76 protein-coding genes and 1 tRNA gene (1 of these 77 running past the window's edge) are annotated in these 115343 nt (G+C 41.7%); 39 read left to right on the forward strand and 38 right to left on the reverse strand.

Features of this window, described 5'->3' with window-relative positions:
• Positions 1-2416, forward strand: a 2416-nt coding sequence (locus tag IH598_00570; GenBank protein MBE0636995.1) for a T9SS type A sorting domain-containing protein, incomplete at its 5' end; no start/stop codon positions are given.
• Positions 2417-2573: 157 nt separating this feature from the next.
• Here the strand turns inward: IH598_00570 and IH598_00575 are convergent.
• The 7 genes from IH598_00575 to IH598_00605 form a co-directional block, all read right to left on the reverse strand.
• Positions 2574-10253: a choice-of-anchor D domain-containing protein gene (locus IH598_00575; protein MBE0636996.1), complete on the reverse strand. Its 7680-nt coding sequence runs from the start codon at positions 10251-10253 to the stop codon at positions 2574-2576.
• A gap of 31 nt (positions 10254-10284) precedes the next feature.
• Entirely contained in the window at positions 10285-10533 is a 249-nt protein-coding gene (locus tag IH598_00580; GenBank protein ID MBE0636997.1) for a hypothetical protein, read from the reverse strand.
• A 10-nt stretch (positions 10534-10543) separates the two neighbouring features.
• Positions 10544-10861 carry an acylphosphatase gene (locus IH598_00585; GenBank protein MBE0636998.1) on the reverse strand — a complete coding sequence of 106 codons (318 nt, stop codon included), beginning with the start codon at positions 10859-10861 and terminating at the stop codon, positions 10544-10546.
• Between the two features lie 208 nt (positions 10862-11069).
• Positions 11070-12752 carry a helix-turn-helix domain-containing protein gene (locus IH598_00590; GenBank protein MBE0636999.1) on the reverse strand — a complete coding sequence of 561 codons (1683 nt, stop codon included), beginning with the start codon at positions 12750-12752 and terminating at the stop codon, positions 11070-11072.
• Positions 12753-13060: 308 nt separating this feature from the next.
• Entirely contained in the window at positions 13061-20821 is a 7761-nt protein-coding gene (locus tag IH598_00595; GenBank protein ID MBE0637000.1) for a T9SS type A sorting domain-containing protein, read from the reverse strand.
• A gap of 56 nt (positions 20822-20877) precedes the next feature.
• Positions 20878-21207, reverse strand: a complete 330-nt coding sequence (locus IH598_00600) for an acylphosphatase (GenBank protein MBE0637001.1) — start codon at positions 21205-21207, stop codon at positions 20878-20880.
• Positions 21208-21409: 202 nt separating this feature from the next.
• Complete coding sequence (locus IH598_00605) at positions 21410-23338, reverse strand: tetratricopeptide repeat protein (protein ID MBE0637002.1); 1929 nt, start codon at positions 23336-23338, stop codon at positions 21410-21412.
• 112 nt (positions 23339-23450) lie between these two features.
• Between IH598_00605 and IH598_00610 the strand changes: the two genes are divergently transcribed.
• Both IH598_00610 and IH598_00615 read left to right on the forward strand, forming a co-directional pair.
• Positions 23451-25121, forward strand: coding sequence for a T9SS type A sorting domain-containing protein (locus tag IH598_00610; protein MBE0637003.1), 1671 nt, complete (start codon positions 23451-23453; stop codon positions 25119-25121).
• Positions 25122-25155: 34 nt separating this feature from the next.
• Positions 25156-25863: a CBS domain-containing protein gene (locus tag IH598_00615; GenBank protein ID MBE0637004.1), complete on the forward strand. Its 708-nt coding sequence runs from the start codon at positions 25156-25158 to the stop codon at positions 25861-25863.
• A gap of 376 nt (positions 25864-26239) precedes the next feature.
• Here the strand turns inward: IH598_00615 and IH598_00620 are convergent, their stop codons facing one another.
• From IH598_00620 to IH598_00630, 3 genes are all read right to left on the reverse strand, one after another.
• Positions 26240-27280, reverse strand: coding sequence for a DUF1016 family protein (locus IH598_00620; protein ID MBE0637005.1), 1041 nt, complete (start codon positions 27278-27280; stop codon positions 26240-26242).
• Positions 27281-27416: 136 nt separating this feature from the next.
• Positions 27417-28145: a tRNA threonylcarbamoyladenosine dehydratase gene (locus tag IH598_00625; protein MBE0637006.1), complete on the reverse strand. Its 729-nt coding sequence runs from the start codon at positions 28143-28145 to the stop codon at positions 27417-27419.
• Positions 28142-28807: a TatD family hydrolase gene (locus IH598_00630; GenBank protein MBE0637007.1), complete on the reverse strand. Its 666-nt coding sequence runs from the start codon at positions 28805-28807 to the stop codon at positions 28142-28144. The genes IH598_00625 and IH598_00630 overlap by 4 nt, the downstream gene beginning before the upstream one ends.
• A gap of 185 nt (positions 28808-28992) precedes the next feature.
• Between IH598_00630 and IH598_00635 the strand changes: the two genes are divergently transcribed.
• From IH598_00635 to IH598_00660, 6 genes are all read left to right on the forward strand, one after another.
• Positions 28993-29691, forward strand: coding sequence for a hypothetical protein (locus IH598_00635; GenBank protein ID MBE0637008.1), 699 nt, complete (start codon positions 28993-28995; stop codon positions 29689-29691).
• Positions 29692-29726: 35 nt separating this feature from the next.
• Positions 29727-30734: a hypothetical protein gene (locus IH598_00640; GenBank protein ID MBE0637009.1), complete on the forward strand. Its 1008-nt coding sequence runs from the start codon at positions 29727-29729 to the stop codon at positions 30732-30734.
• 228 nt (positions 30735-30962) lie between these two features.
• Entirely contained in the window at positions 30963-31580 is a 618-nt protein-coding gene (locus IH598_00645) for a hypothetical protein (GenBank protein MBE0637010.1), read from the forward strand.
• A gap of 251 nt (positions 31581-31831) precedes the next feature.
• Entirely contained in the window at positions 31832-32314 is a 483-nt protein-coding gene (locus IH598_00650; GenBank protein ID MBE0637011.1) for a hypothetical protein, read from the forward strand.
• 173 nt (positions 32315-32487) lie between these two features.
• The gene (locus IH598_00655; GenBank protein ID MBE0637012.1) at positions 32488-33588 is read left to right on the forward strand and encodes a hypothetical protein; all 1101 of its coding nucleotides are present in this window, start codon (positions 32488-32490) and stop codon (positions 33586-33588) included.
• The gene (locus IH598_00660) at positions 33572-34486 is read left to right on the forward strand and encodes a hypothetical protein (protein ID MBE0637013.1); all 915 of its coding nucleotides are present in this window, start codon (positions 33572-33574) and stop codon (positions 34484-34486) included. The genes IH598_00655 and IH598_00660 overlap by 17 nt, the downstream gene beginning before the upstream one ends.
• Before the next feature lie 14 nt (positions 34487-34500).
• On the opposite strand, the gene IH598_00665 is transcribed toward IH598_00660, so the two are convergent.
• Both IH598_00665 and IH598_00670 read right to left on the reverse strand, forming a co-directional pair.
• Positions 34501-40536 (reverse strand): CHAT domain-containing protein, encoded by a 6036-nt coding sequence (locus tag IH598_00665; GenBank protein ID MBE0637014.1) that lies wholly within the window; start codon positions 40534-40536, stop codon positions 34501-34503.
• A gap of 75 nt (positions 40537-40611) precedes the next feature.
• The gene (locus IH598_00670) at positions 40612-41256 is read right to left on the reverse strand and encodes a hypothetical protein (protein MBE0637015.1); all 645 of its coding nucleotides are present in this window, start codon (positions 41254-41256) and stop codon (positions 40612-40614) included.
• 244 nt (positions 41257-41500) lie between these two features.
• Here IH598_00670 and IH598_00675 point away from each other — a divergent pair, with 244 nt between their 5' ends.
• The 11 genes from IH598_00675 to IH598_00725 all read left to right on the forward strand — a co-directional run bounded on the left by IH598_00675 (position 41501) and on the right by IH598_00725 (position 49141).
• Positions 41501-41638, forward strand: coding sequence for a hypothetical protein (locus tag IH598_00675; protein ID MBE0637016.1), 138 nt, complete (start codon positions 41501-41503; stop codon positions 41636-41638).
• Between the two features lie 76 nt (positions 41639-41714).
• Positions 41715-42539 (forward strand): CPBP family intramembrane metalloprotease, encoded by an 825-nt coding sequence (locus IH598_00680; protein MBE0637017.1) that lies wholly within the window; start codon positions 41715-41717, stop codon positions 42537-42539.
• A gap of 257 nt (positions 42540-42796) precedes the next feature.
• Positions 42797-42934, forward strand: a complete 138-nt coding sequence (locus tag IH598_00685; protein ID MBE0637018.1) for a hypothetical protein — start codon at positions 42797-42799, stop codon at positions 42932-42934.
• Between the two features lie 76 nt (positions 42935-43010).
• Positions 43011-43469: a hypothetical protein gene (locus tag IH598_00690; protein ID MBE0637019.1), complete on the forward strand. Its 459-nt coding sequence runs from the start codon at positions 43011-43013 to the stop codon at positions 43467-43469.
• A 120-nt stretch (positions 43470-43589) separates the two neighbouring features.
• Positions 43590-44108, forward strand: coding sequence for a hypothetical protein (locus IH598_00695; GenBank protein ID MBE0637020.1), 519 nt, complete (start codon positions 43590-43592; stop codon positions 44106-44108).
• 129 nt (positions 44109-44237) lie between these two features.
• Positions 44238-44702, forward strand: a complete 465-nt coding sequence (locus tag IH598_00700; protein MBE0637021.1) for a hypothetical protein — start codon at positions 44238-44240, stop codon at positions 44700-44702.
• Between the two features lie 95 nt (positions 44703-44797).
• Entirely contained in the window at positions 44798-44971 is a 174-nt protein-coding gene (locus IH598_00705; protein ID MBE0637022.1) for a hypothetical protein, read from the forward strand.
• Between the two features lie 30 nt (positions 44972-45001).
• Positions 45002-45097 carry a zinc-ribbon domain-containing protein gene (locus IH598_00710; GenBank protein ID MBE0637023.1) on the forward strand — a complete coding sequence of 32 codons (96 nt, stop codon included), beginning with the start codon at positions 45002-45004 and terminating at the stop codon, positions 45095-45097.
• A 216-nt stretch (positions 45098-45313) separates the two neighbouring features.
• Entirely contained in the window at positions 45314-46855 is a 1542-nt protein-coding gene (locus IH598_00715; protein ID MBE0637024.1) for a peptide MFS transporter, read from the forward strand.
• 171 nt (positions 46856-47026) lie between these two features.
• Positions 47027-47341: a hypothetical protein gene (locus IH598_00720; protein ID MBE0637025.1), complete on the forward strand. Its 315-nt coding sequence runs from the start codon at positions 47027-47029 to the stop codon at positions 47339-47341.
• A 663-nt stretch (positions 47342-48004) separates the two neighbouring features.
• Positions 48005-49141 carry an AAA family ATPase gene (locus IH598_00725; GenBank protein ID MBE0637026.1) on the forward strand — a complete coding sequence of 379 codons (1137 nt, stop codon included), beginning with the start codon at positions 48005-48007 and terminating at the stop codon, positions 49139-49141.
• Positions 49142-49527: 386 nt separating this feature from the next.
• On the opposite strand, the gene IH598_00730 is transcribed toward IH598_00725, so the two are convergent.
• Positions 49528-50184 carry a hypothetical protein gene (locus tag IH598_00730; GenBank protein MBE0637027.1) on the reverse strand — a complete coding sequence of 219 codons (657 nt, stop codon included), beginning with the start codon at positions 50182-50184 and terminating at the stop codon, positions 49528-49530.
• Positions 50185-50472: 288 nt separating this feature from the next.
• Here IH598_00730 and IH598_00735 point away from each other — a divergent pair, with 288 nt between their 5' ends.
• Positions 50473-50952: an FKBP-type peptidyl-prolyl cis-trans isomerase gene (locus IH598_00735; protein ID MBE0637028.1), complete on the forward strand. Its 480-nt coding sequence runs from the start codon at positions 50473-50475 to the stop codon at positions 50950-50952.
• A gap of 36 nt (positions 50953-50988) precedes the next feature.
• On the opposite strand, the gene IH598_00740 is transcribed toward IH598_00735, so the two are convergent.
• The 4 genes from IH598_00740 to IH598_00755 all read right to left on the reverse strand — a co-directional run bounded on the left by IH598_00740 (position 50989) and on the right by IH598_00755 (position 59671).
• Complete coding sequence (locus IH598_00740; protein MBE0637029.1) at positions 50989-51717, reverse strand: hypothetical protein; 729 nt, start codon at positions 51715-51717, stop codon at positions 50989-50991.
• 160 nt (positions 51718-51877) lie between these two features.
• Positions 51878-54811 (reverse strand): insulinase family protein, encoded by a 2934-nt coding sequence (locus IH598_00745; GenBank protein ID MBE0637030.1) that lies wholly within the window; start codon positions 54809-54811, stop codon positions 51878-51880.
• Positions 54812-55014: 203 nt separating this feature from the next.
• The gene (locus tag IH598_00750) at positions 55015-56790 is read right to left on the reverse strand and encodes a hypothetical protein (GenBank protein ID MBE0637031.1); all 1776 of its coding nucleotides are present in this window, start codon (positions 56788-56790) and stop codon (positions 55015-55017) included.
• A gap of 409 nt (positions 56791-57199) precedes the next feature.
• Positions 57200-59671, reverse strand: coding sequence for a TonB-dependent receptor (locus IH598_00755; GenBank protein MBE0637032.1), 2472 nt, complete (start codon positions 59669-59671; stop codon positions 57200-57202).
• 214 nt (positions 59672-59885) lie between these two features.
• Here IH598_00755 and IH598_00760 point away from each other — a divergent pair, with 214 nt between their 5' ends.
• The 4 genes from IH598_00760 to IH598_00775 all read left to right on the forward strand — a co-directional run bounded on the left by IH598_00760 (position 59886) and on the right by IH598_00775 (position 64315).
• The gene (locus IH598_00760) at positions 59886-61154 is read left to right on the forward strand and encodes a divalent metal cation transporter (GenBank protein MBE0637033.1); all 1269 of its coding nucleotides are present in this window, start codon (positions 59886-59888) and stop codon (positions 61152-61154) included.
• 20 nt (positions 61155-61174) lie between these two features.
• Positions 61175-61681 (forward strand): O-acetyl-ADP-ribose deacetylase, encoded by a 507-nt coding sequence (locus IH598_00765; GenBank protein ID MBE0637034.1) that lies wholly within the window; start codon positions 61175-61177, stop codon positions 61679-61681.
• A gap of 12 nt (positions 61682-61693) precedes the next feature.
• Positions 61694-64135: a carbohydrate binding family 9 domain-containing protein gene (locus IH598_00770; GenBank protein ID MBE0637035.1), complete on the forward strand. Its 2442-nt coding sequence runs from the start codon at positions 61694-61696 to the stop codon at positions 64133-64135.
• 106 nt (positions 64136-64241) lie between these two features.
• A tRNA-Asp gene (locus IH598_00775) sits at positions 64242-64315 on the forward strand.
• A gap of 566 nt (positions 64316-64881) precedes the next feature.
• Here the strand turns inward: IH598_00775 and IH598_00780 are convergent.
• The 9 genes from IH598_00780 to IH598_00820 form a co-directional block, all read right to left on the reverse strand.
• On the reverse strand, positions 64882-65778 hold the full coding sequence (locus tag IH598_00780; protein MBE0637036.1) for a hypothetical protein: 897 nt from the start codon (positions 65776-65778) through the stop codon (positions 64882-64884).
• Positions 65779-65784: 6 nt separating this feature from the next.
• A complete protein-coding gene (locus tag IH598_00785) occupies positions 65785-68856 on the reverse strand; it encodes an N-6 DNA methylase (protein MBE0637037.1) in 3072 nt (1023 codons plus the stop codon).
• A 3-nt stretch (positions 68857-68859) separates the two neighbouring features.
• Positions 68860-69480, reverse strand: coding sequence for a hypothetical protein (locus IH598_00790; GenBank protein MBE0637038.1), 621 nt, complete (start codon positions 69478-69480; stop codon positions 68860-68862).
• A gap of 61 nt (positions 69481-69541) precedes the next feature.
• Positions 69542-70552 carry a WYL domain-containing protein gene (locus IH598_00795; protein ID MBE0637039.1) on the reverse strand — a complete coding sequence of 337 codons (1011 nt, stop codon included), beginning with the start codon at positions 70550-70552 and terminating at the stop codon, positions 69542-69544.
• Positions 70553-70632: 80 nt separating this feature from the next.
• Positions 70633-71718 (reverse strand): [FeFe] hydrogenase H-cluster radical SAM maturase HydE, encoded by a 1086-nt coding sequence (gene hydE, locus IH598_00800; protein ID MBE0637040.1) that lies wholly within the window; start codon positions 71716-71718, stop codon positions 70633-70635.
• 103 nt (positions 71719-71821) lie between these two features.
• The gene (locus tag IH598_00805; protein MBE0637041.1) at positions 71822-73831 is read right to left on the reverse strand and encodes a cation:proton antiporter; all 2010 of its coding nucleotides are present in this window, start codon (positions 73829-73831) and stop codon (positions 71822-71824) included.
• 169 nt (positions 73832-74000) lie between these two features.
• On the reverse strand, positions 74001-74387 hold the full coding sequence (locus tag IH598_00810; GenBank protein MBE0637042.1) for a lipocalin family protein: 387 nt from the start codon (positions 74385-74387) through the stop codon (positions 74001-74003).
• 91 nt (positions 74388-74478) lie between these two features.
• A complete protein-coding gene (gene tsaD, locus IH598_00815) occupies positions 74479-75495 on the reverse strand; it encodes a tRNA (adenosine(37)-N6)-threonylcarbamoyltransferase complex transferase subunit TsaD (protein MBE0637043.1) in 1017 nt (338 codons plus the stop codon).
• 32 nt (positions 75496-75527) lie between these two features.
• Positions 75528-79946: a translocation/assembly module TamB domain-containing protein gene (locus tag IH598_00820; protein ID MBE0637044.1), complete on the reverse strand. Its 4419-nt coding sequence runs from the start codon at positions 79944-79946 to the stop codon at positions 75528-75530.
• A 277-nt stretch (positions 79947-80223) separates the two neighbouring features.
• Here IH598_00820 and IH598_00825 point away from each other — a divergent pair, with 277 nt between their 5' ends.
• The 3 genes from IH598_00825 (at position 80224) to IH598_00835 (ending at position 86790) form a co-directional block, all read left to right on the forward strand.
• Positions 80224-81333, forward strand: a complete 1110-nt coding sequence (locus IH598_00825) for a T9SS type A sorting domain-containing protein (protein MBE0637045.1) — start codon at positions 80224-80226, stop codon at positions 81331-81333.
• Positions 81334-81336: 3 nt separating this feature from the next.
• Entirely contained in the window at positions 81337-84552 is a 3216-nt protein-coding gene (locus IH598_00830) for a UvrD-helicase domain-containing protein (protein MBE0637046.1), read from the forward strand.
• Positions 84553-84639: 87 nt separating this feature from the next.
• Positions 84640-86790 carry an RNA-binding transcriptional accessory protein gene (locus tag IH598_00835; GenBank protein ID MBE0637047.1) on the forward strand — a complete coding sequence of 717 codons (2151 nt, stop codon included), beginning with the start codon at positions 84640-84642 and terminating at the stop codon, positions 86788-86790.
• A gap of 228 nt (positions 86791-87018) precedes the next feature.
• Here IH598_00835 and IH598_00840 read toward each other — a convergent pair whose 3' ends face one another.
• Together IH598_00840 and IH598_00845 are read right to left on the reverse strand one after the other, a co-directional pair.
• Positions 87019-87324, reverse strand: a complete 306-nt coding sequence (locus tag IH598_00840) for a hypothetical protein (protein ID MBE0637048.1) — start codon at positions 87322-87324, stop codon at positions 87019-87021.
• A gap of 113 nt (positions 87325-87437) precedes the next feature.
• Positions 87438-87641 carry a hypothetical protein gene (locus IH598_00845; protein MBE0637049.1) on the reverse strand — a complete coding sequence of 68 codons (204 nt, stop codon included), beginning with the start codon at positions 87639-87641 and terminating at the stop codon, positions 87438-87440.
• A gap of 289 nt (positions 87642-87930) precedes the next feature.
• On the opposite strand from IH598_00845, the gene IH598_00850 reads away from it, so the two are divergent.
• The 3 genes from IH598_00850 (at position 87931) to IH598_00860 (ending at position 93678) form a co-directional block, all read left to right on the forward strand.
• On the forward strand, positions 87931-90909 hold the full coding sequence (locus tag IH598_00850; protein MBE0637050.1) for an EVE domain-containing protein: 2979 nt from the start codon (positions 87931-87933) through the stop codon (positions 90907-90909).
• Positions 90910-90912: 3 nt separating this feature from the next.
• The gene (gene mcrC, locus IH598_00855; GenBank protein MBE0637051.1) at positions 90913-91965 is read left to right on the forward strand and encodes a 5-methylcytosine-specific restriction endonuclease system specificity protein McrC; all 1053 of its coding nucleotides are present in this window, start codon (positions 90913-90915) and stop codon (positions 91963-91965) included.
• 84 nt (positions 91966-92049) lie between these two features.
• Positions 92050-93678 carry a T9SS type A sorting domain-containing protein gene (locus IH598_00860; GenBank protein ID MBE0637052.1) on the forward strand — a complete coding sequence of 543 codons (1629 nt, stop codon included), beginning with the start codon at positions 92050-92052 and terminating at the stop codon, positions 93676-93678.
• A gap of 60 nt (positions 93679-93738) precedes the next feature.
• Here the strand turns inward: IH598_00860 and IH598_00865 are convergent, their stop codons facing one another.
• The gene (locus IH598_00865; protein MBE0637053.1) at positions 93739-95652 is read right to left on the reverse strand and encodes a hypothetical protein; all 1914 of its coding nucleotides are present in this window, start codon (positions 95650-95652) and stop codon (positions 93739-93741) included.
• Positions 95653-95843: 191 nt separating this feature from the next.
• Here IH598_00865 and IH598_00870 point away from each other — a divergent pair, with 191 nt between their 5' ends.
• From IH598_00870 to IH598_00890, 5 genes are all read left to right on the forward strand, one after another.
• The gene (locus IH598_00870) at positions 95844-97049 is read left to right on the forward strand and encodes a peptidoglycan DD-metalloendopeptidase family protein (protein ID MBE0637054.1); all 1206 of its coding nucleotides are present in this window, start codon (positions 95844-95846) and stop codon (positions 97047-97049) included.
• A 253-nt stretch (positions 97050-97302) separates the two neighbouring features.
• Positions 97303-98352, forward strand: coding sequence for a tRNA preQ1(34) S-adenosylmethionine ribosyltransferase-isomerase QueA (queA, locus tag IH598_00875; protein MBE0637055.1), 1050 nt, complete (start codon positions 97303-97305; stop codon positions 98350-98352).
• Positions 98353-98529: 177 nt separating this feature from the next.
• Entirely contained in the window at positions 98530-99219 is a 690-nt protein-coding gene (locus tag IH598_00880) for a 2-C-methyl-D-erythritol 4-phosphate cytidylyltransferase (protein ID MBE0637056.1), read from the forward strand.
• 372 nt (positions 99220-99591) lie between these two features.
• Positions 99592-100218 carry a crossover junction endodeoxyribonuclease RuvC gene (gene ruvC, locus IH598_00885; protein MBE0637057.1) on the forward strand — a complete coding sequence of 209 codons (627 nt, stop codon included), beginning with the start codon at positions 99592-99594 and terminating at the stop codon, positions 100216-100218.
• A 34-nt stretch (positions 100219-100252) separates the two neighbouring features.
• A complete protein-coding gene (locus IH598_00890) occupies positions 100253-101236 on the forward strand; it encodes an endonuclease/exonuclease/phosphatase (GenBank protein ID MBE0637058.1) in 984 nt (327 codons plus the stop codon).
• A gap of 1099 nt (positions 101237-102335) precedes the next feature.
• Here the strand turns inward: IH598_00890 and IH598_00895 are convergent.
• The 3 genes from IH598_00895 to IH598_00905 all read right to left on the reverse strand — a co-directional run bounded on the left by IH598_00895 (position 102336) and on the right by IH598_00905 (position 104033).
• Entirely contained in the window at positions 102336-102707 is a 372-nt protein-coding gene (locus IH598_00895) for a hypothetical protein (protein ID MBE0637059.1), read from the reverse strand.
• 112 nt (positions 102708-102819) lie between these two features.
• The gene (locus IH598_00900; protein ID MBE0637060.1) at positions 102820-103722 is read right to left on the reverse strand and encodes a GIY-YIG nuclease family protein; all 903 of its coding nucleotides are present in this window, start codon (positions 103720-103722) and stop codon (positions 102820-102822) included.
• A 50-nt stretch (positions 103723-103772) separates the two neighbouring features.
• Positions 103773-104033 carry a hypothetical protein gene (locus IH598_00905; protein ID MBE0637061.1) on the reverse strand — a complete coding sequence of 87 codons (261 nt, stop codon included), beginning with the start codon at positions 104031-104033 and terminating at the stop codon, positions 103773-103775.
• A gap of 893 nt (positions 104034-104926) precedes the next feature.
• On the opposite strand from IH598_00905, the gene IH598_00910 reads away from it, so the two are divergent.
• From IH598_00910 to IH598_00920, 3 genes are all read left to right on the forward strand, one after another.
• Complete coding sequence (locus IH598_00910; protein MBE0637062.1) at positions 104927-107446, forward strand: prolyl oligopeptidase family serine peptidase; 2520 nt, start codon at positions 104927-104929, stop codon at positions 107444-107446.
• A 158-nt stretch (positions 107447-107604) separates the two neighbouring features.
• Positions 107605-107964 carry a carboxypeptidase-like regulatory domain-containing protein gene (locus IH598_00915; GenBank protein MBE0637063.1) on the forward strand — a complete coding sequence of 120 codons (360 nt, stop codon included), beginning with the start codon at positions 107605-107607 and terminating at the stop codon, positions 107962-107964.
• 295 nt (positions 107965-108259) lie between these two features.
• Positions 108260-108691, forward strand: a complete 432-nt coding sequence (locus IH598_00920; GenBank protein ID MBE0637064.1) for a toxin-antitoxin system YwqK family antitoxin — start codon at positions 108260-108262, stop codon at positions 108689-108691.
• A gap of 101 nt (positions 108692-108792) precedes the next feature.
• Here IH598_00920 and IH598_00925 read toward each other — a convergent pair whose 3' ends face one another.
• The 6 genes from IH598_00925 to IH598_00950 all read right to left on the reverse strand — a co-directional run.
• Entirely contained in the window at positions 108793-111696 is a 2904-nt protein-coding gene (locus IH598_00925; GenBank protein MBE0637065.1) for a TonB-dependent receptor, read from the reverse strand.
• 110 nt (positions 111697-111806) lie between these two features.
• Positions 111807-113261 carry a hypothetical protein gene (locus IH598_00930; protein ID MBE0637066.1) on the reverse strand — a complete coding sequence of 485 codons (1455 nt, stop codon included), beginning with the start codon at positions 113259-113261 and terminating at the stop codon, positions 111807-111809.
• Between the two features lie 424 nt (positions 113262-113685).
• Positions 113686-113949 carry a hypothetical protein gene (locus IH598_00935; protein ID MBE0637067.1) on the reverse strand — a complete coding sequence of 88 codons (264 nt, stop codon included), beginning with the start codon at positions 113947-113949 and terminating at the stop codon, positions 113686-113688.
• The gene (locus tag IH598_00940; GenBank protein MBE0637068.1) at positions 113930-114337 is read right to left on the reverse strand and encodes a hypothetical protein; all 408 of its coding nucleotides are present in this window, start codon (positions 114335-114337) and stop codon (positions 113930-113932) included. Before IH598_00940 ends, IH598_00935 begins: the two co-directional genes overlap by 20 nt.
• Before the next feature lie 104 nt (positions 114338-114441).
• Positions 114442-114696 (reverse strand): YtxH domain-containing protein, encoded by a 255-nt coding sequence (locus IH598_00945; protein ID MBE0637069.1) that lies wholly within the window; start codon positions 114694-114696, stop codon positions 114442-114444.
• A gap of 81 nt (positions 114697-114777) precedes the next feature.
• Positions 114778-115343, reverse strand: partial view of an AI-2E family transporter gene (locus tag IH598_00950; GenBank protein ID MBE0637070.1) — the 3' portion only. 529 nt of this gene lie beyond the right edge of the window; only the last 566 of its 1095 coding nucleotides appear in the window; its start codon lies beyond the right edge, outside the window; it ends in the stop codon at positions 114778-114780.

Below are 115343 nucleotides of genomic sequence, written 5' to 3' on the forward strand. Positions count from 1 at the left end.
CACTGTTATGATGGCAGGGCTGTATTCGGTTGTAGTGACCGATGGTAACGGCTGTGAAGGTTATGCAGAGGTAACCACCTCTTACCTGGTGGTAACAATCCCGGCTTGTCCGGCCAGCATGAATGTCCTGATCACTGACCCTGCATTCACCATCACCGGCGAAGACCCGATGGGTGGAATATACTCCGGCGCCGGTGTAGTTGGAACAAACGTATTTGATCCCGCGTTGGCCGGACTTGGAGGTCATGTGATTACTTACACCATTCAGGACATCTGCGGACCACAAAGTTGTGAATTTTTAATTACAGTTTCCGACGAGCCGATCACCTGCGAAGATGCCACAATAACCAATTTCCCGACAACAGCAGATGATGTTTGCGAAGGGGAAGCTTATGCTATTGATTTTACGGGGGTGATAATCGAAAATGCAGTTGAGGAGATCTGGACGGTTGATCCGATAACAGCAGGTGAAGTCACGGCAAATGTGTTCAATCTGAATGTTGGTTATGTTGGTGATGTCACCATCACGCTGTTGGCTGTTGCCGAAGATCTGTGCAATGATGCTTCAGCAAGTGTTGGTTTTACAGTTCATCCGCTTCCACTAATAGAAATTACCGGCGATCTGGAATTCTGCGAAGGAGAAGAAACCACCCTGACCGCTACAGAAGGAGTATCTTATTTGTGGAGTACCGGCGAGATCACCCAAAGCATTACTGTATCTGTTTCTGGTGATTATTCTGTAACAGTAACTGATGAAAATGGTTGTGAGGGTTTTACAGAAGTCACCGTCATTGTTCACCCACTACCGTTGGTCGAAATAACTGGCGATCTGGAATTCTGCGAAGGAGAAGAAACCACCCTGACCGCTACAGAAGGAGTATCTTATTTGTGGAGTACCGGCGAGATCACCCAAAGCATTACTGTTTCTGTTTCTGGTGATTATTCTGTAACGGTAACTGATGAAAATGGTTGTGAGGGTTTTGCCGAGGTTACTGTAATTGTGCTACCGGCTCCCATCCCCGAATGTCCCGGACTACTTGAAATTTATGTTAATGATCCATTATTACTCCTCGATATGGCAACACCTTTGGGAGGTGCTTATTCCGGTGTTGGAGTGACTTTCGATGGGGTTGATTACTATTTTGATCCTTCAGCAGGAGCTGGCTTGTATGATATTGATTATTGCTATTCCGATCCTGTAACGGGATGCGAAGGCTGCTGCCAATTCACAATTAAGGTATTATCAATCCCCGGCGAAGGTCAGGTGATTTGTATGCAGACAGGTTGGAGTATTATTTCAAGTTACTTCCAGCCGGATAATCCTCAATTGGATGATATTTTTGCCGGCCTGAATGCTGAAAACAAAGTAACCATCATGCTTGGTCAAAATGGAATCTACTGGCCCGGACAAAATATAAACACGTTGGGCAGTTGGAATGTATTCAATGGCTATAAAATCAAAATGAATCAACCCGGATGCATTGATATTACCGGTGAGATGCCTGCAGATAAAACTGTTTCTTTGCCTTCAGGCGCCAGCTTCGTGCCGATGCTCTGTGACCAGCCTATACCGGCCGATGAAATATTTGATCAACCTGGTAATGGCCTGCTGTTTGCTTTTGATCTCCAGAATCAATTGCTATACTGGCCGCAGGGAGGTATTTATACACTTCAGACACTTGAGCCGGGAATCGGTTATCTTGTGAATATGATTCAGCCCGGCCAGGTTACATTTAACTGCGCGAAAAACAGTGTTTCCGGCTACGTCAAAGCACAACCGAAAGTATATCCGGATGCTCCATGGAGTTACGATATGACCGGTTCTGCTCATCTTATTTCCATAAGTAGCGCAGCCCTGGGAGAACTTTCGAAAGGTGATTATGTTGGTGTATTTACTGACGACGGCGTTTGTGCAGGATTCACCCAATACAACGAAGAAAAGGGGAATATCCTTCTCGTTGCTTACGGTGATGATTTCACTACAGAATCTCTTGATGGACTGACTGATAATGAAACCATGTCATTCAGAACCTATCACACAGCTTCAAAAGTTGAAGAACCAACTGAGGTAACATTTAGTGATTTGATGACCGATGCCGGCCAGTTTACCGAAATGGGCAGGTCAATGATTGTGAAGATGAGTGCAGGTTCCACATCAATTGTTGAAGGCAAACTCAGTTCCATCAGTCTGCATCCCAACCCCAGCGATGGCTTGATTAACCTTACGATCCCGGCTATGAATGAAGTCCTCAGTATTGAAGTCACCAATTCATCGGGTCAGTTGGTTCATTCAGAAACAATAGAAAGTAAAGCTGTTTCTCATCAACTCGATCTGACCGGAGTAAACCCGGGTGTTTACTTTGTCAGGATTACCGGCAACGGCCAGACTGTGGTGAAGAAAGTGGTCATCCAATAGCTGGCTGCCAACATCCTGAAAGTGGCCCAAACCCTTTCAGCGCAGAATAAATAAAACAGCCGGAGCTAAAACTCCGGCTGTTTGTTTACAAACCTAACCCTGACAGGGTTTCTTCCAGAGGCATCCATTGGAAAACCCTGTCAGGGTTAAGATAAATTTACATCACCACCAGCCTCCTGGTAAAGATTTCTCCGTTGATCTCCATCCTGATTACATACAATCCAAGCCTGAATCCGCTCACATCGAGCACGGCCTCGCTGCCGGTAAAACTGGATTGTTCGATCACCCGTCCATCCAGGTCAGTGATGGAATAGTTGACTTTACCTTCATTTTCAGGGATCGAAATAGTGACCAGGTCTTCAGCCGGGTTGGGGTAAATATCTACCCGGAATTGTCCTTCACCAGGCTCATTGGTTTCTGTGCCTGCAAACTCATCTCCGGACTTGAGGATGTTGACCACCTCCACATTGTCGAACCATGCAATGGAAGTTCGTGTAGCCAGCACACTCTCGGTAAAAATTCCGGTCTGGATGCAACTGCCCATGTTGATAGTTCCACTGTAACGTTGTTGCCAGGTGGTTCCGTTGTAGGAGGTAAATACCTTGAAGTTATTGACGTTGCGCTGAATTTTCATCCAGCGGATCAGTTGTGCTACCTGGCTGAGGTTACGCATGGCGCTGCCAGTGGTTGTGCGATAACTGATGATTACATTCGGATTGTAAAGCCGTGTTTTGAATAAGATGGTTTTTGCTCCGGGTAAGTTGCTTTCGCGCATCATTACACCGCCCCAGCCGCCATTCTCCACTTCATCGAGGCGGGCGATCACCGTTCCATTGCCGCAGAGTTCCTTGTTGACAAAGTGGAATACATCATTGGTTGTGGTGGATTTGCCGGTGGCGGAGAGTTTGTAGGACAATCCTGGTTCACATGGATAGTAAACAGAGGTTCCGTTGGCACTTGAATGGGTATTGCAGGAATACCAGGGCTCCTCAATTGGTTCCTCGCCAAGAATGTAAATTTTTACGGCATCAGTGATGGCTGCAGTTGCCCAGTCATCAGTTACACAGGTTACCCTTGCTAAGCGGCGGAACCAGGTAGTTGTAGTGAGATTACCGGGACTATATGAAGCAGCATCGCTATTTGCAATGTTGTTAAAACCTGCAAGGGCGCTGGTGGTTGACCACTGCCATTTGTATTCAAGGATGCCGGTGAGGCCTGAGGGTGTTATTTCATTTTCAATGGTTTCGGGTGCAGTTCCTGAGCAAATGTTTTGGTTCTCAGAAATAGAACCAGCATTGTTGGGGTTTGTGCAACAAAGCTCTGTTTCCCATGTTATAGTTACAACGCCTGAATCTTCACACGAAGTGGCCTCACGCCAGGTGTGGATTTGAACTTCCATAGTGCCGCTCGTACTGATTTCTAAACCTGATATGTAATTTTCCCAGTCCGACCATTGGTTGCCATCATGTGAACGGTATTCGATCACATCTGTGCCATTGCCGCCCAAACCGGCAGTTAAAGTTGCTGAGACCACGCTACCCTGACAAATGACATCTTCGGGCGGTGATTTGGATAAACTGCCGCCTGCAGGGATTTGCTCAATTGTGATCGTCCAGGTTCCCAGTGATACTTCCGATGAAGTATTGCAAGTCCCATCTTTTGCATACCTGCGAAAAGCTGTGTTGACAGTTAATAGACCTTCAGGTGTATATGTTTGACCTATAGCTCCCGGGATTGCATTGGCAAAATTATCTACCGATGATCTCCAGGAGTAGGTGATATTTTCATCTCCGCCACTTGCATCTATTGCACTGCCAATCATTTGTTGTGGACTGGTGTTGTAACAGATCGTTTCTCCGGTAGTTGCAATTTCACCCGAATTGAACTCGTTCTGAACGGTTACAGTCCAGGTTCCCACTGATTCTTCCGGTGTTGTATTACAGGTGCCATTATTTGCAAACCTGCGATAGGCCGTGGTGGTAATTAGCGGGTCTTCCGGTGTATAAGTCTGACTTACAGCTCCGGGAATTTCATTGGCAAAATTATCTACTGATGATCTCCATGAATAGGTGAAGTTTTCATCGCCGCCGCTGGCCTCTGCTGCGTTCCCAATTATATCCTGTGGCAAAGTATTGAAGCAGATGGTTTCTCCGATGGTTTGGATGGCTCCGGCTGTGAAATCAACATCTTTGGCAACTGTCCAGCCCACCATAACAATAGCAGCATTATTGCAATCATCATCATCGCGCCAGGTTTGAATTTCGATAGCTTCAAAGCCCATTGTGGGAATATCTTCTGCAGATGAATAATTTTGCCAGATTGTCCATTCATCCCCATCATAAGTCCTCATTTGAATTACATCCGTTCCATTTCCACCAAAGCCTGGAGAGAGGATAGAGGACACTAGGTCTCCTTCGCAGACATAATTCGCATTGGGAGTTTTAGAAAGATCTCCAGTTATAGGAGTGTTCTTTACTTCCCAACTGGCATAAGTCGCTTCCGCATCATCGCAATAATCGGCTTCACGCCAGGATTGTATTTCAATTTCAACAAGGGTATCAGTAGAAATGGGTTCTCCCGGCATATAATCCATCCATTCCGACCATCCATTTCCATTATTTATTCTTACCTGTTGAATATCGGTTCCATTACCGCCGGAGCCTGCAGAGAAGGTTGCAGATACCAGGTCTCCTTCACAAACAGTTGCATTATCCGGAATTTTCGTGATTGTGCCAGACGTTGGAGTTTGTTCTATGACCCATGTACTACTTACAACACTTGATTCACTGCACAGATCGGCATCCCTCCATGTTTGAATTTCAATTGCTGTAATCTCTTCAGTTGGGACAGGAGTACCCGAGATATAACTTTCCCATTCTGACCATGAGGTTCCATCGAAAATCCTGGATTGTAATATGTCGTTATTGTTACCACCTGAACCGGGGATCAAAGTTGCGGATACCAATGTCCCTTCGCAGACGGTATCCACATTGGGTTCTTTGGTAAGATTACCTGCTAGGGCACTTTGCTCAATATATAATTCGACCACATTGGAAGGAGTGGCGTTGATCCAGCCATTGGGGTCGCAATCAACACGCACAAGGCGGCGGAACCAGGTTGTTGTAAAAACGTTATCCTCATGGGTGTAATTTTCGCCGGTGGCATCCTGGATGTCCTCAAATAAAATATTATCTGCAGACCATTGCCACTGGTACTCCAGGTCGCCGGAATATCCTGCCGGTGATAATACAGCCGTGAAGACGATGGTTTCCTGGCTGATACACATGGAGGACGGAGTTGCAGCGATTTCACCACCAGAAGTAGGATTGATGCAGGGGGCTTTAGGATCGGTTGCAAAGTTAAACTCATAGGCACCCATATCAATGGTTCCTGCCTGGTTTTCGTTTTTCCTGTATAATTTTCTGCCAAAACCCTTACCGCGAATGTCCGTAGCTAATGAATTAAAAGCGTTTTTTCCAACATCAACACAGGGAGAATTGTTATAAAGACGATAATCGCTGGTATCCGGGTATCCAAATTTTGGATTTTCTGTTATAACAGTTGGATCAGGGATTAAAAAGCCAATTAATGTATCAACATCTCCCACCTCATCTGAATAGCATGAATAACTCAGCGTACTTACTCCAAATTTGATGTAAAACTGCTTGCCTCCAACGGAAGAAGAATTACCCCAGATGATCGAGTTTCTGATTTGAGTCGTTGATGTGACATTGTACATTCCGCCCCCAGACTGGTCAGCCGTATTGCCACTGATTGTCGCGTTGATAAGGTTTGAGAATGAAAGGTTGTCGTACATTCCGCCTCCATCGCGGCTAGCTACATTATCAGTAACCAGAACATTAATAAACTGTGGGGAGGAGATCAGATTATAAATACCTCCGCCGTCTTTTGTAGCGATATTGTCACTGATTTGAACGTTGGAAAGAACAGGTGAAGAAATATAATTGTACATGCCACCCCCATTCTCAGCAGCCGTATTTCCTGAAATTTTCAAGTTGGAAAGTGTAGGTGATGAATTAATATTAATCATCCCGCCTCCTGTATTGTTTATAAAAGGGTCGTTTGCATTGCCACCGCTGATGGTGAAGCCGTCGAGCATAGCTGTGCTGTTGACAGTGGTTCCGGAGGTGTGATTGAAGACGTGATAGGCATCATTATTATCGGCGCCATTGTCGTTCAGGTCACCGCTGAGAATCGTTTCATTTAAAATAAAGTCACGGTCATCCAGATCAAAGCTTGCCGGGTTTTCCGAACCTGAAAAACCACCATATATTGCAATCCTGTTTTTCATTTTAAATGCTTTATACCTGTCTCCAAAGCCACCTATTGCAGTTTCCGGTTTATATGTTCCCGCAGCTACCCACATCTGATCGCCACTTTGTGCATTATCGAGTGCAACCTGTAGCGATGTATAGGCATCACTCCAGCTTGTACCGTCATTATTTCCGATTGCATCGTGTTTAACAAAAATTGTATCGGGATCGTAAAGACCAAGCGAGGTTCCTCCCACGGCAAACTGGCTAAAATCGGTAACTCCGGAGAGTTTGAAGGTATGATTTACCTGATCATGAACAGCCGTCGAGGTAATGTCCTGCCAGGGTGAAATTGCGTTATCGCGTTTTATAAGCTTGAGATCAGCACTATTACTAAGGGCTAGTCCGGAATAATCGAATGTCAGGTCAGCATCTGTGGAACCAAATTCTTGCGCACCCCAGAACAGGTTTCTACGTTGTGTCACACCACTGCTGCCAAAATCTTCATCCGTTACCAGGTTAGTGCCTTCGCCAGTAGCATAAATTCCAAGGAAATCATCATCGTTAAGGTGATCGCTACTGGCAGTGATAGTCTTACTATCTGCGCCTGCAGTTATGGGTATCAGGGTCGTACGTACTGATTTGCCATAATCGCCGAAAGGTGCAAGGGATCTTACCCAATCTGCATCGGTCATATTATGCAAGATACAGTTATGTAAATTGTTTAACTCATCATAAAACACATCACCCCGAAACTCATCTACCCTGTAATAGGCCAACAAGCTGAGATAATCAAGTGGGTCCCCGGTTGGGGTGATAGTTTTAAACATATTGTCTTCAATCTTGGTAATAGTCCGTACACCATTCCAAATCCTGAACTCATCTATCTTTCCGTTCAGAAAATAAGACAGACCATCTGAAGACCCTATATAAAGCGTTGATCCCGGATCAACCCATGAATTATCGGTGACTACGTTGATCAACGTACCGTTCAGGTATAATGAAAAGTTAACAGTATTAATAGTTCTTTGCCATGTAACAGCCACGTGGTACCATCTGTTAGCCGATAAAGTTGAAGTCGTGGCTATAGAAGATTGACCAATGCGACATTGAAAGCCACTATAAGCAGTGTAAAGCATCAGCCAGGAATTATTTCCCCCACTCCACAAACAGTATGTACTATATACACTGTTAAGATAAAACCAAAACTCAATTGTTCCGGAAGATGGAAGTGTTAATGAGGTGGAAGCGTAATCGTTTTCACCGTCAAATTCGAGGCAACGGCCCGGAGGTTCAGCAACTGTGGCAGTAAAACGCCATATTGAACTGCTTTGGATTCCTGAATATGTATCACCCACAATATCATAAAATGCACCTTCATCAATCAAAACATAATATTCAGTATTACTGGTAAATGAATCGTCGGGAGTGATGTATATCTGGTTACCGGAAATGGTGACCCGTGGATCTGCAACAGGTATTTCTTCGAATAGAATGTTGGCATTATTATAAATGGAAATTTTTTTCCCGTCTACAGCCCAAACATCTTCATTAAATGTAAGACCCAGTTGTGGTCGAAGATAACAATGCTCACTGTTACCAGGCGAATATGAAGTAACATAAGGATTGATCTCATTATCACCAAGACCGCTGACGGAGAAAATATATGGGTTATCATCTGCATCATTATTTGCGATCGTTATCACTGCATTACGATGTCCGTTTCCCGTTGGCTGAAACTTAATCTGAAAATTGCTAGTGCCGGTAAATGGTATAACAGATGAATCCGGCATTGTGCTAATAATAAAATCAGATGGATTGTCTCCGGAAACGGCGATCCTGGGTGAATTTGTCAGATTAAGTGTTCCGTTACCGGTATTTTTTATAGTAAAGACCTGTATATAGCTGCTTTCGGTGGCTATTGTCCCAAAATCTGTACCATCAGTTGAGGAAGGTGTATCATCACCATTATCAATCAGGGTATTATTAGCCCAGACGGTCATATCAGGATAACCAATACCCATTCCGTTTATATTCAATACATAAGGATTTTCATTCCGGTCATTATTTGCTATCGAAATTATGGCAGATTTGCTGCCTTCGGAGGTAGGTACAAACCGGACAGTAAAAGTTGTATTGCTTCCTGCTGGTATTGATGATGATGGCTGGGTGATGATATTAAACTGATCTGCATTTGTACCCGAAACAGACAAAGGTACCGTAATTGTAAGGTTGATCGTAGATTCCCCCTGGTTTTCAATTGTAATAACCGCATCTGTTTGCGCACCTAAATCTGTATTACTGAAGTTAAAGGTACCATTATTGGGAATATCGGTGGTTGATTGTTTCAGGTTGATTTCATAATCCTGCCCCTTTCCAAGCAGATTAAAAATGTAAGGATTGTCATCATCGGTGTTATTGGCAATACTAATCCAGGCAGTTTTATTGCCTGCACTTGTTGGTGTAAACCTAACCCAGAAAGATGTAACTGTGTTACCAGGTAACAGTTCTCCATCCGGATTCGTAATTAATCTGAACTCATTGGCATTAACTCCACCCAGTTGAGGTTGTGAAATGGTAAGCAGTGCCGAACCAAAGTTTTTAATATAAAATTGGAACTGTTGATATGAGTATAGATTGATACCACCGTAATCACAAGTGCCGCCGTTTGGGATGAGAACAGAACTAGTATAACTTAAAGCTTTTCTGATTTCTATATCCGGATATCCCCCTGAACCATTGAAAGTGATATTAAACGGATTTTCGTCGGGGTCATTATTTGCTATTGCCAGTAATGCTGTTTTTGAAGCTGCAGAACCTGGAGAAAAGCGGATTGTAAACGTGGTAGATTCGTTCTTCTGAAGTGTAGTCGCAGCAGGTTGAGTCACAATCGTAAATTCAGGATCGTAGCCTGATTGAAAAGCGATTGGTGTGGAAAGGGTTAGCGGCCGTGCTGATGAATTAGAAATGGTAAAGGTCAGATCCCGGATTGTACCAACTTTAATCCCATGAAAGTCAAAAGTACCGCCATCCGGAATATTCGTACTTCCTTGCTTTATTTCAATTTCAGTTTTTGGCTCAGTTTCATCAATTTGTACCTCGAACACTAGATCTATCGACCCGCTGCCATTGCATCCGCCCCATGTTGCTCCTCCACCTGTGTAATGATTACCTGTGGATTGATCAAATCCAAGGTCCTGGCTACAGGAAAACTCGAAGACATACATAGAATTACCTTCCACTACAGGAAAGGAATTTAATGCAATATTTGAAGTCCCGTTTAGTGTTATACCGGATTGCTGGTAAATAACACTGCAATTGCTAGCCTTGAAAATTTTAAGTGTAACATTGGATCTTGTTATGTATGAGACTACCTTGACATGAGTGATTGCACCGAAGTTGCGCGTAGTAAATGACTGTCCTATTTTCTTATATTGGGAACCTCCGCTTCTGTTGGTTTGCTTAATGACATAGACCTGGGCGTTCAGTACCGGAGTTGCAAGAAAGGATAGAATGATCAAAGGTATTCTAACCATGTTTAAAATGTAGCTTTTTGTTTTCATAACATCAGGATTTGATTAATTATTAATATTTTTAATTTAGCATTTTAAAACAAGAAGGTGATAAAACATTGAGATGATGGGTACTCCAGGGCTGGATATTGTGAAATACCCAAACCTCAATGGTTATTGCTGTTAGGCTTGTACTGATTCCCTTAGTTCCGGAAACATAGTCGTAGGTTCCGTCGAAACTCAGGGATGTGCCGGGGATAACCTGAGCCTGAAGCCCCACTGTGGCTGCCATAAGCAGGCATAGTATATAAATTTTGAAAATCTTTTTCATTGCTGGAGTTTTAATGTTCATCATTAGTAATCATCATGTCCAAATCATTCTCAGTTTTATCATCCTCCACTTCGAAGGATGAAAACTCTTCGGGAGGGACCTCCATAACTTCCATTTGATTAATCCGAAAAAAGCGGTTTCCTGGACTGCAACATTCAACAAAACTTTTTAGGTTTTCCTTCGTTCCTGATGCTGTTATCCCTACCGAATTTTCATTTTCATAATACACCCTACCTGTTATTCCCAATGATGAGGCTTTAGCTTTCAGGAAATACCTGAAGCCTGTTTTGAACACAGCGCCGGTGATATGGATAGTATAGCAATGCATGGGACAAAAGTAAGCTGCCGTTGAGCGAAATACTATACCCCTGCGTAAATAGGTTTGTCTGTGGGTAAATTAATATTCAACACATTGATAAGCAATAGGTTATAATTGCAAATTTACAGGTAAACGCCGGACTGTCTCTGCGTAAAAAATCCTGTCAATGCGTAAAAATTCGGATGTAACAACCTGAAAGGGTGGGAATTAATAAATTTTATGCCAGAGGTTGTTTTTCGAGCTTCTGCGCCATTTCCCTAAATTGATGTGGGGTCATCCCGATTGAATGTCTAAATCTTTTGTAAAAATTTGAATTGGATTTAAAACCGGCCATTTCACCAATACCTTCAACTGAAAGGTGGCTTAACTGTGGATTGTTCAGGCATTCGATGGCTGTCTTCACGCGATATTCAAACAACAGGTCGTAAAAACCCATCTGATACTTGTCGTTGATGAGTTTTGAAAGGTAGGTACGGTTGGTGTTTAGTTTTTTACAGCATTCTTCCAAACTTATGTCGCACCAGAGGTAAGGTTTTTCCTCGGCCATAAATTTCTCCAACCTCAGCGCCAGCTCAGCATTGCGGTCTTCGGCGCCAAGCTTATGCATAATGTCATTTTCCGAAAGATTCCTGAGGCAGAATTCAACCTGCTTTTCAAGTTTCATGGCCTTCAGGTTTTGTTCAACCAGCTTTTTATAGGCTCTGTTCTTAAATCTGAAAAAAACTACCAGAACCATCAGCAGGCTTACAGCTATCAGTGAAATCACCATGAAGTATCTTAATTGTAAGCGGTAGCCTCTTATTTTTTGAGCTTCTTCTTTTATTTTAGTTTCTTTTTCCTGAAGGTCATACCTGGCCGACATTTCGTTGATCTGGCGCTGAATCCGATCATCAAAAAACCGGGTCATCAAACTGTATGAAACCTTCAGGTACTCATAAGCAGACGGGTAATCGCCTAACCTGAAACTTATGTCGGCAAGGTAATAATAAGCATACTTGAATAAATTCCGGTTTTCTTCGATGGTTCCTAATTCAAGCGCTTTGAGCAAAATATTCTTCGCTTTTTCCGGTTCCCCCAAATTTATGTAGATACGTGACAGATTAAGATAGGTGTTGATTGTTTGCGGAAATTTTTGAATGCTCAGAAAATTGTTGGCAGCCTTGGTAATTAAATACAATGCTGAATCAGGTATTTTAAGCCTGAGGTAATTATTCCCGAGTTCGTTTTGCGATAATCCCAAATATTCTGTCAGTTGATATTTTTCCGAAATTTCGATGCAAAGCCTTGAGTACTTATCAACTGAGTCGGCTCTGTTTCCGTCAAAAGGTTTCTTTTCATTCATCAGCGCAGCCATCCTGCTCAGGGCAAACGCCCTGTTTTTTACATTGATATTTTGACTACCCAATATCCCATAAATCATTGCGATTCCTTTGTTGTATTCCTTCTTTTGCCGGTAAGCTTCTGCCAGGTAAATTTTTGCATAGATTGTGGAATCGTTTTGGCCTTCCACTTTATTGATAAATTCGAGGATAAGCGGTATTCCTTCATCCGGCCTGGACTGAATAATTAGATTTTGTGCCCTTTCCAATAAATTGCCCGGATTGGAAATTGTGTCGAAAGGAAGGACTTCGTAATTCGCTGATAAGGAGAAGATTTCATCCAGTATCTGAAACTTTGACCGCATTAAATCGAGCTTTGCCCGTTGGATTTCCGTCAGATGTTCATTGTTGTTCAATTGAGCAAGAAGCAGTTTCAGGGAATCACAGGTTTGGCCGATTAAGTGTTCGGCATGTTCGTACTGTTCGTCAAACTTCTTCGTGCTTGCCGGTTGAGGTATGGAAGCCTGAGAAGCCACAGCCAGAAGGATTATGACAACTATCTTTTTAGCTTTTGCGAACATATAAGTTGTGATATGACTGATTGAAAATACAAAGATAGTATGTTTTCAGCCAAAGTGTATCCCCCGTATTATAACATCAAACATTTCATCAAAAATGTATCTGTCGAAAAATGATCGTTTCAGAGTGTCAGAAGATAATTGATCAACATCACTTTAGCAGAAACCCCCCGATAGCATCGCTTCAAGCGATCCTATCGTTACTCAGGGATTGATCTGGCAGGACGGAGCTTGCTATAGTAGTCCAGACGAAGCTTTGCCTGAAAAACCTGTCAGTCCCGCACGTGCGGGACTGACAGGGATACAACAGATTACATCACCACAATCCTCTTCGTCACAACCGCTCTTCCAATCTCCATCCTGATTACATACAATCCAGGCCTGAATCCGCTCACATCGAGCACGGCATCGCTGCCGGTAAAACTGGATTGTTCGATCACCCGTCCATCCAGGTTAGTGATTGAATAATTGACTTTTTCTTCATTTTCAGGGATCGAAATAGTGACCAGGTCTTCAGCCGGGTTGGGGTAAATATCTACCCGGAATTGTCCTTCAACGGATTTGATGGTTTCTATGTCTGCGAATTCATCTCCGGACTTAAGAAAATCAACCACCTCCACATGGTCGAACCACGCAACGGAAGTTCGGGTAGCCAGCACACTCTCGGTAAAGATTCCGGCCTGGATGCAACTGTTCATGTTAATAGTTCCGCTGTACCGCTGTTGCCAGGTTGTTCCGTTGTAGGAGGTCAACACCTTGAAGTTGCTGCCGTTGCGTTGGATTTTCATCCAGCGGATCAACTGCGCTACCTGGCTGAGGTTACGCATGGCCTTGTTTTCGATGGTACGGTAACCAATGATCACATTGGGATTGTAAAGCCTGGTTTTGAACAGGACGCATCTGGATGCCGGTCCGCAGTTTTCGCGCATCATCACACCGGCCCATCCGCCGTTTTTCACATCATCGAGGCGGGCGATGACCGTAGATTTTGGTTCACAAATATCCCGGTAAACGAAATGATACACATCTTTCAGGGTGGTGGACTTGCCGGTGGCTGTGAGCATAAACGTGCCGTCACTGTTACACGGTTCAAAGATTGATGTACCTGCAGCAGCCGGGTCGGTATCGCATTTGAACCAGGGTGGCAGGATTGTGCTGCCTTCAGGTACAGTGACCTGAGAATAAACCGTTGCCTGGTTTCCACATAAATCACTCACCACAACCTTAACTTCCACTATCGTGCCCGAATGAATACAGGTTAGTGTTGCGGGGGTGATGTTTACAGAGGCGATGCCGGTTTCATTGTCATCATATTCAGCTAACACATCATCGGGCGTAAGAGGGTAAGTTCCGTCCGGGTTCAGTTCAATTTGACTGTTAACGGGTATGGCAACCGGAGAGTAGAGATCAACTTTCCAGTTCACTGTAAACCAGGCTGAAGGTTCATAGTAACCGGCCAGACGGCGGGTTCTGATTTCAATATCTGTGAAGCCATTGACAGGTAAAAGTGTTTCGGGGAAATAAACAGTCCAGTCTGTCCAAACACCGTCTGTTTTTACTCTGATCTGCAACTCATCGCTACCATTGCCACCGCTTCCGGGAATCAGTTGGGCAGAAACCTCATCATCATTGCAAACAAATTCCTCGATTGGCGTTTTTATAAGCGAACCTCCAACCGGCGGTGATTCAATGGTCCAGGTGACACTGACGATTTGCGAATCATTGCAATAGCTGGCTTCACGCCAGGTTTGAATTTCCACAGCCTGAATGACATCCAGCGTGATTTCCATACCAGAAATATATGTTTCCCAATCACTCCAGCTTCCGCCTGTTTGCGTTCTGAATCGTAGTATATCAGTTCCATTACCTCCACTCCCTTCAGTAAATGTAGCTGAAACTGTTGTGCCTGATACAACAAGGATTTCATCAGGGAACTTCGTAAATGTTCCGGCAACCGGCAAAGGTTCCACAGCAATTTTCACCACATTGGATACTGCTGCTCCTGACCAGTCGCTCATGCATTCAACGCGCGCCAGACGACGGAACCAGGTTTCGGATACAATTCCGGTTTCTGGTGTAAAATCTTTTCCGTTCGCCCCGGATATGTTGAAGAATGTTGGACTCACCGTTGATGCCTGCCATTGATATTCGAGTGTCCCACTGTAAGTTCCGGCATCGGTGACACTGGCGATTATTCCGGGTATCTCCCCATAGCAGACGTTGGTGACCGTTGCTACAATTTCCCCTGAAACAGCAGGGTTGTTGCAAGGATAGAGAGGATCGGTGTTGTAGTTGTATTCGTATGCACCTAGGTCAATCACCGGATCATCCTTTGTTCCGGTTTTGGGCATAATGCGCGGGAACCCTTCTCCACGAATATCAAATTCCTCATTGTTGGCTTCACTCAAACCTTTATCAACACATGGAGATGAGCCGGCAATGCGGAAATCCTTTTCCCAGGAATTGGCAAAATGGGGATAATGGTGGATGTTGTTATCGCCAAAATTGAAGGTTGTATTTCCATCTGACAGGATATCATCTGCACCATCGGGGAAACAACTGAAATCAATGGTTAATGTTCCGGAGACCGTGGCGATCTGGTGGCCGTAAAAATCGTTATCCTTCTCTCCGAATGGGAATGGTTCAACCTGGTTTTCCCAAATAATCGAATTTTCCAGGATAGTGGTGCTTTCTACACTGGCAATTCCACCCCCGGCAATGGATGAATTACCTGTTAATGTGCTGTTTATTGATTCGAAATGCCCCATGATATTCGCACAAGCACCTCCGGCAAACGCGCTGTTGTTGCTTAGAAGACAATTCTCGGTCTTAAGGCTGGAAACCAGGTTCAGGATACCTCCACCCAGCCGAAGTATATTTAATTGTTCCGGCAGAGTTTCCTGATCCCAGTCAGAAGGCCAGATAGCGTGATTATTCTGTACAATCGAGTTTTTGATTTTAAATGCTGGCAACTCTTCGTCTTTGAATTCAGGCCGGTTTGTAAGCCGAATAATAAGAGCATTTTGGTTAATTGTGGTCAATGCCCCCTGCAATTCCCCCAACAGGTAGTTCAAGCCTGAATATTGATTCTTGCCAAAAGGTAACTCTATGTTTCCTTCAAGAAAGTTTTCAAGAAAAGCGATATCCAGCAAATTAGCCACTGCGCCGCCCATTAGCGCAGTGTTACCTTCATATTCACTGTGATCAATTTCAGCAAGACTTAATAAGCTACCAATTGCACCACCTATCATGCCTTTGTTTCCGAAATATTCGCTTTGAGTAATCATCAGATTGCTCAGCAATGTGAAAATTGCACCACCTCCAAGATCAAGATTTATTGGCATTTCATCATTTTTCCCTTCGGGTAAAATGCTTGCAAGGTCAATGGAAATACCTAAGGTTTGATTATTTTCGAAACGGCACTCGGCAAGAGAGGCCGGAACCTGTTCATTCAATAGCCCTGAAGCAATCATTGCCAATCCACCTCCGGCCAGCCAAGCTGTGTTATCTTGAAAAAAGCAACGGTTAAAAACGGGTGAAGTTAAAATTGAAAATATACTTCCCCCAACGACAGATTTATTGTTTAAAAAGTCACTGTCTTCATTCAGGTGAGAGGCAATCAGGTTAGTTACCGCACCCCCAAGCAATGATGAATTGCTGTCGAATTTGCATTCTTCCATTTTCATTTCCGCAATAATATTGAAGATTGCTCCACCTGAAATGCCAGCAGGAAAATCCTCAGGCAATTCAATTCCCTCAGGCAGTTCTTGGATAAACTCATTAGTAAAATCATACGTTGTATGGTTCTGAGTGAAATCAGAATTTTTAATCAATAATGTCGGGAAATCATCTTCCTTTTGAACCTTAACTGGTTGGTTGAAGAGGTATCCAACCCACTTTACGGGATTGAATCCGTTTGATTCTTCCGTATTGTTTTGAAAGATCTTTTCGAATCCTGATACGTTATTTTTATCGTCTGGCAAGAACTCCTCAATGCCCAAAACAGAGACGTTTACGATGGCACCACCAAATGATGATGCATTGTTTTGAAGAAAACTACAGGTTTCTATTTCCATTCCGGCTTCAATATTTACGATAGCGCCTCCTGCTGCAAGCAGCATCAGCAAGTCAGGTTCTACCTGCTCCGGCCATTCAGCATGGTTGTTACTAAAGATCGTATTTGCAATGGTTATGTTAAATTCATCAACTTTGTTTTTATGGATCATCTGGGTATCATGCCAAAATTTTTTAAGCACTTTGAAAATTGATGGGACCATGTTATACTCCCCGGGTAGCGTTGGTGGTGGAGAAAAGTTGGATTTACCATTACCATTGAGGATCAAATTGAGAAAATCCTCCGCGAATTCTGCGTTCAATACGTTTAGGATTGCACCCCCGATCAGGGCAGTGTTTTCAATGAAGCCGCAATCTGCAATCTGAGATGAATAATTAAATATGCTAAGAACTGAACCGCCTGCTGCAGCAATGTTTCCAGATAAATCCACTTTTGAAACTTGCACATTGCTTAGTGTTGAAAATATTGCAGCACCACCCATTGCATTGTTGAACTTAAAAGAGCAATCATCCAGAGTGAGCGTGGAGGAAACAGTTGCCAATCCCCCTCCCATGAAAGCCACATTATTCATTATGCTGCAGTTGGCAATTTGATAATCTCCTCCCATCAACAGCATCCCTGCTCCTGCTACTCCGAACAGGTCCTCGTCTTCTTTTCCTCCTGTATCAAGATCAGCACAACCATCACTGATAATGAATCCATCAATAATCACAGAATTTTGTAGGACAGCGGCGGAAGGATCACCACTGATCACTACATGATAGCATTTGCCGGCTTCCCCGAGATCGCCGCTCAGAATAGTTTCATTATTCTGAAAATTACGTTGTGAAAGGTTATAATCTTCTGGTTCATCTCCGTAAAATCCACCATAAATGGCTAACCCTTCTTTTACCCGAAAATGCTTGTGACGCGAGGTTGGATTTAATATCTCATGAGATGAGGTCGGTGTATATGTACCTGCTGCAACCCATATTTCCGTTACATATGGAAGAAGAATTGCCGATTGAAGCTGTGTTCCGTCGAAAGCATTTTCCCAGTTTCGCCCATTTTTAGCACCTCCTCCTTGCGGACTTACATAGGCATGTAACAGGGGTGGCAGAACTTCCAGGGTTCCATTGTGCAATGGATGGCTGCTTCCGGACGGGATAATACCATGCCCTGAAAATTCAGCCCTGATGACGTGGTTACCGGTAGAGAAATTATCCGGATTGATATTCAGTGTAGCCAAACCGGTACTTGTTACTACTCCGACACTTCCTTTAAAAACATCATCCACATAAAAATCAACTACACCACCATTTGGTGTGGGTATTACGGTCGCTGTCAAATCAAGAGAAGTTGTTCCAAAATCAATGGATTTGTCATCAACTTCCACCACTGTCGGGCTTACTGTTCCCAAGCCGAAACTGCTCATTGAATCAAAAGCATCCACATTGGTGTATTCTGGTTGTCCTGACGCATGGGCTGTGATATTGGCTTCATGCTTCTTCAATACGACCACACCGTAAGATCCCGGATCATACCCTGTAGCATCAAGTGTAATGAAATATTTGTAGTCAACCGCACCGGACTGGGTGACTTCCCAGTGTCGGTTTGTTGTTAGCAAAGAAGTATTTGGGGGAAGTGTTCCTGTCAGGCCGGTTTCAAATTGTTCTGCCAAAACAATACTGGCAGCATCAAGTGCCGTGTATTCAAAAGAAAGCGGCCGATAATAGCCGTCTTTTCCAATTGGAAAAATTTTAATCCCCGTTGCATCAAATCCCCGCGCCAGCTTACCATTAATGTGGGCAGTTGGAGAACTGGCTGTAATGGCGCCGGATGACAACAAGGTTAAAACCTGATTTCCGGTAGTAACAACACCATTTTCCAGCGCTAGTTGATGATCAACGGTTATATTTTGCTCCAAAAGAAATCCACCTGGATTATCCAAAATCAGGTTATAAAATGAAGTTTCTGATGTTCCTTCTATGATTTGCTGGGTTGAGCCATTGAGTGTTACGGTTGCGGCGCCGGAGGCATAATCACCGTTGTTGGTCCAATCTCCGCCAACACTCAGATTGTGGTTCCCGGATACATAAGTTCCATTGGAAATATTCAGGTTCCCGGTGATGTTCAATGGAACGGATGAAGTGACGGTATTTCCCGGGTTGTCAATCATTAAACTGGCAGGTTGGTTTTGTGATGGACCATCACCTGTTATCTGGCTGGTAACGCCCGAGTATTTGAAATGTGCGCCACTTTCGTAATCTCGAACTGCATGTCTGATGTTGCCGCTTACATCATTTATTGAAACCCCGTTAGCTGAACCCACATGAATCTGTGCACCCGATCGCAGATGGAAATTGCCGGAACCCTCAATGATGGTTTCACCCTGAAGGATCAAAACCCCTCCACTGAGTATATCAAGGTCATGGAAAGTTAGTGTGGGTGTAACTGTCAGTTTACCGCCAGACTCAACTAATACATTATCGAAAGTGACGGTTGATCCGGCCGTAACTTCATTGAATACAGTGGCGAAATTATAGCAATAACCGGGCAGTTCACCGGGATATTCTCCAGCCGCAATCCAGTCGACACCATTAAAAAATTCCCAGATATTTTTATCTGTCCAGTTCCCGTCTGATTTTGTGCGATAAATCAGGTCATAATTCCTGGTAATGGTAGCGTCCGGGTCGGTGATGTCTGTTGTACGTATCAGGTTGTTTCCGTCGGTAATTGAAGTCAGGGTGTAATTTGTGGTAACTGTGGGATTGGGAACGGCATTAAAGGCTATGCCGCTTTGTATGTCTGTATAAGTAACGCCATTAATAATTAAAGTAAACGGGTTGCTTCCTTCTGTTGCTGTAAAGGTAAGCTGACCTGTTTCTCCTTCACAGATGCTGTTTCCTTGAAGGCTTCCCTGGGGAGGGAGTAAAAGTGTAATCTGTGCGGTATGGTTTGCACTGAACGCATTGCCTACTTCATCGGTTTCAATTTTCGTGATGGTTATTGTGGTAGATTTACTGATAGGAACAGTTTCAAAAATAATTTCTTTGATTGACCCGGAGTAGGTAATCGTTGCTGAAGTGCTATAATTCCCTGGTGTATGATCCGACAATGTGTAAAATACATTCACCTCCCCATAGGGCAGCCCGACCGAATTGGAACGAAGGGTAACTGTTGAAGTTTCACCCGGGTTGTAAAGTGGCGAAATGGCCTGGGTTGATTGTAAATTGAAATTTGAGTGTGTTATCTTCACCTTACCGTCGCCGCCATCACCACCTTTGGCAAAACCACTGGAGGATCTCCAGCCGCCGCCACCACCGCCACCAGGAGCTGAAGCGTTAGAGCCATAATTTCCTGCGGTCATAGCTCCATCCCCACCATCACCGCCTTCCCAGGGAGCAATTCCCTTATTATAAGGGAGAGGGGAACCTGCATTGACACCATTACTGCCTGAACCTGAAGATGAACCTCCTCCTCCGGCCCGGTAATCTCCCTGATCAGATCCCCACATTCCGGAACCTCCAGAGTATGTCACTACATTTCCAATTCCGGCTACCGCGCCTGCCCCTCCTGTAAAGCTACCCAAAGCCACACCTTTCCCCCCATAGGCTAATACCGTGGCTGCTGAATGGAACCAGGATGGGCCTCCATCTGATGCATATTCACCTGTGTATTTTCCTCCAGCTCCCACTGTAACGGTTCGCCAACCTGATGGTATCCCGGTGAGAATGCTTTTGGAATAACCTCCTCCGCCCCCTCCGCCGGCTCCCCTATCAATATGCGTACTCAGAGAAACAGATCCACCGTTTCCTCCTGCGCCCCAAACCTCAACTTTGAGTTTGGTAACGCTAGCGGGTAGGTAGTAACCATAAGTTCCGGCAGCAGTGTAAGTAGATATTTCATTTTGCGCATTTACATCTATCCCTGGAATGGCAACCAGTAAAAGAATGATGAATGTCAGGTTAAGCATTGTACTGAAAAACTTGGGCTGATTCGTCATTTTTGTTTTCATAGCTAAAGTTTGTTTGGTTAAGAAAATTTCATTTGATTTCGATGAATATATTTGGATCATCGGAGATTGATAATTCTGAATTCGTTATAGTTCAGCAATTGCTTATTTTTCGAAACACTTAATATAATTTCGTTTTCCCCGGTGAGGAGTTTGAGCTGTTGCAGGAATTTTTCCAACAGATTTGACTGTACCTCGATTTCAATAAGAATAATATTGGCGCCGGATCTTTTTACGAATCCGTTGATCCGCATTTCTAAAGCAAGCCGGTAGATTTGAAAAACATAGTTGACCTTGCTGCTGAAATTGCCGGAAAGAGAAATTGAGATCCTTTTTTTGACAGCAGCGTCCTGAAGATTTTCCCCGGAAAAATTCACTGACGTTTTCATTTCATTTTGCCCAAAGGTGAATGTACCCGATTGAGCCTGACAAATGTACAACATAAAGCCGCCTCAAAGCAAATTTTAGGGTTGGACAAAGGTTGGACAGGGTGAAAAAAATGGATCCGGTTTGCTGAATTGTGATCTGATGGATGTCCCTATGAACCGGTTCGATCCTCTCTCAGATATTACCTTCAGCCTTCAGCAGTTCTTAAAACCGGTTCAGGAATTCGTGCATTTCCATGTCGGAAGGGATATTCATTTTTTTGCGGAGGCGATGGCGACTTTTTTGAACGCCGGCAGGAGTTACACTGAGCATGCGGGCAATTTCCTTGGTGTCGAGGTTAATGCGGTAATAAGCACATAATTTCAGCTCTGCGGCGGTTAGGTCCTGAAAATTGGCCTGAAGTTGGGCGAAAAAACCGGGGTTTACTTCATCAAAATGTAGTTTGAATTGCTCCCACTCCCCATCAAGATGTATATTTTCACTCACGAGCTTGTTTATTTTCGAAAAGCACTGTTCAACCCCCTGAGGGTTCTCTGATTTCATTTGGTCAACTTCTTCAAGAATGCGGTTCATGATGTCGTTCTTGTTGAGCACATGCAATATACGGGAAGACAACTCCCGGTTTTTCTGATCCAGCTTTTCGTTTTGCAGCCGGTTGATCTCCTGCTCGGCAAACAACTGATCTTCGAGGCGCGCATGTTCAAGTGCTCTCAATTTTGTTTCCTGTTCATAAAGTGTAGTTTTCTGCTTCAGTGTTTTGTTTTTCAACCGGTAGAAGTAAGACAGGAAGATCACCATAATGATTAATGCTGTAATGCTGACGAAGAGTAATAACTTGGTTCGCTTCTGAAATGTAATGCTTTGACGTAGCCATTGATTCTCCTGTTCCTTTTTTTCGCTCTCGTAACGGGTTTCCATATCTGCGATCTGCTTCGACTTTTCTTCAGTAAATATGCTGTCTTTGAGCGATACATAATCACTGAAGAGATCGAAGGCTTTTGGGTAATCTCCCAATTTTTCATAAACCTTTACAAGCGTTTCATAGTTTTTCAGCAGGTAGGTCTTTAATCCTGATGATTTTGAGGCTTCTATTCCTTTCTCTGAAAAATGGATCGCACTATCCGGCATTCCTTTATCCATGTATATCTTTCCCAAATTGGCACAGGTATTGGCGATCCCAATGGTATATCCCAACCGAAGGCTGATCCGTAGCGATTTCAGGTAATAATTAAGTGACTGCTGCTGTTCTCCAAGGCGTTCATAAATTAGCCCCAGGTTATTGTAAATTCCTCCAATCCCAATACTGTCATTTAACGATTTTCCAATTTCCAGCGCTTCCAGGTAAGTTGTCAGCGCCTCATGGTAAGCGGTTTCGTCAATCTGTATCAGCCCGATGTTGTTGAGGGTAATAACCAGGATTTCAGGTTGACTGGCACTGCGACTTAATGCGAGTGCCTCGTTGAGCAAGGCTTTTGCTTTGTTTGTTTGTTTTAAATACCAATATAGGACAGCGATATTGTTAATTGTAGTCACTCTTGACGGAAGATTTCCCGGATTGTCCGGTTGAAGAATTGCCAGCGTATCAACAATCCTTAATGCATTCAAATGCATTTCGAGTGCTTTTTCCAATTCACCGATGTTCTGATAAATGTTTCCTGCATTTGAACACATCGACTGAAGACGTTTTAACAACAGATGATTGGTAGGGTCATTGTTTATTGCCTGACGCAAATAGGCAACCGCTTCGGTCATGTAACTCAATGCAACTTCATTTTTACCCAGGTAATAATTTGGAATGGCCAGTCCATTGAGGGCATTTGAAATGAGCAGGGGGTCATCAGTACGCCTGGCAATATGAAGTGCTTCCTCCGACAACAATAGGCTGACTGAAGGATTGCTCAGGCTGAAATTACGACTGTAATCCAGCAAAGCGGCAACCTTTTCTCTATCAGGTAGCGTTGAAGTTTGCCGTACCAGGCTGTCGAAAATTATGCTCACTTTGACCTGTAAGGAAGTTGAACTATCTCCTCCATGTGGTATATTTTCGACCGAACCAGTCTGAATTGCAGGAACTGCAGATTTGATTGCAGTAATAAAAAGTAAAGTAAATAAAACGGCTACAAATACTTTCATTTCAATAGGTTTTGATGCCTGGAACAGGTAAAGGTTTTCTTTTTTTGGACAAATGTAAACATTTGAATTCAAAATGAAACAGAATTCCTAATTTTACCAAAATCTTTTTGCCATGAAACGAATAGCAGTTTTTCTTTCATTTTTTCTGTTCATCCAAATTGCATCAGCACAGGAAATCCCATTCAACCTCGCTCCCGACTGGCAATCCACGCCACTGTCGCATGTTGCTACCGGACTTGCCCTGGCCGACATCAATGGCGACGGTTGGAAAGACCTCGTGGTGGCCAACGGCAACGACATCTCCATTCAGAACCTGGTGGTGTATTACAACAGTGGTGATGGAACTTTTCCGCTTATCCCCTCATGGAGCTCCGCTGATTCCGATTATCACGGTCATTGTGCCGTCGGCGACATCAACAAAGATGGGTGGTTGGATGTGGCTGTTTCGGTTTACATTGGAAAAGCCGGCTTTTCACAACCCGGCAGGGTGAAAGTTTATTACAACAATGGGGGTGAACTGGAATCTGTGCCATCCTTTGAATCTGTGGAGTTTTATACGTTCAGTTGCGCACTGGGCGATGCCAACGGCGATGGCTGGCTTGACCTGGCAGCAGCCACCAGCGAATCTTACGGAAGTATCTGGGATAAAGGAAAAATCTTCTTCAACAACGACGGGCAGTTTAACACTACAGCCGATTGGGAAACAGCCAGCCTTGCCGGTTTTATGGATGTGGAGTTCGGGGATATGGACAGTAACGGTTTCCTCGATTTAGTCTTTATCGGGAATCAATACCCCAACGCGATGTATCTTTCTGATGATCTCGGGCTAATCAGCAATGCCCCTTCATGGCAATCAGCCGAAGCAGTCACATTCAATAATTCAATCGACATCGGCTTTTTTGGAGAAAACGATGTTCCGGGATTTGTAACCACCGGCAATAACCAGCTGGGTGGCGACGGGAAAGTGAGGTTTTATGATTTTTCTGCCGGAGTTCCTGTAAACAGCAGTGCATCATGGGTTTCCCCTCCGGTTGGGTATGGATCGGGTGTCATCTTGGCTGATGTAACTGCGGATGGCGACCTTGACTTAATTTATGGCGGCTGGTGGCTGCCAATGCGGATCATTCGTGGAACAGGGACTTCCTTTGAAAATACAGTGGCTTATACTTCTTCGACAAATTCGGTGGTTGAAGCCATCCAACTGGCCGACCTGGGGCGGGAATCGGTTTATACCAAGGTTGAAACAATTTCGGGCAGACCCGACCAATCCAACGCCATCCGGTTGCAACATCAGTTGGTTGAAAATGTGCTCGAGATTTATAAGAACGGAGAATTATTGCCATCAACTCATTATTGCTATGTCCCCAATAAAAACTGGATTTCTTTTACCCAAAAGCTGATCCCTGCTGATGTGATCATGGTAGTTTACGAAATCAGCCACGATCCCGACATCGTAATCACCAACTGGGACAGCCAGAAAGGGAATTACATTTTTTACAATACCAACATCCCGACTGGAAACGGTCAATACATTGAGCGTGAGCCTTCATTCGATATTTATCCAAATCCTGCCCATTCAGATTTTACAATTAGTTTGAAAAATGCAATTCACGGAGTTAAGAACCTCAAAGTCTACGATATTTGGGGAAAAATGATTTTTCAAGCATCGTTTGAAACATCAACTGAACAGCTGAATATTAAACAGACAGGCAGGGGATTTTATTCGGTTGAAGTGGAGTGTCAGGGTGAGAGCCTTGGGTTCATGAAATTAATTATTCATTGAGCAAGTTTACTATCTAACCTAAAAATAAATAACCATGGGGAAAAATGCCGACCGGTTTTTAACCACTTTCAATGCAATGGAGCGCCACCTGCAATACCATTACAACAACGGCAGTCACGGTCCTTTCAGGATGCTGGTAAAAACTGCCGCCAACAAAGATGCACTGTATCGCAGGTTTCAGGAAGATTTGTTCATCATCGGCGACCTGCGCAACGTGATTGTTCATAACGATCGGTACGAAGGGCGAACCATTGCCGAGCCGGCCGATGAAATTGTCGGATTGTTTGAATACATCTGGCACACGATCGAACATCCTGAAAAAGTTACCATTTTCGAAAAAAAAGTACTCTATTGTTTTGCCGATGATAAGCTGGAAAAGGCTTTAAACATCATGCTGAAACATAAGATCACGCTGATCCCCGTCCTGCAGAATGGAGAAATCATTGATGTGCTGAACGGTAACCATATCACCTGGTGGCTGGCAAAGCAAATCCTGGTTTCGACCGAAGAAACCACTATTCTTGAAGTGCTTGAGGATGCCGAATACCGTCGCAATTTCAGATTGATCCCGCGGTACCTTTCAGTGTTTGATGCAGCCGAAATGTTCAGGAATTCTTACAAAGAGGAACCAAAGAACCGCTATTATGATGCATTGATCATCACCGAAAAAGGGAGAAAAGAAGAAAAAATGACCGGAATCATCGTGTTAAAGGATATTGCTCAATACATTATTGCAGAATAGCTTCACCTCTTTATGCTATTAAGTCCCTGATTACAATCGAAGCGCAAAATCCGCCAGAAATGTTATTTAGTGCTTGCCAGAAAACCCCTTGAATGTGATTTTCAACGATTTATTTACCCCGCCCTTCCCACAGGTCCGAAGGACTCTCCAAAGGAGTTCATTGAACCTTTGGAGGATCCCTATGGGAAAAGGTAGTAAATCGATGAAAATCATTGCTCCCGGAATTTATCCCGAGACTTCGGGAGGGATGGGGGCAAACAAGGATTTTCAACATTAAGAGTTTTCTGGCAAGCACTATTTAGCTTTTGTAGCATTTACCAAAACATTTTAAACTGATTTTTATCACTGGATTCAAGAGATTAGGTTAAATCGTATGTTATTGGTGACGACCTTCCCATCGTAATCGGTTATCTCTAAGCGCTTTTGTAAGATGTTCCCTGAGTATGTTTTTATCGGGCAGTTCGGTGAGGTATTTGGCTACATTTATTCCTGAATTTTTGAGTTGTAATAGCTCGATTTGTTCATAACCTCCTTCTGCACATAGAATTAGTCCCAGTGGAGTTTCTTCTCCTTTTTGTTTTTCGTATTTGTCGAGCCAGCGCAAGTATAACTCCATTTGTCCTTTGTAAGCAGCTCTGAAACGGTCAATTTTCAGTTCAATGGCAATCAATCGTTTTAGCTTTCGGTGATAAAACAGCAAATCGAGGTAATGATCTTCATCATCAATGATCATACGCTTTTGCCGTTCGACAAATGTAAAACCTGCTCCTAACTCCATGATGAACTGCTCAAGTGATGTAACCAGACAGTCTTCAAGGCTTTTCTCACTGTACATTCCTCTTAGGCCGGTGAATTCGAGGAAATAGGGATTTTTAAATATAAGATCGGGTGAAAAGGCTTCACCTGAGGCCAGTTTGCCAATTTCCTGCTGAATGACTAGTTCTGGTTTTTCGCTAATCGCCGTTCTTTCAAACAACATTCCATCTATTTTTGTGCGGAGTATTTTAGTGCTCCATCGCTCATAAACGCACATCCTTGTATAAAACATCCGCTGGAGACCGTCTTTGAGTACGAGTAGCTCAATAAAATGCGACCAACTCAATTGTGTCGCCAGTTCCGACACAATTTCAAGATCGGAGAATTGTCCTGCAAACTGCATCATTCGCCTGATGTTGCGTGTTTCAAACCCTTTTTTACCATAGGTTTGCTGCAATTGTGCCGCCAGCTCCGACACAATTTTTTCACCGTAGGCAGCTCGCTTGCCTGCAAGTAGTTCGGTGTTAATTCTGTTGCCAATTTTCCAATAAAGTAGCGTCATAACTTTGTTGGCAGTCAGCGCAACTTGCGTTCTTGCTTCTTCAATCAAACGGCAAATGTCGGAGAAGAGAGCGTTATTCATGCTTTCTATTTTTCCCATATGGAATATGTTCTAAATGCAAATATAGGAAAAATGACAGGAAGTATTCACCCATAACAGGAATGATGAAGTTTTGATGGCTTATGTTCAAACCTGGCAGTTAAATTCTTTTTATCTTTAGAAAAACACAGTTAGATCATTCAATTATTCCCCTGATCACCACTGAAGCGCAAAAGCATCCGAAAATGGCAGGCATATAGGAGATGGTGCCGACAGTTGATTTTTTATTTTCAACACTTCCACCAATTACGAGGCGATCTTTGTCAATCGCTTCCGGCGAAAAAACCACTTTGAAACCCGATCGGATTCCACGTTTGTGTAATCGTTTCCGGATGATATGTGCCAGCCGGCAACCGTGCGACTCAGAAATGTCTCCTGTGGAAACAAGCAGAGGGTCAAGTTTACCTCCGGAACCCATCGAACTCACCAGTGGTAATTTCTTTTCGAGGCATCTGATAATGAAAAAAAGTTTTGGAGAGGGGGTATCGATGGCATCCACCACGTAATCGAAAGGGGAGGAGAGGAGTTCGTCAATTTTTTCGTTTTTCAGGTAATCATCAATGGCGATCAATTCCAGTTTAGGATTGATATCGAGCAGCCGCTGCGCCATCACTTCTGCTTTGCGAAGGCCTATGGTATTGCCCAGTGCCGGCAACTGCCGGTTTTTGTTGCTTTCGGTAATGATATCGCCATCAACAATGGTCATTTTTCCGATGCCTGCCCGGCAAAGTTGTTCGGCAGCATAGGCGCCTACCCCGCCAAGTCCGGCTACGAGCACATTTGACCGGATCAGTTTACTGAGTTTTTCTTCTCCCAGCAACAGTTCCGTACGGCTCATCCACGGCTGAATTTGGCTTTCTATCATCCGAAGCAGTGTTTAAAATTATTGGCAATCAATGTTTTCAAGTTATTAGTGTCGATATTTCTGAGGTGGGCTGCCTTTTCGAAAATAGGTTCAATGTCGATTTCCGAATCATCGGTTTCCAGAAAAAACCTATCAGCGGGAAAAGTTCCTAAGATTTGTGCAGCGTTTGATTTCGGGTTTAGTAGGGCTTTCCCAAACGAAAGGAAGAAGCCGTTTTTCAGCAGTTCACCTGCATTCTGGCGGTTGTTGTTAAACCCGTGAAAGATCACCGGCATCTCAAATCTGGCTTGTTTGATCATTTTACTGATTTCCGCGTGTGCTTTCACATTGTGGATGATCAACGGTTTACTGAGATTGGCGGCAATTTTTATGTGACGCTCAAAAACTGCTTTTTGTAAAGTCATTGATACGTTGATCAGGCGGTCGAGGCCGGTCTCTCCTATAGCCAGGCAGTTCTTTTTTTTTGCAAGACCTTCAATGTCGGAAAAATGTTCTTCCAGTTTTGCTTCTTCGATGTGCCAGGGATGCAGACCAACAGAAAATAATTGATCGTCAGCGGGTTGATTGCTAACCGTTTTTCCTGCAAGAAGATTTAAAATAGCAACAACCCCGGCTCTTAATTCCGGTTGGTGTGTATGAATATCAATGTAAGTCAACCCCATAGCCGCTTTTTGCGGCAAATTTACATGAAACTGCCGACTTACACACAGACCGATGAAAATCTATTTACAGGAGAAATTCAAAAAAGTATCAGCTTTAAATTGCAAAGTGAACTGTCACGGATACACATATTTTCTTTCTTATTTTATGATAGTTCTTCAATTACTAATTTCAAATTTATCAAATTATGAAAAAGTTCATTTTCTATTCGGTTATCGCAAGCATCTTAATGTTTGTGATTGTTTCATGTAACCCAGGTAAAAGTGTCAGGGAGACAAGATCAGATCGTTCCGGGTCGGATGGGAATTATGGTGTCTCACAGACAAGATCGGATGATTCTGGGTCGGGTGGAAATTTTAATTTACCAACTCCTCCTCCACCTAACTCAATTCCTGGAAGTATAAGTATTTATATTCCATGTCAAAAGGAGTCATTAGACACTGAAGAGTTTTTAGTTGGATTAGGAATAAGTGAAAAAATGGATCTCGACGACTCAAAAACAGGCTCTTTTGCTTCTGCAAAGGCTGAATTATTAAACAAATACATGGGTGCATTTAAAAACGGTTTGAGGCAATATTTCAATGACACTCATGTACCAGATGGCAAAAAAAGAGACATGTCAAAAATTGAGATGGGGGCAGAGTCTGCTGCAGCATCAGCGATTAACCAGTACAGTTTTACTTATTGCCGTGAATTTATGCAACTTACAAGCAGCGCATACATGACTTTTACTGTTTTACGAGTTCGCAAAGAAGATGTCAACTCAAAAGTAGCTTCAAGACTTAAAGCTATGGAAGTTGATTACAACGAAGATCGTTTTTTCAAATGGATGAATGAGGAACTTGAAAAACAAAGTGAACAACCTATTGACAAACAAAATCCGTAGTTAAGATTTGAACTAATACAAAAAACAATAAAGAGATGAAAACAATAATTTACATTATTTGTCTCATTGCTATAGCTCATTCAGGTTACTCACAACCTGAATGGGTTTTTGGAAAACTTCCTGAAGCTGCAAATGACTCTTATTACTATTCCGTTGGAATGGGTTCTGATAGGGGTAAAAGCCACAAAGAAGCCAGAATAGATGCCATTACATCAGTCTATGCTGATGCAGCAATGAGACTCGGAATGGAATTTAAACTTGCAGATATACGCCAATCCATCCTTTTGGGGAACAAAAATCCCATTAAGACACAGGTTTATATTGTGTGCGAGTACTTTAAAGAACAAAATGACATGATAACAGTATGGGTATTGTGTCAGGTTTCAAAGGCTGGAAACGTGGCTGCTGAATTTACAACATATGATTGCACGCAGGCAAAAATCCTAAATTCAAAGGAGGCAAAAGAAGAGAGAAGAAAAACCAATGAATCTGATATTTTCTACATGCAACTGGGTCTATTACTTAATCGCTATCAAAGTGATGATTTTGAACATAATAACCTCGATGCTTATGGTATTAGCGTAACCTTTGGAGCATACCCTGATTATGGGTTAGGCTTTAGTTTATCATTAAGTGGGTCAGTTGATCCGGATTTGAGCAATTACGAGTTTGGGGCCAGCAGTTCAGTTGGACTAGGTAGCAATCAATTTAGTACGGATATTGGAATAGGATTAGGCTACAATTTTAATTACGGAATGCATACAGATTTGCCCATTTCAGTCAGGTACAGAAATTTAACCATCGGTTACAAAATTTGCTGGTACAACACCCCGAAACAACCAAAAAACAAATTTGAAAAAGCAGGTTCTTTCAATGAAATTGATAACTATAATGAGGCTTTGGAATGTTTTGAAAATGGGGGATTTAGAAAAAATATCGGAGGAGTAGTGGAGGACAGAACGCTTGATTCTGGATGGCGACCTAGCTATTTAGTTAACCTATCACATGTCTTTTCTCTTTCTTTCACCATTAAGGGATGGTAAACTGACGCTCAATTGATTAATCAAATTTCTTACAAGGGTTCCATTATGAGCCCTTGTTTTTCTTTAATCGGTTACAATCTGAAAATGATAGCCATTGGCAAACTAATTAAAAGTAAGTCCATCGAACTTGGTTCTTCAGGGATTATTAAAGCACTGCTACAAACAACTGTCACAACCAGCCAGTATATCCCTTTTATGTTATGATGTTAAACTTAAAATTTTACGACAATGAAAACATTTATTCAAATCATCCTGGTAATAGCGAGCATCGCTGGATGTGGTTATGCAAATGCACAATCAAATGCAAAGGAAGAATCACTCGATTTTTCAGAATTGCTGTGTGACACTCCAAACACTGACAGCATTTTTCAATATCACTTGCTGCTTACAGAAAGTGATGTTTTAACAAATTCCGTTGGTGAATTAATTACACGTAGCCTTCCTGCCGGCAAATTTAGTGCGGGACAAGGTTGTAAGGCTGACATTACCAATTTAAAGTCAATCTCAAAAGGACTAAAGCCAATCACTCCGGTAATTTATCTTGAGTACGATGATAACGGTATTGCTTTGCAATATTTTAAAAATTCGAAAAGAGATAAAAACATCATTGCTGTAACAATGAATAGTGATGGAAAGTGTAGATTTATCAATCCTGACCTTTCCAGTCTTGCCTTTTCAGGGTATGAAGGCGAGTATGACTATTATGATGATAGCATGAACGATCTTGTTCGACTTCTTATGCTCTACAGCCTAATGAATGATGATGAACCTGCTGAAGATTGGTGGGAGGAAGATGGCGAAACTCCAGATACTGAAAATATTGAAACCACCCCCTTTTGGAGATAAGACTGAAGATTTTGCGCAGAATCCGGCTTGAATGTCAGGCCGGATTTTTTATGATAATAGTTAAAACATTAATTATGAATAGGTTATCATCATTATTTGATTCATGCCCCGAATTAAACATTCTGCATTCCGAATTTGAAAGGAGTGGATCCATTAAAAAAAGTGTTGAAAGGTATTGGCACATCAAGAACAAATTTACCATTGTTGTTGGAAAGATTTTTTATCTTTGCCTAACCAAAATGTTCAATGCTATGAAAAATGCTGTGAAATTTAAACAAATCATTCAATCTCTGATAGCAGATAACACTGACCCAGGAAAAATTGAAAAGGCAAAACAGGAACTATCCATTTTGATTCAAACCAATTTTTCTCAATCATTTAATAAAGCCTGTAGTGACGAAGGAATGCTTTTTCGCATAAGACTCATTGAGCAGGATGATTGCGAAAAATGGAGAAAAGTGTTGCCTATTTTCCATAATGAAAGAGCTACTTTTAATCTTGATCAGATTGAAAGAATCCTCAAACGCTCGCTCGAAAAGATTTATGACGACTTAATTCAAGTAGAGTTGAAGAATGACTTCGGGTTACATGGAAATTCGTTCAATTCAAAATGGTTTGGATCATTCATTAGTGACATTGTTAAAAATCATCTCAATGATTCACTTTCAGCACTATTCCACGATAGAATAGCTTCGTTTAATGAAGCAGTTAAAAAAGAGTTTTCGATAAATTAATCTTTAACACTACTGAAATGCCAGATATTAATCAATGCACGATTGAATACCGGAATTGGATCAAAAGTAACCTGAAGGAATGGCAGGGTAAGCTTTCAAAATACTTTGACGGGATGCAACCGGAGAAAACATTTGCCAATGAGATCCATATTTTCTGCAAAAATTCATCGGAGATGATTGATGAACTGATGGATTACAGCCTTTGTTTAAGGAAAAGTGTGCAGGAAATTGACATTAGCACTAAGCTATTTGAAGAAGACTTCCGTTATTTTTCTCGCGCTAAGTATTGTGAAGCAGAGTTCTTCCCAGAGTTCAAAAAAACCATTGTTTCGCTTGAAAACGGTAATGTTAGCAATAAAGATTGGAAAATCATCGAATCAATAATAGAGACGATGGTTGATAATGAGAACCTTTCGAAAAAAGGCCCTCCGTTGGACAAAAAGGATTTAGAAGACATTAAGGATTTAGAAGACATTATTGGAGAAATTAGGTTATCTATTTTGGAGAAAGAGTTCATTGTTGAATCAGATTTTACCCATTACGACCCTTACTATTTTTTCAAAAAGTACCTTTACGGGAGGATTGCTGATCTTTTTTATCAAGTATGGCATAAAAATGAAAAAGTTGAAATTCCGCTCAACGAAAATCTTGCAGACAAACTGAAAGCAGAAGACACTGCGAAACCAGCATTATGGGACATTAGATTGGAGGCAGCATTAATAAAACTGACATCATCCCTGGCTGATCCGGAAATATTTAAAACCATTATTGACGATTTTTGCCCTTTTGGCAGCAAGGTAGATAAACGTACAAAACAGATAGTACTTTTCCTTTACCGTGAAGTTGATCTTTATCATCACAAATCCAAAGCTATGGCTAAGGATAAGGATGATACAAAGGTATATGATAAAATCATCGCAGAAGTAATCAATGATGAAGACTTCGAATTACCTCAGATCAGGGATTGGTTTTTAACCTATGAAGATAAGAAAAAACTTAACGAAAATCTTCGCCAAATAAGATCTCGCTATACAGCTATACCCGCCATTGGGCTTTTCCGTTATCATAAAACTATGCATGGTACGCCTGATGAAAAGCTGATCAGGGTTATTGGCGAAGAGAATTTTGATTTTCTGTATCGTAAAGAAATGATCTCAACCGAAGATATTGATAATCATTTTGTCAACGAAATAAAATTCAATGACACCCTTAAAAGTTGTTTTTCCGTAGTATTTGATATTCAACACAAAATTAATCATGAATACAATTCATAATAACATTAAACTCCTTCAAAAGTACGTCCTTTTTCAATTGGACGAAGACAAGGAATTTGAAATCCAGGAGCACCTGGCCGGATGCGACGAGTGTTCTGCACTGGTGCACCAGCTCAGATTGGTTGCACAGGAAAACAGACGGCTGCATGAGGAGTGGAAAAACGCTTCCATCCCTGCAACAAAGCCTGATGATAAAAACGATTCTCCTAATGCACGTGAATCAGGCAAAGTTATCCCATTGCGTTTGGTTTTGCGCTATGCTGCTGTGCTGCTTCCAATATTATTTCTTATCGGAGGAGGTTCAGGTTATCTGCTGAATGAAAAAAGACTAACTGAATTACCTTCAACTAATGAAGTTCCTTCAGATGATAACCAGATAGAGATCGTGGAAGTTAGGAAGCAGTTCGAGGATTCAATAAAAGCATACGCTTATATGGTCGTTGACAAAGATAGTATAATTTCCTCACAAAATTCGGAGATTGTAGAATTGAATTCCAAGAAAAACGAGATTGAAACTAAATTTGATGTGTTAACCAATTCTCTTGTATCGGGAGATTACGTTCCTAAGATCAATGCGAATACAGACCAAATAATCAAGGGACCGGAACGTGCATCTGGTGCAGGCAAAAGTGATATTGATAAAAGTCTTGTCGGAGGAATTGCGAATCGTGTTTATTGGCAAAATGAAGGAGTGAGAATAATTAATTCGACAAATCGGAAAATTAAAATAAGAATCTATTCAAATTCCAATTTAGAAAGTCCAAACAAAGAATTTACTTTATCAAAAGACACTTCAATAGTGAATTTGTCATTGGGAATCAAATATTTTAGTTTATATGATGATGTCAACGCCTTCATTTCAGGTGGAATATTTTGGGTGTTACCCAAACCCGAATAAGCACGTTTTGCTAATCATCTAAACAAGTCATAAGCCGCCCAGTAAAATGGATTTTCTTCGTAGTACTCATCTTTTCTCATTTCGAGCAAAGCTTTTCTGTATGATTTATGGATATCTGAAGAATCGCCAAGGTAATCTTTTAAAAATATCGAAAGAAACTTATTTGATGCATCAATATCAACTTTCCATAATGAACTCATCACATATTTTGCTCCGGCGTTTTTAAAGGCGCGTTGAAAACCAAAAACCCCTTCCGATCCAAGATTATCACCCAAACCACTTTCGCAGGCGGCCAAAATAGTCAACTCGTTGCCTGGTAAAGCCAAATTCGATATTTCAGCGCCATTTATGATGTAATCCTCAGATGGTAAGGATTTTATGTTGGCATTGGCAAAGACCAATCCAATTTTTGATAGTGGGTCAATAAACTGATTGTTGTCTTTTTCTTGAATCGCCACATTGTTAATACTGTCTATTTCCGGACAATTGTAATAATAGCCGTGCGTAGCAATCAATAGAAGTTGTAGATGACGATTTTGAGCTATAGATTTTACAAAGTTTTCTTTTGTTGCATCTTGAGCTGTCAACGATTTCTTAAATAAATTGCCCAGTGAATCAGTTTGATAATCATTGTAATCTTTGAACTTGTATGGAGGAAAACCGCAAATATTTTCTATACCTGCCTGGCCTCTGCCCTTATCAATTTTTGCAATATCATTCATATCGCTTGATTCACCATAATCAATGTCCCTGAATGCAAGCATTTCATTTATTTCCATTTTCTTGTGCTCATCTTGCTTAAGAGCAATAATATCCGCAGTGCTGCTTACTCTGATCAGATGATAATCGTCAACCAGAAAGCGATTAGACCCATCCTGCCTTTTAATGGCATTAAAAGTAATACTGTTAAGATCGCCATATGGTGAAAAATAAATAATGGTATCGTCCTCAGAAAGATATTCTAACAATGGCTCCCACAGGAGTGAGAATAAACTATGCTTTGTGAATTTCTCAATACCGGTGTAACGCTCATTTATAATTTGAGGAAGATACTGGCTAATGGTTCCATCAATTTTTTTTAAACTGTCAATCGCAGCTATATATTCAATTCCAGCCAGATTGCTCAATATCCTTTCAACCTTATCATGCAAATGATAGGAGATCAAATATTCAAAACGCCATAAATCAACCTTTCTACATAATGGAATAAAATGGGGCGACTCCCATTCCTTTTTTGTTAATACAGCATAAATTGTATCATTGGTAAATACATCAGCAAGGTTATTTAAACTTGCATTGTTTCTAAAATCAATAGTATTCCAATTAGCAATTTCCTGATCACTTAAGGTGAAATCTACAAATTCGATGGCAACCTCATTTTCTTCTAAAACATTCCTTAACTGATTGAAGTCGGGCGTTTTAAATTTCTCATTCAGCCCTGTCTCCATGAGTCTTTTTAACAAAAGATTTTCATTTTGTGCGAGTGAATCCAAATATTGTTCTTTCATATTTCTAGTTTCGAGCCCAATGGCAGCAAATTTCCTCTTAACTTCATTGAAAGTCTGAATATTATCAAAATTCCTCAAGTTATAGGCATCAGCTCCAAGTTGAAGGTACTTATAAAAGTTGACTTCCGCATTCCGATAATCCTCATAAATTTTTACCAATTCCTCATCACCCGACTCAAATATGACTTGTTTTAACCGATATGATCTATCAGAAGTGGTTTTCTTCATCAATAAAACATTCTTATAAACAAGTTCATTAATCACTTTAGAAACAGAATCCTTCTGCTCATAGTCCAAATCATCTATTAACATCATATTTAGCACAAGCAGCAAGCTTTTTTGCATCATATTCTCAAAAGAATAACCTTCTGAGCCATAATTTAAACCAAAATTCTCATCAGAAATATTATGTAGTTTTGAATTCAAAATGATATCTTGTTCCAAGATGCGATTATTAATAGTTATTTTGTAGTTTAGGAATTTATCTAACCCTAAGCTGTCTTTTAGAGCATCATTCAACTTATCATCGGTAATATATTTTATCTCGAATTGCATCAAATCGGATAGTTTAAATTTCATGAAATCAATTCCAAATAAAGTCCATTTTAGACCATTACTTCGTGAAACCAGCGGTAGTGAGTCATAAATATCCTTCGCAAGTTGCAAGTAATGGGAACTTTTGGCAAGCGATTCACGTCTTTCATCAATATCAATATTTCCATCATTAATACTCCAATACTCAAAAATGGCGGCTAAAGTTTCCAATTTTTCAGCGCGGTCTATCACATTATCAAAAGTAATGCTATCAAAATACTTTTGCAGCGAGTCTCGGGAATCTTTGTATGATTCATAAGGACCGATCTCAGCAAATAGATTGCATTTATTCCACATAAGGTGAAATTTGACAGATTCGTCTTTGTTGGCAAAAACAATTGCACGATCTCTATAATAAATTGCACTATCATAGTAAATTGCATTATAAATGTGTCCAAGCGATTCGCATTGTTCTGCAAGTTTTTCATAAGTGTAAGCAATATTCCAGCCGGTCGTGTCAATTTCTTTTGCCAGTTGATTAGCCATTCTATAAGTTTGAATTGCTTCATCATATTTTCTTAAATTATTTAGTGCAAGTCCCATCGAAATGTAACTGAAGTAGAGTTCTTCTTTTGATTCTGATAAACTGGCGAACTGAACTCCTTTATTATGACATTCAATTGAAGTCTCATAATCTTCAAGATTATAGTATGCTCTGGCTAGCCTTACATAAGATTTTGAAAGCTTTAGATAAATATTTAAAGAATCCTGTCTGTTCAAATAGGTTTCATGGTTAAATAAACTGTCTCTTACATATGCTTCCAATACATTTTGCTGCTTCACAACCTCGTTAAAATTGTTGACGCCCATAAAATAATAAATTTTTAATTCCAAAGGAATTAAACGAACTCCAAGATTTTTATAGTTTCTTCTCCTTTCATTGTGGTTATCCTCATAATAACCAATGTTTTGCAATGCATTATCAAATTTCTCAATTGCATCTTCAATTAGAACAATATAATCCCACAATTTCTTATAATCATCATTTACATCATAATACCGGGCAATTAGATCGTAGTAATCAATAAATCCAAATGTTCTTTGATTATAAAGGTCAGGGTATTCTGACACATACTTATCATGAAAGAATTTGAAGTTACCAAGATATTTGTTTGCAATTTGCTTATCTATTTCGTTATTAGTACTCAAATATTTTCTAAAGCACGTATCAAACAAACGAAAATTAGAACTTAATTCTAAAAAGTAATAAAATACCAGTTCCATATCAGTTTTCACTGTTTGCAATACTTGTTGTAAATGTTCTGTGTCCGGTTGTTCTGTAAGTAGATCAATGTAAAAGGAATAAAATAAACCTTTATCAGCTAAACAATGATCGCCAAAATTTTGATCTTTTAGCTTCAAAATAAGCTGATATGCGGTATCGCATTCATTCATAGCATTTGCAAAGCAGGTTTGGTAATTTTCACTTATCAGTTCTGGATTTTCAATTTTAATGCGATAGTGATCAGCTCTATTAAAATGGTAGTGTAACCAAATGCAATCACTGTTCAACTTTTCAGCTATCTGCCGGGCAGAATCAAGAAAAACACCAGATTGCAAGAAAAGGCCATCAAAATACTTTGAATCATACGTTTGCTGGTACATTGCATCTACAAACTCAATACGCTTGGTGAATGCTTTTTTAATATTTAGACCAAATTTTTGTTCTAACAAGCAATTCAAACTTTGTTCATCTTTCGCAATTGAAAACTTATGGAGGAGAGCATTATTTTTAGATAAAAGACCATCAATTATTTCATATACTGGATTCCAATCACTATTTAAAGATGCCTTTATCGTATTACTTTTTAATCCTAAATCATTTAATTCCGACTCCTGCTGTATTAACATACACGTATTTACGCCAAAATTTTCTGCAATCAGAGTCAGGGTTTTTATTGCTTTGCCTGAATAAAGTAATGCGCTATCAATAGCAATTAGACTAAAGGCTTTTTTCTTCTCTTCGCTCATTTTATTGGCTTCTTCTGAGGAGGTATTTAAATTAAATGATTTAGCCATGTCTTTAAATAAATTCATTTCATTTATCAACTTCTGCTCAGTTTGTGGTGATACCTTTGTTATAATTGTTAAGGCCTTATAGTATTCATTCCTTGCCAAATTCAGTTCATCCATCTTAAATACCATTTTTTTATGAAAATTAAGGTAAATATTACCACGGGTATTATACGTAAAGGCAAGATGCTGATAAAGGTCATTATCTGACAAAATATTATTGGGATTCGATAAAAGCAATTCCTCTATCTCCCTGTTTTTTTGTAATGCATCATCCCATTCCCAAATATTTCCATAGCATTTAGTGAGTTCTCCAAGAATGTTAAGCGTTTCGATAAAAATTTGGTCGTTAAGGCCAATCTCATTGATTGCTATCTCAAGCAGCTTTAATGCATGAGTGTAATTATCTATTGCTAAACGGTTTGCTGTATCCGAGCCAATTGCTGCATAGCAAAGACCAAGAAATTTGTATATTCTAAATCTTTGATCCAAATTCTTTATCTTCTCAGCATTATTATTATAGATATTGTTTTGGTTTAACTCAAGCGCATTTGTTGCTATATTAATTGCAGTGTCGAAATAGTTATTGTTAAAGTGATTATTAGCTTCATTGAGGTATTGCTCTATTTTAAAGTGCTGTTGATAATATGTTCTGCACAATAGTAAATCTTTTCTCTGGTATAAAAGATTTTCTATTTGAGACTTCTCGCTAATTAAAGGTTCAATCAGTTGGTTCACCATGATTGCTTCATCCAGGTATTTTATGATTGAGTCAGGATTAGAAAAAGAAACGTAATATAATGCAATATCACCATAAATGTTCTGACGTTGATTAAAGGTCTCAATTCTTTCGTTTACGTTAGATGGATTCAGTTTCAAATTTGATACTAGTGCACTATCATAATAACCTAAGATTTGATCATATTTAATATTTTTTATTGCAAAATACGCATGTGCATGAAAAATCTGTGCCCGCTGGTAGAAGATTCTATTTTCTAATTGTGGTGTTGGTTTAACTTCTTGATTAAATTTTAATGCATCATGCAATAGCTTGTCATTATTTTGTTCTGTAATGTTAAATAGCTCAATATGAAGGTCAGCGCAATTAAGCAATGAATTTGAAATTATAGTTTGATCATTTTCCAACTCAAAGTACTTTTTGTAGCTTACAATAGCGTTTTCAATACTTAGTATTTGGGCTTTTGAATCACCTTTGCTTGAACTAATGAATTTTTTCAGATAATGCAAATCAATTTCCAGAGAAATAATATTTATTATTAAATCCTCATTATCTCTGCTGCATAAATTCAAATACTGTAGGCTTACACTATGATAATAATCAGCGCTATCAATTAATGATGCATTTAATGATAACCTACTCATCTCAAAAATAACAAGACTTCTAACCCAATTTGATGAATCTATGTCCTTATTGGAGGGGATAGTGTTCATCGATGAATTAAGTAAACTATTGATTTGTTCTCTTGTTTTATATTGATTTCCTTTGAAATATTCATTTGCTAAATGTCTTCCCCAAAGATAATAAGTCTCATAAAGGTGCATCGAATCATTTAAGTTTCGCTCTGCATTGATTGCTTGATTAAAGATGGCTTCAGTAAGTGTCAAATCTTCAGAATTGGTGTTCATCTGTTGTAATTTTGAGAGGTAATACATAGATTTTACCTTTTCGTCTGAACAGCCTTTTACAAACACAGCAAGCCATTTGTCAATTTCGATAGCTTGTTCATTATTGTCTTTCTGAAGGTTTTCCCATAGAAAGTAATAAACTGAATTCTTTAAAGAGTCCCTCTCGTAGGATAAATGATTTGAATTTGTAAAGAGGTATTTAACTTGTTTAAAGTCATTTCTTTTCATAGCATCAAACAGATCATTCTGGCTGAATAAGAGGGTTGATATCCAGGAGAGAAAGAGCATGAGGAATAACTTTTTCATTGTTTTGGGGATTTGTTGTTTATGAATAAATGAATTTCATGTTTAATTCTTTGATTTTTAGCCATTCAGCCTCAACAGTGTTTTTGCTTTTACGGCAGCCATCAGGTCAGGGTAGTCAACCTGCACCGCTTTGCCTTCGATCAGCACCTGGGTAGCATAACCGAGTATCTTGCTGAAGAGCCACATCATTATAATTTCCAGTGAATCATTTTCAGTGAAAGTCAGGTACATTTTAATGCTTTCGGTAAAACCGATGCTGCGGTTGGCATAGTTTGCGTCAATCACAATGCTGGCATCGGTTCCCTTAATTCGGTAGCTGTCGCCTCTTTCGAGCCAGCGGTAGTGCGTACCAAACAGGTAATACTTCAGATCTTTTTCGCGGGTAATGATCTCAATTTTCAGCCTGTTGTAGGCATACTTTTCGTTGGCATTATTAACAGGTACCGAAGTACTGATTGGATCTTTTTTACTTTTCAGGTGGGTGCGGATTTTATCGGCCAGGAGTTCAATTTCCTTGTATTTGTCTGTGGCCAGCAGCCGCACAGTTTCGTCGCCGAATTTTTCAAATTTATCGGGGTGCCAGGTTGCCCTTAGCTCTCTGAGCCGCTGTTCGAATTCATGGTCCAGTAACTCCTCAGGCAATTTGCCAAAGTACTCTTTTACTTTGTCTCTTTCGGAATTGGAAAAGTGTAACGAATTCATAAACAATTGATTAGAAGAAGTGTTGAGAAAGAGTTTGCAAGTGTAAAAATAGAAATTTTTCAGATACAACTGTATCAGTTTACTTTTTTATTATCACAAAAATTGGAAGGATTCCTTATGATACTGATGGAGAGAAATAAAATCGGCGTCCGGGGCACTGATGGAGTTCAATGTATCTCAAAGGCAGTTGAATTCGCTGTCACAAAATGGAGATCAATTCCTTTTAACAGCAAACAACATCACCATGCAGACAAACTTTGAAATCATTATCGGACTTGTGGCGCTCGCAGGCAGCATCGCGACGGCAGCATTGGCAGCCTGGGCCGAAAAGAAACTTGGCAACCAAGAAACAGTGCAAAAAGAAATGGGGAAGCATGAATAAATATCCGCCTGAGTGCATCTCCATCCAAAAGGCTATGTAATTACATATTAAATGATTAACAATAAAATGTACAATTATGAACCTGAAAAATCCCACTACAATCCGTTCGTTCATCATCCTCCTGACTTTCCTGGCAGCTTATTGTGGCTTTGACTTTTATCCGGGGGAATTTAGGTTTGCTATCACAGGTAATTATGCACTCAGGCTGCTCTGGATTTTTGCCTGGTGGGCGGCGCCAACCCTATTGATTACAGGCCTGCTGTTTGGATTCAGGAATCTGCCCGCAGTGCTGGGACTCAATCGCAACCCGATGAAAGGACTGGCGTTTGCAGCTATAACTGGGTGGGCTATGCTGATGAGTTTAGGGATAATTGCCGGGTTTAAGATGAAAACCGAATGGATGGACCATTTAAGAATACTGCCTTTTGGATGGCTTATGGAGGAATATTTATTCAGAGGCTTTCTGTTTGGGATTTTATTTCGAAAAGTCGGATGGGGATTCATCCCGGCGGGAATCCTGGGAGCGATTTTTTTTGGCATGATACATACTTACCAGGGAAGCACCATTACTCAGCAGCTCATAATATTCCTGGTAACCACCCTGGTAGCGCTCTGGTTATCCTGGCTTTACATCGAGTGGAACACCAACCTTTGGGTTCCCATATTTATGCACATCCTTATGAACCTGCCGGGGCGCCTCTTTGACTTTATAGGAGTTGACTTTTTAGATTTTTATACTATTTTCTTCAAATCATTGACCATTGCTATTTCAGTATTTCTGACGATAAGGCGGGGTAAGCGGAGCGGATTCAGGATAAATGTAAGCAACCTGTGGACGAATGCTGCTAATCGTCAGCCGGGTAACATTTATTATCGTATCAATTACAAATTTCGGAGCTGATAAGGCTGTATCAAAATCCGGATCAGACCCAAAGCATTGCAAAAATGTGAAGCGCTTTTTTGGATGCAATTTACCTGGATAAATGAAGGCATTATGAATAACAACCACGCAATAAATGAAAGGATTATGGAACGGGCTAAAGGCGATAAAAAAAGTAGCACACGAGGAACTGATGGGATACTAAATATCAGAAAGCCAAATGTCGCCTGCTGTCACAAATGCAAGATCAATTCCTTTTTATAGCAAACAACAACACCATGCAGACAAATTTTGAAATCATTATCGGACTTATGGCACTCGCAGGCAGCATCACTATAGCAGCATTGGCTGCATGGGTTGAAAAGAGACTTGACAACAATCAATCACCACAAAAAGAAAGGAGGAAGCATGAATAAAGACCCGCCTGAATGCATCTCAATCCAAAAAGCTATCTAATTACATATTAAACAATTAACAATAAAACGTAGAATTATGAAAAAGTTATTAATGTTCATCTTTTTAGGATTTCTTTTTATGGCCATGGCAGGCAATAACCTGATGGCGCAATCCCTCCAGAAGCAGCCAGATGGCGTTAATTACGAAGTTGTAGGAACCCGGTACGAGTGGCGAGTACTTTCTGTTTGCGGTTACAATGATGTGAGTGACCCCAATCATAGAAAATTTGACTTTGTGGCTTTTTATGATGACTTTCGGCTTGGGTATATGGATGGTTATTTTATTGGCAATCAAATTGATTGTAGTATTGATCCATACAAATACTGTGATAAATTATCGTTAACAAATTTATCCTCACAGTATTTATCTGGCTATCTTGAGGGAATAAAGCAAGGGCAAAAAGACAAATGCGAACAAAAAATTAACAATGAAATTCTTGATGGTAGTTTTACTGATTCTTACTTGAAAGGAGGTATGTCAATGAAATTCATTTGACTTAACATAGCGGGAGTTGGCAACCAAGGGTTACCTTCTACCGGGCTTCAACTAAAGGCCGTTGCCAAAAAAGGGCTGAAAAGGAAATAATTTATCTAAGTTTTTAAAAAGGAAATTTTTATGAAAACAATTGCATTAGTATTTATTTTTTCTATTCTTTATGTAACCCATTTAGCAGCTCAAAGCAATAAACAATCATCTGATAAGAAGTGTGATACCTGGGTGGATAAAGTTCTTGAACCAGCCTCCAGAGCGAGAGAAACAACCAGATCAGTCCACAGCGATCGTAGTAATGGTGAGTTAGATTATTCAAATCGTGTTTTGGATGTTTATGATGCTTCAAGGGCAGCAAGAGATTGTGATAGCAAATCGTCAGGCTCGTCAAAAGACAAGTATACTAATACACCGAGTTCTAACAATAATGGGAAAACATCTGCCTCGAGTGGCGAGAAATCGGATGGCAAATCGTCAGGCTCGTCAAAAGACAAGGGTACTAATACACCGAGTTCTAACAATAATGGGAAAACATCTGCCTCGAGTGTCGAGAAATCGGATGGCAAATCCAGTAGTAAAAGTAGCGGCAGTAGTGGTTCTAGTGGCAGTAGTAGTTGGGATAGATTCAATAGTCGAGGAAGATAGTTCCATCAATTTAATACTTCAAATTACAATGAAGAGGCTGTCTCAAAAGGTCAGCCTCTTTTTACCGCTTTGCTAATTGAACTAATAATAACCAGTCTAATAACAACATTCAACTAAAACACAATAAGTATGACTTTAAAACAACTAATTTGCAGCAATCAATGGGATGAAGTAAAGGATCAGCTTCTTAAGTACTATCCCGACGTGATTGATGCGATTCAAACCTATGAAGAACTGTTTTATCAACTCCATTTCTGGAAAGAATATGAATCTGATTGGAAAATTTTCTTTGAAAAAAGAGAAAAAAATGATTTTGTTGACGTGAAAGGTAAAGTTGAAGTTATCTCAGAAGATGGAACCCCAGAAACCCGCTATACTATAATGGAGTTTACCCGCTGGGCTGTTTGGCTGGGCTGTGAAATTGATCCTGACACTTTGAAAGATTATTCTGAGCCACAAATCATTGCTCATTGTATGTGGGAGATGACTTTTATGGGTTGGGATGAAGAAGAAATTGGCTCAAAAATGGACGAGTTGGCCGCTATCTTAAATACCATGTCGGCTGAGGATCAAAAACCATCAGAAGAGGTTTGATGCTCTATGGCAAATAATCATTGCAAGCGACAGGATTGGAAGTTTCAAGTAAATTTGCAAACATCAACTGATTTTTCAAATTTTAGTTTACGCACATGGAAAAAGCATCTTTAGGTCTCGCAGTTTTATTTATGGCATTTGCAATTCTGAATTTGATCGGCGCTTATCGCTCGTACCAAAAGCATCTGCTGAACAAAGAGCGTAAAAATTCCAAAGATTTTCCCGGAAATAATTTGAAAATGGCAGATAGCGATGACTCTATTCAATAAGAAAAACCCAGTGAGTCTCCCGAAAACGAAGTGCGTTATGTTACCTACACTGAATGCCCCGCCTGTGGACAGAAGTTAGATGAAAATTACAAAACCTGTCCCGAATGTGGGTTATTCCTTCGTTGATGACCAAATTTAGTAAATTCAACCGGCTTGAAGCTCTTTTGAAGTTGAAAGCATAAAAAAAAAGTTTTATGTAATGTCCTGAAATTACTCATTGTTTATTTATTAGTAAGTCTCCATTCTCCAAGCTGTCACAAACCGTGAGGCTTTTTCTTTTTTAGGGTGTAGCTGCACTTGCAACTTTAACATTAACACTAACTAAAAAGAAAGGAGAATCAGATGTCAACATTTTCAAAACACCCGAAAGAGCTCTGGATCCTCGGCTTAACCGAGATGGCTGAACGTTTCGCGTTCTATCTCATGCTGGGCATCCTGATGCTTTACATGATCGCGCCCGAGAATGCCAAATTCCCCGGATTTGGCTTTTCCAACGCCAATGCATCCGATATCATGGGCACCTACCTCGCTCTTCTTTACCTTACGCCATTCATTGGTGGTATGCTGGCAGACAGGGTGCTGGGTTATCGCAGGTCCATCACCATTGGCGGTATCCTTATGGGACTGGGTTACTTTGGCCTGGCTGCCCACAACCAAACCTTCTTTTACTTGTCATTGCTGCTCATCATTTTGGGAAATGGCTTTTTTAAACCAAACATTTCAACATTGGTTGGCAGGCTTTACGAAAAAGCACAATACAAGCATCTGAAGGATGACGGCTTCAATATCTTCTATCTGTTCATCAACATCGGAGCCTTTCTATGCAACTTTTTTGCAGCCTATCTGAGGATCAATTATGGCTGGGGATGGGCATTCATGGCAGCAGGCGCCGGTATGTTTGCCGGACTGGCTTTCCTTTGGTCAAGCCAGTTGTTTACCACGGAATTAAAGCGTGTTGATACCATCCAGCGCGACGTAAATGGGAATGGAGAATTGATCAGATTACTTGGCAAGATGCTTCTGCCTGCATTTGCCCTGGCGGCTGTAGGTTGGTTTGTTCCGCCATTATTAATTGGCGGCCCTTTTTTAGGAACATCTTCAACCGATGCCTTTTTGTTTTTCTGCTTCCCGGTGGTTTTCTTCTTCTATAGTCTTTACAAAAACGCACCTCTATTCAAAGAGCAAAGACAGATTAGAGCATTGATGACCATTTTTGTGGTGGTCATTATCTTCTGGGCTGTTTTTCATCAAAACGCCTCAGCGTTAACATTGTGGGCAGAAGACTTCACCAATCGCACCGTACCTGCGCTTTTGACTGGGATTACAGACGCGCTCTCATTAAGTCAATCTGATGGAAGCCAAAAGTTCTTCAGCGCTGAACTCTTCCAAAGCGTCAATCCGGGCTTTGTTGTCTTTCTCACCCCTTTGATTGTAGGATTCTTCAGAATTCTGAGAAAAAGGGATAAAGAACCTTCTACACCGGTAAAAATTGCATGGGGTCTGGGGATTACAGCTATTTCGGCTCTGGTTATGATGGTGGCAGTAATAGTAAGCAACAATGGCGCGACAAAAGCCAGTCCTTTGTGGCTCATCTCTACCTATGGCATCATCACAGTCGGCGAACTGTTCTTAAGCCCAATGGGCTTGTCTTTGGTTTCAAAACTCAGTCCTGCGCGGTACACATCTCTTTTGATGGGGGGCTGGTTCCTTTCAACTTCAATCGGAAATAAGCTTTCCGGTGTAATGGCAAGTATGTGGGATGGTTACACCAACAAGGCCTTCTATTTCCTGACCAATGCCGGCCTGGCAATGGTTGCGGTCATCATTCTGATAATTCTCCTTCCTGGTCTTAAGAAGGTCGTCTCCGAAGATCAAAATGGTTAACTCCCACCCCTTCTCACCTGAATGTTCCCTGCGGGTTTCGGCTCGCGGGGGCATTCTTTTAATTTCCCCAACAGTCACAAATAGCATGAAAATGCCTGATATAATAGCAATACAGTTGATAATGAACTTCACCTATTTAATAAAAATGATACACTTTAAAATTTACAAATCATGAAAATCATCGCAAAAATTTCGACAATCGCCTTAATAATCCTGGCATTTGCAAATTTCAGTGTGAAACCACAAACAAATGACCTTAGAATTGATGGCGTGCATTATGACCTTTTAAGAACCCACTACGAGTGGAGGGTAAATCCACCTTGCACGGTAAATAGCAAAGCCGGTGAAAATGAAGGAAAATTCAAGATCGAAACAAGGTATTACCGCCGTTTCGAAGCTGGAGTAACAGTCGAATCCTGGATTGAAGATGTTGAATGTGGCTGGACTGGGGAATGCAGGGAGGTTCAAAATCACATGTCACAATAGTTCAGATCAGAAATCGAAGAAATTTTGTTCAAAGCCAGAAAAATTATTAGATCAATTCCGTTTTGATGTTAAAAGAATAGTTCTTTGAAATTGTTGTATAGTACGGGTTGTGGCGCTTTTTAGAGTTCAAACGATTTGAATTTAGTTTTGCCAACAAACAAATCTAAGTTATGAATCAAGGAAAATACGTTTTTGCACAGCTATTTTATTTTTGACATAGAAACTTTAAACCAGCTATTTAGGGGCTGCTGATAAACCCCAAATGCCCATTCTGAAAGAAAATATTACGGTGCTCTGCACCTATTGAACTTCATTGCAATCCTTTGTTCTACCAATATTTCGCCACGCTGTGGCTATTGCGTCAGGTGCAGCGCACCTAAATCTTTGTAGAAATATCAAACAAAAATTGATAAAAGGTGCAGCGCACCGCAATATTAAATGCAAGGTTTATTCAGCCTTTTCCTTGATTTCCTTGCATTTGTTTTTGAAAAATGATTAGTATCTTTTTAGTTTTCATAAAGTTAGATGTTTATCAGCAGCCCCTATTTAACAACCAAAACTTACAAAATTTCAAAGAACAGAATTGTAACCATTTGAAAATGTTCTAATTATAACGAAAGCTATTGATAACTAATGTATGTTCCATAAATCAAAACATCAGTAATGCATAGAATATTCAACCCAATAGAAGAAGACCCTGAATTCGTAATTATAAACTTCCTGAATCATTTACACTTTATGACACCAAGGGAAATGTACGAAATCATTGATAAAAATGGATACATAGGTCAGGAAAAAGCCAGGAAATCAATTTGTTTAATGGCTTATCGTCACATTAACAGGCTAAAAAAACTGTATCTTGACAGAGTTCCTGCGGATGAATTACCGTCGAAGGAGAATACTCTTTTAATTGGGCCAACAGGTTGTGGGAAGACTTATTTGATTGACTTACTGTTTAACAAAGTGATTGGCTTGCCCCATGTTAGCATTGATATTACATCCTACTCAGAAACAGGTTACGTTGGACAAGATTTAAACACCATAATCACCAGGCTTATCCATACCGCCGGAAGTCCGGCATTAGCCTCGATAGGCGTTATTTGCATTGATGAGTTCGATAAGTTAAGTTCATCAAAGAACACTGCAGTCTTTGCCGGGGCGGGTACCACTAAGGATGTAACAGGTATTGGTGTTCAAAGGGAACTACTGAAAATACTGGAGTCAACAGTTCTTGATGTTCCACTTGAAACAACCTACATGTCCTCTGGCCCCAGACTTACTTTTAGTACTCAAAACATTCCTGTTATTGCCTGTGGTGCATTTTCAGGTTTCAAACGCTCTATAAATCAACTAAATCAACGTATTGGCTTTCTGAATAAAGTATCTAAAACAACCGCAAAGACAAATATCGCAGTGAGTTATTCAAGAACAGATTTTGATGCAGTAGCAAATTTTGAGAATTATGGATTCATGCCAGAATTAATTGGACGTTTTTCAAGGATACTCCCATTTGAAGCATTGGGTAAATCGGACTTGAAACAGATTTTTCTTTACAATACAATCAAGAAATACGAGAAAGAACTTCGGATTCAGAACTTAACTTTAAATATTGATGAGAGGGTGGTTGATAAAACAGTAAGTGATGCCTTTAAGTTAGAAACAGGCGCCCGCGGATTGAAAAGCGCGTTATTGGTACTTATTGAAGATGCATGCTTTGAAGCATATTCCAATCATGGCAAAATGCGTAAGATCAGTTTGTCCCTTGAAACCCCGGAAAGCATTATCTGGAGGCTCGAATGATTGGAATGATACGGTAAGACAAAAATGTCTGTGTCATTTCACGTCGGAAAATTTGAGTCTCTTACTTTAAGAATCTTCCCGGCCGGGAGCAAACTGATTTCTTTAAATTTTGATTTTTTGGTTTAATCAAATTCACATGAAAGCCGGATAGTTGTTGCGAAAGTTTTTTCTAATACAGCTGAAAACCAATTGGATTGTCAATCAAATACAGATTTCAATGCTTTTTTCATACGGCATGAACAGCCCGATCTCCCTTGCGCAGCATACAGTACATACACCCATTGCTGTTCCTCTTCCATTTAGCCATTTGTCAACTGACAAAAATTTCTCAATCTTAAAGATGAATAATGCTTCTAAGCTGTAGTAATTTTATTCTGGCGATTTGCCTAACCTGTTACCACTTTTCCAACCCACTGGCTGGGTGAAACGTTACGCCTGTCTTTTTTGCGAAGGCTGCCATCAGCATCATGAAAATAGATAAAAAAGTGGAGTTCGTCTCCTGGTGTCGCATCAAGTAAGCTGAATGTAATTCCACCCTGATTCCTCAGCACTGACTGTTTTGGGGTAAAGCTGATGCGCTTTCCGGTGTTGTTTACTATTGCCAAAACCACGCGATCAGTGGCCGACCATTTTTTTCCTTCTTCAGGTTGCCCCCAGGTGATTTTAAAAGTTCCATCCTCAAACTGTTCCAATTGCACCTCTTGTGCGCCTGACCTGTCTCCTTCACTGATCTTCAGCCACTCTGCACTTGCTGGTTTTCCAGCCAGTCTGTATGCATTCAGATTGGCTGAAAGCGCCGAATGGAAAGCAAAACGGCCTTCGGTTACATCATAAAATCCTGTATTGACAACATCTTTCAACCTCTGCATATATTTCATCACATGTGAAAAATCATCCCGGCTCTGCTGTTGCCCGGGCGTAGCCTTCTTTTTACTTCCCGAAGGCCTCATTCTCATCACCGTTTTACCATTCAGCTTGTAAACCACAATGTTGCCTATCCGGCCGCTAAAATCACCCAAAATTCCAGTGTTTGCTCTTGCCATAATCGAATTATTTACTTTTTGTGCTTGTGAAAAACCTGGTTGAAATCCGGAGATAAAAGTAATATAATTTTAATTTAAAACGTAATTTAATTATATTTTATTCAATTTTAAATGTAATAATTACGTTTTACATACGAATTAACTTCGAAGAAACTATGTATTTAATTTATTTTTAAGCTAATTTTTCTCCCAGTCAAAGTGCAGCTTTGTTCAAAATAAGAACCGAAAAGCATTGGCAGAAAAAATCTAATTTTGCCTGCAACTAAAATTTTACAACCTGAACCGATGATGAATAAGATTAACCGTTCTGCAAAATTAGCTTGGCTTTTCCTGGCAGGTATCCTGATTTTTACAGCCTGCAAAAAAGATGATGACACTGCTGCTAAACAGGCTGCAAAAGATGAACAGATCATTGCGGACTACCTTGCCGCAAACAGCATTGAAGCTCAGCGCCACGAATCCGGGTTGTATTATCTGATCACCGATGCAGGGACGGGAGAACAGCCAACCATTAACTCGACGGTGGAAGTGTTTTACAAAGGCTACCTTACAAATGGGACAATTTTCGATCAGACAACCAATGGGTCGGTTACTTTTCCATTGAAGAATTTGATCGAAGGGTGGCAAATCGGGATACCTATGTTGAAAGAAGGAGGATCGGGGACATTTTTTCTTCCGTCTGCGCTTGGTTATGGTTCCTCAGCCACGGGATCAATTCCTGCCAATTCAGTGCTGATCTTCGAAATTGACCTGGTGACGGTTTTGTAATTTCTTTTGTTCCCGGATTTTTCATTCGGCCGGTATTCAACCCACCTCAAACCTGAAGAACTCGCCATCGTTGTATTGATTTGTTCCAAACCACCAGCCAGCATTGCCTTTGCCTGGAATGAGCGCTCCTCCGTGTTTTACCAGGGCTTCGATATTAACCCCAAAAGGATGATACCCAAATACTTTTACTCCGCCGGGATTTCCCCAACGCTGGATGAAGGCGGATTTCAATGCTCCATCTTTTCCAAGGATCAGGTGCAAAGGTTGTTCCTCCCGGTGAATTAACCAGGATGCTGTTATCTCATTTTCTGAAATAACCTCCCATTTGATCGCCGGGTGAATCAGCAAATGGGGAGCAAATAACGGTTCCATCCTCGCCCTGCCTTCGGCTGAGCGACTAACATCTTCGCCGATGGCTTTCATTACTGGGATAACATTAAAGAGCGACCATTGCATCGCACCCTGTTCCCTGTGAAAATAATCAAAACCCTTCACAGGTAAAATTCCCATCATCACCCTGGCCTGCCATAAAAATCCCTCAAATGGATGGGCATACAACGTTGAACTGAAATTGGCCCAGTTTACCAGTTTGATGATTCCTTTCAGTGGAACTCGGGCATGTGTTGAATCAGGAATACCTTCAGGCAGATGATATCGGAAAAATCTTGCAACAGGATCGGGATATTGCTTCAATAAAAATTCTCTATCCATTTCATTAGTTGGTGCTGTGGTGATTTGGCGGATTATTTCTGTCGGGTTGATCATAGTTCGTGATTTAATCGGGGCTGTCTCAAAAGTCTTTCATTTGGATTTACAACGTTTCGGGTTAATACAGACTTTTCAGACAGCATCTTTTATTTAATTGTTTTTTCTTGTTTCTTACTTTATAAAAGACCTCAACTGTTGAAGAATCCCTGGCAGGTAGTTACCGGAAAATATCCTGCATCCTTACTTCAGTCACTTTACCAAAGTCGTTCATCCATTCAATGCCGATACGCTTTTTATTGCCGATGATAGTGGTAATGACCGGTTGTTGATAGAACTGATTTTTATGGAAATTGACAATATCCTCAAACGACATTGAATCATACTTTTTTACCCACTCTTTGCGCGGATCAGAATTGTATCCCTGTTTAGTCCATTGAGCCACCGGATAAGATATTTGTCTGAACGGGGGCTTTTTACTGTTGATGGATTGCACAAGCGCACGGCGTAGCATGTCAATACGGTCGGATTGATCAGGTGGATTGGTGATGATTTGGTGCATCACCTGGATAGCTTCCTGTGTCTTATCGGCCTGAGTCCCCACAAAACTGGTCAGTGTGGTTTCCTCATCAGGATAAAAAGGCTCATAAACACTGGCGCCGGTGGCATAGGCCAATGAACGAAATTCACGGATTTCCTGGAACATCACACTCGACATACCACCATCGAGGTATTCGTAATAAGCGTTCAGCAAAGGTTTGTCACTTTCAGTTACCTTATCGCCTTTGATAAAGAAATAATCCTTGCTCTGGATGGCGTTTTTGTCGTCGAGGAAAAACACCATGGGCTCGCTAAAGTCACGGTAAACATTTCTGACCGGTGATTTGCTCTTTTGCTTAATTTGTTTAAAGTTTAAATGATCAGCAAGAATGGAGGCTACATCCTCAGCAGCATGGGTTCCGGAATAGTGAATTGCAGTTTCAAAGGTCATGGCGGTTTTTAATGCATCCGTAAGTTGCGAGGCCTGGAGACTTTTAATCTCCTTGGCTGTAAGGTCTTTCAGGAATTGTGAGTTATCCCCGAATACTGCAAAGGAATAGAGCGCATAACCGAGTGTTTCCGGGTCCTTTTTGTTGATCTTATCTGATGTTTTTGCCGATTCGTAAAGATTTTTGATTTTTTCCTGGTCAATGTCAGGCTTATCCAAAAGTTTGGCCGCCAGATCGAGTATTTGTTTGGTGTTTTCTTTCGGGCCGCTGATTTCCACCGTGAAATCGTTTTTTGAAGCATAGAAAGACAGGGAGCCCCCTAATGACTGAAGCTCTTTTTTGAATTCCCCGAAACTTAAACCTTCAGGCCCCACCAGGTACATATATTCGGCAACCTGATTCAGGATCGGCATTTCATACGTACCTATTCCATAATCGATGCTAATGTCGAAAAGGTCATTTACCTTGTTTTCGACATGGAAAAGATGGGTCAATGATGTAATGTCGGTCACAGTTACATCTTTCGTTTTTTGCTGCGGGCTCCCGAATTCGATAAATTGTGGAACTGACAGAGGCACTTCCATCTCTTCAATCATTTTAGCATATGCCGATTTCTCTCCGGTATTCTTTGCCGGAATGTTTTCAAATGGAGGTTTGAGTTGCTGAGGCTTCTTTGGCAGGCCCGTTTTAGAATGAAAAGCAAGGTAATTTTCTCCAAACCAGTTGTTAGCAGCTGCCAGGACATCAGCTTTTGTGATTTGTTTGACTTTATTAGGGTAGTCAATCATATCCTCCCATTCACTTTCTGTCATGAAAGTTGTAATCATCATATAACCGCGATTGAACTGGTCTTCAAAATTTCGCTGATAATTAACAATGATTTCTGTTTTAATGGCTTCAAGGAGGGATTCATCAAAATTACCTGCTTTCAAATCGTTCAACTTGTTCCCGATAAGATCCTCCGCCTTTTTCAATGATTGCCCGACTACTTTTGGTACGAATAATATGTACTCGCCGCCGGCATCTGTGCGGCGATCACTGATCATCTGTGCCATCATCAACTTATTATTCATCACCAGCTCGTCAAGTAAACCGGTTTGTGATTCATTGGACATCAAGGCATTTACAATATTAAGCACCACGCTCTCTTTACTGTTTTGAGGTACTGAGCGATAGGCCCTGATGCCGAACTTCACGGGTGTAAGTTTTTGCTCCACAAACTGTCTTCCCTCAAACGGTTCAATTTTCCATGCAGATGGTTTTTCAGGGATTTTTCCAGATTTCCATCTGCCAAAATAGTTGGAGATTAATGGTTTGATGGCATCGGTGTCAAAATTTCCCGAAAGCACCAATGCCATGTTGTTTGCCACATAATACGTCTCGAAATACTCGTGCATTTTTTTCATGGATGGGTATTTCAGGTGATTGGGATAACCAAGGATCGGCACCCCGTAAGGATGATCGGGGTAAAAAGCAGCGGTAAATTCCTCGAAAGCAGTGGCAAAGCGGTTGTCGCTGTACATGTTGTACTCTTCGTAAACGGTTTCGAGCTCAGACTGAAAAAGCCGGTAAACCGGATTGATAAAGCGATGTGAATAGATTTCGAGCCATTTTTCGACCTGGTTGGCAGGCAGCACATTGAAGTAGGCGATGCCATCATTTCCTGTGCCGGCATTCAGATAAGCACAGCCCATTTCGCCGAGGATTTTCTCAATTTCATTGGGGATGGCATATTCAGCCGCTTTGATCGAAAGGCGGTTGATTTCCCGCTGCATGTTGAGTTTGTCAGCTTCTTCGCTGGCATCAGCCAGTTCATCGTACAATGCAGCAATACTATCGAGATATACTTTTTCGGTGGCAAAGTCGAGTGTCCCAATCTGGTCGGTACCTTTAAACATGATGTGCTCGAAATAGTGCGCTATGCCTGTGGCTTCGGAGGGATCGCGCTTGCTGCCCCCTTTTACCACCACCGCTCCGAAAATATTTGGGAGCGAAGGGTCTTCGTTCAGATAAATGGTCAGCCCGTTGTCGAGTTTGTAAATCTCAGTTTTTAAGGCAGGTTTTTCGGTTTGTGAAAATCCGTTTTTGGTAAAGGGCAAAATCACGAGTAAAAACAGCATTGCTGCTGTAAAAATGCCTGACAGGGGGAGGTTAGCTTTTTTCATTCAAAATGTTTTTTGATTGTTAAATGAGGAACTTCTGTAGTGCAAAGCTAATCCTTTTCACAATACAATTGTTGTATCTGGTTTTTAGTAAAACAGTTTTGTATTATACTGTTTTGTATTATACTGTTTTGTGTTATACAAATCTGTGTTATTGGTAGATCTTCTCCCAACAAGTTCTCAAGGATTAAAAAAAACGGGATGCACTACCTGGCCGGAAGTTGCTGCTTTTCCTTCACGCGCGCTACCGGGTACCTGCGTGTCACATTATCAGCCCATTCGGTGTTGTGGTAGATATAACCTAGTTGAGCGCGGTGACTCTTTTGAAGTGCAGTGTCATTTTTGATGGCTTCTTCCCATTGCTTTCTGAAATCAGGATGTTCGTCCAGGTAACGGAGTGCATTTTCTTCAAACCCAAAAGAAGAGTAATATTCCCGTTCTTCGAGGATGGGATCGAAGAAGTTCCACCGGAAAAAAGAATCCTGTGCGTCAGGCTCGAGCATTTCCAGAATGTAGCGGTTGGCCGGCTGATCCATCGGGATCAGGTAATCGCCCTCCCACACCTGAACCTTTTCAGTTTTGACCTCATAAGTAACTTCATTATGATTTCGGTGCCAATTACTTTGGTAAGTATTGGTTTTCACCTCTTTGATCATGTATCTTTCGGCAGTGATCACTGTATCCTTTGTGAAGCAAAGCATTTTGACCCCGTTGTGTTGCAACCGCTGCGACACTTGTTCCCAGGCTTGTGGAAGGATATAATACTCCGGTGAGGTGATTATTTTTTCGGGCAAATGTCGATCGTAGTATGGAATAACGGTGTCGTAAGGCTTCGAGCGGTTGAACCCAAAACGAGGCATACCGGTAACAGGACTTATCCCTATTTCTCCTTCGTAACCTTTATACCGGATCATTCTGAAGTTGATGCTGTCAGCGGCCCATTTGACAACGAATTCTTTCTGGTCTTTGGTAAACTCGTTTGCATCTGTGATCAATTTACCTATCTCGGTACTATTTGAATTGGTAAACGAAACCAGCGCTTTTTTAAAATGATACACCGACATCACACGGTCGGGGAAGTCAGCGTAAATCTGGTTTTCGGTCATAAAACTCATTGTATTGAACAGACCTGTGTACCCGGTTGAAAAACGCGGGGTTTGCGGGTTGAGTTTGATACCATCTTTTGGAGTAGTATTCCAATAGTCAACATAGGGGATCATCTCATAACCTGCTTCCGACATCTGCTCATAAAGGAATGGGATCATGTGGTCGTGATACAAATTCGCAAGATTTTCAGGTAAAGCATCGGGCTGGTATGGAATCAGGGTGATGACGTAAGGGTGGTCGGTACCGTTGGTGGTGTGGGTATCGAGAAAAACATCGGGCTGCCAGGTTCTAAAAATCTGAGCAAAAGCCCAGGCGTTTTGGGTGTCCATTTTGACAAAATCACGGTTGAGGTCAAGATTTTTGGCGTTTCCGCGATGACCTGCCTCTTTTGGCGTAGTTTGCCCGGTGCGGTGGTAAGCGCTTCGGTTTAACGCCCCCCCGATATTATAAACCGGGATAATACAAATTACAGTATGTTCCAGCAATTGTCGCATTTCATCCTTATTTCGGAGTATGTCATCTGCAAACATCAGGCTGGCGTCAATCCCTTCCGGCTCTCCCGGGTGAATCCCGTTCATGATCAGTACGATCCGTTTATCGGATTTTTTTGCTGATGCAGGATCAAATTTCCGGTCCTTGTCCATCACAAAAAGATGAAGCGGTTTACCAACATCTGTATTTTGGTAGGTCATCAATTTTGCTTCAGGATAATGGTCAGCCAGTTTTGTATAAAAAGTAATGGCTTCCTGGTAGGTAACCGATTCATTTTGCTCGTAGCGCAATTCAAAAAGAGATTGTCCTTGGCCTTCTGTTTGAAGGTTGCAGGCGGTCAGCAAAACCAGCATGGCAGTGGTTGCAAGTGTCAATAATTTCATTGGATGAAGAATTTTGAGGCGCCAAAGATAAAAAGGAAAGAGGAGAGAAGTAGTAAATGGAAAGTTTTAGGGTAAAAATGAAGCAGAAGAATTTTATCCCAAGGCAATTCCGTTCGGTTTTATGAATTTTCCTTGTTGACCATCAATGTTAAAATGATGGCTTTTGAAAATTAAAATTCTATTATTAAGGCTGAAAAACCGGATTTAACCTTCTTTATTCATAAACTTAGTGAATCTTTGTGTCTTTGAGCCTTTGTGGCAACTTTTTCTTTTTGCCACTCACCAAGTGATGCCTGTGGCACAAGACACCAAGACTCTAAGAATCAAAAAATTAAAGAATTTCATGAATTTACCAGGTTAAGACATCTTGGTTGGAAATATCGCAAAGATTGAATTTAGTAATTAAGATTTAAAATTCATCTCCGCCCATTTCCATTTCTCCGTTGCCATTTTCACCGGTACGTTGACGCTTGTAATTGTTGATTTTGTAACTCAGACTCAGCATCACAACCTGCGGTTCGTGGGTCATCAGATCGCTTGAGCTGAAACCTGGTCCTGAGGAGAAACTTTCCCACCTGGCTGTTTTGAAGACATCCTGTACAGAAACCGAAGCAGAGAGTTTGCGGTCAAGGAATTCTTTACGCAGTGCAAGACTTGTCATTAACGAGCCTTTTGTTTCCCCCTGAGCTGAAACTGAAGGTCCGTTGTAGCGGCTATTGATTTGGAAACGAAAGTCGTATGGCAATTTGAAGATGGCATTCAGCCTGCTGTTCCAGTTTATACTTTCTTTATCCACATCGGTATCGGAGACTGATCCCTGCAGCCTGTAATGGAAAAGATTCCCAGTCAGGCTGAGTTCAAGCCAGTTAACAGGTGTTGTGTTAATCATCAACTCTGTACCCAGTGAATAATCTTTATTGATGTTGTCAAATGTGTACAGGAAAGTCTCATCATCCTGGAGTGTCTGTATCCTGGTAATTTTGTCAGTAGAAATCCGGTAATATCCTTCGAGGGCGAATAATGATCCCCACATGCGTTTCTGGTAAGCCACTTCATAAGAATCGGTAAGTTCAGGCTCAAGATAAGGATTGCCCTGCCTGCGGCTGAATGCGTCAATATACATGATGAAGGGGTCGAGCGACCAACCCCTTGGTCTTTCGATGCGGCGGGTGTAGCTGGCTTGCAACTGGTCTTTGTTTTCGAATGTATAGGACGTGTGAATGGTAGGGAAAAAATCGAAACGATCAACTATGGCCGGGTCATCCGATTTGATGTTGGTGATTTCGCGATAGTTGTATTCACCCCTCAAACCCAGCTGATAACCGAATTTTTTATAGGTGTTTGCAAACATTCCATAAATCGAATGGATATCATTTGAATAGGTCATTTCGTTGGAATAGAGCGGGTTTTCAATCCATTCACCGGATAATTGATCCCAATCGGTAAACTCGTAATCGTCGGTGCTCTTTTCCAATCTGCCCTGGTAACCTATCTCAAATTTTGCCGATTCGCTGAGTGGTTTTACATAATCCACCTTAAAACGAATTTCGCTCTCATCCCCCATTTCATTCGTCCGGATGCGGTAAGGGTCGGGATCAGTAATGATCCAGTCAGCATCTGTCTGATACTCCTGCTGATCATTAAATGAGGTTCCATCACGCTGCGAGAGATAGCCTAAAATTTCGATTTGCTCTCCTTTATCATCAAACTTATGCTGACCGGTGAAAGTCATCCGGTAATAGTCACGATCACGGTTGGAAACACTTAAAGTTCTGAGGTAATCGTAATAGGAAGCAGGTTCGGTAAAATCGCTCTGGTTAGCTGTCAGGCTTCGTTCAAATTCAAATTTACCCAGTTCGCCTGAAAAGGACAGCGTTGTCATGTCGGATAAATAATAGTCTGTTCCTGCCCTAAAACTGTAACCACCCCGGTTCATACCCCGGTCGCCCACAGAGGTAATAAATCGGGTGGTATCGTTACGGTAAGTTTCCTGGTTTGATTCACGGTCACCACCTGAATTATGATCCCGATAGTCAGCACCACCAAAAATATTGAACTTTCCGGTACGGTAATTCAGCAGGAAATCTGTACTGAATTTGTCTTTAGTCCCCACTGAAAGGTTGACAATCCCGTTAACTCCTTCACTTTTACGATGTTTTAGTATCACGTTGATAATTCCTGCGACGCCGTCCGGATCGTACCTTGCTGACGGGTTGGTAATGATTTCGATCCGATCGATGTTGCTTGCGGGAATTTGCTGCAAAGCATCGCTCCCCTGCAACACGCTTGGGCGGCCATCCACCAGAACGGTAAAACTGGAACTGCCGCGCAAACTTACATTACCTTCAATATCCACCTGAACTGATGGGGTATTTTCGAGTGCAGTTACGGCTGTACCTCCCTGTGCCATAATATCCTGACTCACGTTTACTACTCTTTTGTCTATCTGGAATTCTATATGTTCCCGCTCGGCAACCACATCGATGGCTTCAAGGCTCTCTGATGATGGATCAAGTATCATCTGACCCAGATTGACAACTTTACTGTTTGGGGTAATCCGGATGTCTTCGAGGGTAAGTTTATTGAAACCGATAAAATTGGCTACCATATAAAATCTACCAAAGGGCACCTGACTGAGCGTAAAAGAACCATCTGCTGTTGTTACAGTTCCGGTGACCATGCTTGAGTCACGGTGACTGAAAAGTACCACGTTGGCATATTCCATGGGTTTATTGGAATAAGAATCAATGATTTGTCCCTTGATAACTCCTTCAGCTGGCAAATTTGTCATTCCCGCACCTCCCCCGCCACCTGGTCTTTGAGCATAATTATCAACATTTAGCAACAAAATAATCAGCAGGAAAAAAACATTTTTTGTCATAGATAGAACATTAAATTTCGCTGTGCAAATTAACAGGGTTTTGGCAGATTTGTTTTTTAGACACCTTTTCAAACTGGTTTATTCCGGTGTTGTAAGAAAATGTTTGCGTGCTTTGACGAAGACATTACTTATCTCCTGCAATTACAATTTCATTCGTCTGTGTGCGAGTATTAAGTTTCTTGTACATTTGCTTTAAAATTTCATTGTTGAGCACATGATCAGTCTTTCAAGATTAAATGCCTCCTGGAAGGTACTTGGCCCTGGGTTAGTTTTTGCCGGTGCTGCCGTCGGTGTTTCTCACCTGGTGCAATCAACAAGGGCGGGCGCAAGCTATGGATTCGGGCTGATCTGGGTACTGATCATTGCTAATATGCTGAAATATCCTTTTATGGAGTTTGGCCCCCGCTATGCCAATGTTACCGGCAAATCGCTGATTGACGGTTACAAAATCATCGGTAACTGGGCTTTAATACTGTACCTGATATTTACCTTCGGAACCATGTTTGCCATACAGGCAGCAGTTACAATTGTCACTGCAGGGATTTTTGCCAGCGTTTTCAATCTGACGCTCTCACCTGTGCTCATTTCAGCTTTCATATTATTTGTTTCGATGATCATACTTGGGTTTGGCCGGTATTCTACTTTGGACAAGATCATTAAAGTGGTTATTGTCACTTTAGCTCTTTCAACCATTATTGCAGTGATTCTTGCCTTGAAGCTTGACTTTTTCGATCATGAAACGGTTTCCGGGCATTTTAACTGGAGTAATCATCTTGATGTCCTTTTCCTCATTGCTTTCGTCGGATGGATGCCTGCACCGATTGACGTTTCGGTTTGGCATTCATTATGGTCAGTAGCTAAAGAGGACCAGATGGGACGCAGGCCAACCCTGCATCAGACACTGACTGATTTTAATATTGGTTACATCGGAGCGGCTCTGTTGGGTGTGGGTTTTCTATTGCTTGGCGCATTGGTGATGTTCGGAACGGGAGAAGAGCTCTCCTCCAATGGCGCAATGTTTTCCCGCCAGTTGATCAGCATGTATACTGCCAGTATTGGATCGTGGGCCTATCCTTTGATTGCCGTTGCTGCCCTCACTACAATGTTTAGCACGGTGATCACTTGTCTGGATGCTTACCCAAGGGTGCTCAGAAAATCAACAGAGTTGTTGTTCAGGCAAAAGTTGCCGATGGAGAAATATAGCCAGTTGTTATACTGGATTTGGATCATGGTAGTGGTAACCGGTACGATAACGCTTCTGGGCTACCTCTCCGGTACCATGCGCTTTATGGTTGATCTGGCAACAACGATTTCGTTTGTTACTGCTCCAGTACTCGCTGTGATTAATTTTAAGGTCATCACGCACAAACATATACCGGATTTTGCCCGCCCAAAACCCTGGCTAAGGGTTTATGCCTGGCTGGGAATTATCTTTCTTTCGGTGTTCAGTGTTGTGTTTATCGTCTGGCAGTTTATTTTGTAATCATCCGGGAATTGAAAAACATGGAAAGCAGAATAAAAGTAGTACTTGAAGACATCACCAAACTGGAGGTTGATGCCATAGTGAATGCCGCCAATCAGTCCCTCCTGGGAGGTGGTGGTGTGGACGGCGCCATTCACCGGGCCGCTGGTCCGAAACTCCTTGAGGAGTGTCGTGGATTGAACGGCTGCGAAACAGGCAATGCAAAAATTACCAAAGGATATTATTTGCCGGCAAAATTTGTGATCCACACTGTCGGGCCAATATGGCGTGGGGGGAATAAAAATGAACATCAGTTGTTGGCAGCATGCTATTCTAAAAGCCTTGAAATTGCCAGTAAAAATGACTGTAACTCAGTTGCATTTCCCAACATCAGTACCGGAATTTACGGATATCCAAAAGAAGAGGCTGCAATCATCGCCGTTGAATCTGTAAAAAATTTCCTTGAAAATAACAGCATCCCTGTTACTGTTTATTTTTGCTGCTTTGATCATGAAAACTATTTGATTTATAAACGATTGATAGATTAACTGAGCTGATCTGTGAAACGACTACCCGCTTTACTTTTTTTATTTTACCTTATCAATTTTTTCAGTGCAAATACACTTTTTGGCCAAATTGAGAAAAAACAGGTAAAAGCTGTCAAAATAGAAAAACCCCCACTGATAGATGGTATTTTAAATGATTCTGTCTGGATGATGGCCAACCCTGCTACAGGGTTTATGCAGTACGAGCCGGTGAATGGTGGTGAAGCCGGCCTTACTACTCAGGTTTATTTCCTTTATGACGATATCGCCATCTACATAGGTGCAATGATGTTCGACAGCAATCCTGACAGTATCCTCACCGAACTTGGTTTCAGGGATTCCTATGAATTGAACGCTGACTACATTTCATTTGAGATCAATCCTTTTAACGACGGAATCAACACGGTGATATTTGGACTATCTGCTTCAGGGATTCAATATGATCTTAAAGTGTCGGATGACGATGACGATATGAGCTGGAATGCCGTATGGAAAAGTGATGTGGCGATTGTTGAAAATGGCTGGTCGGCAGAGGTTATGATTCCTTATTCCGAGTTACGATTCCCTAAAGAGTCATCAGAAAACTGGGGGCTCAATATCTGGCGAAATGTCCGTCGCACCCGCGAAATTCAATCATGGAATTTTGTTGACAAGGAAATTGAAGGAACCACTAAACAGGCTGGTGAACTTACCGGTCTGATCAACATTAAACCACCGCTCCGGCTTTCCTTCACACCCTATGTTTCGGGTTACCTGGAAAAAAACGCTGCTGATCCTGACTGGGGTTACAAACTGAATTATGGCATGGATCTGAAATATGGCATCACCGAAGCTTTCACCCTCGATATGACATTGATCCCCGACTTTGGCCAGGTGCAATCCGATGACCAGGTTTACAACCTCTCACCATTCGAGATTTATTATGACGAAAGACGCCCCTTTTTTACCGAGGGCACTGAGCTTTTTGAAAAGGGGAATGTATTTTATTCAAGAAGAATTGGCAGCATGCCCGAAGGCTATTCATCAGTGAATGATAGTTTGAATGAAGGAGAATACATCAAAGATAATCCGGCCAGTACAAACCTGATCAACGCCACGAAAATATCAGGCCGCACTAATAAAGGGCTGGGTATAGGAGTTTTCAATGCCATTTCGGCCACAACCTACGCAACCCTGAGCGACTCAATGGGAAATACACGCCGTGTGGAAACGCAACCATTTTCGAATTACAATATGTTAGTGCTGGATCAAAACCTGAAAAATAACTCCTACCTGAGTTTCTATAACACCAATGTTTACAAGGGAAAAGATCATTATACCGCCAATGTGAGTGGTACGCAGTTCCTGCTGTTCAATTCTTCTTCCTCTTATTCTGTTTATGGCCGTTTCAATTTGAGCCAGAAATACATACCGAAAGATGATAATGAACTGGGTTTCATGTACAATGTGAAATTAAGTAAAACAAGCGGACAATTCAGGTTTACTTTTTCACAATTTGTTGAGGATGATAAATATGATCCGAACGACTTGGGATACCTGCAGGCAAATAATGAAATCTCCAACAGCCTTGAACTGAACTATAACTTCTACAATCCATTCTGGAAATTGCTCAGGCTTAACAATGAAGTAACTACCTTTTACAAGATGCTTTACAAGCCCCGCGAATACAGCGGGTTTGGTATCGAGGGTAACTCATGGGGTACTTTCCGCAACTACCTTACTCTTGGTATTGATTTTGAAATTAAACCTGTGGATCAATATGATTACTACGAAGCAAGAACTCCGGGACAGCCATTTATCATTCCTCCTCACTGGACCGCTGGGATTTTCCTCTCTCCCGATTACCGCAAACCTTTTATTGTAGATTTTAAATCCGAATATGCACGGGTACCCCAATTAGATTATACTTCATTATCCTTTTCATTTTCCCCGCGATGGCGTGTGAATGACAGGCTTACTTTCAGGTTTACAAGTGAATGGGATAACCAGAATAATGATTATGGCTATGTGACCGATATTGTTAATGATGAAACCCCGGAAATCATTTTTGGCCGCAGGGATTTGGAAAATGTAGAAAATATCTTCCAGACCACCTACATTTTCACCAACAAGATAGCACTTGATTTCCGTTTAAGGCATTACTGGCTCAAAGCCAATTATGAACAGTACTTTCAGCTCGACCCCGAAGGAAATCTCATTACAACCGATTACACCGGCAATAACGATTTCAATTTCAATACCTTCAATATTGATATGATTTTGCGTTGGGAGTTTGCACCAGGAAGCGAAATGGCACTTGCCTGGAAAAATGCAATTCTCACATACAATGACGGAGAAGTGGTTGACAGGTATTTTGAAAACCTGCGCAATACGCTCGATTCACCGGCAGATAACAGTTTTTCGATCAAATTGCTTTATTATCTCGACTATCTTTATTTCAAAAAAAGAACGCATTGAAAATAGAGCTACAGTAAATATTTACCATTCATCTGAAAAAAATCTTGTTCATTTAAAAAGTTGATGTATTTTTGCAGCCGTTTTTAAAAGCGTTCATTCAATAAATGGTCCGGTAGTTCAGTTGGTTAGAATACGTGCCTGTCACGCACGGGGTCGCGGGTTCGAGTCCCGTCCGGACCGCAATTAAAAACAGAAAAGCCTTGTAATTCAAATGATTGCAAGGCTTTTTTTTACAATAGAAATTTTTCATGCCATCTTTTGTTGCTGATGGTTGATTAAAGTTAAAAATTGTCAATGCGAAAAATTGAGTTCGAGAAGGAGAGTTTATCGTGCTAACTGGTTGTAGTGCGTAAGGAATTTGGTGCAACTTTATTTTCCAGAGATTTGGAAAAAATGAGATTAACTACTCAACCGGACATGACTATAAACTATCATCCTCATCATCGTCATCACAATCAATTTCATAATCGTATCGAGTGTATTTTGTCCTTTTATCATACCCAACCACCCGGTAAGGTTTATATCGCTGAGGCTGCCTTGACCTCAAACTCTTGGGTTTTTGTGTTACATTTTTCTCCTGTTTCGGCTAGGAACGCACTTCGACAGGCTCTTTATAGCTGGGTGGTAGGAATAGTATCACATCAAGAATGGTTAGAACAAAAAGGGTTAGAAATAACTTCAAAACAAATTTTTCGAATTTCATTTCTGAGGTGGTTTTGGCGGAATTAATTATTCTGATGAACTACTCAAACCTTTGGAAGTCCCTTTTCATCAATAAACCTCTTTAGCCAAATCAGTAAATCAAAAAGCGCCCAGAGAACTGACATAAATGTATATTTTGAATACTTTTCCTGTATCTCATGGGATGAGGGGTGGCAGACTGCAATTATAGTTTGAATTTGTTGTGAAACATGATCATCTAACAATTTAGTTCCTGAATAGGGTACTTTATCAACTGTTACTGTTAAGCCGGAAAGATATTTTGAACAATTTGTCAGAGCAACTCTTTGTTTTTCAAAATTCATCAAGGCATGTGGGAGCACTTTTTCATCAATCGAGCTGACTTGCCGGAATATTTCCTCAAGCATTATCCGGCATGGGTTGAAAAGAAGATTTTCCGGATTGTCTATTTTGTTACTTTCAAATACTTTAATGATGTTGATAAGGAACTTTTCATGTTTTTTGTTCAGATATTTATCCCCAAAACAACTAAATGGCTCTGGATATTTTACCCTAATTTTATTTTTATCAGAATTCTCAATTTGAAATGTTAGGTACTCAAACATCTCATTTTCCTCTCTGTTCTTTTCAAAAAATGTTGCATCAACAGAATCCTTAACTTCAATGTATTTAGACAATACCACATAGGGAATGTAGCTGCCCGCACCTTTCATTTCACTTAATTCTTTTATTGCTCTACTCACATGCTTCTGATTATCACCTCGACTATCTTTGGTTAACTTACCTTTCCCATCAATAATCACAGCATCGTAACTATCAAAATCTTCATCAAGTTTGGATTTTGCATCTTCCCAATTGTCATAATAATCAAGCTGGAAATTGTTTCCTGCAGCTCTGTCAATCAGTGAATCAGCATATCTGCGGTCGTCATCAACAAATAGAACTTTATAAATTTTTTCCATGCTACTTTATTCTTTTGGTAGTTTAATGACAAAATGAACTTCTGCTTTGGTTGCTTTTTTTTGATCGTCAGTTTTCTGTTCGACATAGAGAGTTTTACCAGGTGGCATTAATTCGATTGTGCCGGAGTGATTCTCGATTACTTTTCCAATGAGAAAGCCGCCAATGCCACTCCCTTTTCTGCTGTCAATTCGCCCTCCAAACTTCAAAAAGTCCACCAGTTGAAAATCTTCGGGAAAAGGTATTCCGTTGTTAATCATATCGAAATAGTAAAAATCATCATCGGAACGTAAATTGAAAACGATTTCTCTTTCAGATGAATTTGGTTCAAAAGCATGTTTCAGTGTATTGAAAATGAAATTTCTAACTACTACGCCAAATTGAAATTTATCTACAAAAATAGTATGACCATTGTCAATAGCCTCAAAGTCATTTACAGTTAGCAAAACATTCACTTTGTGATCTTTCAATTCACTTATCTTATCAATCTCTTCAGTAATGAATTTTTCAAAGCTTTCTTCTGACTTGTTAAAACTTGCTTCTTCAACCTCAATAATTCCTTTGATATTAAGCATCAAATTTTCAATATCTTGAAGATTCATGGACATTCGTCTAAAAACTTCGCTGATTTTCGAACCATTTTCAAAACCGGTTATTGATGCATCCAAATCAATTCCGGTTCGTTCTGCGAAATTTTTCAGGTTTTCGATGTCATTATTTATTCCACCGGTGATATTCCCAATTTCATGTCTGATAAATCCCAAAAGCTCTTTTTCTGATTTTGCAGTGATACCGGCTTTTTGGTCAGACGTTACATCTTCACTTCGCTGGAGTGCCTGCAGCGCCTCTCGTTGGATTTTTACAATTTCTTTTTGCTTTTCAATTGAAGGCAGGGGGATGGTGAGTTTTAAAAAATCATTTTTAGTTAATGTTTGCAACACGACCCCGGTAGAAAACTGTTCAACTTGCTTTTTGAATGATTCGGTACTCAATTGAAAAACCAGGTACTCAATATCAACAATTGCTGTATCAACAACAAATGCGCGAATGCGATTAGGAATCAAAATTGGTCCGTTTTCCTGATTGTAAAAAGTTGGTTTTGGATTGGCGCTTAAACCAGAGATAAGTAGCACCGGATCATTAACTAATCTGAGATTTGCCAGATTATAATTTCTTTTTAGCGCCTTGTAATCAAGGTAAACTTTAGAGAAAGCCTCGTTTAGGTCTCCATTAGTCACAATAGGAGGTGGATCAATCCTATTCCATTCTGAAAGAACTCTTGCTGGTTGTAAAACCCTCTCCAAAGCGACCTGATTTTCCTGTTCAGAAGGCTCACTGACCATATTTCTCTTTGCTGAAAGATTGTAGCTTTCGGCATCAATTTGCTGATAACCGGTTTTTGAATAATTCGAGATTCCATAATCTATGGATGGCTCCATCACTTGATTATCAAATTCGTGGAGTTGCTCCTGAAACTGCATGCCAATCATTTGAATTTTTTCGAATAGTTCCTTATCGTCCAAATCTTCCAATTCTACAAAAGTGATTTGTTCATTCACATTCTTTGAAAGAATAAGCAAACTTGTTTTAATAGCTGTAATGGGGCTAAACAGGTTAGTGGGTAATGAAATTACACCGGCAATGCTTTTCTTATCCAATAAGTACTTTCGTATTTCGATGAAATCGGGCTTGCTGCTGTATAAAACATTCTCAGGAACCAATATGATCGCCCTGCCATTTGTCTGCAAACTGAGGGCGCACTGTTGTATGAATTGAAGCGTAAAATCTTTGGTCTTTACCGGAAAATGATCGTTTGCTTCAGTGTTTGATTGCTTCGAAGTAAAAGGTGGAACGCAAATAGCAAAATCGAATTTGTCCTTTGGAGTTTCATTCCCAAAAGAATCTTGATTTACAAAGTCATCTGTATTGATGTGATTAACAATCAGGTTCATCAATCCCAATAAATAAATCTCTTTATTGATCTCCTCGCCGGCAAAAATGAATGACGAACCCGTTTTCTGAGCCAATAGTGCCGGAATGGTTGCAAATCCGGTTGCAGGGTTGTATACGCGAGTGGTTTTGTTGATTTGATTTCCAATCATCTCACAAATCAAATTACTTACGATTTCAGGTGTGTAGAACTCCCCCGCTTTTTCAACTTGTTGCTTAGCCATTTTGTAAATCAACTCTTTGAAAAATGCGCCAAACTCCTTTTTTGAAACCTTCTGTTCACTTAAATCGGTGTTTAGGTAGTCGTCAGAAAAAAGAACCGATTGATTTTTTTCAATGATTTCTGTGAAAGTTTTGATCAAACCATCCACTTTAAGCGAAAAAGGCCCATCACTGCTTTGCAGGGCAATGAGAAAATGAACCAACCCTTCACCATCAAATGAAATATCTGCAAAACCAATATTAAGTTGTTTTTCTGCCAGATCGGGGTTGTCGAACATCCTTTTAAAAAGGAACAAAGTAGGCAGCAGCAATTGAAAATTGTTTTCGCTAAAACCGGACTGATAAAACAAATGTATTAAGTCATCACGGATATCGGTGGCAATGGTTATCAAATCTTTTTCCTTGACAACGATTCGGGCAATTCTTCCATCATTTGTCGTATAAAACAGGTTTTGATAATGACGCACACGCAAAGGGATCTGAAAGGCAGGCACCGGCATCCCATCTCCCCTCTGATAAAGGTTGTGCTTATTTATCTCATCGGCGATTTCAGCGGCGGTCATGGGACGGTCGAAGCGGCGCAAAACATCAGTTATGGCTTCATGAAGCGTTCGAGTCTTTTGCCGGAACGAAATTGATGGTTTTTCAGCCAGCACGGGAGAAGGAATCTCACCGATGCCGGTTTTTGATGTTGAGAAAGCTTTGTTTCGGAGGCAAATCTGACCATCCATCTTAGTGAAAAGCGCCGCATAATTTTTCACCCGCGCATGTATCTGCGAGGTTGGTACAGGATTTCCGTCACCGCGTTGATATAACTTTAACCTGTTTACCTTGTCTGCAATCTCTGAGGCTGTCATGCAACAGCCGCTCTCCGTGAGTACTTTTTGGATGGCTTCGTGTAAAGTCATGGTTTATCCCCTGATTTTAGTTTTTAAAAATGATTCGATCTCCTGCAGCATATTCCGATCCAATGCATTTGCAAGCGTGGTAGTCCCGAAATTTGTTTTCACTTCATCATAGATTGACAGGCGGTAAACCGGAATTTGAGTTGCCATCCCGTAAATGTCACGGCAAAAATCGTAAAAAGCCCTTTGTTTCCACCTGGGAGAGCCTTTGCCGGTTAGTTCGCCATTTGGGCCTGCTGTTCCAAATTGTCCCTCTGTGGAGCTATTTGCCCAATACCCGCCCCTGGCCGCTTTTTTCAGGCAAATGTTTTCAAATTTATCGCAGAAAATACGGTAGCTGGCCACATTAAACATTTTCAAGTCTTTGTATATAGCCGAGTCAAGAGTTTGTTTCCTGTAGCGGTTGAAATGTTGCTCTTCATCCAGTTCGATAACAAAATGGGGTGTTACAATATCCCAGCCGCCAAAGCGGAATGGAATTTCACTGAGGATACCTCCAAGTGAACGGTAAACCCTCATTAGCTCTTCATGATGCTCTCCAAGCACATTAATGTTAACTGAATTGGCATAACCAATACCATAGATTTGCTCAACGATTGCTTTTAAGGTGGTCTCTTTTTGTTTCATTGTTTTTGAGTTTTGATACGGCTGCAAAACTCAGTTGTATCTATGCACTCTATCTGCACAGCTAAAAATATTTTTTGATCAGGTTTTCTGCCTTTGTAATTACAGCTTGCTTAAGTTGTTCTGGATCAATTATTTTCAACCCATCTCCAAATGAAAATAAAAGTGTTGTCAACTCAAAATTGATAATAACTTCCAGTTGAATGCGTACAAATTCACCTGCCCTTTCAATGACTTTTTGCGAACCGTGAAGGGGTTTTGTTTCGATGTAAGGCCAAACATCTTTATTGATTTCCAGGATGACAACTTCAGGTGTATCTCCCAAATCTGAGCTAACGCCGACCATATCTTCGAAATACTCTTCAAAATCAATGGTATCATTCTCAATGTATTGATCGTTGGTTTCTTCGGCTTCGATTATTCTGTCGAGTGCGAAGTTTGAAATTGCTTCGTAATCCTGGTTAAAACCAAAGACAAACCAACGTCTGTTATACTGCTTGAGATAGTATGGATGAAAAAGGGCATTTGTTGGCTCAAGCTGTTTAAAACCCTGATAAGTAAGGCGCAAAGCACGTTGATTCAAAATGGCATTGAATACTGTACCAAAAAAATCCAATCCTTTCAGGTATGGATTCTGCTCAAAGCCAACAAATGAGTTTGAATCGCCTTTAAAATGAAAAACCTCCTTTAATCTGATTTGGACTTCCTCAATCCAATTGAAATGAGGCATTCCTTTAAACCTTGTAAGAATTGACAATGTCTCGGTGATTTGTGAGGCTTCAGCCGGGGTTAATGCTTGTTTATTTATCGAGAAAGATTTGTCTGTATATCTGTAATATTTCATCTTTCCATCTGGAATTCTTTCGAGCGGAATTGCCCATCCCTGCGAGCTTTCCATGAATCTGATATCTTCAAAAATTTGTCTTTGTTTGACTCCATCCTCAATTCCTGTGAACTCGTACAGTGCATCCCTACAAGCCGCAACCAGGTCTTCGATAAAAAACTTTCTTCCGAAATTACTGAAACACCTATCCAGTGCCTGATATCTGATTGTTGCGTGCTTATTGGTTGCCATCAATTATTGTATAATAATTCAATTCAAACAAAACATTCATAGATTGTTAGTATTTATTATTTTGTTTCGCATTTGGGTTATTATTCAGTATTTCTCCCTTCCCATCGCTTCGAATCCCCCCACTCGTTATAAGCAATTTTGTTCTTTGCCAGGCTGATCCGCATTTCAAGACAAGATTTGCAATCGGCAGGACTTTCGTCAGTGCAGGGTTTGTTGTCGTAAAGTTTGTACTGATCGCGGTAGTTGCAAGGCGTGATGTTGGGCATGATCACGTTGGCGCCGATCATCACCGCCTTTTCTCGTCCGATTTTGTCGATGGATTGCAGGGCTGTGGCAGCGGCAATATTGATGTCTTTCATCATGATTCTCAAAACGGCAATCATCTTCAGCGCCAGGTCAAAGCGCTTCTCCAAAGGTAACAGCAGATGCCGGAATTGGTAAAGTGGCGTGTCGGCATGTTCGAGATAAGGTCCCATACCCACCATGTCGATATCGAATGTTTTCATCCAGAGAAGATCATCGGCAAGGTCTTCATAAGTTTGGAACGGCAGGCCGATCATCACACCGGTACCGACCTGAAAACCGGTATCTTTCAGGTAGTAAAGGCTTTTCAGGCGATTGTCAAAAGAGTGAAGTTCGTTGTTTGGATGTAATTTGTTGTAAAGCTCCCTGTTCGATGATTCGATGCGGAGTAAATACCTGGTAGCTCCATGATCCATCCATTGCTGGTAAGTCCCTTTTTCCTGCTCGCCGCACGACAAGGTTATCCGGAGTTTGTTATCCGTTGCCTGGTGAATTTTATCCAGGAGCTTAGTAATACGATGGGTAACTTTCCGGCTTTTAAGTTCTCCGGATTGCAGTACGATTGATCCATAGCGGTTGTCGAGGGCAAATTTTGCAGCCCCGACAATTTCTTCATCAGTCAGATTGTATCTTACCGCTCTGCGGTTTGACTTCCGGATGCCACAATAGCAGCAGTTTTTTGAGCAGATATTAGAAAACTCAATTAATCCGCGGAAATAGACTTTATCCTGAACATATTCCCGTTTGACAGCTGCCGATTTCTCGAACAGTAACTTTTTTTCTTCACCTTCAAGTTGAAGGAGTTCAATAATATCATCCCTCGAGAGTTCAGAAAGTTTTAGTATTGCTTTAGTTGTTAACATGAGAAGGGAAAAATTTTAAAGTTTTAGCATGCAAAGATAATGCTTTAAAAAGCTTGACAGCTCAAGGCATTCTCTTGAGTTTTTGTAAAAAATATGACCATCATCAATGCTCCAAAATCAGGTATTTATTCACTCTCGAAATGTTTGCAGGTGAACCAAAAAGGTAAAGCATATCGTCGGGCTCAATCGTTAAAGAAGGATCAATGTAGGTGATATATCTGTTTTTCCTTCTTATGGCCAGTACCGTGACGTTATAGTGGCTCTTTAATCCGCTTTCAAAGATTGTTTTTCCGACAATCTTATTGTCTTCCTGCTGCACCTCCAGGGAGGCAATCACCATATCAGGAATTTGCAATTGCAATGGTGAATGAAAGTGTTTTTCACCTCCGGCTTTTAAAAGGAGTTCATAGTTATGTGCCCTGATGTTGGTGACAAAAGATTGAATCTGATCAAAAGGGATTAAGTAACGGGTGAGCACTCTGGTGAAAATTTCGATGGAGGTTTCAAATTCTTCCGGGATTACTTCATCTGCGCCTAAGCGGAGTGTTTCCTCAATATCCTTTACTGAGCGCGTTCTGACAATAATATGAGCAGTTTCTGTGCTTTCACGAACAGTGGAAATAATCTTCTTTGCTTCTTCGGCATCTGAGATAGCGATTACCACTACCCTGGCATCATGGATGTTGACCTGTGCGAGGATATGCTGACTGGATGCATCACCAAAAACAACCAGGTGATTTTCATTTTTTGCCTTCCCGAAAGCTTCCTGATCAAGTTCGACGATTACCTGCGGGATTCCGGCCTGGCGCGCAGTGCGTGCTACATTTTGACCATTCAGTCCGAACCCTACAATTACCAGGTGATCGTGTAAATTTGTCGGTATCTCAGGAGGCAACTGCTTTTTGCTCTTCTGAAACTTTGTTAAACGGGCACGAACCCTTTCCGGTAAAGCAGCCCTGACCATCAGGTCGGAGAGGATCTCAGAGTAGCCAATCAGAAAAGGTGTTATCGCCATGGTGAGTATTGAGATGACCAGAAAGCTTTGATAGACATCATGGGTAATCAGATCATTCCGAATCCCGATGGTTGAAAGCAAGAATGAAAACTCACCCACCTGAAAAAGTGTGAAAGCCGCAATGAATGCCGTCCGGACAGTATATTTTTTAATTATAACGGTGAGCACAATAATGATCATTTTAAGTAAAATAACCCCGGTTGTTAAAAGCAACAGCAACCAAAGATTGTCAAAAAAGTATTGCAAATCAAGCAGCATCCCGACGGAGACAAAAAAGAAGCTGATAAATATTTCGCGGAACGGCAAAATGTTGGCAGTTGCCTGATGACTGTAATCCGACTCGGAAATGATCAATCCTGCGAAAAATGCTCCCAGGGCCAGGGACAGGCCGACGGAAGAGGTAAGCCAGGCGGTTGCAAAGCATAAAACTACCGTAGTGAGGATGAACAATTCCTGACTTCGGCTTTTCACAACATAGAATAAGATTTTTGGCACTACAAACCTGGCAAGTATAAACAGGAGACCAACAACAAGTATAAATTTTCCAAGCATTAATATCAGCGCTGGAAATGGGTCGCCGCCATTTCCTGCAAGTAGCGGGGTTATCAGGATCATTGGTACAACAATAAGATCCTGAAATATCAGGATACCCATTGCAATCCTACCTTGTGGAGTTTTCAACTGCCCGCGTTCCCCCAGCATTTTAAGCACGATGGCTGTGCTGCTTAACGATATCAGGAATCCCATAAAGATGGCCTGTTCTGGCGGCAATCCAAGCCAGTAAGCCCCAAAAGCAGTCAACAGGATGGTACCTCCCACCTGAAGTGAACCTCCGATCAAAACAGTGTTTTTGATTTTAACCAGTCCTTGGAGCGAAAATTCGATCCCAATCACAAATAATAGGAAAATGATGCCCGTTTCGGCAAGTATCTCAACTTCGTGAGAGGCTTTGATTAAGCTAAGTCCATAAGGGCCGGCAACAATTCCTGTTATCAGAAATCCCAGGATGGAAGGCATTTTAAAACGCTGGAAAAGTAAAATGATCAGGACTGAAAGCCCTAAGATAATCACTACCTCTTTTAATATCGGTAACTCCATTCAGCTTATTGATTTGATGATGGGTGGCAGCATGCACAATTGCGACCCAAAGTATTTCTCATAAAAGTATGATGGCAGCAAATGTATCAAAATTTCCCCACAACAAAAAACTCCGGCCGCAATCACGACCGGAGTCCATCAAGAAGGTGTTTAATCTAAAAAACGAATACTACTTTGTCAACTTCAGCTTGTGAACTTCGCTCGATCCATCGGTGGATTTCCAGGATTGGCTTTTCCTTTTATTTTCCATCACGATCCATGTTTTTGAAAATTCGGAATCTTCACCCTCGATAGTAACTATGTTTTCCTCCAGGGTCCAGGTAAAGGGCAGTTTATCTTCCATCAGAATTCCCATAATAGAATAGCTGATGTCTTTTGTTCCATTTCCGCTTTTTTCAAAGGTAATGGTGCCGATATTTGAAAGCACTGCCCCTTGTTTACCCTTTGTACTCTCTTCGTAGCTTGCGATGTTCCAAGTTCCGATAATCTTTTCCGAGCATGATGCCAGTGAAACCAGAATCATAAGCACAGCTGCAACTTTTAGTGTTTTTGTCATAATTATTGATTTTTTTACAAAGTAAATGCAAATTTTCTAACCCTTATTTAAAAGAACAAGACAATCTCACTTCATTTTTGTCCTAACTTCCTCAAATTCCTCCCCGGGCATACGGTGCAGCCTTTTGGTCGGTGAATTGGTTTTTGATAAATTTGAAATACCCTGTCATGGCAATCATGGCAGCATTATCGGTTGTAAACTGGAATTGTGGAATGTAGGTGTTCCAGTTCCAGGTTTGTCGTGCATCAATCAAAGCTTTACGCAGCCCTGAATTAGCTGATACTCCGCCGGCAATCGCCACCTCGCTGATATGATAGTAGTCGGCTGCCATCTTAAGTTTTTTCATCAGGATTCTTATGATTGTAGCTTGCAGCGAAGCACTCAGGTGGTGTTTATTTTGTTCGATAAAATCCGGATTTGTTTTCAGTTGGTCTCTTAAAAAGTAGAGAAACGAAGTTTTCAACCCGCTGAAGCTGTAGTTGTATCCAGCAACCTGTGGTTCGGGAAAGTGAAATATCTCCGGATCGCCTTCCTGAGACAGTTTATCCACGACAGGGCCTCCGGGGTAGGGCAGACTCATTATTTTAGCGGCTTTGTCGAAGGTTTCTCCGGCAGCGTCGTCAATGGTCTGACCAATAATCTCCATATCAAAATGATCTCTGACTACTACGATTTGTGTATGCCCTCCTGATACCGTCAGGCAGAGAAAAGGGAATTCAGGGTCTTTTTTTATTTCACCGGGCAAATGGATGAAATGAGCCAGGATGTGAGCCATCATATGATCCACTTCAATGAGCGGAATATCCAGCCCGAGCGAAAATGCCTTGGCGAACGAGGTACCGACAAGCAATGAACCAAGGAGTCCCGGGCCACGTGTGAAAGCAACGGCATCAATCTCATTTTTTGAGATTCCTGCCACCGACAGGGCTTCATGAATCACCGGAATGATGTTTTGCTGATGTGCCCGGGAAGCAAGTTCGGGTACCACACCGCCAAATTTCTGATGAACGTTCTGATTGGCGGTGACGTTTGACAGTACAACATTGTTGCGCAGGACAGCCGCCGAGGTGTCGTCGCAGGAGGATTCAATTCCAAGGATTATTGCCATACAAATGAGTGAATTTTTTGCAAAAATACGGATTAATCATCATCGCGCCGGGCTGATTCAAGAACGGCCTCATCATTGGTCTTATCCTCATTTGAATCTGAGGTGTTTCCCCTTTTAGACGAATCCCCGAAAAGGTCGCCAAAACGTTCGAATTCGCGACGATAAAACACGCCGACACCCTGGGTGTAGGGAGCATTGTTCTCGATAATGGACAGGTTGTTCGTGCGATTAAAGGCTTTTACCCTGAACCGGCCATCCTGTGTGATTTTATATTCCACGCTGATATCACCGACAACACTGCTTGTATTTTGTGCTGCTGAGGTTCCTCTCACTCCGAAATTACCATCGATCAAAAGCCTGTCGTTAAAAAGTTGTGTACGAAGTGCCACCTCAATCTCCTCTTCGGTGAGTTGGGAACCGGGCTGGTATTTGATGCCGATGTCGAAATCTTTACTGATTTTTGAGAGCATATTGCTCAACTGGTTGGAAAGCAACTTAAAGCTGGTGGCGCCTATATTTGGGCTGCTTGAAGTATAGCTGAAACTGTTAAGCAGCAAAAGTGAAAGAATTTGCTGGCTCATCACCGATTGGTCTGTAGTGTCAAGGGAGGCAAAAATGATCTCCTTGGTACTTTCGGGAACATTTACAAAATCCATCGAAAAACGTATGTCGGGATTAAAGAGATCGTTCTGAAGGTTAATGACGCACAACACCTCCACACGTGTATTGTAAATGGCCGATGAATCTGTTTGAAACTGCAACCCTGCCAGGCTGGTTTTTACACTATGAACGGCCTGGATGTTAACTTCTGCTTCATAAGGATCGCCTCTCCAGCTGATTTTGCTACCCTGGTTGATTTGAAAATCGCGGCCAATAAGATTTTCAAAAGTGAACCTGAATGTTCCTTTTGAAATTTCGTAATCGCCGTAAATGAAGAAATCGCCCCGCTTATTGATGTTCAGAAAGATATTTCCGGTCCCAACCCCTTCGATGTTACCGATGGTATTGGGAAGGAATATCTCAATTTCGGCATTTTGCGTAACATCCAAATCCAGGTTGATTTCCAGTCCTTTCAGGTTCACATTGTAGGCATTTTCAGTTTTTTCTTCATTTTCGCCCGTATTTCTGAAAATGATGAACTCGTTTTCCGAAACGCTGATCCCTGAGTTGATCGGAATTTTGATTTCTGTTCCATTGTCAGTGCGGGCAATGATGTTCATCATCAGGTCATCAATCGGCCCTTTCAGTGTAAAAACTCCTGAGGCTATGGCATTTCCGAAAAACAGATCGTTATCCTGAGAAGTAGTATTCAATACTTTGAAATTGTCGTGCGAGATGGTCAGGTCGAGTTCAAAATCCCTGAAATAGTTATGCCGGATGTTGCCGTAACAGGTGGCAGTTTTCCCTCTCATATCATTTAAGGTCAGGGCATTAAGGTTAACAAAATTCTCTTGTATGTCAACTGTACCGGATAACGAATAGTAAGTATTCAGGTAGTTGATCAGGAATTGAGTACGCATAAGACTTAGTTTGCCATCGAACACAGGTTTGTCGTATGTACCTCCTATTTTCAGGTTTCCACTTGCAAGGCTTTCCCGGTTAATCTTCGCATAATCTTTAATAAATGGATTAAAAAGTTGAATGCCAAGATTGTTTAACCGGGCATCCAAATCAAAGTTTATATCATCCCTTGTAGGGTAATATTTGCCTGAAAGTGATAACACCTGCCCAATTCCGACATTTCCTTTTTTATTGATCTGAAGTTCAACCGACAATGCACGCTCAGGGTCATTCCACCAGGTGTCCAGGTTGAGAACACCCAGTTCTTCCCCGTTAAGGAAAAGATCATTCAGGTTGATATCAATGATGAAATTGGGTTTTCCGAATAAGCCGGTGATGGTGGCGGCGCCATTCAGAATTCCATCTACATCCAGTTGTGTCGTGGTTAGCAGTTGATCAAAGTTATTGATGTTGATTTGCTGAAAAACCAGTTTGAGGCTGTCTGTTTCACTTTTCGACAGGGCGCCTTCGATCCCTAGTTTCGAACTGTTGCTGTAAAAATCTACATCATGAAAGACCAACACTCCCTGGTCAATCAGGATAGAATTCCCGGGTACGATATTCCATTTCTGGTTGTCAATCAACATGCTTAATTGTGACAAATGGTTTTTTAGCCGGTTGACATCTTCAATCACCACCATGCCAAGTATGTCCCCGGTATTTCTTTGTTCATTTGACAGATCATTCCAGGTTAAATCATAATAGAGTGAATCCGCGTGGAACTGAGTGATAAATTTCAGGCTGTCAATTCCAATTCCGTTTGGCGTTTGCCTGGTGGGTTCACTAAACAGTACTTTTTGTGCCGTAATGTCGAGGTAAAAAAGGCTGTCATCTGATGAGGTTGCAATCCTTCCATCAATAAATCTGGCTGATGAAAAAACCAGATAATCGGTACAAAACTCAAGATCAAATTTTTTATCCCCTGAATGAAATAGCCCTTGCAATATGGATTTTGGGGCAATGGATATGTTGGGGAGAAACAGATCTGTCAAAGGATCTATGTTTTTAAACCCAACCCAAAAATCGATTACCTGGGTTGATCCATTTATGGTAATGTTATTTATTACCTGAGGGAGAATGTCTGAATAGTTCCTGACGTAATTTGCCACAGCACCGGGTATTGAAGAAAATTGGTATTCCCCCTGGAAACTGGCATCTAACATATCCGAAACGATATTGAGTGAACGGATGCCATCGTTGGCTGTGGAAGTGGTGATGATCAGGCTATCGAGCGACAGTACCTGGCCGCCCTCAGTGTAAAGGGTGCTGTCAACCCGCATTCTTCCTGATATTTCATCCAGTCTTATTCCTGTGAAATTGATATCGAGATGTGTTGCCAGTGTTGAAATGGAGTTCCGTTCTGATAATTTCAGCCTGAACAAGTCAGCATGACGGATGTTGGCTTTGAAATTAAAGACCGGGTTCTGCTGGTTCAGGTCAACCAGTCCGTTGAACGAAAAGTCGAGGTTATCATCTTGCATTGCCAAAAAACCCTCAAACATTTGCTGGTTGAAATTCCCGTCAATACTGATGTTTTTATAATCATACCCTTTTATATTCAATGATGTAATCGCCCCATTGGTTGTCAGGTCGATGGTTTTTTGAGTAATTCCCTTCCCGTCAACATCAAGGTAAAAACTGGATTCACCTAAGATTGTTTCCATTCCCAGAAGTTTTCCGATATTGAACCGTTGAGCCTTGAGCGTTCCGGTGTAGGCAATATCGTTTTGCGCACCCGTTGTCCTGACAGTTAAGTCAGTGCCTATTTGGCCGAGTTTACTTTTTATATTCAATCGTGAAATAAAACTGTTGTAAAAACCGGTGTAGGTCCCTGAAACGTTAATTACACCGGCCGTCGTCAAGAGTTCGGGTATAGGTATGGCGCCGCTATCGCCCGGCAATGCAAATGACCGGACATCAAAGGCATCGGTGGTAAATCGCTCGATGTCGGCAACAACAAATGTTTTGAATATATCCGGCAATCCGGCCATTTCAACCGACCCTCTGAAAACAGTGTTCTTTCCATAACTTACATCCAGGTGTTCACCATGAAGGTCAGCCACTGTTCCCGTTATCTTGCCACTCAGATTTATAAAATCTGTCATCGTGAACATCACCGGGGCAAAATAGCCTATATTGCTCATATCGAGTGTGGTCGGACGAAAGTTGCCATGCATTTTAACCTGGTTTATGAAGTCGTTAAAAGCCAGCATATTTTCGTATTCAAACAGCAAATCGAGGTCGAGACTTGAGTTGTTGACTTCAGCCTTCATCTTCTCAACCGATAGTTCAACCGGACTAAACCTGACAATCCCTGAAAATGATTTTAAATCGAATCCGCTTCTTTCAGTGAAATTTATATTTTTAATCCCGACGCTTATCGTATCTCTGTCAATAACAAGGTCGTTGGCCTTAACCCGGATACCAACCAGTTCAACATTATCAAAGTCAACTCCTGCATAGCTTTCATATTTCCTGGTTTCGTTCAGGTAAGAAAAAGCAGCATCCTCAACTTCCAGGTTTTTAACCTTCAATTTCCATGGATTTGCCTTTTTGTTTACCGATAATGAATCTTCCGTTTTTGATTGGAAATTTTGCAGGAAATAGGCCAGGTTGTTCAGTTCATCCTCCTGATGTTTGTGGAGGCGGAACGCTGATTGTTTAATGCTCACACTCCTAAAGGTGATCGTTCGGTTTTTTCTGTTTATCCCCGAAAGGAAAAACTCAAGCCTGCCAACTTCCAACATGATGTCGCCATGTTCATCATAGATGTTTAAATTCCGAAGCAGGAAAGCACCCTTGTAGCTCAGGCTGATTTCACTGACGCTGACTTCTGTGCCAATCCATCGGGTAAGCCAGGCAGCGGCATATCTTGAAGTCAACGTTTGCACCTGGGGGTTACTTAAAAGCAGTATAGTTACCAACTGAAAAGAAAACAGTAAGGTAAAAAGATAAACGATGCTATGAAAAATGCGTTTTAAGATAACTGTCCGGATTTGATGAGTGAATTAAAATAACCACAACTGATGCCAACTTCCAGGCGATTTCAGAATTAATAACAACTTTTTTGCAAAAATATGATTGTTTATGGTAAATTCGCAGATTGTTTTCAGACGAAATTGACCTTGACGGGTTTTTTTTAACAAAATTCATTAAAAGCCTCATTTTATGAAAATTACAACACGCTTTTCGGTTATGCTGAATCAATTTGCTTTTACCCTGGTTCTGGGTTTGGCTTTCAACACAATGGCCTTTTCGCAAATCACCATCACCAGCAACGATATGCCATCGCCCAACGACACCGTGAGGAAAAGCCAGGCGCTCACTACCGGAGGAATTGATTATACAGTTACCGGGACCAATCATGTGTGGGATTTTTCCACCCTGGAACCATTAACCCAGACCGTCGATACCTTTGTTACGGTAAATTCGGTGCCCTTTCTTTACCAGTTGGTGTTTATCCCGAATATTGTGGCCAATGTTGCGCAAAAGTTCAGTGAGATTGATACCATTCCTGATCTTCCGATCACCGATCCTTTCCGGTTTTTTAGAAAAACCACAAACACATACAACGATGTTGGATACGCTATATCAGTGAGTGGCATTCCCATTCCTGTGCGTCTTAACCCTGCTGATGTCATTTACAAACTACCCCTGGCCTATGGCAACCTCGATTCGAGCAATGCAAGCGGCCAGTTGGGAGTTCCGGGATTTGGGTACATCGGTATTCAGCGAAAGCGGGTTAACCAGGTGGACGGTTGGGGTTCTCTAACCACCCCTTTCGGTACTTATGACGTATTGAGGCTGAAGTCAACAGTTTACGAAACCGATTCCATTTATCTCGATACATTGAATTTCGGGACTACAATCGAACGAACCTATATCGAATACAAGTGGCTGGCCAACGGGCATAAGGCGCCGCTGTTGCAGGTAACTGAGGAAGGGCCTCTGGTTCAGGTAGCTTACAAAGACTACATCCTCGACCCAACGGTGAGCGTCGGCCATGCAATGCTACCCGAAGCCAGTATTTCCATCTCACCAAACCCGTTTACGGATTATGCTGTAGTAAGTGTCATTATTGAAAGATCATCGAAAATCACTATTTCGTTAGTCAACCTGACCGGCGTAGAAGTTTACACAGTCTATGACGGGCAACTGCCTGAAGGAAAGCATTTTTTCACCTTGAATGTTGCTGGGAAAGGCCTGCCGAAAGCCACTTACCTTCTTAATGTGGAAAACGACGGAATATCGACCTACAGGAAAGTTATTATTCATTAACCAATGAACACTGCAACCCCTAAAAGCTTTGTTGTTTATAAGTCCTCCGCTGGTTCTGGCAAGACCTACACCCTTGTCAGGGAGTACATCCGCCTGGTCATAAACAATCCTGAACGTTATTCAAACATCCTGGCCATCACCTTCACCAACAAGGCGGCCAATGAGATGAAGAGCAGGATATTGAGTAATCTAAGGGGTCTCTCTGTGTGCACGGAACCGGGCATTGATGTTGATACTGCCCGGCTGGCTGACAGTTTAGGCAAGTCTTTAAACCTTGATTACAGCCAGGTTGCTTGGCGAGCCAATATGGCTCTCACACTCATCCTTCATAATTACTCTAACTTTGCCGTTAGCACCATCGACAGCTTTGTGCATCGCCTTGTAAGGGTGTTTGCCAAAGATCTGAGACTGCCTGTCAACTTCGAAGTAGAGTTGGACGCCGATAAACTGATTACCAAATCCATCGACCTGCTCATCAGCAAGGTAGGAACCGACCCCGATCTCACCAACGCCCTGGTCAGGTTTATCGAAAGCAAAATGGATGACGAGAAAAGCTGGAACATCGAAAAAGAGTTGAAGAAGTTTACCAAAAATCTCCTGCAAGAGAGCAGCTTTGAAGCCTTAAAGCGGCTTCGCGGACTGTCGGTTGCCGAATACATCGACATCAGCAAACGGCTTTCAGTAATCAGGTACAAATTCGAGGACCAGCTTTATCAAATTGCCTGCAAAGCCATTGACCTGATTAAAAGTAACAATATTGGACAGGATGCATTTTATCATGGAAGCCAGGGGATTTCAGCGTATCTCGCAAAACTGGCAAACCGGAATTTTTCCGCAATCAGTCCAAATTCTCATGTACTTAACACAATCAGGGATAATAAATGGACAAGCAGTAAATGTTCTGCTTCTGAAGCCCAGGCCATTCAATTCATCAAACCTGAATTATCCGGTTTAATGCAAACTATTTTTCAGCATCTCGAAAATGGTTTTGAGGAATACATCCTGAGCAAGCTCGTCCATCAGAATATCTACCTGGTTGCGGTGCTATCGGAGATCGAAAAGGTGATGGAGGAATTTCGGCAGAATGAGAATATTGTTCATATTTCGGAATTCAACAAACGCATAGCAGCGATTGTACAAAAAGAGGCCATTCCTTTCATTTACGAACGAATTGGCGAAAAATACCGTCATTACCTGCTGGACGAGTTCCAGGACACCTCGTTGCTCCAGTGGCAGAACCTTGTTCCACTGCTCGAAAACTCGCTGAGCGCCAACCACTTCAATATGATTGTCGGTGATGGAAAACAGGCCATTTACCGATGGCGTAATGGCGAAGTGGAGCAGTTTGCAGTACTTCCAAAAATATTAAACCGGGGAAATGATTCGCTATCGGTCGCAAGAGAAAATCTGTTTGTCAATCAATATCGTTCCGAAAACCTCAATGTCAACTACCGTTCAGGCGCTGAGATCATAAATTTCAACAACCGGTTTTTTGAATTTACCAGGCAACAGCTTGCCGAAGGTTTTCAACCCATCTACGCTGATATTAAGCAGGAGCATGATCCAAATAAAACCGGCGGATACATCCACATCGAATTTTTAAGCGCAACTGGCCTGAATAAAGAGGAGTATGAACAGAAAATGCTTGACCGGGTGCTTGATCTTGTCCAAAAGAATTTGCAGTACTACACCCCTGAAAGCATTGCAATTCTCACCCGGACAAAAGCACAGGGAAGCATGACTGCCAGGCATCTGATGCAAAACGGTATTAGTGTGGTTTCGTCTGAAGTGTTGCTGCTGTCGGCAAGTCCGGAGGTTCTTTTTATGATCTCTTTGCTGCAATACCTGCTCGTTCCGGATAACAAAATCGCGCTGGCTGAAGTCCTGACATATCTGGTGCAACAGCAGAAAGTTAAAGATGATGGATTGGATGCGATTTTTCAACAATGTAAGGAGTTAAACCAGGAAAACCCGGCAGCCAAGCCGGTTGAACAAATCCTCAGGGAAAACGGGATTTTTTTTCATAGGGAACTGCTTTATTCACTCCCGCTTCCAGAGTTTTTCGAGGAGCTAATCAACGCTTTCGGACTGGATCAAAATGGAAACGATCCTTTCATCCAGTTCTTCATCGACCTGGTTTATGACTATAATTCCACTTACAACGACTCCGCTTCGGAGTTTCTGACCTTTTGGAATGATTCCGGTTGCGCTAAATCCATCATCATCCCTGAAGCTACACCTTCGGTGCGCATCATGACGATCCACAAGGCAAAGGGACTACAATTCCCGGTTGTTATTTACCCTTTTGCCATCGAACGATCACAACTCTCGACAAATGAGGCCTGGATTGAAACTAAGTTTAAAACGATTCCGGAACTTGAAATGGCGCTGATCGGACTTAACAAAGAACTTGAGAAAACATCATTTGGCATTATCTACCAGCATGAGTCGGACAAATCTTTTCTCGATACCCTCAACCTGCTTTATGTGACCATGACCCGGCCGAAAGAGCGACTTTACATTTTATCAAAGGATAAAACAAATGAAAAAGGCGAATGGAAAATTTCCAGCTCATTTCCGGATGTAGCCGACCTGCTGCATGAATACTTAGAAAAGGAGAATTTAAAACCTGATGAAAGAGGGGTTTACTGCGCGGGTAAGGAAAATTCACCACCTATGCGTTCAAAGGCTGAAGTGATCAACCTGGAATCAGTCCATGCGGGATACAATGCAGGTAAGTGGAGAAGAAAAATCCTGCTGCACCGGGAAGCAGCCAGGATATGGAAAACAGATAAGCAGGACGAAAGCCGTGAAAAGGGGCTGCTTCTGCACTACATCATGTCGCAGCTCAACACCAGGAAAGACCTTGATCTTGTTTTATCCTCCTTCGAAAGCAATGGCCTCCTCGGAAGCAGTCAAATAGCAGGATTGAGGGCAGAAATCGAAAAGGTGATGGCCAGGCCGGAGATCAGCAGCTATTTTGACGATGGCAACCGGGTTTTTAACGAAAAAGAAATCCTGTTGCAGGATGGCACTATAATGCGGCCTGACCGGGTGGTTTTCACCCCTGAAAAAGTGGTGGTGATGGACTATAAAACCGGGAAGAAAAACCCATCTCACCTGCTGCAGCTGCAGCGATACGCCGAAGCATTAAGCCAAATGGGATATAGAAATATTGAGCAACAAATCGTTTACCTTGATCCGGGATTACATGAGTAAAAAGGTAATCGGATAAAAGTTTTTTTACCGGAAAATTGTTTTTAAGTGTTTTTTTAATCTACTTTTGAAGTGCAAAACCGTTTCTCCATGAACGACGACCAAATAAAACTGATTGCCGCCGAGTTGAACCTGCAGCCTCGCCAGGTGAAGAGCACATTGCTACTGCTTGAACAGGGAGCAACGATCCCCTTTGTAGCAAGATATCGCAAGGAGATTACCGGCGGACTCAATGAGGAGCAAATCGCGGGAATCCGCGACCGGCATGAAAAACTGGCTGAGATTGCCAAACGACGCGAAAGTATCATCAACACCCTGAAGGAAACCGATCAACTGACCTCAGAACTGGAACAGCAGTTGTTTAAAGCCATGACCATGGCCGAACTGGAAGACATATACCTGCCATACAGGCCAAAACGAAAGACCCGCGCCAGCGTTGCACGCGACAAGGGGCTGGAACCTTTGGCCAAACTGATCATGCGTCAGCAGCATGGCGACATCGAAAGCATTGCCCGCAGATACGTGATCCCGGAAAATGGTGTCGAAACAGTTGAAGATGCATTGGCCGGAGCGCGCGACATCATTGCTGAATGGGTGAATGAAAATCGGCTTGCCCGCGAACGGTTGAGAATACTTTACCAACGCAAAGCCACCATTAAATCGGAGGTGATCAAAACGAAAGAGGAGGTTGCCGGTAATTTCTCCAATTATTTCAACTTTGAGGAACCGCTGGACCGTGCCCCGTCGCACCGTATCCTTGCCATGCTCAGGGGTGAGAATGAGGGCTTTCTCAAGATTCGGATCGCTCCACCCGAAAACCCTGCCCTCAGGGCAATTGAAAGGGTTTTTGTAAGAAACGAGAGTGATGCGGCCATGCATGTGATAAAGGCGATACAGGATGCCTACAAACGGTTATTACAACCTTCGCTCGAAAATGAATTCCGCACTACAGCCAAGGAGCGTGCCGACGAAGAAGCCATCCGCGTGTTTGCAGACAATGCCCGGCAATTGCTCATGGCGCCGCCAATGGGTCAGAAACGCGTGCTGGCCATTGACCCGGGATTCAGATCAGGATGCAAAATGGTTTGCCTCGACGAACAGGGAAAACTGCTCCACAATGAGACCATTTTCCCCCACCCTCCACAAAATGAGGTAAAACAATCCATCAATAAAATTGAGCAACTGGTGGATGCCTATAAAATTGATGCCATCGCCATTGGGAACGGAACCGGTGGTCGCGAGACGGAGCGGCTGGTGAAATACCTGCGGTTTAACCGTGACGTGATAGCTGTGGTGGTGAACGAAAGCGGTGCTTCGGTCTATTCAGCTTCAGCAACTGCCAGGGAAGAGTTTCCGGAATATGATGTAACGGTGCGCGGTGCTGTTTCAATCGGTCGTCGCCTGATGGACCCGCTGGCCGAGCTGGTCAAAATTGATCCGAAATCGATCGGCGTTGGCCAGTATCAGCATGATGTAAATCAATCGCGTCTGGCGCGCAGCCTCGAAGATACCGTGATGAGTTGCGTGAATGCCGTCGGCGTGGAAGTAAATACCTCCAGCAAGCAATTGCTCGCTTTCGTTTCGGGCGTCGGGCCTGTTTTAGCGCAAAACATCATTGATTACCGCAACGAAAATGGCGCTTTCACCTCCCGCGGAGAATTGATGAAAGTACCCCGTTTCGGTCCCAAAGCCTTTGAGCAGGCAGCCGGCTTTTTGCGGATCAGGAACAGTAAAAACCCACTGGACAAAAGCGCTGTTCACCCCGAAAGTTATCATATCGTCGAGAAAATGGCCGATTCCCTTGCTGTCACTGTCGAAGACCTGATCAAAACTGACGAGCTGAGGGCAAAGATCAACATAGAGGATTTTGTTACCGAACAGGCCGGCATGCCTACGCTTCAGGACATCATGGAGGAGCTGGCCAAACCCGGTCGTGATCCGCGCGAGAAATTCGGGGTGTTCCAGTTTACCGAAGGGGTCAACTCAATCAAAGACCTGCATGAAGGAATGGAACTCCCCGGAATCGTGACCAACATCACTGCCTTCGGCGCTTTCGTGGATGTGGGCGTTCATCAGGACGGACTCGTTCATAAAAGCAAGATTGCCGAAAAATTTATTGCCGATCCATCCGAAATCCTTAAACTCAATCAGCGTGTCAGGGTGAAAGTGGAAGAAATTGACGTCGAACGTAAACGGATTCAGTTCACGATGATCGGCGTTGAGCAACCCCGGTATATCTGATTCAGCATATTCCGCAGAAGTACTGCGGACAAAATTCAAAACTTTTCCATTCAGGTTAGGCTAAGCCAGAAATGACTCTCGTTGGTAACTATTTGATAAACTTATCATCCAGATTTAGAAATAAAACTGTAATATGGAAGAGTTGTAAACGCGGAAGTTGGCTTGAAAGAGGTAATTGTTCAAATGAATTTAACCGGGAAAAAGTCAATCATTTCTTTCTGATTGACATTACGAATAACTCATCCGTTGAGATGAACTTATTCCATCCCTTTTTATTAAACCTTTCTGAAGTTCCTTGTCACCACTCCACAATCTTCCTCTCTTGTGTTCTGTTAAAGCGACAAACTCTGTATCGTCAATATCAATATCCCTGGTCAACGATTCCGCAATCAAATAAGATTCCTTTAAAATTAGCCGGATATTGATAAAGCGAATTTTCTTCGTAATCAATGTGATAATCTTATCCAATTCATGATCAGTGTAGTTGGTCAGGGATTTAATTTTTTGTTTATGCTCCTCAATTTCATGCAGCAACTAATCTGTTGAATAAAAATTGATCCTCCCTCCGGGTTGTAGTAAAATTCTTGCCAGTTTGCTGTTGGTGTTCAGTATTGAACTGAAAACAATGTTGGTGTCAACAACAACTCTCAGGGGTCTAATTGCTTTTTAGTTTTTTCCCAACGCCCAACGTTGATAGATTTGACGAGATTGTCAACGTCTGTTTGGGTAGCTTTTGATTTTTTTGTAATCTCACTATATTCGAACCAGTCAGTCAAGTCCTGCAATTCGTCGAGGTTCAGGTTTCCTGGCAACCTGAAAATAATTTCATCTGGCGTTCTTTCGATAATCATGATAAATTCTCCAATGTTTCCAGCAAAAGTAACAAATTTCAGAAATCTGATTGTTACTCCGTGATAAACGTAATTTAATAAACTTTCATCTACCGTTCTGCTTAGGCTCCAGCCTGTAGATCAGATAATTAAAAGACAATTCAATAACTTTATGAAAAAAACAGGAACAATGCCCGATGATGTACTTAATTTAATAAATTTGCACCTAAATATAAACAGACACGAAAGACTGAGCAGTACGACATACAAGTGCTCAATAAATTACTATCAAACAAACTGGAAAGTATAAATGCAAACACAATTTCAATACATAACTGACTTAGCAAAGCAGTATCAAAGTTATTCCGAAAACCCGAATGATTTGTTTGCTGCTATTAATAGTTTGCCAAAAAACTTGGTCGAAGAAGTCTTCAAAGAATATGGTGACTCCGACCGAAGTTTCAAACCAGTGAATTTGTTAAGGGCCGAAATTTCGCGTAAACTATTGCAAGACGAAACAATAACTGAGGCACTAGTAGATGAGATCAAGGAAAAAATCAGAGCTAAAGATGTTGGCTATTTTAATCACTACAAAGAGGATTTCTTAAAGCAACTTCAAGATTACGAACTATTTAAAAGAGACCTATTTGCGAACTGGCAAAGACCGTGGAGCGTTTGTCATGTCCTTTACTACAGAGGGATAATCAAAGAAACCGTACAAATTTATTTGGAGCAAATTGCAAATGATTTACTTAAACAGCTGAATTTAAATGATTACACTTTCCATACCGTGGATTTTCAAGGGCCAAATAATTTTGGCTCTGATTTTTGTTGGATTGCATTGTACCCAATCACAAAGGAATCCCACAAAGAAAGTTATCAATTTTTTATTCGTTTAGGGGCATCATCCGAAGCAGGGCAAATTGCAGGTTGGTCTATTAAAGAACCGCAACCAAATAATCTGAAAGAGATTAGTACATACGAAGAGGCGTTTTCAATTTTAAAAGAATTGAAACCTGAAATAACTAAACTCAATAAAGAAAGCAGAAACTATTTCAAATTTTCCCCTGGAAGCCAAGCATCTGAATGGACTACATTTTTAAAAGAAGGCGTTGCTGCTATTCGATTCATTGATTTAGATGTCGGTGATATTTCTAAGTTTAATTCAAGAGCTGAAGTAAACATAGAGGCTGGATTGCCGCCAGATAATCAATCAAATCAGACTTGGAATCTTTGGCTGCTAAAATCTGCAAACATTGGTGATGTTGTATTTGCAAACAAAGGTGTTAATACTTGTATCGGTATCGGAATCATAAAAAGTGATTATTATTTTGATGAAAAAGCTGGAGGTTATAATCATAGAAGAAGGATAAATTGGATTACTGACAAGGTTTATCAATATAAACCCAATTCATTGGACTATCCAATTGGTGGGAAATACAAAACGCTTTTCAGACCGGACACCTTCAGCCCCACAAAAGTGTGGGAATTTCTATTAAAGGAATATGTAAGATTGTACCCTGAGCTTGCAAAAGTCTTTTCTGAAAATGAATTGCCGTTTGAAACTATTGAAACTGAAATTTTTGATACTGATAATCAAAAACAAGGCCCTAAGTTTTTAAGATTTTTTAATCCACTTTTAAAGGTTTTAAACAAGGTAGGTGAAGGAAAACCTTCAGATGTGACTAAACAAGTACTTGATGAATTCACTTTTACCGATGAGGAGTTAGAAGAAAAATCAAAAAATGGTGTACCGCTTATTTACAATCAAGTTGCTTGGGCAAGAAATTATTTGAAAGATGGAGGTTTAATTTCTAATGAGAAACGTGGAGTTTGGTCTTTAACAGAGCTTGGTAAAAATAAAACACTTACTAACAAAGAAGCTTTCGAATTATTTAAGTTGGTTCAGTCCAAGTTCAAGAAGTCATCTGAAGATTATAGTATAAACGTTGATATTCAGCCAGAAAGCTCGAAAGAAAATGAACCTCTAAATTTCTGGTGGCTCAATGCAAACCCGAAAATTTGGAGCATGAGCATTCTAATTGAAGGAGATAGAGAAACTTACACTACACATAACGAAAAAGGTAACAAACGAAGGATTTACAAATACTTTGAAGCAGCTAAGCCTGGCGATTTAATTATTGGATACGAAAGCACTCCAACCAAGCAGATAAAAGGAATCTATGAAGTAACTAAAGGAATTCATACCACTGCAAATGGTGAAGAAATTGAATTTCAATTGGCTGAAAAGTTAGAAATACCAGTACATTGGAACGAACTGAAGAATAATCCTGCATTACAAAATTGCGAGGTGTTTATCAATAACCAGGGAAGTTTGTTTAAACTGACAGAGGAAGAATATGATATAATTCGCGAAATTATTGATAATAAGAACACAATCATTACGGTTAAAACACCAAAGAAATACAAATTTACAGAAGATGCTGACAAACCCTTTATTAGCGAAACCGACTTTTTGCAAACTGTTACTTTACTGAGAAGAAAGAAGAATGTCATTTTGCAAGGTCCTCCAGGCGTTGGCAAAACTTTCATTGCCCGAAAATTGGCCTATGAAATAATGCAGGAAGTAAAAGATGCAAATATCGAAATGGTGCAGTTTCACCAATCCTACAGCTATGAAGATTTCATTCAAGGTTTAAGACCAACGCAAAAAGGCGGTTTTGATTTAAAAGATGGTATTTTTTATTCGTTCTGCCAGAGAGCATTGGCACATCGGGAAAGACTTTTCTTTTTCATTATTGACGAAATAAACAGAGGGAACCTGAGTAAAATTTTTGGTGAACTGATGATGCTTATTGAAGCAGACAAAAGAGAAGAAAAGTTTGCCTTAAAGCTAACTTATGCAGAAGATGAGGAAGACCGATTTTATGTTCCTGAAAATCTTTACATCATAGGAACCATGAATACAGCAGACCGTTCTTTGGCAATCGTTGATTATGCGTTGAGAAGAAGATTTGCTTTTGTTACACTCCAACCCGACTATGGTGAGAATTTCCGTTCATTCCTCTCATTTAAAGGATTATCGGCTCAAATAATTGATCACATTTGTTCATCAGTTACAAAAGTAAATAGCAAAATCAAAGATGATATAAATCTTGGTGAAGGCTTCCAAATCGGACACAGCTATTTCTGTACATTTATGGAAGGCGAAGATGAAAACAATTGGTGGAATGAAGTTTTGAGTTTCGAACTAAAACCGCTTTTAGCGGAAATTTGGTTTGATGATTCTGCAAAAGTAGCAGAAGTTTTAAAGCAACTTTCACGGTAGCCGATGCAAATACCTATTGAAAATATTTACTTTCTACTTTGCTATGCCTGGAATAAGCTAGACGAGAAGGAACGCGTAGACGTTTGCATTGACGACAAAACAGAATTGCTTGACCTTTTTGCAAAGGTTTTAATCAACGCCACTAAAATGATATTAAAGAGAGGTATTGATAAAAACTATGTTGACCATACAGAAGTAATTGGAGGCGTTAAAGGGAAAGTTCAAATCAGCCAAACACTCAAAAGCAACTTGCTTTTCAAGCAAAGAACCATTTGCAATTTTGATGATTTTTCTGCAAACATACTTTTAAACCAAATTTTAGTTTCAACAATAAACAGGCTTATCCGAACCAAAGGTCTTGACAGGCAACTTAAAAGCGATTTAGTTTCCTTACAAAGAATGCTCTCCGGCATTGACCAAATTGAAATTACCAATCCATTATTCAAACAAGTTAGACTAAGCAGAAATAATCATTTCTATGGCTTTGTAATGAATGTTTGCCAAATCATTTACGAAAGCACATTTCCTTCGGAAGAGCAAGGAAAATATAAGTTTTCAGACTTTACAAGAGATGACAGTAAGATGAATCAGCTGTTTGAAGCATTCATCAGGAATTTTTATAGAATAGAACAGAACAAATACAAAACAGTTAAAAAGGAAACCATAAAGTGGCAGTTCGACAATACTGACATCGAAAGTTATCAGTACTTGCCGCAAATGGAGACAGACATTACTTTGGAAAATGAAACAGAGAAAGTAATAATTGATGCTAAGTTTTATCGAGAAACAATGACTTTGAATTATGACAAGGAAAAAATTAAATCATCCAATATGTACCAGTTGTTCAGCTATCTGTTAAACCAGCAAGAGAACAATTCTAAAACTCAAAATGCAACCGGGATTTTGCTTTATCCGACAATTGAAACAGACTATAATTTGAACTTTAAATATGCTGGACATAAAATTTTGATAAGGACAGTTAACTTAAATTCAAATTGGAGAAATATTTCATCACGCTTAAAAGACATTATTGAATTTGATTCAATGCCAATTTGAAAGTATAATTTATTAGGTAATCGTTACATCACATCTTCCCAATTGGCTTATTTTTGCCCAACATTATCTCAATCCTAACTTGATATGCTACAATTTATGAAATTGTTTTTACGCTCTTTTTCATTTGTCGTCATGATGTATCTCAGCCTGGCAGCGGGTGCAACCAGCATCGAAGTTTCGGGCGACGTTTCCGGAGTGTGGAATGTTGACACCGTGAAAGTGACCGGCGACATCAACATCCGGGAGGTGGAATCATTGTACATCAATCCGGGGGTTAAAGTGATCTTCCAGGGTGATTTTATGTTTAACATCAAAGGAAGGCTGCTGGCCGTTGGCTTGCCGGATCAACTTATTTACTTTACAAAAGCTGATACAACAGGTTTCCACAACGATACCATTCCGGGTGGCGGCTGGCTTGGCATAAGATACGAGGCGCTCAATCCGGCAGTGGATTCTTCAATGTTCAGCTATTGCTGGTTTGAATATGGGAAAGCCGTTCACGAAGATTCGTTGCTCAAATACGGAGGAGCGATTTGCATCAGGGATTTCTCGAAAATAGAGATCAGCCGTTGCCATTTCACGCAAAACAAAGCCATGGACAAGGGGGGCGCCATTTACCTGAAAAATGCGGATATCCTGCTTTTGCTCAACCAGTTCAGCAATAACATTGCCGGCGGCAGTAATCAGTTGTGGGGTTATGGCGGCGCCGTTTGCACGGACGACGGCGAGCCCATCATCATGCGAAACTCATTCGTGGGCAACTTGTCCACAGGGATTGGCGGAGCGCTCGCCGTAAGGTTCACCGATTGTCCGGTTTATTTCAACACGTTCACCCAAAACCAGAGCGCCATCGGAGGGGCAATGGGAGTGTTGCATGTCCCAGTTATCCGTCATGTGATCAGTAATAACCTTGTTTACGGCAATCTCGGCTATTTTTTCGGGGGAGGTGTTTCCAACAACAATTCCAGCCCGATCTGGGTAAACAATACGATTGTGTTTAATTCCTGTATGTCGTATGGTGGTGGATTTTACTGCAAAGACTCGATTAACCCGAAGGTTTATAATACAATCATCTGGGGAAATCAGGCAGGTGTTGGTACGCAGGTTTACCTTTGGGACAGTTTTGCGCAGGCGAGTTTTTACCACTGTGATGTTCAGGAGGGATGGGAAGGCTTTGCCGGTGCAGGCAGCGGCGGAGCGTATATTGGCGAATACATCAACAACATTGATGCTGACCCCATGTTCGAAAATATTGGAGAATCCATGTTTTGGTTAACCGAAACATCACCCTGTATCAACACCGGCATGCCCGACACCACCGGGTTGATGATTCCTGAAACTGACCTCGCGGGTAGTCCGCGATTCATAGGCCAAAACATTGATATGGGGGCTTATGAATATCAGTTCCCGATTGGAATTCAGGAACAGGCCATTTTTAATGACGCGGTGTTTTATGCCCCTTATCCAAATCCGGCTGCCGAAAATGTTACTTTTTCCTTTTACCTGTTGCAACCTGCCGAAGTCACGCTTTCGATCTGCAACACCTCCGGACAAATAGTAAAAACCTTCGCACCGGGAATTTTAAATAATGGCAAACATGAGTTTTCATGGCAAGTAGATGGCGAACAGGGTATGATGAAGCCGGGAGTATATACCTGCATACTTTCAGTTGGCACAAAAACTTTCGAACGGAAGGTGGTTATTTCAAGGTAGGAGTTATAATTTTTGATAAAGAGCAAGCCGTCACTTACGCGTTCTAGTCTGCCAACTTCCTCAATCATGAAACCTCCAGTCCAGTCCGAACTTGATTCCAAAGTCCTGCATCGGGTAATGTGGAACGGCGTAATAATCATATTCCTGGACGATAATGGATAGAATATTCTGGGCTTTCAGAAAGAACCGCGTCCTTTTCACTTTAAAGTTGATGAAAAAGTCGGCATGGATAAAACCTCCGGTTTCCCGCTCGTTCTGCAGATAAAAGGCACGCAGCGCAGGCATATAGCCATCGGCAAAATAGGGCGAATTGTAACGCAGATCAAACCCCGAACGGGTATCGAGCGCCCCTTTGACCAATTTCAAATTGAAAGTCATCGTGAGGTAAGCCATAAATTCCGGCAACCGGATGATGTCCTCCTGCGAAGACTTTTGGTAAACCGCTCTTCCGATGAGATCAAATTTCCCCACCCGCTCCCCTTTTTCAAAATAAGCCTTAAACACTTCAACTGATGATCCGTATTGTGCCGGAAGGGTATCAGCGCCGATGTACAGGTGGTTGTTGATGGTGGAGATGTCAACTCCGAGTTTCAATTTATCCTGGGTAATAAAGGCTGAGAGTTTGTTCGACAGCGTTTTGCTGAAATTGTTGTCCCATGCAAAATGGTTGGAAAAGTAATGCAGGTAGAAGTAAGGCGCCGCGTGGTTTGCAGTTTCGAAGCCAAAGTTAAAGGTAGTTCTGTACGTTTTTTTTCTTAAAATCTCGAGTTGGGCCAAACCAATGATCGAAAAATCGCCCTGGTACTCATCATCGGAAAGAATCAGGGAGGCGTTGCCTTCGAGATTAAACAGCGGGTGCGGGGTGAACCTGATTTCACCATGAGGTGTCAGATGGGTAAATGACTGGTTGACTAACGAATCCACAACCTTTGACAACTGGTGTTTAATCCCGAACAAAACGAGCAGCGGCTGTGGTTTCATGCGGTCGATATAGTCGGCATTTGACCACGCGAAAGCGATTTCAATCTTTTGAAAATACACCGAGTCATAAGTGTTGACCGAGTCAACATAAATGTTCTGATAGTAGCCCGATTGTGGATTCAGGTCGGAGTAAACCATCGCGTTCTTTTCATAATTGAAACTGTGCGAAAGTCTACCCAGCCTTAGCCTGAATCGCTCGTCGGGGATATAGCCCGAATCCTGCTTCGGCATTTCCTTTTTTGCTGAAATCTGGTAATATTGCTGCAAATAGACGCCGGCTTTCCGAATGGTATTTTGTGCATCACGCAGCCTGATATCGATGATTGAGCGGTCAGGCTCCAGGTTCATTTCGTACACCGAATCATATACGATCCCTCCGCTTTCCTGCACAATCACTTTATTGTTCGTGTAGTTGGCAATTACTCCATACTTCAGGTTATCGGTAAAATATTTCGCTTTAAAGGCCACCCTGCGGTTATTTGATTTTTGTCGCTGGTAGGTTCCTAACGAATTAATGTGTTCAAAGTCAACCCCAACGGATAATTTTCGGAAAACCTTTTGCTGATGACGCACATTCAGCATTTGTTCCTTGCTCGCGCCAAGAACAACATCCAGTTCAGTAAATGGCTTTGGATTGAGATAATATTTTATCTCTTCCTGCTGAAAAAGATAAGCGTCAAAAGTATTTATCCCGTAAGAAAAACCGGTAGGTCTGCTCACATTAAAATCGAGATCACGATAGGCCAAACCGGAATTTCCCAAAGTTGCATAAAACGGGATGCGGCTGTCGAGCCAGTTGTAAGCCTGAAAATCTACCAGGCTGGTATCATAGGAATTCAATCTGAGCGGACTTTGAAAATCGAGCCGGTTAAGGTAAAATACTGCTGCATTGGAATCGGCTGGATAAAACGTCGGGTTATAGATCTGCCCCGTAACAGACCCAGCGATCATCAGCGCTGTAAACAAAGCATAAAAATGAAATCTATTTCTCAACACCGGCTGCATTTAAGTTTCAGAGGTCAAAAATAGGTAAAATTCAACATTCACCTGATCTGGACTTTGTCACCTTTGAAACTCATTATTAACCAGATAATGTATATTTGCATCACCAAAAACTTTCCACATTGATTAACCCTGTTAAAATAGCTGGCTTAATTAAAACTGCTCTCCTCAGCAGAACGGTCATGGTTTTGGTAGTACTTTCTATGGTGTCCCTGCAGTTCCTGCAATCCCAGATTTCTGTAAAAGTAGCTGAAAACGAACGGATTAAGTTACAAGAAGAGATTAAATATACAGCAACCCTCATCGATAAAACACGCGATAGCAGGCAGATCACCCTATCTGATTTGTCGGTATTGCATGCCTCCATCAATTCCAGAAAAAAGTTGATTGAAAATTACCGGACTGAACAGGAGTCCCTTTATGATACGATTTTTACTACGCTGATTCAGCTCGATGCGCTGAATGAGGAGATCAAATTACTCAGGGAAGAATATGCACGAATGATCCTGGGTGCTTACCGGCAGGGAGACGCACGTCAGAGTCTCTTATACTTTTTTGCTGCTGACAATCTAAACCAGGTTTTTAACAGGCTAAACTGGTATCGGGCCTACACATCACACCGAAAGGAACAAATCCGTAACATCGAACGTGTTGAATCCTGTTATATCGCTGAGGCTGAAGTATTAGAGCAACGGCTTGAAAAAAATGAACTGCTGATAAAAGAATTATTCGCCGAAACACAACAATTGAATGGTGAAATCATGCGGAAAGACAGAGCGATTGCCGAACTCAGCAAAAAAGAAAAAGAACTTGCCAGGAAATATGACCAATTGAACCAGTTCAATCATTACCTGAAAATTAAGGTAGAGCAAGCAGTTAACGAAATGGATTCCAATTCCGGTGATGGAAGCCATTCCGAATCACCGGTTGTTAATGATCAGCAACTTTCTGAACTTTTTCAGCAAAACCTGGGCAAACTGCCCTGGCCATCAGAATTTGGAATTGTCACTTCACTGTTTGGCGAACATCAGCATCCTGACCTTCAACGGGTAAAGATAAAAAACAATGGGATTAATATGATTACCGGAGCAGGGTCGAAGGCAAGATCGGTTTTCGATGGTGTGGTGACCCGTGTGATGGAGGTCAGAAACTTTCATAAAGTGGTTATAATCAGACACGGAGAGTATCTGACTGTTTACTCCAACCTGGCTGATGCTTCAGTAAAGCCTGGAGATAGAATAAGTATCAGGCAGGAACTCGGGACGATCTTCACCAATGCTGAAACTGCCAGAACGGAACTGCATTTTGAACTTTGGAAAGGGAAGACACTCCTTGATCCGTTGCCCTGGCTTGTTAACCAGCAGGATGCCGTGCAATATTGCAAGTGAAATCAGGTTTTAACACATCATGGATCCCATGAGCAGCATTAAACCCTTTTACAGCATTACATTTTTCGATCAATAGTAATTTTGAGAATAAGCCACTCATAATCAAATTTTTGAATTCAAATTTAAAACTATTAACCCAACCGATTGTTCTCCTGTCAGAATTTATTTTTAAAAATACTTGACTTCTGCTTTCGTACACACTATATTTGCATCCTTTTTTAACAACATTATCTTTCTTTAACTCAATTAATCTATGAAATTATCGCAATTTAAATTTCACCTTCCCCCAGAACTAATTGCCCTTCAACCCACAGACAATCGTGACCAATGCCGGATGATGGTGCTTGACCGGAAAACACAAACCATCGAGCACAAGGTGTTTACCGACATCCTGAACTACTTTTCCGATGGGGATGTCATGGTATTGAACAACACAAAAGTTTTTCCGGCCAAACTGATGGGAATAAAAGAAAAGACCGGCGCCCGCATCGAAGTGTTCCTGTTGCGTGAACTGAACCAGGAAACCCGTTTGTGGGACGTGCTTGTTGATCCTGCACGAAAAATCAGGATTGGGAACAAACTCTATTTTGGCGATCAGGACGAACTGGTGGCCGAAGTCATTGACAACACCACATCGCGAGGCAGAACGCTCAGGTTCCTCTACGACGGTCCCTATCCCGAATTCAAGCGGATGTTACAGGCGATGGGAAAAACTCCCTTGCCAAAGACCATTAACCGCGATGTAAAACCGGAAGATGAGGAATGGTATCAAACCATTTTTGCCAAACATGAGGGCGCAGTTGCAGCCCCCACTGCCGGACTGCACTTCAGCCGCGAGTTGATGAAACGCCTCGAACTGGCTGGTGTCAACTTCGCTGAATTAACGCTGCATGCCGGTTTAGGCAATTTCCGCCAGATTGAAGTGGAAGATCTTTCAAAGCACAAAATGGATTCGGAGGATATGAGCGTTGATGAAATCTGTTCAGAAATCGTGAACAAGGCCAAAGACAACAAAAAGAAAGTTTGCGCTGTGGGAACCACCACAATGAAAGCCATGGAATCGGCACTTACCATTTCAGGGCATCTGAAACCGTTTAGCGGCTGGACCAACAAATTCATCTTCCCGCCTTACGAATTCCGCCTGGCCAACGCGATGGTTACCAACTTCCACCTTCCCGTGTCAAGCATGATGATGCTGGTATCTTCATTCTCAGGATACGAATTTTTGATGAAAGCATACAAAGAAGCCGTTCAGAAAAAATACAAGTTCTTCTCCTACGGCGATGCAATGCTGATATTGTAATAAAAAAGAGGCTGTATCAAAAGTCTTATCCCACGCAAAGAGCGCAAAGATTTCGCAAAGCACGCAAAGTGTAAGTACTTTAAAATAAATATTTTACGTTCTTTGCGTTTCATCTTAGCGACCTTTGCGTGAACCGTTTAAACTTTTGAGACAGCCTCTTTTTCGATACCCCAAAAAATGAAAAAGACAGTAATCATAGTGGCCGGTGGCATAGGGCTGAGGATGAACAGCGAAACGCCAAAGCAGTTTCTCGAAATTGCAGGCAAACCTATGCTGATGCATACAATCCTGAAGTTTTTTCATTTCGATCAAAAAATGAATATCGTCCTTGTGCTGCCGTTCGATCATATTGACACATGGAATAGGCTATGTTCGCAGCATCGTTTCACCATTCCACATCAAATTGAAACAGGCGGCAGCGAGCGTTTTTATTCGGTGAAAAAGGGACTTCAACATGCCATGCCCGGAGGCCTGGTGGCAATCCATGACGGTGTAAGGCCGCTGGTTCAGGAACAGTTAATCAAAGATAGTTTTGAAGCTGCAGCAAAGTTTGGAAGCGCCATACCTGTGATCCCTCCCGCCGAATCGCTCAGGAAAACAGAAGGCGAATCGAGTTATCCCGTTGACCGTGATTTGTTTCTTCTGGTACAAACACCTCAAACTTTCAAAACCGACCTTATTGCCGAGGCTTATGAAAGACCTTTTAAGCCGGAATTTACCGACGATGCCACGGTATTTGAAGCAGCAGGACATACCATCCACCTCATCCCCGGAGCACCCGAAAACATCAAGATCACCAGGCCTGCCGATCTGATCTACGCCGAAGCCATCCTGCATCAACAAACCGGCGCACAGGCCAAACGCTGAATTTCTGTTTACCTTCCTGCCAACTAACCAGTGTTTGCCAGAAAACACTCTAAATTGATTTTCAACGATTTAATTTCCCCGCCCTCCCGACCTTGTCGGGATAAATTCCGGGAGTAAATCGTTGAAAATCATTGCTCCCTTTAATATCTTATTTTTTAATTTTCTTGCTTTTTTTAGCAGAATTTTCAAATGTCAAAAGACAAAAGACAAATAAATTCCAAAATCAAATAAACAAATACAAAACATTTCCAGAGAGTTAGCTTTTTGTATTTTTTGTCATTAACTCCCAAAGCTTTGGGATGAGATTTATTTGTATTTTGATGTTTGATTTTTGTTATTTCTCGCTTGTCCAGGTTAGGGTTGGAGCAAACAATGATTTTCAACTTTAAGAGTTTTCTGGCAAACACTGACTATATTTGCACGGAATTAAACAATGAGAAGTTGGAAAATAAAACCGAACGGATAATTCTTGGCATTGACCCCGGCACAACAGTGATGGGCTATGGCGTAATCAGCGACAACGGCAGGGCGATGAAAATGCTGGCGATGGGCGTGCTCAAACTGTCGAAATTCAGCAGCCAGCCTTTGCGCCTGCGCAAAATCTTTGAGCGCACCCTCGCTTTGGTTGACCAGTATAAGCCCGATGAGTTCTCCATTGAAGCGCCATTTTACGGTAAAAATGTTCAATCCATGCTCAAACTCGGGCGCGCACAGGGTGTTGCCATGGCTGCAGCACTTTACCGCGACATCCCGATTTTTGAATATTCGCCCCTGCAAATCAAAAAGTCCATCACCGGCAACGGAAACGCTTCCAAAGAACAGGTGGCCGCCATGCTCGAAAACCTGCTCAAGTTTGGCAAAAACCCCGACACGCTCGACGCTACCGATGGCCTCGCCGCCGCCGTCTGTCATTATTTCAAACGCACAAAATCGCCCGAAGGCAAATCCTACACCGGCTGGAAGAGCTTCCTGACGGAGAACCCGGACAGAATTAAATGAACGAAATATGTTAAATAAAACATGAATTATACCTATGAAAACCAAATACTTCGTCGCCTGGTGGAACCTTGAAAACCTTTTTGATGTGTACAATTCGGCGAACCGCGATGCCTGGATGAAAAAAAAGCTGGAACCTGAACTGAAAGGCTGGACTGACAGCGTGTTGCAGCGGAAGATCAACAACCTTTGTTCGATCATCATGAAGATGAATAGCAATGCAGGTCCCGACCTGTTGGGAGTGTGCGAGGTCGAAAACAAGGCCGTCCTGGAGCGCCTGGTAGCCGGCTTGAATGCGCTGGGAAGGGATTACGGGATCGTTCATCACGACATGTCCGACAACCGGGGTATCGATCTAGCCTTTATCTACGATAAATCGAAATTCGTCTTTGAACAGTCGTTCTTCTACACTGTGCTGAGGCGCAACCCGACCCGCGATTTGTTCCAGGTGAATTTCATCACCACCAAAGGCAAACCGCTGATTGTCATCGGAAACCACTGGCCGGCGCGCTCTGCAGGGGTGTATGAGTCGGAACCTTACCGGATCATCGCTGCCGAAACGCTGAGTTACTGGCTGCAACGCATCACCGAGATCAGAGGGAGCGACATTCCGATCCTCGTTATGGGCGACTTCAACGACGAGCCATTTAACCGGTCCATCATGGATTATGCACTCTCATCAAACAACAGTACCAATGTGATTTTCGCCAGGTCAACACAACTTTTTAACCTGATGTGGCCTAAGCTGGGAAAGTCGGAAGGAACATTTTATTTTTCCAATTCACCAATGGTCATTGACCAGTTTATGGTGTCAAAAGAAATGATTAAAACCACTGGAAAATTCAGGGTAGCACAGGATGACGCGGGGGAATATCTGGTCAGAATCGAGATGTTCGGCGAAATGATCAGCGGGGGCAGGTACCCGAATCCCATCCCTTTCAGCCGCCCGGCAGAAAAGAGCAGGTACAATCCGAACGGCTTCAGCGATCACTATCCCATTTCGATTGTAATCGGGGAGTAATTTTGCCTATGAGAATTCTTCCGTATGACCCTCATAAGCTTGTTTACAAGCCAACGGTTACATTTATCATTGAGAATAGGGACATAGGCGCTTAGCTGACAAAACTAACTCCCGTACGTACGGGATTGTTTAGATTGTTAGAATTTTTAACTGCCCCTCCGATCAGGGCGCCTACTGATTCACGAATGAATTTTCTCTTGGCCAGCTAAAAGTTTTTACTCTGCGGTTCTTTGCGCCTTCTAAGCGTAACTCTGTGGTAAAAAAACATGAGGTTAAACCGCAGAGAGCCGCAGAGTTTTTACGCAGAGAGCCGCAAAGCTGCAACTTGATAATCCCCGACGGGCTTTTCTCTCACAGGGAGAAATTTTAGAGGCTAACGGATTGGCAATATGAAACGGTTGGGTTTTCGGGCTGCAAACTTCCTGACTTGTGACGCTTAGCAATTTTTACAAAAAAATGATTCATAAAATGCTGATTATGTGTATTTTAATTAATAAAAAAACGAAAATTACCGCACTAAGTATCGTTTTTCTATTTTTTCTGCTTAGTAACATAAATTTGCTGTTAAGTACTTGAGAATCTCCTAAACAAAATTTATTCTTTTTTTTTCATTTAGGCAATTCTCAAGAACTTTAGCCCTCAAATACGAAAAACAATGGGGTGTAGTACCGCACTAAATGTCACAACTCAGGAAAACTAACTCCCGTACGTACGGGATTGTTTAGATTGTTAGAATTTTTAACTGCCCCTCCGATCAGGGCGCCTACTGATTCACGAATGAAATTTCTCTTGGCCAGCTAAAAGTTTTTACTCTGCGGTTCTTTGCGCCTTCTTAGCGTATCTCTGCGGTAAAAAAACATGAGGTTAAACCGCAGAGAGCCGCAGAGTTTTTACGCAGAGAGCCGCAAAGCTGCAACTTGATAATCCCCGACGGGTTTTCTCTCACAGGGAGAAATTTAGAGGCTAACGGATTGGCAATATGAAACGGTTGGGTTTTCGGGCTGCAAACTTGTCCACCAACAAGAATAAAGCGGGAACAAAACGCTCAAACCACTGAACCCCAAATGTTTTTTATTGTATCTTTCTTTTGGTAAGGATACTATTTTAAAAATGATTTTCTTGTTCCTCTTGAGGCACTGGCGCCTTTAATATTTCCTCCTCCCCAGGTCAAACCAGATTTACGTTCTCTGAACGGTGAATTGTTCATTCCCCACCCCTTAGTTTCTGAATCTCCTTTCTCTGAACGAACAGACTTTCTATCCGTTTCTTTATGTGCATCAATGATTTTATCAATCTTTTTATCAGAAAGATATCTTTCAATAATGATCAGGGGTAGAAAAATAATGAATAGTAAAACTAACCCAAGTATTAGCAATACGTTGTTCAAAAGAAATTCCAGCATTATTCCGATAATTCCCAACACCAAAAGAAGTGTTCCTGTTATTCCTGAAAGATAAATTGCTGTTTTCATAATTTTCGATGTCTGTTAAAATGGTGCATAAAGTTTGGCAGCTGCAAGAAGTTGGCGATTTCGAAGCACTTCACTGTCAATACTCCACAAAAGTTTATGCGAGTTAGAATGTTCAATTAACCACGTCACCCGCCATTGTGCCAAACGCCTGTTGTGGCTTCGTTGTTCTTTCATCCGTTTCAAATTCTTTCAATGTCTTGCCATCTTTTGATTTCCATTCTGTCAGTCCGTTTGCATTCCGTCCCATCACCATAACTGCTGCGGTCGAAGGGCTGCTGAAAATATAGTCGTCCGTAAATTCCAAATACTCACCTTTGTCAGTTAAAACTCCTTCGTCAATGAGTTTTTGTCTATATGTGATGAAATTTGGAGTCATTGAGTTTACAATAGTTGCTGCTGCTTTTGAACCTTTAAAAACTACAAAGCCGTCTGAACTTGGCTCTCCTTGTCCGTCCGCTCCGCGTGCTGCTTTTACAAAAAATGTTGCTGTTTTTTGCTTTGTTTTAAATTCTCTTTTCTCGTCAAATACTTTGTGTCCTAAAGTGTTTACAAGCATTTTGATATATTCAATGAATTCTTCCATTTCTGCTCTGTCAGATTCAGAAATTGAGGATTGAGTCGGTATAATAAAGTTGTCAACTTTATAGCGATTTGCTGATTTTGCAATTTCGTGTAGTCTGTTCTCCAAATATTTTATGTGGGCTTTGTTTAAATTTTCGTCTTTGCTTATAAAAACTATGGTTTCATTCCAAAAGTCCTTTGAAGTCAATTGTTGATTTAGTCTTTTTAAAATTGATTCCGCTTCTCCGATGTAAACTTGATCTTTCCCGTCATCATCTTTCCCAAAAAGTAGATAAACACCAGTGCTTGTCAAGTCGTCACGGTCGGAACAGTCTTTTACTTTTATTCTTGGAATTTTATATGCTTTCCCTGACCAGTTGGAAAGTTCACAACTCATCCGTCCGTTGGGGTCACCATCTATAAGAAATATTTTTATTGTTTTACCGAATTTCATTCTTTGTTGCATGTCGTTTTACAATGAGCCATAACTAGTAAATATCCTAATCAACCTGTCACTTTTTGCCATAAATCTTCTCTTCCAAATTGACTGACTTGAACAGACTCAGCCTCACTTCCAACCTTTTCACCCGCCACAAGTGGATTATGTTCCGTTGCACCTGGCATTGGTAAGGCGTTACCGGCTGGTGGCACAGTAACTATGGGCGCAGTGAAGCGGCTGTTTTGCAGGCCGGGCGCTGGCATTGGAAAATTGATGATGATCCGGTAATCAGTGCAGGCAGGCTGTATGGCGCAGAGTAAAGGCATTACCGGTGTTTAGTTTTATGGGCAAATGTAACAATTTTCCGTTATGCAAATTTTTACTCTTTTTTTTGAGGGGTTCAGACACCTCAATTAATTTAATCTAAACTCAACAAGAAAATAGAACACGGATTACACAGATGATACGGATTTACACCGATCTGTGAAAATCAGTTGAATCCGCGTCATCCGTGTGCAAATTTTTTGAATGATGATGAACAAAAATTGATAAGTAACAAATTGCAATCTTAATACTTACTCCAACTCACTGATATAATTGAAGTTGATCAGGCATTCTCTGTGGTACTCTGTGCCTTTTCTCTGTTACTCTGTGCTACAGCTATAAATGTTGTTGCACAACCTGTCACTCCCATGCGGGAAAGTTTCACAAAGAAAACAAAGTACCTAACCTGAATAAACCAGAAATTACTCCAAAGGAGTACTGCGGACAAAATTCAATAAACAAATCTCTCCATAGGAGTCCTTTGGACAAATAAAACTCTCCATAGGAGTCCTTTGGACAATGTTCAAAGGATCAAAAATCCAAACAGTGAAAGCAGCCCTGCCTGCGTCACCCTGCCTGACTGCGTCACGCAGGCAGGGCAGTCTGGCAGGGTGACGCAGTCTGGCAGGAATGAATGTAGACCCGTTTGGTAGTTGAATTTTTCAAATTTCGTATTTATTTGTCTTTTGTCCGTAGGTCTCCTTTGGAGACATTTGTCATTTTCCTATGGATGCCTTCGGCAGAAAATTCTGCCAAAAAAAGCAAGAAATTGGAAAAAAGGATATTAATTGGACCCCTTAAAATAATAATTCCTACCTTTAACCCGGCGTCTTCGGATGCTTTCTTACTTTTGCAAACAGATCACTCATTCACTTTTCAAAAAAAAATATTGATCATGATTACCCGTCTCATCAAAATTGCATTGTGCACCGGCTTCCTGGCCATTCTTTCAACGTTTAACCTCCTTGCACAGCGCACAGGCGATATTGTGGAAATCTTTGGCAAGGACAAAGTGGAAAGTATCGAAGAAGGCAATGTAGTCCACAAGTTCACCAAAGCTTATGTGTTGCGGAATGCCATGGTTCCCGGCATGTTGACCGGCACACAGGATATTGTTTTCTGGCAGATGGCAGTGAACCGCTTTGAACGTCCTGAAGCGGGAAAGCCATTAAGCGACCGGTATAAAGAAAGTTCCAGTCCATTGCAATGGGAACTTTTAGCAGTAGATTCGACAGGTTATTTCAAAGGGGATCTGGGCAGGGCTTATGTTTACACCGAACTGGACTCACCGGAGGAACGCATTGCCCTCCTCGATGCAACCGGGCATACAAGGGTTTTCATCAATGGCATGCCACACGAGGGCGACCATTACGATTATGGTTACACCCTGATCCCCTTCCGTTTGAAAAATGGATTGAACCAGTTTGTTTATACTTTTGGTCGTTTTGGAAGGGTGAGTGCAGCAGTCGTGATTCCGGATAAAGAGCTGCAGTTTACACACCGGGACATGACCCTGCCTTCAGTGATCAGAGGCGAAATAGAGGAAAAATGGGGCGCCATCCGGGTTGTAAATGCCTCGGATAAATCGGTAAAAGGATTGAGCATTCATTGCACACTCGAAACCGGTGAGACAGCTATCTATAAAACCGACGACATCATGCCCCTATCTGTCAGAAAAGTAAAATTCAGGATTCCCGGAACAATACAGCCACTCCCGGCCGACACCCTGATGGCTACCCTCGTTCTTGCAGATGAAAATGGAAAAGAAATTGACCGCACTACAATCAAACTCAAGGTCACAGATGCCGGGCGTCACCACGAAAGAACATTCATCAGCCAAATTGATGGCAGTGTGCAGTACTTTAGCATAGCTCCCTCACTTTCAGATGCAGACGGACAGGCGCTGGTTCTATCGGTGCACGGCGCTTCGGTGGAAGCCACCAACCAGGCAAGAGCCTATAAGCAAAAGGACTGGGCACACATCGTTGCCCCCACAAACCGGCGTCCTTTTGGGTTCAACTGGGAAGAGTGGGGGAGGATGGATGCCCTTGAGGTCTTGCACGAGGGGAGAAAATTGTTCAATACCGATACGTCGCGCACCTATCTCACCGGTCACTCGATGGGAGGGCACGGTTCGTGGTTCCTGGGCGCCACCTACCCCGACAAATGGGCTGCAATGGCGCCATGTGCCGGTTATCCCGACATCATCGGGTACCGCCGCGACGGATCAGACACTGCCATTAAAAACAATCCTCACTTTGGAATGATTTGTCGCAGCGCGCTGGCCGGAAGGACTGTTGATCTGGCCAGGAACTACCTGCAATCCGGCGTGTATGTATTGCATGGCGGCGCCGATGGCGTGGTGTCGGTCGAGCAGGCGCGGAGGATGAGAGGGGTGCTGGGCGGGTTTCACAACAACTTTGCTTATTATGAGTACCCCGGAGGCTCGCACTGGTATGGCGACCACAGTATGGACTGGCCTCCATTGTTCGATTTCCTCAGGCAAAATACAATCCCTCAAACCAAAGATGTCCGGGAAATTGAATTCATTACCGCTTCACCGGCTGTTTCTGCCTCCAACTATTGGATCCGGATCAATCAGCAGGTAGTCCCTTATGAACATTCGACCATCAAAGCCATCAGGCAAAACGATACGATCCAGGTCAATTCAGGAAATGTCAGGAACTTAACGTTGCTGTTGTCTCTGCTTGAATTTTCGTCCAACCCGGTGATTGTCATTGATGAACAGGTAATCAACGCTCAGGGCGCTGAAGATATTCACCTTAAAATGGAAAATGGTCAATGGAATTTAATTCCTGAACTGAATTTCTCGGAAAAGCATCCCGGTCGCAGTGGTGGTTTCAAACTGGCATTCACCAACCATGTCCTTTTTGTTTATGCCACGCACGGAAGCGAACTGGAAAACCAATGGTGGATGAACAAAGCGCGTTATGATGCCGAAACTTTCCTCTATCGGGGAAACAGTTCAGTGGATGTGATTGCTGACAAGGATTTTTCGCCTGAAAGTTACCCTGACCGCAATGTAATCATCTACGGCAACTCCGAAAACAACAGCGCATGGCCTATATTGCTTGCTGATTGCCCTGTTCAGGTGGGTAATGACTGGATAAGATTTGGATCTGATATTTTAGAAGGTGGAAATCTTGCGGCTTATTTTCTCTTTCCCCGTCCTGATAGCGACTTTGCCTCCGTGGGTGTTATTTCCGGAACGGGTGCTGAAGGCATGAAAGCGGCATTTGGAAACGAATACTTCTCCGGGATAACAGGGTACCCCGACCTGCTGATATTTAATACCGACTGGATCAAAGATGGCCTGGACGGAGTGAAAGTTTCCGGTTTCTTTGGAAATCAATGGGACATCGAAACCGGGGAATTCAGGATTTCCTGGTTCTGATTCCTTTTTTTCCGTCTTTTAAACGTATTGATGGTTAATGAATTAGTAAGGATAAACCATCAATCGTTTTCACTTAACATTAACTTAACACAAGGTTAACTTTGGCTTAATCAAAAAGCGAAAATGCCGGTGTATTTTTGCCGCAAATAATTCATACTATGAAATACCTGATAATTCTTGCGTCTTTAGTTATAGCATTCTATGCAAACTCAGCCTCACCTGCTGTTGAGGGCGGAAAAACAGAAAAAGCCGGCACTGTAAAACCTGCAGCTGTTTTTACGATGACCGGTAGTGTGATTGATATGGAAACCGGCGAAAAGCTTGCCGGCTCAAAAATCGAAATTGAAGAGTCCGGAGTTAGCATTTTTACTGACATCAACGGTAACTTTTCCATCCCCCAATTAGAACCAGGGAACTATACACTAAAAGTTTCGTATATTTCCTACGAAGAGAAAGAGTTGGCAAGCCAGATCATCAGTGATGGCAAGGAAATGACCATTTCGCTCAAACCGCTCTAAGCAAGCGTCCAAAATCCAAATAAATTTGATGAACCGGTTATCTTGATTGAGTGACCGGTTTTTGTTTTAGCAGCAAAATGATTGTTGCGGAACATTGGGTATTGATTTGGTTACCCGTCAAATTTTTTGCAACTCAACACGTTGATAGTCTGTTTTTTAATAAATTGAATCAAATAATCGCAAAACTTAATATTAAGTTAATGTTAACTTAACATTAATTTTTAATTATCTTTGCGCATCTAATCACTTAAAGCAGGGGGTAAAAATGAAAAAATATCTTGTAATTCTGAGCATGATGCTTGCAATCCCCATGATTTCACTCTCACAGGGTATTGTTGAAAAAGACGGCTATTATTATCAAGATGGCCAGTTGTATTCCGGTACATTTTATGAGTATTTTGATAATGGAACCATAAAATCAGAGTTTCTCATTGTTGATGGTTTGAAAGACGGATTGTCGTTTATTTATTTTGAAAATGGCACCAAAAAGGAACAATGGTCATTCAAGGCAGGAAAAAAAGACGGCACCTGGCTCACCTGGGATGAGAATAAGACGCTGACAGCAGAAGCCAATTTTAAAGATGGCCTGAAACACGGTAGTTGGTACGTTTGGGATTCGAATGGAATTAAGCGCTATGAAATATTTTACGAAAACGGGAAAAAAAGCGGGAACTGGCTGATGTGGGATGAGCAGGGCAACCTTGCCGAATCAAAGAACTACGATTAGTTCAAGGTAATTGATACTAAGGAAAAAGCCCTGATGTCGAAGAAACATCAGGGCTTTTACATTTTATCAAATACGCCTGTCTCGAAAGCACAAAATGTCAATCAGAGGTTGTAACTGATCCCTACTCCAAAGCTGATACTATAGTTAAAACTGCTGTAAATCTGGTCTGCAGCTTCATATGATTTGTAGTAGCTCACCATTTTTTGATTGAGCATGTTTGAGACTTTAAAATCAATGATTGTCCGGTTTTCTTTTCCAATTCTTTTGTTCAGGCTGAAGTTTAAACTATGAAACGGCTCCATGTAAATATCGGGAAAAAGCCCAGCTCCCACGATGGAAAGGGTAGAGCCTTTTACATTGTAAAACAACCCTGCGTCAAGCCCCCTGTCAGGATCAGCATAAGTTAATCCAGCGTTGATTACATAGGGTGATTGACCTGCCATTACCCTTGTATCTTTTATGTCTTCGCCGGTTTTTTGGTAGGTCTTCCGTGAATTGTATTCTGTGCTTGTCATGTCAATTTTGGAATACACATAGGTAAAGTTCCCGTTGAAATTGATCTTCTCAAGTGAGGGTGATAAAAAACCAAGATTTTTTCTCAGTTCTAATTCAAGACCATAGAGCTGTCCGTCTCCCACATTACGGGGCTGGTATTCGGTGCTGGTTTGCTGCTCAGGAATTCTCACCAACTCAATCGGGTTGTCAAACATCTTATAAAATGCGCTCACTGAGTACATTTGCCCTTTTTCCCGGAACCACTCCCACCTGAGGTCAAAATTATCGATCCTGGTCTCAGTCAACTGTCCATCCCAATCTGAATAAGTGAACAAACTTCCGTTAAAAATACGGTTGGAAAGCGGGTCCAGGATTTGTGCGAACGAAAGCTCTTTAAACGAAGGCCTGGCAATGGTTCTTGAGTAAGAGCCTCTCAGATTTTGTGATGGATTGACTTCATAAATCAGGTTCACTGAAGGAAACAAATCGGTGGATTCGAGCACTTTGTCATTGTCGAGATTCTTACCGTTTTCCAGGTCACCCCCTGCATAAATCTGGTCGCGCCCGGTATGGCGTTGCACATAATTTTCAACCCGCAGTCCCAGGATGGTTTTCAATTTTGGGGTCACATACATTTCATTGGAAATGTAGGCGGCCATATTGTTTACATTCGACGCATAAGCATTTGGATTGGGGTCGTTATTTCCCGATTGGTAATAAATGCTGTTTGGTTTGTTGGGATAAAGGTTAACAGGGTCTAAAACCGTATTTGGATCAGGGTTTGACCAGGACTGGCTGCCAAAAAACTGAATATCAAAAAAGAGAATTTCATAGTCGCGTTTTTTGTAATTATGCGCCAGCCCAAACTTCAGCCTGGCCTCACTTGATGAAACCTGGTATTTTCTGGTAATATCAACTTTTGCGGTGGTATTTATTTCATTGAGCGACCGCCAGATGCGTGAAGGATTTCCACCCGCGCCGGCACTGAAAAGGGTGTCCATGTTGCGGTAGGTGAAGGCTGTTTTCCTGATGTCCGGATCTTCGGAAGTTGAGAGGGTAGGGGATAACCGCCAATCGAGTTCCCATCCCGAATTTTTCAACACATGCACGCCATTGAGCAAAATATTGGTTAGTGACCGCTGGTTGTATTCAAGGTTATCAGAACCGGCCAGGTAGCCTGATTGACCAACTGCTTCGCCATTGTTATCAATTTGGAACTGGCCGGCCCGGCTTTCACCATTTTGCAAATGCATGGCCGTAAATTTCAATTTGGTAAACTTGTTTTTATAGGCTATTCCCCCCAAAGCACCGATGAGTACATTTTGCTCACCGATTTGTCCATTCTGTATCGTGGCGTAGCGCATTTCGTAAAGGTCAGGATCAATATATCGCTGATACTCGCTGAAAATCACATCGTCGTAGTACTTTGTTTCATTTTTATAGGACAAAGAAAAAATGTAACCTAACTTTGGGTCCTTCGTCGTTTGATTTTTCTCGTTTCCAACGTCAATCTGGTCTCCGATGGAGAAGCCAAAACTATAATCCATCAAACTGTTTTGACTTTTTGCCCCCAACTGTTGGTCAAAACTGGTAATAAAATCGACCACTTCCTGCTGCGGAGCCCCACTGATTGGCGTAGGGATATTTGGCTCTGTAGCTCTTTGCGGTATTGCCCGGGTTCCATCATCAAAACCAAGAAAATCGGTGGCACCTCCATCGTAGGCCAGGTAATCGGGATTAAAATGCATGGCCGGATTGACGGTAAGCCCGAGAGAGAGGGAAATGATTTTCCGCTCAGGAAAATCTTTGGTTTCGATATTTAACATACCCCCGGTAAAATCGGCGGGTAATTCGGCAGTAAAATTTTTACTGACCATAATATTGTCAATCAGATTCGATGGGAAAATGTCCATCTGGAGGCTGTTTCTGTCGGGATCAAGTCCGGGAATATCCACATTATTCAGCATTGTTTTTGAGTACCGGTCGCCCAATCCCCTGACATAAACGTATTTCCCGTCCTCAACCGAAACCCCTGTAACGCGTTTGGCAGCCTCAACGGCAGTTGCATCGCCGATCAGTTTTATTTGAGATGAAGAAATTCCATCAAGCATAGTTGCCGATTTCTTTTTCATGGTCAGCATGGCGGCCTCATTGGTCCTGATTGCCTCTGCTTTGATTACGATCTCAGTGAGTTCCATCGAACTTTCTTTCATAAGGATATCAGGAATGACTGTAACATCATTGGCTTTGACTTTTACAGCCTCAATAACCATTGTTTGGAAGGAAATATAGGAAAACTGGATATCATGAGTTCCCTCTGCCACTTCAAGTGTAAATTTCCCGTCAAGATCGGTGGTTGTTCCATTTAGTGTTCCTTTAACCAGCACAGTGACACCGACGAGTGACTCGCCGGTTCCTTCTTCAAACACCGTACCCCGGACTTTTCCTTTTTGAGCAACTAAACTGCTGGTGATGAGGGCTGCAAACAAAAGCAAGAGCGTTTTCTTCATACTTTTTTTAGAATAATTAACTGCAAATTTTTTAAACAAGAAACAGACTCTCAAATAAATATGAGAGTCTGTTTATAAAAAACGGGTTCTTATGATGTGAAAATAGATGCTTACAATCCGGTGAGTTTACCATAGGCGGCAGCCCATGTCCAACCCAATACTGATACATCAGCCCTTGGTGAACCACCTGCTGTAACTCCGGCTGGGATATCACCATTAACATGACTTTGTAAATCACCGGGGGCAACATTAAGTTCGATGCCTTCGAAACCAACACCTACAGCAGTTACGCGGTTGATTTGCTGCCCGGCTGTGATAGCTGTGAAATAGATGTTTTGCAGGGCTACAATGGAGTTGTTATCCACATTGATCAAATCCTCGGATGTCCTTCCGAATTCTGCGTCACTGCAAACTACGGTACCATTTTTAATGGTGTGACCTGCAGCAAAGGATCCTTCAGGTCCATCAAGTTCGAAGTTATGTCCGGCTGGAGCAATGACCACAAAATTATCCAAAGTTCCGGACCATGACTGGTCAGTATCAATGCCATCATCATTTACATTCCAAACCACTACATTTTTCACGTTTACCGCACCGCCAAACCATTCGATACCATCATCCTGATTGGCGATCACCTCCACATTTTCGATCACTGTTCCACTGCCTACGCCACCCAGGGTAAGGCCGTTAATTTCGTTACCGGATCCAATATTTGTACCTCCATGGCGAATGGAGATGTATTTAATTACACCTGAATTGTCTGGGTCATCATTTCCGCCATAAAGGCCATTTGGATCAGAGGTAGGGATACCTTCGATCTGAACTTCACTTACGTCGCCATTTTCGTTGGATGCAGAAATACGGGCTTTGCCCAAAATGAGCAGACCACCCCACAGGCCATCAATATCCGGATCGAGGTTTGGGCTGGCTATTTCGCCCGGCATAATTTCGTCGGCCACTGAAGTGAAAATGATGGGTTGATCGGCAGTCCCTTCAGCCATCAGTTTACCACCGCGGGCAATCAACAGTGCAGTAGCATTGGCGCCTGTGCCGGCTTCACCTTTTACCACAACACCTTTTTGAATGGTAAGTGTGGCGCCCGAAACCACAGCAATGCGGCTTTTCAGAATGTAAACTTTACCGGTTTCCCATGTTTCATCCTGGGTGATGTTTGAACTGACTTCAAAAACTGTTTGCTCGGCAACTACCGTAATTACGGCGGTAGCGTCATCGGTTTTTGACTGGTTGTCGGTAACATTTAAAACCACCGACCCGGCTCCTGCCTGGGTACCTGCTGTGAAAGTTACAACAACACTGCCATTGGTGGCGCCTGCCGTACCATCGGTTTTTACTGTTGCAGCACCATTTACTGCCGTAACGGTTGAGGATTTGAATCCACCCGGTGCGGTGAAGGTAAATGTTAAATCCACACTCTCACCTGCAACAACGTCCTGATTTGCGGGGGCTGTTACAGTTGGGCCATCCAACACAGGGTCATCTTCGTCATTATCACATGCCACGAAAGTAAAGCTAATCATCAATGCCATGAAAAGCATGGCCAACATTTTTACACTGATCTTTTTCATCTTTTGGTAATCTTTTAATTGTTTATTTTGAATTAAATAATTTGAAATTCTCTGCAAAAAAACTTCGGCAAAATTCTATCAACAAACCGGATTGTTTGTTAAATTGCTGTTAAGTTACAATTAATATTAGGTTAACAGAAACCAAAATTCAGTGTAATGAATTTAAGATGAGTTATTTGCGGGACATAATGCAAATAAAGATGATGAAGCTATCTCGGAAGTCCTGATTTATTCTGAAATCTTCTAAACCGAACTGAAAGACTTATAAAACAGCCTCTAAAATTGAAGTTGAGAGCTTTTATTTTGTAGAGTTAGGCAGAAATAAACCCGGATTTTGGTAGTTCGGATTTTTTTAGAAAGGAAAAGTCAAGTTGGTAAATTGAGTAATCAAAAAAAATGTTCGTTATGTTTTCCTGTTCTTCCTGTTTCTCCGCCAACGCCTGATGCGCGACACGATATCATAGGTAATTCTTGCCGTATTGATCACCATTGCGGGGTTATTGATCATGCCCTGGATCACATCATTTTTTATATCAATCGTTTGGATCTCCTCCCAAAACTTCCGGGTGTTTTTAATGATCTTTTCTTCTTTCACCCTGATCTCTGATCTAAGGTACAGTTTGCGGTACCGCAAATCCTCAATGGTTTTAATCTTCATCTTTTTCATCTTCGGCAGGGTTTGAGTTTTTATTGAGGAGATCTTCTTCTTCTTCTTCAAAAATGCCAATAATTCCTTTCAACAAAGGGTCAAGGAAAATCTGCTTCCTCAGCATGTAAAGGATCACTCCGATGATCAGGTAGAAAACGGCTATAATGATATACCCCAGGGATTCACTGCCGGTTAACGATCCTAACCAGCCAACCAGGGCCAAAGAGACGAAAAGCAGAAAGAAAAACAAAAGCATGGTCAGGATCATCAGAACAGAGACCCGGGATAGCACCTTGGCCATTCGCTCAATGACAATCAACGAAAACAACTCTGTTTTAAGATCAACATATTGCTTTATGTTTTCTACAGTTTTATGCAGATGTTTTTCAATTTTTTCCTTGTCCATTGAAGTAAATTTAAATCATGAAAAGAACGTCCAAAAAGACAACCGGTTAACCTTAATCCGATTGTCTTTTTGGACTTGACTTGTTTTTGCTGATATTCAACTTATCAGGCTTCTTTTTCTTTTTTGTGCACTTTTTCCTTCAGGTCTTCTACTTTCTCTTTGACATGGCCTAAAGACTCGTTGAAATAGTCTTTCATTTCATCCATTTTGTCGTAAAGATCGTCTTTGAGATCCTCGGCTTTTTTGGCAATTTTTTTTCGTGTAACTTCACCTTTATCCGGTGCATAAAGGATTCCGAGTGCTGCGCCGATGGCTGCACCGCTTAACAATCCGATCAGAAAACTACTTGATGATTTCATAATAAAATTAGTTTAAATTGATAATGTGGCAAATATACTCAAAAAAAGAGATAAATCAAGGGTAATGAGCATTAAAAGGTGTTAAATATTGCGGGTCAACCGTTGAACGATCCTGATTTGACTGAAAAACTCCTTGGCTATGATCCTTAAAACGGTATAAACAGGAATAGCGAGGATCATCCCGGTAATACCAGCCAGGCTGCCGGCAATAAGAATTACAAGATAAATTTCTACCGGGTGTGCCTTAACACTGTTAGAGTAAATTAGTGGCTGAAGTACCAGGTTATCAATGAGATTGGCGCCGGCAAATACTGCAAAAACAATGAAAGCCAGGTAAATGATCTCGTTGTACATTCCAAAACTCAGAATGGTTGAAACAGCGAGGAGTGCTCCAACAATAGCACCAATAATAGGTCCGAGGTAGGGAATGATGTTCATTAGTCCGCCGAAAAAGCCGATCAGCAGTGCATTTTGTATTCCAAACAGGGACAGCCCGATTGATATCAGCGTCATCATGGTGGTAACTTCGATGGCAATTCCGATAAAATAGCGGGTGAGCAGGCGCTTGGTCTGAAACATGATATTTTGCACCTCATGCTGATGTTTGACGGGGGTAAGTGTGTCTACAATGTCGTTGAGCAGGTGAA

This window comes from Bacteroidales bacterium (assembly GCA_014860585.1).
In the GTDB taxonomy this organism is placed as follows: Bacteria; Bacteroidota; Bacteroidia; order Bacteroidales; family 4484-276; genus RZYY01.

What these genes read in the sequence shown, in the direction of transcription:
- IH598_00575 (MBE0636996.1), bottom strand. Translation starts at nt 10,253, where the DNA reads ATGAAAACAAAAAGCTACATTTTAAACATGGTTAGAATACCTTTGATC.
- IH598_00580 (MBE0636997.1), bottom strand. Translation starts at nt 10,533, where the DNA reads ATGAAAAAGATTTTCAAAATTTATATACTATGCCTGCTTATGGCAGCC.
- IH598_00585 (MBE0636998.1), bottom strand. Translation starts at nt 10,861, where the DNA reads ATGCATTGCTATACTATCCATATCACCGGCGCTGTGTTCAAAACAGGC.
- IH598_00590 (MBE0636999.1), bottom strand. Translation starts at nt 12,752, where the DNA reads ATGTTCGCAAAAGCTAAAAAGATAGTTGTCATAATCCTTCTGGCTGTG.
- IH598_00595 (MBE0637000.1), bottom strand. Translation starts at nt 20,821, where the DNA reads ATGAAAACAAAAATGACGAATCAGCCCAAGTTTTTCAGTACAATGCTT.
- IH598_00600 (MBE0637001.1), bottom strand. Translation starts at nt 21,207, where the DNA reads ATGAAAACGTCAGTGAATTTTTCCGGGGAAAATCTTCAGGACGCTGCT.
- IH598_00605 (MBE0637002.1), bottom strand. Translation starts at nt 23,338, where the DNA reads ATGAAAGTATTTGTAGCCGTTTTATTTACTTTACTTTTTATTACTGCA.
- IH598_00610 (MBE0637003.1), top strand. Translation starts at nt 23,451, where the DNA reads ATGAAACGAATAGCAGTTTTTCTTTCATTTTTTCTGTTCATCCAAATT.
- IH598_00615 (MBE0637004.1), top strand. Translation starts at nt 25,156, where the DNA reads ATGGGGAAAAATGCCGACCGGTTTTTAACCACTTTCAATGCAATGGAG.
- IH598_00620 (MBE0637005.1), bottom strand. Translation starts at nt 27,280, where the DNA reads ATGGGAAAAATAGAAAGCATGAATAACGCTCTCTTCTCCGACATTTGC.
- IH598_00625 (MBE0637006.1), bottom strand. Translation starts at nt 28,145, where the DNA reads ATGATAGAAAGCCAAATTCAGCCGTGGATGAGCCGTACGGAACTGTTG.
- IH598_00630 (MBE0637007.1), bottom strand. Translation starts at nt 28,807, where the DNA reads ATGGGGTTGACTTACATTGATATTCATACACACCAACCGGAATTAAGA.
- IH598_00635 (MBE0637008.1), top strand. Translation starts at nt 28,993, where the DNA reads ATGAAAAAGTTCATTTTCTATTCGGTTATCGCAAGCATCTTAATGTTT.
- IH598_00640 (MBE0637009.1), top strand. Translation starts at nt 29,727, where the DNA reads ATGAAAACAATAATTTACATTATTTGTCTCATTGCTATAGCTCATTCA.
- IH598_00645 (MBE0637010.1), top strand. Translation starts at nt 30,963, where the DNA reads ATGAAAACATTTATTCAAATCATCCTGGTAATAGCGAGCATCGCTGGA.
- IH598_00650 (MBE0637011.1), top strand. Translation starts at nt 31,832, where the DNA reads ATGAAAAATGCTGTGAAATTTAAACAAATCATTCAATCTCTGATAGCA.
- IH598_00655 (MBE0637012.1), top strand. Translation starts at nt 32,488, where the DNA reads ATGATTGATGAACTGATGGATTACAGCCTTTGTTTAAGGAAAAGTGTG.
- IH598_00660 (MBE0637013.1), top strand. Translation starts at nt 33,572, where the DNA reads ATGAATACAATTCATAATAACATTAAACTCCTTCAAAAGTACGTCCTT.
- IH598_00665 (MBE0637014.1), bottom strand. Translation starts at nt 40,536, where the DNA reads ATGCTCTTTCTCTCCTGGATATCAACCCTCTTATTCAGCCAGAATGAT.
- IH598_00670 (MBE0637015.1), bottom strand. Translation starts at nt 41,256, where the DNA reads ATGAATTCGTTACACTTTTCCAATTCCGAAAGAGACAAAGTAAAAGAG.
- IH598_00675 (MBE0637016.1), top strand. Translation starts at nt 41,501, where the DNA reads ATGCAGACAAACTTTGAAATCATTATCGGACTTGTGGCGCTCGCAGGC.
- IH598_00680 (MBE0637017.1), top strand. Translation starts at nt 41,715, where the DNA reads ATGAACCTGAAAAATCCCACTACAATCCGTTCGTTCATCATCCTCCTG.
- IH598_00685 (MBE0637018.1), top strand. Translation starts at nt 42,797, where the DNA reads ATGCAGACAAATTTTGAAATCATTATCGGACTTATGGCACTCGCAGGC.
- IH598_00690 (MBE0637019.1), top strand. Translation starts at nt 43,011, where the DNA reads ATGAAAAAGTTATTAATGTTCATCTTTTTAGGATTTCTTTTTATGGCC.
- IH598_00695 (MBE0637020.1), top strand. Translation starts at nt 43,590, where the DNA reads ATGAAAACAATTGCATTAGTATTTATTTTTTCTATTCTTTATGTAACC.
- IH598_00700 (MBE0637021.1), top strand. Translation starts at nt 44,238, where the DNA reads ATGACTTTAAAACAACTAATTTGCAGCAATCAATGGGATGAAGTAAAG.
- IH598_00705 (MBE0637022.1), top strand. Translation starts at nt 44,798, where the DNA reads ATGGAAAAAGCATCTTTAGGTCTCGCAGTTTTATTTATGGCATTTGCA.
- IH598_00715 (MBE0637024.1), top strand. Translation starts at nt 45,314, where the DNA reads ATGTCAACATTTTCAAAACACCCGAAAGAGCTCTGGATCCTCGGCTTA.
- IH598_00720 (MBE0637025.1), top strand. Translation starts at nt 47,027, where the DNA reads ATGAAAATCATCGCAAAAATTTCGACAATCGCCTTAATAATCCTGGCA.
- IH598_00725 (MBE0637026.1), top strand. Translation starts at nt 48,005, where the DNA reads ATGCATAGAATATTCAACCCAATAGAAGAAGACCCTGAATTCGTAATT.
- IH598_00730 (MBE0637027.1), bottom strand. Translation starts at nt 50,184, where the DNA reads ATGGCAAGAGCAAACACTGGAATTTTGGGTGATTTTAGCGGCCGGATA.
- IH598_00735 (MBE0637028.1), top strand. Translation starts at nt 50,473, where the DNA reads ATGAATAAGATTAACCGTTCTGCAAAATTAGCTTGGCTTTTCCTGGCA.
- IH598_00740 (MBE0637029.1), bottom strand. Translation starts at nt 51,717, where the DNA reads ATGATCAACCCGACAGAAATAATCCGCCAAATCACCACAGCACCAACT.
- IH598_00745 (MBE0637030.1), bottom strand. Translation starts at nt 54,811, where the DNA reads ATGAAAAAAGCTAACCTCCCCCTGTCAGGCATTTTTACAGCAGCAATG.
- IH598_00750 (MBE0637031.1), bottom strand. Translation starts at nt 56,790, where the DNA reads ATGAAATTATTGACACTTGCAACCACTGCCATGCTGGTTTTGCTGACC.
- IH598_00755 (MBE0637032.1), bottom strand. Translation starts at nt 59,671, where the DNA reads ATGACAAAAAATGTTTTTTTCCTGCTGATTATTTTGTTGCTAAATGTT.
- IH598_00760 (MBE0637033.1), top strand. Translation starts at nt 59,886, where the DNA reads ATGATCAGTCTTTCAAGATTAAATGCCTCCTGGAAGGTACTTGGCCCT.
- IH598_00765 (MBE0637034.1), top strand. Translation starts at nt 61,175, where the DNA reads ATGGAAAGCAGAATAAAAGTAGTACTTGAAGACATCACCAAACTGGAG.
- IH598_00780 (MBE0637036.1), bottom strand. Translation starts at nt 65,778, where the DNA reads ATGGAAAAAATTTATAAAGTTCTATTTGTTGATGACGACCGCAGATAT.
- IH598_00785 (MBE0637037.1), bottom strand. Translation starts at nt 68,856, where the DNA reads ATGACTTTACACGAAGCCATCCAAAAAGTACTCACGGAGAGCGGCTGT.
- IH598_00790 (MBE0637038.1), bottom strand. Translation starts at nt 69,480, where the DNA reads ATGAAACAAAAAGAGACCACCTTAAAAGCAATCGTTGAGCAAATCTAT.
- IH598_00795 (MBE0637039.1), bottom strand. Translation starts at nt 70,552, where the DNA reads ATGGCAACCAATAAGCACGCAACAATCAGATATCAGGCACTGGATAGG.
- hydE (MBE0637040.1), bottom strand. Translation starts at nt 71,718, where the DNA reads ATGTTAACAACTAAAGCAATACTAAAACTTTCTGAACTCTCGAGGGAT.
- IH598_00805 (MBE0637041.1), bottom strand. Translation starts at nt 73,831, where the DNA reads ATGGAGTTACCGATATTAAAAGAGGTAGTGATTATCTTAGGGCTTTCA.
- IH598_00810 (MBE0637042.1), bottom strand. Translation starts at nt 74,387, where the DNA reads ATGACAAAAACACTAAAAGTTGCAGCTGTGCTTATGATTCTGGTTTCA.
- tsaD (MBE0637043.1), bottom strand. Translation starts at nt 75,495, where the DNA reads ATGGCAATAATCCTTGGAATTGAATCCTCCTGCGACGACACCTCGGCG.
- IH598_00825 (MBE0637045.1), top strand. Translation starts at nt 80,224, where the DNA reads ATGAAAATTACAACACGCTTTTCGGTTATGCTGAATCAATTTGCTTTT.
- IH598_00830 (MBE0637046.1), top strand. Translation starts at nt 81,337, where the DNA reads ATGAACACTGCAACCCCTAAAAGCTTTGTTGTTTATAAGTCCTCCGCT.
- IH598_00835 (MBE0637047.1), top strand. Translation starts at nt 84,640, where the DNA reads ATGAACGACGACCAAATAAAACTGATTGCCGCCGAGTTGAACCTGCAG.
- IH598_00845 (MBE0637049.1), bottom strand. Translation starts at nt 87,641, where the DNA reads ATGATTATCGAAAGAACGCCAGATGAAATTATTTTCAGGTTGCCAGGA.
- IH598_00850 (MBE0637050.1), top strand. Translation starts at nt 87,931, where the DNA reads ATGCAAACACAATTTCAATACATAACTGACTTAGCAAAGCAGTATCAA.
- mcrC (MBE0637051.1), top strand. Translation starts at nt 90,913, where the DNA reads ATGCAAATACCTATTGAAAATATTTACTTTCTACTTTGCTATGCCTGG.
- IH598_00860 (MBE0637052.1), top strand. Translation starts at nt 92,050, where the DNA reads ATGCTACAATTTATGAAATTGTTTTTACGCTCTTTTTCATTTGTCGTC.
- IH598_00870 (MBE0637054.1), top strand. Translation starts at nt 95,844, where the DNA reads ATGGTTTTGGTAGTACTTTCTATGGTGTCCCTGCAGTTCCTGCAATCC.
- queA (MBE0637055.1), top strand. Translation starts at nt 97,303, where the DNA reads ATGAAATTATCGCAATTTAAATTTCACCTTCCCCCAGAACTAATTGCC.
- IH598_00880 (MBE0637056.1), top strand. Translation starts at nt 98,530, where the DNA reads ATGAAAAAGACAGTAATCATAGTGGCCGGTGGCATAGGGCTGAGGATG.
- ruvC (MBE0637057.1), top strand. Translation starts at nt 99,592, where the DNA reads ATGATTTTCAACTTTAAGAGTTTTCTGGCAAACACTGACTATATTTGC.
- IH598_00890 (MBE0637058.1), top strand. Translation starts at nt 100,253, where the DNA reads ATGAAAACCAAATACTTCGTCGCCTGGTGGAACCTTGAAAACCTTTTT.
- IH598_00895 (MBE0637059.1), bottom strand. Translation starts at nt 102,707, where the DNA reads ATGAAAACAGCAATTTATCTTTCAGGAATAACAGGAACACTTCTTTTG.
- IH598_00900 (MBE0637060.1), bottom strand. Translation starts at nt 103,722, where the DNA reads ATGAAATTCGGTAAAACAATAAAAATATTTCTTATAGATGGTGACCCC.
- IH598_00905 (MBE0637061.1), bottom strand. Translation starts at nt 104,033, where the DNA reads ATGCCTTTACTCTGCGCCATACAGCCTGCCTGCACTGATTACCGGATC.
- IH598_00910 (MBE0637062.1), top strand. Translation starts at nt 104,927, where the DNA reads ATGATTACCCGTCTCATCAAAATTGCATTGTGCACCGGCTTCCTGGCC.
- IH598_00915 (MBE0637063.1), top strand. Translation starts at nt 107,605, where the DNA reads ATGAAATACCTGATAATTCTTGCGTCTTTAGTTATAGCATTCTATGCA.
- IH598_00920 (MBE0637064.1), top strand. Translation starts at nt 108,260, where the DNA reads ATGCTTGCAATCCCCATGATTTCACTCTCACAGGGTATTGTTGAAAAA.
- IH598_00925 (MBE0637065.1), bottom strand. Translation starts at nt 111,696, where the DNA reads ATGAAGAAAACGCTCTTGCTTTTGTTTGCAGCCCTCATCACCAGCAGT.
- IH598_00930 (MBE0637066.1), bottom strand. Translation starts at nt 113,261, where the DNA reads ATGTTGGCCATGCTTTTCATGGCATTGATGATTAGCTTTACTTTCGTG.
- IH598_00935 (MBE0637067.1), bottom strand. Translation starts at nt 113,949, where the DNA reads ATGAAAAAGATGAAGATTAAAACCATTGAGGATTTGCGGTACCGCAAA.
- IH598_00940 (MBE0637068.1), bottom strand. Translation starts at nt 114,337, where the DNA reads ATGGACAAGGAAAAAATTGAAAAACATCTGCATAAAACTGTAGAAAAC.
- IH598_00945 (MBE0637069.1), bottom strand. Translation starts at nt 114,696, where the DNA reads ATGAAATCATCAAGTAGTTTTCTGATCGGATTGTTAAGCGGTGCAGCC.